Source organism: Chryseobacterium sp. GQ58 (genome assembly GCF_059758895.1).
In genome coordinates this window covers 57,672-173,014 of record NZ_JCAXEH010000003.1, presented here as the reverse complement: position 1 = coordinate 173,014, position 115,343 = coordinate 57,672, and the positions used below count along the sequence as shown (strand labels likewise).

General features: G+C 35.5%; 101 protein-coding genes (2 of these 101 cut by a window edge). 39 read left to right on the top strand and 62 right to left on the bottom strand.

The window, feature by feature from the left end:
• Positions 1-852, bottom strand: partial view of a DNA polymerase IV gene (gene dinB, locus AC6CHK_RS08735; protein ID WP_498095270.1) — the 5' portion only. It extends 291 nt beyond the left edge of the window; only the first 852 of its 1,143 coding nucleotides appear in the window; its start codon is at positions 850-852; the stop codon falls past the left edge of the window.
• A 61-nt stretch (positions 853-913) separates the two neighbouring features.
• On the opposite strand from dinB, the gene AC6CHK_RS08730 reads away from it, so the two are divergent.
• Together AC6CHK_RS08730 and AC6CHK_RS08725 are read left to right on the top strand one after the other, a co-directional pair.
• On the top strand, positions 914-1,675 hold the full coding sequence (locus AC6CHK_RS08730) for an XRE family transcriptional regulator (protein ID WP_498095269.1): 762 nt from the start codon (positions 914-916) through the stop codon (positions 1,673-1,675).
• 122 nt (positions 1,676-1,797) lie between these two features.
• Positions 1,798-2,412: an alpha-ketoglutarate-dependent dioxygenase AlkB family protein gene (locus AC6CHK_RS08725; protein ID WP_498095268.1), complete on the top strand. Its 615-nt coding sequence runs from the start codon at positions 1,798-1,800 to the stop codon at positions 2,410-2,412.
• A gap of 609 nt (positions 2,413-3,021) precedes the next feature.
• Here AC6CHK_RS08725 and AC6CHK_RS08720 read toward each other — a convergent pair.
• Both AC6CHK_RS08720 and AC6CHK_RS08715 read right to left on the bottom strand, forming a co-directional pair.
• Positions 3,022-4,821 carry a T9SS type A sorting domain-containing protein gene (locus AC6CHK_RS08720; RefSeq protein WP_498095267.1) on the bottom strand — a complete coding sequence of 600 codons (1,800 nt, stop codon included), beginning with the start codon at positions 4,819-4,821 and terminating at the stop codon, positions 3,022-3,024.
• A gap of 1,244 nt (positions 4,822-6,065) precedes the next feature.
• On the bottom strand, positions 6,066-6,518 hold the full coding sequence (locus tag AC6CHK_RS08715; protein ID WP_498095266.1) for a hypothetical protein: 453 nt from the start codon (positions 6,516-6,518) through the stop codon (positions 6,066-6,068).
• Between the two features lie 299 nt (positions 6,519-6,817).
• Between AC6CHK_RS08715 and AC6CHK_RS08710 the strand changes: the two genes are divergently transcribed.
• Entirely contained in the window at positions 6,818-6,979 is a 162-nt protein-coding gene (locus AC6CHK_RS08710; protein WP_498095265.1) for a hypothetical protein, read from the top strand.
• A gap of 74 nt (positions 6,980-7,053) precedes the next feature.
• Here AC6CHK_RS08710 and AC6CHK_RS08705 read toward each other — a convergent pair whose 3' ends face one another.
• The 3 genes from AC6CHK_RS08705 to AC6CHK_RS08695 all read right to left on the bottom strand — a co-directional run bounded on the left by AC6CHK_RS08705 (position 7,054) and on the right by AC6CHK_RS08695 (position 10,456).
• Complete coding sequence (locus AC6CHK_RS08705; RefSeq protein WP_498095264.1) at positions 7,054-8,538, bottom strand: serine hydrolase; 1,485 nt, start codon at positions 8,536-8,538, stop codon at positions 7,054-7,056.
• Between the two features lie 73 nt (positions 8,539-8,611).
• Entirely contained in the window at positions 8,612-9,073 is a 462-nt protein-coding gene (locus AC6CHK_RS08700; RefSeq protein ID WP_498095263.1) for a phospholipase D-like domain-containing protein, read from the bottom strand.
• A gap of 1,221 nt (positions 9,074-10,294) precedes the next feature.
• On the bottom strand, positions 10,295-10,456 hold the full coding sequence (locus AC6CHK_RS08695; RefSeq protein ID WP_498095262.1) for a hypothetical protein: 162 nt from the start codon (positions 10,454-10,456) through the stop codon (positions 10,295-10,297).
• Between the two features lie 165 nt (positions 10,457-10,621).
• Here AC6CHK_RS08695 and AC6CHK_RS08690 point away from each other — a divergent pair, with 165 nt between their 5' ends.
• Both AC6CHK_RS08690 and AC6CHK_RS08685 read left to right on the top strand, forming a co-directional pair.
• Complete coding sequence (locus AC6CHK_RS08690) at positions 10,622-10,924, top strand: phospholipase D-like domain-containing protein (RefSeq protein ID WP_498096211.1); 303 nt, start codon at positions 10,622-10,624, stop codon at positions 10,922-10,924.
• A 712-nt stretch (positions 10,925-11,636) separates the two neighbouring features.
• Positions 11,637-12,125 (top strand): hypothetical protein, encoded by a 489-nt coding sequence (locus tag AC6CHK_RS08685; RefSeq protein WP_498095261.1) that lies wholly within the window; start codon positions 11,637-11,639, stop codon positions 12,123-12,125.
• Positions 12,126-12,967: 842 nt separating this feature from the next.
• Here AC6CHK_RS08685 and AC6CHK_RS08680 read toward each other — a convergent pair.
• Together AC6CHK_RS08680 and AC6CHK_RS08675 are read right to left on the bottom strand one after the other, a co-directional pair.
• The gene (locus AC6CHK_RS08680) at positions 12,968-13,486 is read right to left on the bottom strand and encodes a GNAT family N-acetyltransferase (RefSeq protein WP_498095260.1); all 519 of its coding nucleotides are present in this window, start codon (positions 13,484-13,486) and stop codon (positions 12,968-12,970) included.
• A 404-nt stretch (positions 13,487-13,890) separates the two neighbouring features.
• Entirely contained in the window at positions 13,891-14,274 is a 384-nt protein-coding gene (locus AC6CHK_RS08675; RefSeq protein WP_498095259.1) for a winged helix-turn-helix transcriptional regulator, read from the bottom strand.
• 151 nt (positions 14,275-14,425) lie between these two features.
• Between AC6CHK_RS08675 and AC6CHK_RS08670 the strand changes: the two genes are divergently transcribed.
• Positions 14,426-15,193, top strand: coding sequence for a nuclear transport factor 2 family protein (locus AC6CHK_RS08670; RefSeq protein ID WP_498095258.1), 768 nt, complete (start codon positions 14,426-14,428; stop codon positions 15,191-15,193).
• A complete protein-coding gene (locus AC6CHK_RS08665) occupies positions 15,180-15,425 on the top strand; it encodes a DUF2798 domain-containing protein (protein ID WP_498095257.1) in 246 nt (81 codons plus the stop codon). The genes AC6CHK_RS08670 and AC6CHK_RS08665 overlap by 14 nt, the downstream gene beginning before the upstream one ends.
• 372 nt (positions 15,426-15,797) lie before the next feature.
• Here the strand turns inward: AC6CHK_RS08665 and mobC are convergent, their stop codons facing one another.
• The 6 genes from mobC to mobA form a co-directional block, all read right to left on the bottom strand.
• Entirely contained in the window at positions 15,798-17,813 is a 2,016-nt protein-coding gene (gene mobC, locus AC6CHK_RS08660; RefSeq protein WP_498095256.1) for a conjugal transfer protein MobC, read from the bottom strand.
• Between the two features lie 100 nt (positions 17,814-17,913).
• Entirely contained in the window at positions 17,914-18,681 is a 768-nt protein-coding gene (locus AC6CHK_RS08655) for a methyltransferase domain-containing protein (protein ID WP_498095255.1), read from the bottom strand.
• Between the two features lie 13 nt (positions 18,682-18,694).
• The gene (locus AC6CHK_RS08650) at positions 18,695-19,516 is read right to left on the bottom strand and encodes a helix-turn-helix domain-containing protein (protein ID WP_498095254.1); all 822 of its coding nucleotides are present in this window, start codon (positions 19,514-19,516) and stop codon (positions 18,695-18,697) included.
• Between the two features lie 187 nt (positions 19,517-19,703).
• A complete protein-coding gene (locus AC6CHK_RS08645; protein ID WP_498095253.1) occupies positions 19,704-20,699 on the bottom strand; it encodes an SDR family NAD(P)-dependent oxidoreductase in 996 nt (331 codons plus the stop codon).
• 541 nt (positions 20,700-21,240) lie between these two features.
• On the bottom strand, positions 21,241-22,527 hold the full coding sequence (gene mobB / locus AC6CHK_RS08640; RefSeq protein WP_498095252.1) for a conjugal transfer protein MobB: 1,287 nt from the start codon (positions 22,525-22,527) through the stop codon (positions 21,241-21,243).
• A 1-nt stretch (position 22,528) separates the two neighbouring features.
• On the bottom strand, positions 22,529-22,966 hold the full coding sequence (gene mobA, locus AC6CHK_RS08635) for a conjugal transfer protein MobA (RefSeq protein ID WP_498095251.1): 438 nt from the start codon (positions 22,964-22,966) through the stop codon (positions 22,529-22,531).
• A gap of 644 nt (positions 22,967-23,610) precedes the next feature.
• Between mobA and AC6CHK_RS08630 the strand changes: the two genes are divergently transcribed.
• Genes AC6CHK_RS08630 through AC6CHK_RS08620 form a run of 3 tightly spaced genes read left to right on the top strand, consistent with a single transcriptional unit; the run spans position 23,611 to position 25,409 of the window.
• On the top strand, positions 23,611-24,378 hold the full coding sequence (locus tag AC6CHK_RS08630) for a ParA family protein (protein WP_498095250.1): 768 nt from the start codon (positions 23,611-23,613) through the stop codon (positions 24,376-24,378).
• Between the two features lie 3 nt (positions 24,379-24,381).
• A complete protein-coding gene (locus tag AC6CHK_RS08625) occupies positions 24,382-24,777 on the top strand; it encodes a DUF3408 domain-containing protein (RefSeq protein WP_498095249.1) in 396 nt (131 codons plus the stop codon).
• Between the two features lie 11 nt (positions 24,778-24,788).
• The gene (locus AC6CHK_RS08620) at positions 24,789-25,409 is read left to right on the top strand and encodes a hypothetical protein (RefSeq protein ID WP_498095248.1); all 621 of its coding nucleotides are present in this window, start codon (positions 24,789-24,791) and stop codon (positions 25,407-25,409) included.
• Between the two features lie 81 nt (positions 25,410-25,490).
• Here the strand turns inward: AC6CHK_RS08620 and AC6CHK_RS08615 are convergent, their stop codons facing one another.
• Positions 25,491-26,465 carry a PDDEXK nuclease domain-containing protein gene (locus AC6CHK_RS08615; protein ID WP_498095247.1) on the bottom strand — a complete coding sequence of 325 codons (975 nt, stop codon included), beginning with the start codon at positions 26,463-26,465 and terminating at the stop codon, positions 25,491-25,493.
• 188 nt (positions 26,466-26,653) lie between these two features.
• Between AC6CHK_RS08615 and AC6CHK_RS08610 the strand changes: the two genes are divergently transcribed.
• The 10 genes from AC6CHK_RS08610 (at position 26,654) to AC6CHK_RS08565 (ending at position 36,674) form a co-directional block, all read left to right on the top strand.
• Positions 26,654-26,959 carry a DUF4134 domain-containing protein gene (locus AC6CHK_RS08610; RefSeq protein WP_498095246.1) on the top strand — a complete coding sequence of 102 codons (306 nt, stop codon included), beginning with the start codon at positions 26,654-26,656 and terminating at the stop codon, positions 26,957-26,959.
• Between the two features lie 9 nt (positions 26,960-26,968).
• Positions 26,969-27,301 (top strand): DUF4133 domain-containing protein, encoded by a 333-nt coding sequence (locus AC6CHK_RS08605; RefSeq protein WP_498095245.1) that lies wholly within the window; start codon positions 26,969-26,971, stop codon positions 27,299-27,301.
• Entirely contained in the window at positions 27,298-29,808 is a 2,511-nt protein-coding gene (locus AC6CHK_RS08600) for a TraG family conjugative transposon ATPase (RefSeq protein ID WP_498095244.1), read from the top strand. The genes AC6CHK_RS08605 and AC6CHK_RS08600 overlap by 4 nt, the downstream gene beginning before the upstream one ends.
• Before the next feature lie 29 nt (positions 29,809-29,837).
• On the top strand, positions 29,838-30,470 hold the full coding sequence (locus AC6CHK_RS08595; RefSeq protein ID WP_498095243.1) for a DUF4141 domain-containing protein: 633 nt from the start codon (positions 29,838-29,840) through the stop codon (positions 30,468-30,470).
• 1 nt (position 30,471) lies between these two features.
• Complete coding sequence (traJ, locus tag AC6CHK_RS08590; RefSeq protein ID WP_498095242.1) at positions 30,472-31,464, top strand: conjugative transposon protein TraJ; 993 nt, start codon at positions 30,472-30,474, stop codon at positions 31,462-31,464.
• A 14-nt stretch (positions 31,465-31,478) separates the two neighbouring features.
• A complete protein-coding gene (gene traK, locus AC6CHK_RS08585; RefSeq protein ID WP_498095241.1) occupies positions 31,479-32,102 on the top strand; it encodes a conjugative transposon protein TraK in 624 nt (207 codons plus the stop codon).
• A 10-nt stretch (positions 32,103-32,112) separates the two neighbouring features.
• Positions 32,113-32,385, top strand: coding sequence for a hypothetical protein (locus tag AC6CHK_RS08580; RefSeq protein WP_498095240.1), 273 nt, complete (start codon positions 32,113-32,115; stop codon positions 32,383-32,385).
• Positions 32,385-33,689, top strand: coding sequence for a conjugative transposon protein TraM (gene traM, locus AC6CHK_RS08575; RefSeq protein WP_498095239.1), 1,305 nt, complete (start codon positions 32,385-32,387; stop codon positions 33,687-33,689). Before AC6CHK_RS08580 ends, traM begins: the two co-directional genes overlap by 1 nt.
• Positions 33,690-33,709: 20 nt before the next feature.
• Positions 33,710-34,615, top strand: a complete 906-nt coding sequence (gene traN, locus AC6CHK_RS08570) for a conjugative transposon protein TraN (RefSeq protein ID WP_498095238.1) — start codon at positions 33,710-33,712, stop codon at positions 34,613-34,615.
• Between the two features lie 463 nt (positions 34,616-35,078).
• The gene (locus tag AC6CHK_RS08565) at positions 35,079-36,674 is read left to right on the top strand and encodes a T9SS type A sorting domain-containing protein (protein ID WP_498095237.1); all 1,596 of its coding nucleotides are present in this window, start codon (positions 35,079-35,081) and stop codon (positions 36,672-36,674) included.
• A 284-nt stretch (positions 36,675-36,958) separates the two neighbouring features.
• On the opposite strand, the gene AC6CHK_RS08560 is transcribed toward AC6CHK_RS08565, so the two are convergent.
• The 3 genes from AC6CHK_RS08560 to AC6CHK_RS08550 form a co-directional block, all read right to left on the bottom strand.
• Positions 36,959-38,029 (bottom strand): serine hydrolase domain-containing protein, encoded by a 1,071-nt coding sequence (locus tag AC6CHK_RS08560; protein WP_498095236.1) that lies wholly within the window; start codon positions 38,027-38,029, stop codon positions 36,959-36,961.
• Between the two features lie 130 nt (positions 38,030-38,159).
• Positions 38,160-38,801: a response regulator gene (locus AC6CHK_RS08555; protein ID WP_498095235.1), complete on the bottom strand. Its 642-nt coding sequence runs from the start codon at positions 38,799-38,801 to the stop codon at positions 38,160-38,162.
• Entirely contained in the window at positions 38,791-40,782 is a 1,992-nt protein-coding gene (locus tag AC6CHK_RS08550; RefSeq protein WP_498095234.1) for a tetratricopeptide repeat-containing sensor histidine kinase, read from the bottom strand. Before AC6CHK_RS08550 ends, AC6CHK_RS08555 begins: the two co-directional genes overlap by 11 nt.
• Before the next feature lie 198 nt (positions 40,783-40,980).
• On the opposite strand from AC6CHK_RS08550, the gene AC6CHK_RS08545 reads away from it, so the two are divergent.
• The 13 genes from AC6CHK_RS08545 (at position 40,981) to AC6CHK_RS08485 (ending at position 54,851) form a co-directional block, all read left to right on the top strand.
• Positions 40,981-41,391, top strand: a complete 411-nt coding sequence (locus AC6CHK_RS08545; protein WP_498095233.1) for a hypothetical protein — start codon at positions 40,981-40,983, stop codon at positions 41,389-41,391.
• A gap of 387 nt (positions 41,392-41,778) precedes the next feature.
• Positions 41,779-43,131: a sigma-54-dependent transcriptional regulator gene (locus AC6CHK_RS08540; protein WP_498095232.1), complete on the top strand. Its 1,353-nt coding sequence runs from the start codon at positions 41,779-41,781 to the stop codon at positions 43,129-43,131.
• 159 nt (positions 43,132-43,290) lie between these two features.
• Complete coding sequence (locus AC6CHK_RS08535; RefSeq protein WP_229983422.1) at positions 43,291-43,650, top strand: DUF7674 family protein; 360 nt, start codon at positions 43,291-43,293, stop codon at positions 43,648-43,650.
• A gap of 12 nt (positions 43,651-43,662) precedes the next feature.
• The gene (locus tag AC6CHK_RS08530) at positions 43,663-43,803 is read left to right on the top strand and encodes a hypothetical protein (protein WP_164463419.1); all 141 of its coding nucleotides are present in this window, start codon (positions 43,663-43,665) and stop codon (positions 43,801-43,803) included.
• A 96-nt stretch (positions 43,804-43,899) separates the two neighbouring features.
• Positions 43,900-44,280, top strand: coding sequence for a DUF7674 family protein (locus AC6CHK_RS08525; RefSeq protein WP_498095231.1), 381 nt, complete (start codon positions 43,900-43,902; stop codon positions 44,278-44,280).
• Between the two features lie 224 nt (positions 44,281-44,504).
• Positions 44,505-46,193, top strand: a complete 1,689-nt coding sequence (gene kdpA / locus AC6CHK_RS08520) for a potassium-transporting ATPase subunit KdpA (protein ID WP_498095230.1) — start codon at positions 44,505-44,507, stop codon at positions 46,191-46,193.
• Positions 46,194-46,216: 23 nt separating this feature from the next.
• Positions 46,217-48,226 (top strand): potassium-transporting ATPase subunit KdpB, encoded by a 2,010-nt coding sequence (kdpB, locus tag AC6CHK_RS08515; protein ID WP_498095229.1) that lies wholly within the window; start codon positions 46,217-46,219, stop codon positions 48,224-48,226.
• 102 nt (positions 48,227-48,328) lie between these two features.
• The gene (locus tag AC6CHK_RS08510) at positions 48,329-48,895 is read left to right on the top strand and encodes a K(+)-transporting ATPase subunit C (protein ID WP_498095228.1); all 567 of its coding nucleotides are present in this window, start codon (positions 48,329-48,331) and stop codon (positions 48,893-48,895) included.
• Between the two features lie 300 nt (positions 48,896-49,195).
• Positions 49,196-50,275, top strand: coding sequence for a porin (locus tag AC6CHK_RS08505; RefSeq protein ID WP_498095227.1), 1,080 nt, complete (start codon positions 49,196-49,198; stop codon positions 50,273-50,275).
• 373 nt (positions 50,276-50,648) lie between these two features.
• Complete coding sequence (locus AC6CHK_RS08500) at positions 50,649-51,773, top strand: sensor protein KdpD (protein ID WP_498095226.1); 1,125 nt, start codon at positions 50,649-50,651, stop codon at positions 51,771-51,773.
• Positions 51,773-53,506 carry a sensor histidine kinase gene (locus AC6CHK_RS08495; protein WP_498095225.1) on the top strand — a complete coding sequence of 578 codons (1,734 nt, stop codon included), beginning with the start codon at positions 51,773-51,775 and terminating at the stop codon, positions 53,504-53,506. Before AC6CHK_RS08500 ends, AC6CHK_RS08495 begins: the two co-directional genes overlap by 1 nt.
• A gap of 190 nt (positions 53,507-53,696) precedes the next feature.
• Positions 53,697-54,125 carry a DUF3592 domain-containing protein gene (locus tag AC6CHK_RS08490; protein WP_498095224.1) on the top strand — a complete coding sequence of 143 codons (429 nt, stop codon included), beginning with the start codon at positions 53,697-53,699 and terminating at the stop codon, positions 54,123-54,125.
• A gap of 228 nt (positions 54,126-54,353) precedes the next feature.
• Complete coding sequence (locus AC6CHK_RS08485) at positions 54,354-54,851, top strand: DinB family protein (protein WP_498095223.1); 498 nt, start codon at positions 54,354-54,356, stop codon at positions 54,849-54,851.
• A 45-nt stretch (positions 54,852-54,896) separates the two neighbouring features.
• Here the strand turns inward: AC6CHK_RS08485 and AC6CHK_RS08480 are convergent, their stop codons facing one another.
• From AC6CHK_RS08480 to AC6CHK_RS08450, 7 genes are all read right to left on the bottom strand, one after another.
• On the bottom strand, positions 54,897-55,385 hold the full coding sequence (locus AC6CHK_RS08480; protein ID WP_498095222.1) for a MepB family protein: 489 nt from the start codon (positions 55,383-55,385) through the stop codon (positions 54,897-54,899).
• A gap of 151 nt (positions 55,386-55,536) precedes the next feature.
• A complete protein-coding gene (locus AC6CHK_RS08475; RefSeq protein WP_498095221.1) occupies positions 55,537-56,811 on the bottom strand; it encodes a hemolysin family protein in 1,275 nt (424 codons plus the stop codon).
• A gap of 230 nt (positions 56,812-57,041) precedes the next feature.
• The gene (locus AC6CHK_RS08470; RefSeq protein ID WP_498095220.1) at positions 57,042-57,461 is read right to left on the bottom strand and encodes a hypothetical protein; all 420 of its coding nucleotides are present in this window, start codon (positions 57,459-57,461) and stop codon (positions 57,042-57,044) included.
• A 49-nt stretch (positions 57,462-57,510) separates the two neighbouring features.
• A complete protein-coding gene (locus AC6CHK_RS08465) occupies positions 57,511-58,191 on the bottom strand; it encodes a hypothetical protein (RefSeq protein WP_498095219.1) in 681 nt (226 codons plus the stop codon).
• A gap of 174 nt (positions 58,192-58,365) precedes the next feature.
• The gene (locus tag AC6CHK_RS08460; protein WP_498095218.1) at positions 58,366-60,183 is read right to left on the bottom strand and encodes a metallophosphoesterase family protein; all 1,818 of its coding nucleotides are present in this window, start codon (positions 60,181-60,183) and stop codon (positions 58,366-58,368) included.
• A 280-nt stretch (positions 60,184-60,463) separates the two neighbouring features.
• Entirely contained in the window at positions 60,464-62,245 is a 1,782-nt protein-coding gene (locus tag AC6CHK_RS08455) for an alkaline phosphatase (protein WP_498095217.1), read from the bottom strand.
• Positions 62,246-62,257: 12 nt separating this feature from the next.
• Positions 62,258-63,385 (bottom strand): alkaline phosphatase, encoded by a 1,128-nt coding sequence (locus AC6CHK_RS08450; protein ID WP_498095216.1) that lies wholly within the window; start codon positions 63,383-63,385, stop codon positions 62,258-62,260.
• Positions 63,386-63,661: 276 nt separating this feature from the next.
• Here AC6CHK_RS08450 and AC6CHK_RS08445 point away from each other — a divergent pair, with 276 nt between their 5' ends.
• Together AC6CHK_RS08445 and AC6CHK_RS08440 are read left to right on the top strand one after the other, a co-directional pair.
• A complete protein-coding gene (locus tag AC6CHK_RS08445) occupies positions 63,662-66,427 on the top strand; it encodes a SusC/RagA family TonB-linked outer membrane protein (RefSeq protein WP_498095215.1) in 2,766 nt (921 codons plus the stop codon).
• 21 nt (positions 66,428-66,448) lie between these two features.
• The gene (locus tag AC6CHK_RS08440) at positions 66,449-68,185 is read left to right on the top strand and encodes a RagB/SusD family nutrient uptake outer membrane protein (RefSeq protein ID WP_498095214.1); all 1,737 of its coding nucleotides are present in this window, start codon (positions 66,449-66,451) and stop codon (positions 68,183-68,185) included.
• A 192-nt stretch (positions 68,186-68,377) separates the two neighbouring features.
• Here AC6CHK_RS08440 and AC6CHK_RS08435 read toward each other — a convergent pair whose 3' ends face one another.
• The 5 genes from AC6CHK_RS08435 to tssD all read right to left on the bottom strand — a co-directional run bounded on the left by AC6CHK_RS08435 (position 68,378) and on the right by tssD (position 74,023).
• On the bottom strand, positions 68,378-69,277 hold the full coding sequence (locus tag AC6CHK_RS08435; protein ID WP_498095213.1) for a hypothetical protein: 900 nt from the start codon (positions 69,275-69,277) through the stop codon (positions 68,378-68,380).
• 8 nt (positions 69,278-69,285) lie between these two features.
• Positions 69,286-69,777, bottom strand: a complete 492-nt coding sequence (locus AC6CHK_RS08430; RefSeq protein WP_498095212.1) for a hypothetical protein — start codon at positions 69,775-69,777, stop codon at positions 69,286-69,288.
• A gap of 9 nt (positions 69,778-69,786) precedes the next feature.
• A complete protein-coding gene (locus tag AC6CHK_RS08425; protein WP_498095211.1) occupies positions 69,787-71,256 on the bottom strand; it encodes a polymorphic toxin-type HINT domain-containing protein in 1,470 nt (489 codons plus the stop codon).
• A gap of 17 nt (positions 71,257-71,273) precedes the next feature.
• Positions 71,274-73,442 (bottom strand): type VI secretion system Vgr family protein, encoded by a 2,169-nt coding sequence (locus AC6CHK_RS08420; RefSeq protein ID WP_498095210.1) that lies wholly within the window; start codon positions 73,440-73,442, stop codon positions 71,274-71,276.
• A 176-nt stretch (positions 73,443-73,618) separates the two neighbouring features.
• Positions 73,619-74,023: a type VI secretion system tube protein TssD gene (gene tssD, locus AC6CHK_RS08415; RefSeq protein ID WP_498095209.1), complete on the bottom strand. Its 405-nt coding sequence runs from the start codon at positions 74,021-74,023 to the stop codon at positions 73,619-73,621.
• Between the two features lie 291 nt (positions 74,024-74,314).
• On the opposite strand from tssD, the gene AC6CHK_RS08410 reads away from it, so the two are divergent.
• On the top strand, positions 74,315-75,268 hold the full coding sequence (locus AC6CHK_RS08410; RefSeq protein WP_498095208.1) for a manganese catalase family protein: 954 nt from the start codon (positions 74,315-74,317) through the stop codon (positions 75,266-75,268).
• Between the two features lie 273 nt (positions 75,269-75,541).
• Here AC6CHK_RS08410 and AC6CHK_RS08405 read toward each other — a convergent pair whose 3' ends face one another.
• From AC6CHK_RS08405 to AC6CHK_RS08275, 27 genes are all read right to left on the bottom strand, one after another.
• On the bottom strand, positions 75,542-75,691 hold the full coding sequence (locus tag AC6CHK_RS08405) for a winged helix-turn-helix transcriptional regulator (protein ID WP_498095207.1): 150 nt from the start codon (positions 75,689-75,691) through the stop codon (positions 75,542-75,544).
• A gap of 144 nt (positions 75,692-75,835) precedes the next feature.
• Positions 75,836-77,194 carry a DUF3526 domain-containing protein gene (locus AC6CHK_RS08400; RefSeq protein ID WP_498095206.1) on the bottom strand — a complete coding sequence of 453 codons (1,359 nt, stop codon included), beginning with the start codon at positions 77,192-77,194 and terminating at the stop codon, positions 75,836-75,838.
• Positions 77,195-77,198: 4 nt separating this feature from the next.
• Positions 77,199-78,644: an ABC transporter permease gene (locus tag AC6CHK_RS08395; protein WP_498095205.1), complete on the bottom strand. Its 1,446-nt coding sequence runs from the start codon at positions 78,642-78,644 to the stop codon at positions 77,199-77,201.
• Between the two features lie 45 nt (positions 78,645-78,689).
• Positions 78,690-79,379 carry an ABC transporter ATP-binding protein gene (locus tag AC6CHK_RS08390; protein WP_498095204.1) on the bottom strand — a complete coding sequence of 230 codons (690 nt, stop codon included), beginning with the start codon at positions 79,377-79,379 and terminating at the stop codon, positions 78,690-78,692.
• 72 nt (positions 79,380-79,451) lie between these two features.
• Positions 79,452-79,814 (bottom strand): hypothetical protein, encoded by a 363-nt coding sequence (locus AC6CHK_RS08385; RefSeq protein ID WP_498095203.1) that lies wholly within the window; start codon positions 79,812-79,814, stop codon positions 79,452-79,454.
• Positions 79,815-80,192: 378 nt separating this feature from the next.
• The gene (locus tag AC6CHK_RS08380; protein WP_498095202.1) at positions 80,193-84,698 is read right to left on the bottom strand and encodes a fibronectin type III domain-containing protein; all 4,506 of its coding nucleotides are present in this window, start codon (positions 84,696-84,698) and stop codon (positions 80,193-80,195) included.
• A 449-nt stretch (positions 84,699-85,147) separates the two neighbouring features.
• Positions 85,148-87,268, bottom strand: coding sequence for a cation:proton antiporter domain-containing protein (locus AC6CHK_RS08375; protein ID WP_498095201.1), 2,121 nt, complete (start codon positions 87,266-87,268; stop codon positions 85,148-85,150).
• A 10-nt stretch (positions 87,269-87,278) separates the two neighbouring features.
• Positions 87,279-87,845 carry a hypothetical protein gene (locus tag AC6CHK_RS08370; RefSeq protein ID WP_498095200.1) on the bottom strand — a complete coding sequence of 189 codons (567 nt, stop codon included), beginning with the start codon at positions 87,843-87,845 and terminating at the stop codon, positions 87,279-87,281.
• 332 nt (positions 87,846-88,177) lie between these two features.
• On the bottom strand, positions 88,178-88,768 hold the full coding sequence (locus tag AC6CHK_RS08365; RefSeq protein WP_498095199.1) for a hypothetical protein: 591 nt from the start codon (positions 88,766-88,768) through the stop codon (positions 88,178-88,180).
• 81 nt (positions 88,769-88,849) lie between these two features.
• The gene (locus AC6CHK_RS08360; RefSeq protein WP_498095198.1) at positions 88,850-89,665 is read right to left on the bottom strand and encodes a helix-turn-helix domain-containing protein; all 816 of its coding nucleotides are present in this window, start codon (positions 89,663-89,665) and stop codon (positions 88,850-88,852) included.
• 209 nt (positions 89,666-89,874) lie between these two features.
• On the bottom strand, positions 89,875-90,618 hold the full coding sequence (locus tag AC6CHK_RS08355; protein WP_498095197.1) for a CPBP family glutamic-type intramembrane protease: 744 nt from the start codon (positions 90,616-90,618) through the stop codon (positions 89,875-89,877).
• A gap of 68 nt (positions 90,619-90,686) precedes the next feature.
• Entirely contained in the window at positions 90,687-90,845 is a 159-nt protein-coding gene (locus AC6CHK_RS08350; RefSeq protein ID WP_498095196.1) for a hypothetical protein, read from the bottom strand.
• A gap of 60 nt (positions 90,846-90,905) precedes the next feature.
• Complete coding sequence (locus AC6CHK_RS08345) at positions 90,906-92,108, bottom strand: hypothetical protein (RefSeq protein WP_498095195.1); 1,203 nt, start codon at positions 92,106-92,108, stop codon at positions 90,906-90,908.
• Between the two features lie 15 nt (positions 92,109-92,123).
• Positions 92,124-92,396 (bottom strand): phosphopantetheine-binding protein, encoded by a 273-nt coding sequence (locus tag AC6CHK_RS08340; RefSeq protein WP_498095194.1) that lies wholly within the window; start codon positions 92,394-92,396, stop codon positions 92,124-92,126.
• Between the two features lie 211 nt (positions 92,397-92,607).
• Positions 92,608-93,594 carry an ATP-grasp domain-containing protein gene (locus tag AC6CHK_RS08335; protein WP_498095193.1) on the bottom strand — a complete coding sequence of 329 codons (987 nt, stop codon included), beginning with the start codon at positions 93,592-93,594 and terminating at the stop codon, positions 92,608-92,610.
• Positions 93,594-94,256, bottom strand: a complete 663-nt coding sequence (locus AC6CHK_RS08330; RefSeq protein ID WP_498095192.1) for a tetratricopeptide repeat protein — start codon at positions 94,254-94,256, stop codon at positions 93,594-93,596. The genes AC6CHK_RS08335 and AC6CHK_RS08330 overlap by 1 nt, the downstream gene beginning before the upstream one ends.
• Positions 94,257-94,267: 11 nt before the next feature.
• Positions 94,268-96,475 carry a TonB-dependent receptor gene (locus AC6CHK_RS08325; protein ID WP_498095191.1) on the bottom strand — a complete coding sequence of 736 codons (2,208 nt, stop codon included), beginning with the start codon at positions 96,473-96,475 and terminating at the stop codon, positions 94,268-94,270.
• 39 nt (positions 96,476-96,514) lie between these two features.
• A complete protein-coding gene (locus AC6CHK_RS08320) occupies positions 96,515-97,219 on the bottom strand; it encodes a class I SAM-dependent methyltransferase (protein WP_498095190.1) in 705 nt (234 codons plus the stop codon).
• A gap of 2 nt (positions 97,220-97,221) precedes the next feature.
• The gene (locus AC6CHK_RS08315; protein WP_498095189.1) at positions 97,222-97,977 is read right to left on the bottom strand and encodes an SDR family NAD(P)-dependent oxidoreductase; all 756 of its coding nucleotides are present in this window, start codon (positions 97,975-97,977) and stop codon (positions 97,222-97,224) included.
• 6 nt (positions 97,978-97,983) lie between these two features.
• Positions 97,984-98,937 carry a hypothetical protein gene (locus AC6CHK_RS08310; RefSeq protein WP_498095188.1) on the bottom strand — a complete coding sequence of 318 codons (954 nt, stop codon included), beginning with the start codon at positions 98,935-98,937 and terminating at the stop codon, positions 97,984-97,986.
• Positions 98,938-98,945: 8 nt separating this feature from the next.
• The gene (locus AC6CHK_RS08305; RefSeq protein ID WP_498095187.1) at positions 98,946-100,007 is read right to left on the bottom strand and encodes a class I SAM-dependent methyltransferase; all 1,062 of its coding nucleotides are present in this window, start codon (positions 100,005-100,007) and stop codon (positions 98,946-98,948) included.
• On the bottom strand, positions 100,000-101,262 hold the full coding sequence (locus AC6CHK_RS08300; RefSeq protein WP_498095186.1) for a glycosyltransferase: 1,263 nt from the start codon (positions 101,260-101,262) through the stop codon (positions 100,000-100,002). The genes AC6CHK_RS08305 and AC6CHK_RS08300 overlap by 8 nt, the downstream gene beginning before the upstream one ends.
• Before the next feature lie 7 nt (positions 101,263-101,269).
• Positions 101,270-102,250 carry a beta-ketoacyl synthase chain length factor gene (locus tag AC6CHK_RS08295; protein WP_498095185.1) on the bottom strand — a complete coding sequence of 327 codons (981 nt, stop codon included), beginning with the start codon at positions 102,248-102,250 and terminating at the stop codon, positions 101,270-101,272.
• Positions 102,250-103,425, bottom strand: a complete 1,176-nt coding sequence (locus AC6CHK_RS08290) for a beta-ketoacyl-[acyl-carrier-protein] synthase family protein (protein WP_498095184.1) — start codon at positions 103,423-103,425, stop codon at positions 102,250-102,252. Before AC6CHK_RS08290 ends, AC6CHK_RS08295 begins: the two co-directional genes overlap by 1 nt.
• A gap of 23 nt (positions 103,426-103,448) precedes the next feature.
• The gene (locus tag AC6CHK_RS08285; protein WP_498095183.1) at positions 103,449-104,651 is read right to left on the bottom strand and encodes an LpxL/LpxP family acyltransferase; all 1,203 of its coding nucleotides are present in this window, start codon (positions 104,649-104,651) and stop codon (positions 103,449-103,451) included.
• 194 nt (positions 104,652-104,845) lie between these two features.
• On the bottom strand, positions 104,846-105,880 hold the full coding sequence (locus AC6CHK_RS08280; RefSeq protein ID WP_498095182.1) for a phytase: 1,035 nt from the start codon (positions 105,878-105,880) through the stop codon (positions 104,846-104,848).
• A gap of 4 nt (positions 105,881-105,884) precedes the next feature.
• Positions 105,885-108,710, bottom strand: coding sequence for a TonB-dependent receptor (locus tag AC6CHK_RS08275; RefSeq protein ID WP_498095181.1), 2,826 nt, complete (start codon positions 108,708-108,710; stop codon positions 105,885-105,887).
• A 434-nt stretch (positions 108,711-109,144) separates the two neighbouring features.
• On the opposite strand from AC6CHK_RS08275, the gene AC6CHK_RS08270 reads away from it, so the two are divergent.
• Positions 109,145-109,714, top strand: coding sequence for a DUF4142 domain-containing protein (locus AC6CHK_RS08270; protein ID WP_498095180.1), 570 nt, complete (start codon positions 109,145-109,147; stop codon positions 109,712-109,714).
• Between the two features lie 91 nt (positions 109,715-109,805).
• On the opposite strand, the gene AC6CHK_RS08265 is transcribed toward AC6CHK_RS08270, so the two are convergent.
• From AC6CHK_RS08265 to AC6CHK_RS08250, 4 genes are all read right to left on the bottom strand, one after another.
• On the bottom strand, positions 109,806-110,165 hold the full coding sequence (locus AC6CHK_RS08265) for a prevent-host-death protein (RefSeq protein ID WP_498095179.1): 360 nt from the start codon (positions 110,163-110,165) through the stop codon (positions 109,806-109,808).
• Positions 110,166-110,400: 235 nt separating this feature from the next.
• Positions 110,401-110,766, bottom strand: a complete 366-nt coding sequence (locus AC6CHK_RS08260; RefSeq protein ID WP_498095178.1) for a nuclear transport factor 2 family protein — start codon at positions 110,764-110,766, stop codon at positions 110,401-110,403.
• 150 nt (positions 110,767-110,916) lie between these two features.
• Positions 110,917-111,789 carry an AraC family transcriptional regulator gene (locus AC6CHK_RS08255; protein WP_498095177.1) on the bottom strand — a complete coding sequence of 291 codons (873 nt, stop codon included), beginning with the start codon at positions 111,787-111,789 and terminating at the stop codon, positions 110,917-110,919.
• A 185-nt stretch (positions 111,790-111,974) separates the two neighbouring features.
• Entirely contained in the window at positions 111,975-112,814 is an 840-nt protein-coding gene (locus AC6CHK_RS08250; protein ID WP_498095176.1) for an MBL fold metallo-hydrolase, read from the bottom strand.
• A 375-nt stretch (positions 112,815-113,189) separates the two neighbouring features.
• Here AC6CHK_RS08250 and AC6CHK_RS08245 point away from each other — a divergent pair, with 375 nt between their 5' ends.
• Positions 113,190-114,038: an SDR family oxidoreductase gene (locus AC6CHK_RS08245; protein WP_498095175.1), complete on the top strand. Its 849-nt coding sequence runs from the start codon at positions 113,190-113,192 to the stop codon at positions 114,036-114,038.
• A 104-nt stretch (positions 114,039-114,142) separates the two neighbouring features.
• Positions 114,143-115,057 (top strand): helix-turn-helix domain-containing protein, encoded by a 915-nt coding sequence (locus AC6CHK_RS08240; protein ID WP_498095174.1) that lies wholly within the window; start codon positions 114,143-114,145, stop codon positions 115,055-115,057.
• Between the two features lie 35 nt (positions 115,058-115,092).
• On the opposite strand, the gene AC6CHK_RS08235 is transcribed toward AC6CHK_RS08240, so the two are convergent.
• On the bottom strand, positions 115,093-115,343 hold the final stretch of the coding sequence (locus AC6CHK_RS08235; RefSeq protein ID WP_498095173.1) for a phosphocholine-specific phospholipase C. The gene runs 2,095 nt beyond the window's last position; only the last 251 of its 2,346 coding nucleotides appear in the window; its start codon lies off the right edge, out of view; it ends in the stop codon at positions 115,093-115,095.

Below are 115,343 nucleotides of genomic sequence, written 5' to 3'. Positions count from 1 at the left end.
GACCGATATGGTTGACGTCAGCCATTTTTCCTGACGAAGTTGGAAAGCCAATTGCTCGACCATTCCTGATAAGATACTTCTCAGGTTCTGTACATCGATGGTATCCTGAGAAAAGGTGTTTTCTGTAGAGATTGATTTTCTTTCAGAATAAGGAACAATCGGAGTGTTATCAATACCATTGGCTTTTTTCCAAAGTTCGCTTCCGTTCTTACCGATGAGTTGGTGTAAAACTTCAATAGGAGTTTCAGATAAGGTCTGAATGGTTCTGATCCCCAATCTTGATAATAATTGGAAGGTCACGTTTCCGACCATCGGAATCTTTTTTACTGATAGAGGATTTAAAAAAGGTTTGATATTCTGTTCCCGAATTTCAAATCTTCCGGTCGGCTTTGATTCTCCGGTGCCTATTTTAGCTACAGTTTTATTGGTAGATAAAGCAAAGCTTATCGGTAAGCCAGTGTTTTTTGTGACAGCATCCACGATTTCATTCGTCCATTGGTAACAACCAAAAAACTTGTCCATTCCTGAAAGATCCAGATAAAATTCATCGATGCTCGCTTTTTCCAGAACAGGGACTTTTTCCTGAATCACATCAGTCACCATATGTGACATTTTGGAATACATTTCCATGTCTCCTTTGATCACTCTTGCTTCAGGACATAATCTTAAGGCCATTTTAATGGGCATGGCACTTCGTACACCGAAAAATCGTGTTTCATAAGAGCAGGATGCCACCACACCACGGTCTCCACCTCCTATGATCACAGGCTTTTTCTCCAGTTCGGAGTTTTTAAGCCGTTCACAGGAAACAAAAAACGTATCCAAATCCATATGCACTATCGCTCTTTCCATGGCGTAAAATTATTACGTTTTATTACAAAAAATCGTATATTTGTTGCTATAATTCATAGCAATGTCAATTTTTTCAGAAAACATCAGGTTTTTAAGAGATAAAATGAAAGCATCCCAACAGAAGGTTGGTGATGAAATTTCGATCACGCGCGGGAGGTATGCAACCTATGAGGACGGAAGGTCGGAACCACCTATTGAACTGCTGGTGAAACTTTCCAAATACTATAAAGTGAGTATTGATCTGTTGCTGACCGTTGATTTGCGGAAGTATCCTTTAGAGGATATCGTCAACATTCCAAACAACAGAATCTTGTTGCCGATGAAAGTAGATCATACGGGTGAAAACCGAATTGAAATTGTTCCCCAAAAAGCAAGTATGGGATACCTCAGTGGTTACAATGACCCTGAATTTGTGGAGGGGTTGCAACATCTCTCACTCCCTTTTTTAAGAAACGGAAAGTTCCGGGCTTTTCCTGCAGACGGTGATTCGATGCCGCCTTACAATGACGGAACCTACATCGTTGGAAAATATTTGGAAGATAAGAAAGATCTGAAGAAAGGGAAGACGTACATATTCATTACGAAAGACGGTATCGTCTATAAAAGATATTCCAAGCAAAATGATTCCGGCAGTTTTGTTAGCTCTGACAATTCTTTCTACGAACCGTATGAGATTAAATGGTCGGAAGTCTATGAAATCTGGGAATTTGCTTGTAGCATCAATACTCAGGAACTGAGAATTGAAAACTTGGAGTACCAGGAAATCAGAAGTATGTTCGAGGAACTAAGATCAGAGATCAGAAGTTCTAATAAAAATATTTAGTAGAGAATTTATTTTATAGTACATATGGAAAAAGCTTTCCTGTGGGGAAAGCTTAAAAACACAAATGATGAAAAATTCCCATTGTGGGATAGTCAAAAATAATAAAAATAGTTAATAAAACAATGGGTCAGCTTAGTTTATTTAGCGCAGAAGAATTCTATGATTTTCCAAAGGATTTGTTAGAGTTCAGGGAACATTTCCTGACGGCAGAAGAATCGGATCTTCTTTTCTCTGAACTTCTTGAAAATACTCCTTGGAAACAGAGAACTCAGACGATGTATGACAAAAAGGTATTGACTCCACGTTTGACAGCATGGTATGGGGATAGCGAGAAATCGTACAAACTAGGTGGAAGTGAATTTGAAGTGAATGCATGGACGCCTGAACTGCTATCTTTAAAGAGTAGGATAGAAGAATCTTTTGGACATCAATTTAATTCAGTATTACTTAATTTATATAGGGATAACAATGATTCTGTAGCCTGGCACAGGGATAAGGAAAGCAGATACGGTGATAGACCGGTTATTGCATCACTCAGTCTCGGACAAACCAGAAAGTTTGACTTTAGAAAACTGAATCATCATGAAAGTAAATATAGTATTCCGCTTCCTCATGGATCTTTGCTGATGATGAAAGGAGATCTTCAGGAAAATTGGGAGCATCGTATCGCCAAGTCTGCATTGCATATGAAAGAACGGATTAATTTGACTTTCCGTTTGGTGAATGAGATTGCTTAGTTATGATGGTTTACTGATCGGAAATCTTAATAATTTTGATACAACAGGTCGTCATTTATGTCTGAAACTTTTGAATTAAAATACAGACAATACCCGCAAACCTGTCAGGCTAGCTAGTTTATATCTAGTATAGGGTATAAACCGGAAAGAGATGATAATTCACTTTCTTTCCGGTTTTTTTCACTCCAAACTCATGATAATCTGATAGATATATGATAGTAAAAAGTTGGTTCGAATAGCCCGATAATGATTTTCGAAAATTCCAATCTTTCAGGGAATATCGAACCAATTATTTGACGTTTTAAAGTTATCCCCACTAGTATAGACTTTAGCAAGATACGATGTGAAATAAGGCATCATCAAGTAGTTTTGGAAGATCTAATTTTTCTGACCTTTTCATGCTTTGAAAGATAAAGAGTATAAGAATTGTCTCATGCAAAGGTAAAAAACTCCAAAACCATAAAGCTCTGGACTTCGTGCTATTCCTAATAAAAATCATATGAAAAGTAAACACATTGGGTTGTAAATTGCACATCACCCAATTGAAATTCCGATCACCTGTAGCGAGTAACTGCCATTCTTGTTTGACTGTGCAAAATAACAGTGGTATCATTTTTTTACTATCATCTTGAAAACTTTCACTGTTTTCCCGGTATTGTCAGTAATTTTTATAAGATAATTTCCTTGGGAAAGCGTTCCGCTGAAATCAAACCGTTGCTTTTCGGAATTCGACAGTATTTCTTTAGCAAAATGTCTTCCTGATGCATCCAAGATGGTCAATATCAACTTTTCTTTTTTCAGAATATCCCCAGCAATAGTAAAAATTCCGTTGTTGGGGTTATCATATAAGATTAAATTTTTGAACTGATCATTTTCAGATGTAGAAAGCTCCTGTTTTTTATCGAATCGTGCAAAAAAACCGTTGATTTCAAGTCCTGTACTAGGAATCCTTGTCGGCATGAAAGAGCCTTCTGTGGAAAATCCCGAGTTGGAATTTGTACTTCCATAAAGAAAAAGAGAATTTCCGTTGCATGTAATATTAATTGATTTAAAGTTTGAAGATGTAGTAGAACTTCCTCCATAGTATGAGCTCCACATCAAGTTTCCTATGTTATTAAACTTGGCAAAAAACTGATTAGTAGTATTGGGGTTCAAATTTTCAGGTACATCTCTGTAAGAACCCTGAGTTGCGAGATTGTTGGTTGATCCCTCTGTGCTCCCTGAAATATAGATTTCCCCATCATGAACATTGATAACTTTATCAAACGTATTTATATCATTACCATTTCCACCAAAGTAAGTACTCCATACAAGATTCCCTGTATGAGAAAATTTTGTAACAAACAGATCACTTCCACCAGTAACTTGAGTTTTGTAGGCCCCTGGAGTAGCAAAGAAATTTGAACTATCCATATTATAGTCAGTCCCGGTTAGATAAAGCCCATTTTCATCCGCATCCAAATCGTATAAGAGATAAAAGGATGAATTTTTGGCAGGTCCATAATAAGTTCCCCATGTTCTTTGCCCGTTTACGGCGTTCATCTTTGTGATCGAAAATGATGAAGTTGTAGTTTGTTGAGCCGCGGGAGTTGCTATGGTGTTTAGTGAGGGGTTAAGGTTAGTACCTGTTATGAGATAGAGAGAATCGTTATAATAGATCATATTAGTTATAACTGAAGGAAGGTAGGTCGCCCATACAAGCTGACCATTTGTGTTTAATTTTGCGAGATAAGGATTTCTAACAATATTCCCCTGAGAATAGATAATATCAAAATTTTCCTGCAAAACACCTGTTGTGGAAAGATTCTGCATTAATGTTAGACCAGTAATGAAAATATTCCCAGACTGATCTAGACGAACGCAATTATTACTAAGATCACCAGGCAAATAGGTCGACCAAATGATACTTCCGTTTGGTGTTTTTTTGACCAACATGTTTTTTGCTGTCTGGATCGGATTGATCTGGAGCCATGTGCCCGGACTAGGCAATAGTGTTGACGAAGCAATGGAACGGTAAACATACAATCTGTTGTCTTGATTGTCGATGCCAACCAAATACTCCGTCACGAAATTAGAAGAAAGATTTGTCAAAAAATTATAACCAAAAAGTAAAGCATTTCCAGATGCTGATATGCCGAAATCTGTTCCGTAATTACCCTGCTGTACGATGTAAGCGTGGCCTGTTCCGACAAGAAATTGATTATAATATGTAGCGGGAGTCGTAGATGAAGTGTAAAGCAAGGTATTGACAAACATGTTCAACTGCGAATCAAACATAATTTCTTTTGGTGAAGATATTCCTTGTGAAGAAGTACCTGCCGGACCAAAGTAGGTGCCCCAGATTCTCTCATATTCCTGTGCTTTCAGATCCGCAAACAATAGAATAAAGCTCAAGAGTATTCCTGACATGTAAATGTTTTTCATAATAATTCTGTATAAAAATCAATTTAAAGTGATTTTTTTGGTATGCGAAAGATAGAAAATATTTTTTTAAATATTAACAAATTTTAAGAAAAAGATTAAATATCACTTTTTTTAATAAAGATAACTCATTATAGTTCCAGTTTTAGGTAAAGCAGCAAAATATATCCGTACTTATAGTTTATGTATATTGAAAAAACTTGTTGATCTTGCGAAAATAATTTATAGACGAAAAAACTATAAAGAAAAAAAACGAAGCTTTTTTTGCTGAAAATTTTGTTCTTAAAACAAAACAAAAGAGCCACTCAGCAAGCGGCTCTTTTGTATAGTATTTATAAATTAGTTGCTAAAATTAGAATTTTGTTCTCTACATATTGCATTAAAATAAAACGTTACTATCTTATCGTTTTTTGAGACTTAGTCTATCGGTTAATAACGTTTTGGGGCTTTGCTTCTTGTTATCTTTAATATTAGTCTTCCCACTCAGCTTTGTCAACGTACATTTGTGAATATTTAAAATCGTCAAAGTCTGAATAAAAGTCGTGTTAGGATAACCTTTCTCTTTTTTACTTTTCCAAGTTAGATGAACTAAAGCAAACTGTTTTTTCTAATCCTTGTTTCTTCACTTCAAATAGGATACTGTCATTTCTTTGGTCCTGGCAAAATGCAGAAAATTCACTTTCAAACAGAACATGTTTCTTCTGTTTACTTAGAAAGTCAAAGAATGGTTTCTCATTAATTCCTTTGTGAGTTCGTCCTCCAAAGCAATTTTCTGTTCAATTTGTAATTCATTCCAAGGTGATCAAGGGGCCAAAGAACTAGGTTTCGGCTGATAACCATTTTTATAAGCCCTATAAAATCCACAAACAAAACCTTAAGGAAGTATGGGAATATAAGTGTAGCATCACAGCCGAAGAATTTGGCAAAAATGACCAGGAATTAGATAGTGCAGCAATCATTAAAATGATCCTTTCAATCTATAGTAAATGCGATTGAGGTAATTTTATCTTTGGTTAGTCCAATATTTGAACTTTTTAATTCCTTTCCAAAAAATATTAGGGGAAACTTACTTTCTGTATTTTCTGTATTGATATTAACGATATCTCATTCGTGAAGATATTTTGAAGTTCTTGTGTGGTAATTCCATTGTGATTAAAATTAGGATTAAGTGTAGCAAAGACTAAAATCCGCCTCATCTTAAATAAAACGAGACGGATTAATATTAAGTACTGCTAGTTTTGATAATAAAGCCAATCGGTTTTATAATCGCTACACCCACTAAATAAATAAGTGTCAAATGCCAGCTTAAATCTATACTTTTTCTTTTCTTTGAAAGCCTTTGAAATCCTTCCTGGTACAACTGGAATTCTGTATTCCTTAGACTCAGTACTTTTGAGACACGTCATTTTTCCTAAGCAGTTCGCTATGTTTAAACAGTTCGCTCCATCAAAATTATATTTTGTATCCTGATATTGTTTTAATTCATCATTATAAACCTCTATATCTGTTGGTCTAGCCCATAAAGCAGAATATTGCTTGGGAACTTTTATTTTTTTGCTCTCTATATTTTTGATAACAAACACTATTTCTCCATTTTCCGAAAGTGTGCTATTAGAAAATGACAGTTTACAGGTCTGCTGAGCAGATGCAAAACTTACAAAAAGGACTAGAATAAACTTATTCATAATAAATTTTTATTTAAAAAAACGTGAATTTGCAAAACTGGGTATTTCTCTTCATTAATTTAATTATATTTTAACAACTAATATATAAACATTCATTTGAGTTTAAGTAGTTATATCGTGACTATCGTTTTTTGAGATTGCAATATTATACTAATTATTTCTTAAAATATCCTAAAATGCGTGTGTTACTCAGTAGATATTATAGATTAATATTATTCTACAAAATCGTCATAATTTTTATTAATGGTCTGTTTTATGCTATAATACAGTAAGTCCGTTAAACACCACATTAAATATATATGAAAAATTCGAATAACTTAGAGAACACATCTGGTATTACAAAAGAAATCGAACGTCAGAAAGCACTTAAAGCATTGGAAAAGGCAAAATCATTAAATCGGAAAGTTGTTTTTCTTGCTAAGGGAGCTTCAGGACATGTCAATCCGAATATTTTGTTTTAAATAATCAGAAATTAAGTATTTTTTTGATCGTTTTTTGAGATTTTATAATAACTAATAAGTTTACTTATACACTCTCATTTTTTATCTTTTAAATAATTGGCAGCATTGATATTGTCGGGGTTTAACTCTAAAGATTTTTTATAGTTAAAGATAGCCTCCTTCCGATTTCCAAGTGTTTCCAGTATTTCACCATAGCTATCGTAGACATTGGAACTTTTAGGAAACAACAGGGTATTCAATTTAAAAATTTCCATTGCTTCATTTTTTTTGCCTTGTTCTATAAGCTGATACCCCCAGGAATTGACTTCATCCTCGGTCAGACTAAAGTTTTTATGGTCTTTACTGATTTTGTTGAAAATTTTATTGGCATCTTTAAAACCATTTTTTAACAGTTGCTGGCGCAGGAACTTCAAATTCTTACTTAATCCGAAGCCGTTTTTTAATTTCATATCCGAAAGATAGAAACCGGCAATTTCATCAATGAACCATTCGGGGTTTGAGCCCTGAAGATTGGTTAACACGATTACCGATAAATTGTCCTGAGGATAGACAAACAATGCGGAGCGCATTCCGCCAACAGGTGCCAGCGCAGGATGCTCTTCTCTGACTACTGTCGGCCAGCCTAGGGCATAACCATTGGTTAACTTATTGAATCCTCCGATATTTCCGTTATTCAGTCTGGCTGTAGCAAACATCTGATCCAGGCTTGACTGTTTTTTCAACAGTTTTTTGCTTTGGAGTGCAATAAGCCATTTGGCCAGGTCTTCGGATGTCGAAATAATCCCGGTTGCAGTTCTGAAAAACAGAGGAAAAGTGGCATAGGCATTATGCAGCTTTCCGTCATTAATCCACTTTCCGCCATCATTGTAAATGGTGGAATATGAGTTTGAATTATTTGGAATGACATCGTTTGAATCGCCAAAACGGGTGGAGACCATACCGCAGGTCTTGAATTGATTTTCTTCAATGAACTTCGTGAAATGCTGGCCGCTGAGTTTGGTTATGATCCTTCCTAAAATATAATATCCTGTCTGATTGTAACTGAATTTGTCTCCGGGACTAAATTCCATTGGTAATTTTCTTACCATTTCCCAGTTGCGATTTTCATCACCATCCCCCAATACCTGTTCCTTTTCGTCTATATTATTGGGAAGACCGGAAGTATTGCTTAAAATCTGATCGATCCTTATAAATTTCCATTCAATAGGAATATCGTCAATATATATGGAGATCGGGTCTTTTACATTTAATTTACCCTGTTCCTGCAGCTGCATTATTGCCACCCCTACAAAAGCTTTGGTCATAGAATTAATCGAAAAGGTTGTTCCTGGACTTGTTGCTACCTGATGTTCCAGGCTTGCGAAACCGTAATTTTTCAGTTTATCAATTTTTCCGTTCCGTACAATTGCTAACTGAAGACCAGGAATTTTCGACTGTATCATTTTTTCTTTGATGAATACATCAATACTATCTGTGGTGTTTTGAGCAATCACTTGTTTGGAAAATGAAACTGCAAATAACAATAATCCAATCTTAACGGTTTTAAACAGCCTTCTCATTTTAATAGTTTAGTGGTTCACTAAATTAAGACAACTAAAGCAATAATTTTATTACATTGATCGTTTTTTGAGATTATTCGTTAATTTTCGAAATTATTTCAAATTCTTCCCTTATTATTTCAGTTTTTATTTCCAAAAATTGATTGGCAAACTTTTTAGCTTCTAATCGGCTGTCAATAATTGAAATAGTTTCATTGTTATATTGCGCTTTATTTGTCCAATTATATGATCCGTGAATAACTTTTTCTAAATCAACAACACAAAACTTGTTGTGCATTAGAGTACTGAATTTGTTATTTGATGGTGCAAGAAAAACTTCAAAGTGATCCTTTAGTTTCTCTTTTAATATGGAATTAATTTTATCATCATTCAAAATAATTTGAATATTCAGACCTTGCTTTGCTTTTTTGTATAATAGATTTGCTAAATCTTTATCAGTAAACCAGGCAACTGCAATCCAAACAATATACTTAGCCTTAGTTATTTCTTCAGAAATAAAATCCTTTATATTCTCAAATTCTGAAATTAGTCCCAAATTATCTGAATTGAAATATTTTGAAAGAAGGTCAACAAATACCCAAATCTTGAGCGACTAAAGATACATTGCCTCGCTGCTCACTTAAAGATACTGCTTGGATCTTAAATTGGCTTCGCCGAATCTTCGATTTCTAAACTGTAATTTTTTTCTGATCTTTTTCATACTCTTAAAGTTAAAGAGTATAAGAATTGTGTCCTAACCAAGTTAGCAACTCCATCATCACTATTATTTTTTTCGTAGACATAACCCAGTACACCCGCATCGGGACAGTCATACACTAAGATCCAACGTAAATACTTATTTTTGTGAATAAAATAGCGATGAGAATAACATCATGCTTCCAAATAAAAGTTTTTCATGGTATAATTTTTATCAAATATAATAAAAGTGACAAATACATTTAAAAACTCAATTCAGCTGTTTTTTAATCTTCCATAGTAATTGAAGCATTTAAACTATAGTTTTTAAATTTGGGATATGAAAAAAGTAAATTTTCAGAAGTTCAGATAATTAAGATTCTATTTAAACCAAAACCAAGTAACACTACGTTTTTTGAGTATTTCATAACTACGATCCGTCCATTTTTGATTAAAGTTCAGGGAAAATAGAATATGATCATTAATGAAAAAAGGAGCAGTACCATTTTTCATTCATCATTATTAAAATTATTTTCATGATCGATTAATCAAAAACATAATAAACTGTCAAAAAAATAAAACTCCAACGTCTGGATTTTGAATAACGGGTGGTTTAATAAACTATTTTTACTAGCACACGCGAATATAAATTAGTAAACAACCTGCAAAGTCAAAGGACTTTGCAGGTTGTTTTGGTTGAATTTTAAAAAGTAGATGGCTGGCAGAAATCAGGCGCGCAAAAATCGGTGCAACCCATTTCAAAACCGTTGCCAGGCTTGTCTTTTCTATGGTTTTGAAAAAAAGGTTGCGGAAATATACTAGATTGATATTGTAATTGCAGTACTAAAAACAATCACGAAAATATTTTATAGGTGGGGCTAGCATTAATTATTCTTTGTAATGGAAGATAAGATATTGGTGTTGCTACATCAGCTGAATTAGAAGACGTTGAGGAAAAAATGATTGCTTAATTAAATAAATACAATGACTAGTGGAAGCATGAGGCTAAGAATGAAAAGTAATATTAAGATAACAAAATAAATTTAAATAAACGATCAAAAAATACTTAATTTCTGATTATTTAAAACAAAATATTCGGATTGACATGTCCTGAAGCTCCCTTAGCAAGAAAAACAACTTTCCGATTTAATGATTTTGCCTTTTCCAATGCTTTAAGTGCTTTCTGACGTTCGATTTCTTTTGAAATACCAGATGTGTTCTCTAAGTTATTCGAATTTTTCATATTTAATGTGGTATTTAAAGGACTTACTGTATTATAGCATAAAACAGGCCATTAATAAAAATTATGACGATTTTGTAGAATAATATTAAGCTATATATTATCTACCTGAGTAACATAAGCATTTTAGGATATTTAAGAAATAATTAATAAACTAAGGCTAAGTATATTGTTTGGATTGCAGTTGCTTGGTTTACTGATAAAGATTTAGCAAATCTATTATACAAAAAAGCAAAGCAAGGTCTGAATGTTCAAATTATTTTGAATGATGATAAAATTAATTCCATATTAAAAGAGAAACTAAAGGATCACTTTGAAGTTTTTCTTGCACCATCAAATAACAAATTCAATACTCTAATGCACAACAAGTTTTGTGTTGTTGATTTAGAAAAAGTTATTACGGATCATATAATTGGACAAATAAAGTGCAATATAACAATGAAACTATTTCAATTATTGACAGCCGATTAGAAGCTAAAAAGTTTGCCAATCAATTTTTGAAAATAAAAACTGAAATAATAAAGGGAAGAATTTGAAATAATTTCGAAAACTAACGAATAATCTCAAAAAACGATCCTTATACGGATGAAGAAATATAGAATATGGCTATTACAAAGTAAATACATCTTATTATTAAAAAAGATGTTGAAGATTGGATTAGTAGTACAGCTTTTGGAATTAGAAGATTTATTTTTTTTGGTGATTTACGGTAACCCGCAACTGATAACAGATTATGATAATTATGTTTGATTAGGGCATATAAAACTGTGAAAAGACAATATTGCTTATGTTTTTTCGCATAGCTAGCCGAATTTGGGTGAATATGCGATAAAATATAGCGTGTATAAACAAGTTAGTGGCAATTTTACAAGACCACTCGTCAAGACAAACAACACGAAGAGAAATGACAAAAAACAAACCTATTCCTTGCCCTGAATGTGACAGAGAAAAATACTTTGAAGGACTTTGTTATGATTGAACAACAGAAAATTGAGAGAGCATTATGAGCTTATGACCAAGACCATATCAAGACAACTATCGAAAATATTATTGCCAAAATTGAAACTATTGACAATTGGGAAGATGTCTATAAAGATTTCAGCGGTTTATTGGCGTATCAAGACATTGACACAAAAGAAATTGCAACAGTAGCATTTGAAAAGGTATTTTTGATCCGCCAACTTTGTATAGAAATGCATTAGAAGAAATTCAAAATAAATTAATTGAGCTAATCTTAAAACCCGGCTGTAAAGACGCAAATCACATTTTAAGTTGTCTGTCCGTAATTGGAAGTGAAAAAGCAAGAGAAATTTTTTATGAATTAGAGGAAAATCCATTGCCTTGGCGAAAAAAACTTCACGTTAATCCATCGTTTTATGCAGAATTAGGAGGTTGGACTTTTGACGACAACGGAAAACGAATTGAACTAAATTATAAAGAATGCTACTCAATCACTAACGAAGAAAGAGAAGACAATACAATAAAAATAGGCGAAGCAAAATCCGAAAATTGTTTAATCTGTAATTGTCAAACTGTTAATATTTTGATAGTTAATGGAAATGATGAACGATTATCATTCCTTGAGCTGAATGGAACTTTGAAAATTCCAATCTTTCCAAACTGTGCAAGTATGTGCGATAAAACAATTATTCGTTATCAATTTGACGGATAAAGCAATTTTGAAATTTTAGAACCTTTTGAAGAAGAAAATTATATTTCAGAAGAAGATTTTAAAAACTGACAAATAACAATTTAAAATTATCACTGACTAAAAAACCAGTTTACTTTTCTTGTGGAAACGATGATATTTCAGCAATTGGAGGAAATCCTGAATGGGTACAAGATTGGCAATACGAAAGTGGTCCAGACTGTAAAAAGAAAATGAAATTATTAGCTGCTATTTCGTGGGACCAAGTTATAGACGGTTCAGAAGGAATATTGTATATTGAAATTTGTATAGATTGTTCAATTGTAGTAACCTTTCACCAACAGACATAAAACTGCCACTAACAAGGGTTTTGCAATAGTGGGGCGGACTGCAAGTTCAACGGTATTTCTTCGGTTCAACTTTTGTGCAAAATTGAAGATTTGTGCTTAGATTGTCCCACCATCGCAAAGCCCCGAAATTGAAGAAGCTGATTTATCGCTTGTTCATATAACAAATTAGTAAATGCTTTGACAAGTTTACAATTTCTAAAGATTTAGCGAGGTAATGAAATTTGCAGAAAATTCTTTGCAGATTGATTTAGGAAATTACCATAAAACCATTTTTGAAATTCGAAACAGAAAAAAGGACCAATAAAAATTATCCAGCTACTCAACGACAATCTTATGCAATATTTCAAAGAAAGTGAAGAAGAGCAGTGGTAGTATCATACGTATGCCATTACAATTCTTCTTTTCAATTTTAAAGCTAGTTTATAATACAATACACTAATCAATAAAAAGTCTCCGCTCTGGAGTCTTCTAGAACTAGCCGACTGGTCAAATATATTGATAAGATATTTTAAAGTATTAAAAACCTTCTTTAGGTAATTTAATTTCAAAATAGCACACATCTGCATTGTGGTAATGTGAAGGAAGATTCACGAAATTTTTCAACTTTTTGATTCCTAAAAAACTAAATCCACAATTTTTGTAGTGTTGAATCAGCTTTATATTTTCACCACAAGTATCCATACGGATATATTTTTTGTCTTTGGCGAAATCTTTTGCCCAATCTACGATGATCTTTATGAAATTGTTGCCTCTGAAATTCGGGTTTGTTGCTATTCTATGAATGTAAAGAGAAGAAACCCCGTCGTCATCTTCCCAAATCTCCGGGTCGCTGTATGTAATTGCCCAAACGCAGGCAATTTTCTCATCAATCAACAATTTAAATTGGCGGTTTTCAATCACTTCCCTTTCTATTAATGCTTCATCAAATTGTGGCCATTGGTTTCCAGGAAACTTTTCCTTCTGAAACGTCGTGGCTAATTTATAAAGTTTAAAAATCTCAGGTATGTCGTTTTTTGTACTATTTAATATTTTCATTATATGTTGATATTTATACGGTTGATTCTAAATTGCTTTAAAGTTTTCAAAATCCAATTCTTTAGCGTTCACAATCTGAATATAATTTTCACTGAAATATTTATTAATCAACATTTCATCATACTTTTTATTTTTCAATTACGTCTTTGAATAATACTCTGATAAATCCATATTATTTATTTTTTACAAAGTTACTTTGAGCTAAACGTTCGAAACGATAACAATAAAGAAATGCTTTGTTGTTGAAATTATTGCCTGTTTCGTATTCGCTTAAAGAAACGGGTGCAATCCCTAAATACGATGCTTGCTTAATTTGTTTAAAAATATATAAACTTTAAAGATTTATCTTGATAACGAGCTTACCATTTTTTATCAAAGTTTACGCTGTCAATTATAATTATACCCTATAATGATGTTTCATTGAGAATAGTTTCAGAGTATATAATTTCCTGTCTCTTGTAAAAATCATTCATAAAATCACTTCCCCAATTTTCCATCATATCAACAAGTGGTACCAACGATTCACCTACTTCAGTTAAAAAATATTCGACTTTAGGAGGGAGCACAGGATAAATAACTTTTCTTACAACGCCATATGCCTCCAATTCTTTCAATTGTAAATTTAAAACTCTTTTACTCGCAAGCGGATGTTTCTTCGCGAGCTCACTAGGTCTTCGGATTCCTCTATTGATAGAATTAATTAGGCAAGGCTTCCATTTACCTCCAATAATCTCAAATGTTATACTAATGCCACAACTAAAATCTTTCGGTATTTTTTTCTCGTACATGGATAGTCTCTTTAGGGAACAAATTTACAATATATTTCGTTTTCAGTACCATAGGATAATATTATCCCTATACCAATATTTTTACCTGTATTTTTTTACGTGCACAAGGTCTGTACTTTTGTCAATAATAATTAATCATATAAATTAAAAAATGGAATTATCAAATAGAGACAAAGCTGAAGCTATACAAAATAGCATTGAAACTGAAACATTATCAGAAGTGGGATTAATCAATCCTAATTCTTATAAGCAACATAATCCACAAGTAGCAACAGGCTTACAAGCAATTTTGGATTTGCATGAGCAAATGCCTATGGATAAGGTCTACACTAATGTAGTTCGAAAATTTCAAGATGGTGATTTTGGATTTGTTCATGTAGACTATTTCCTTTTTGAACCTACGGTTGCTTTTGACATACACCGGTTTGAAAATGGTGTAAGCGTTGAACATTGGGATAATCTTCAAGTCAATTCAAAAAAGCTGAACAAAAGTGGAAGAACAATGACCGACGGAAAGACCAAGGCAATAGATCATCATAAAACTGAGTTGAACAAAACCCTTGTAAAAAACTTTTTTAAAGACATTCTTGTTGATAGACGAATTGAGTTAATATCAACTTATTTCAGGGGAGATGAATTGATCCAACATAATCCACACATGGGCGACGGCGTACAAGAATTTCTTAGTACGTTGGAAAAATGGGAAAATGACGGCAAGCCTCAGGTTTATAGTAAAATACATAAAGTACTCGGAGAGGGAAATTTTGTCCTGGTATTAAGTGAAGGTTTTTTTAATGAAGAACACGTTGCATTCTACGATCTGTATAGAGTTGAAGATGATAAAATTGTAGAACATTGGGATGTCGTTGAAACAATACCTGAACCTGAAAAACGAAAAAATGATAATGGTAAATTCTAAGAAAGATAGACGCTACCAATTAATCAGCACCTTTTTTGTTGTTCTACCGACAACTTTTATTATGTCAGCCTTGTCAAGTTTAAGTAAAGGGGTTTCGCTTGAAAATTGGATCGGTGCACTTTTTAAATCTTGGCTTATTTCATTGCCTGTTGTTTACACTTGTGTATTGCTTCTCTTACCACTAGCTAATAAATTGACTGGTAAGATTTTAGATAAGAAAATAAATGTATAAATATAGAGCATCCCTAAAATTTACATCTTTTGGGGATGCTTTATATTGTATGTTTTAATCTCTCATGATCTTTAAATTCCCAGTAACCGTTAATTGGGAAATACGGTTAGAGATAATTTTAAAAAGTAAAGTTGATTTATTAAAAACATTCATAATATCACCATAATCTTGTTATAAAACTGTACGGTTTTGGTTGAATCTATCTAAAGGTTTTCGAAACCTGTTATTTCGTAAGAGGCTAAGTACTTTTATCAGAATAATCACTTTAACACTAAAAAACAATTTTGAGGTATTTGCACTCAAGAGAAATCCTCAATCTTCAAAAGCCGTCAATTTAGAAAAAGCTGGATGTTCCTGAAATGAATGAGCGTATCAAATAGACTTGTGTTCTTGATTATCTATCAAATGCTGTAAATCGGGATCATTCTTGATACGCTCCGTTTCACTTACAACAATATTCAGGATGTCTGATTTTATTTGTTTGTAATTACTTTCAATTTCATACTTCATCTTATCCTCGCCCTGCTCATTTACAAAAGATAAGATTTGCGGTATCTTATGATAGGCTTTGGTTTCAGCTGCGACCTTTTCATTATCCACCACAATTTCAGCGTGAAATATCTTTTGCTCAATACGTTCATCGAAGTTATCCGATACCGAACCAACAAATATACCTTGTGTAAGCGTTGAAATTTTGGAAGCCGGAATAAGGCTATCTAATTGGGTTGATATAGAGGTCGATTTATCGTTACGGTTGATGGTTATACTTTGGCGTTTCTGCAATATTTTGCCAAAACGTTCCGAAAGGCTTTTTGCCGTTTCTCCCACCACTTGACCGCTGAAAATATTACCTACAGTATTCTGTATTACCTTGCTCTCTTTGTCGCCGTAATCCCTGGTTAGTTGCGAAAAATCCTGAAAACCCAAACATACTGCTACCTTATTACTTCTCGCCGTTGCAATAAGATTGTCCAGTCCTCTAAAATAAATCGTGGGCAGCTCATCTATAATAACCGAACTCTTTAATTTGCCCTTTTTATTAATCAGCTTTACAATTCGAGAATTGTAAAGGCCCAGTGCAGCCGAGTAAATATTCTGACGATCCGGGTTGTTGCCGACACATAATATCTTGGGTTCTTCCGGATTATTAATGTCAAGTGTAAAATCATCACCTGTCATTACCCAATACAACTGCGGGCTAATCATTCTTGACAGCGGAATTTTTGCTGAAGCTATTTGTCCCTGCAACTGGTCCTGTGCGCCGCCTTGCCATGCATCCATAAAGGGTGATAGGTAGTTCTCCAACTCGGGGTATGAAGTTAAAATCGTAAATACGTCCGAATACTTTTTATTCAGTAATTCAATGGCATGCGGGAATGTACAATACCTGCCATCCTCATAGATTTTCAGATACCAGATTATTGCAGCCAAGAGGATAATCGGACTTTCCACAAAAAAATCCCCTTGCTTTTGTATCCATGATCTGTTGAGGTTTAGCATTATGGTATAAGCCGCTTCGTAAGCGTCAGAAATGTCGGTCATAAAGTCGGGATTGAGTGGGTTGCAACGATGGCTCTTTCGTGGATCGTCGAAATTTATCACGTAAAATTTCGGTTGATTTTTGTATTTATCCCTATGCTTTAACAAATGATTGTAGGCAATGGTGGAAAGGTCGTCAAACTTGAAATCATAGATGTACATCGAGAACCCTTTCTCGATCTGCTGCTTGATATAGTTGTTGATGATTGCATAAGATTTTCCCGAACCCGGAGTGCCTAATACGATTGATGCCCTGAAAGGATTTACAATGTTTATCCAACCATTGTTCCATTTGCCCTTGTAATAAAACTTGGTGGGCAGATTGACAGAATACTGGTTTTCCATTAGTTTGGTTTCCTGCTGAAAACTCTCATTCTCATTGTTGAAAACGTCGTTCATCAGATTGTTGCGAAGCAAACGGCTCATCCATACACCTGCCATCAGCAAAACAATATAGCCTAACGAAATAGTAAGGATGTAAAGAAACGTACCTATTCCCGGAGATCGCTTTAGCAACGGTGTATTCATAAAGAATAACACAAGGCCAACGCTCAAAGCTACGTAAATTTTAGACCTGGTTATCTTCTCATTCTTTACACCTCTTGTACCTAAACAGCTCAACGCCAATAATACCAAAGCAAAAACTTTGGTATTTAAGGTGTGTGAAAACAAACCTGCTGTTAGGTCTAAATTGCGTAATATCTTGTTGATAACATCCAAAGTCCAGCCACGCTCTAAAAAGAAACCATGGCAGAACCAATAAAGGTGCATCAGAACCAACAGAATACTGACTGCCCGCATAAAAGCCATTATTTTGGCTAACCCTCTTAAATCATCTTCTCCCTGCATTATTTTAAGTTAATGTTTTGGACGTGAATTTAAAGGCTCTTTGAAATGGCTACAAGAGTGTCGTAGCTATTGGCAGTGGCTGGCGGTATTTGGTATTTTATTATTCCTTTTTTCCATACAGAAGTAGGCGTTTGAAAGCATAAATAGCCGGGAATTTTATAAATGCGGTTTCAATACTCTTTTTGTATGCCGTAATAAAAATATTTTGTTCCTCTTCCTGCATTCTCTCCAAATAAGGTATTAACGACGAACCGGCAATGAAATCAAACAACTGTTGCGAACTATCGGCTATAATTGGATATACTTTTTGAATGATCTGTATTTCTCCCAATCCGCTGTCAAATAGAATCTGCGTATATTCATCACTACTTAGTACTGGAGATATTCTTTTCCAACCGTCTAAAAAATCTACGAACGGCTTTTCCTGAACCAGTTCAAGGAGCAGTTTATTGAGTAGGTTTTCATTCTGAACTGGCATCTGTACTGCAAACTGGCCTTGATGATTAAGCTTTGAAATCAATACAGGAAACAATTCCTTGTGATTACTTGTCCACTGCAAAGCCGCATTGCTGAAAACCAGATCCCAGGATGAATCACTTTTTGCAAACGCTTCTATGGACAGATTGCTGAACTGTAAATTTTCACGGGCATATTTATCGGATTCAGACAGCATTTCTTCAGACAAGTCAATACCTAGAAATGAAGTGTTTTCAAATTTTCCAGACAAGATTGCAGTTTGTTCGCCTGTGCCACAGCCGATGTCTATGGCGTTTTTTAATCCCTTTGCTGAAATCATTGCTGTTAAATCAAAAAAAGGTTGGTATCGGATGTTTTTAAACTGATTGTATTTTTCAGGGTTCCAAGGCATATTCAATTGTATTTTAAAGGTTATCGTTAAGTTGGCTTAGCAATTCAGTTGGTGCATAGCCAAAGTGTTTTTTGAATGCGAATGAAAAGTGTGACAGGTTTTCAAACCCCGTCTCGTAACAGACATCAATCGGGCGTTTCCGCTTTTCCGTAAACTGGTAATGTGCCAGTTCCAACCTTTTTTGGGTGAGCCAGCGTTGCGGTGTTGTATGGAATACTTTACTGAAGTCTCTTTTAAAAGTAGTCAGGCTTCTTCCGGTCAGGTAACTGAATTTTTCCAAAGGAAGGTTAAACATAAAGTTCTTTTCCATATATCCTACCAGATCGATCTTACCCGGGTCCTTAAAATTCGCCAATGTGTTGTCTATACTTTTGTCGATCGTTCTCAGGATGCTGATGGCTTCTGTAATTTTCAAGGATGCGATATCCTCTGGCAAAACGCTCATATCGAAATACGGAATCAGGGACGATAAACAGCTTGCCAACAAAGGGTGATTGCTGAAGTGATAGATTTTCTGCGATTCAATAGCTTTAAGCTGTACATCCAGATACGCATAAAAATCTCTTAACCTTGCTGTGGAAAGGTGCATTACTACCGTTTTGTGTGGTTTTCCGTCTTTAGGATAATTGATGATAGTAGCTAATTGGTTTCTCGGGATCAGGAAAATATCCCCTTCCTTAAAAATGTAAGTCGAATCTGCCTGAACGATTTTTGTTTCGCCCGAAATGAACCAGATCAACATATGATGCTCAAACATAATGTCTGATTTAAAAAACTTGTCCTCATAGCAGGAAAGTTTGATGTCATCTGTTATATATTTTGCCTCGTATTGCATGGGTATGTCTTTTATGCCTGTCCTTTTAAGAATACAGTATGGTAAAGATAAAAAATATCAACCATATGACTTTGTTTAAAAGTCCAGTTTAACTTTAAGACAACAGAGATCCAAAATCGGCTCCCGTTCTTCTGCCTGTAATGATGGCGATTTTATCTTTTACTGTTTTTAGTTCTTTAGTTTGGGATTAAATAATTGGAAAAGATATACCAATGGCCGCTTCGCTCCATTCCCATAAGCGGTTGGCATCGGCCTTGTCTAGCGAATAGCGTTTTACCCCTGGAGACAGTTCACTATCGGATGCCAAGGGAGCTATATCCGCATCCTCGCAGTATACGCCACCTGTGATGTTGAGCAGAGATGTAGTAGCACACCATACTGTTGTCGCCGCACCCTGTGGTATGGTTTTGAGAGAAGCCAATACTTCGGGGAACATATTGCCCTTTTCATCCACAAAACCCATTTTTACAAACAATTCCAATGGTGCCTCCCTTCCCAGTTCTGTTCCTGCAATGGAACCTGGATGCAGACTGTATGCCCGTACATTGAAAGCTTTGGAACGATTATCCAACTCCACTGCAAATAAGTTACTGGTTGTTTTAGACTGCCCATAAGCCTGTAATGTTTCATATTCGCGGTTCTTAAAGTTGGGATCATCAAAATCGAAGGTTCCGAACTGATGGCCGTGCGAAGATACATTAATGACCCTGGCACCATTCGCTTGTTTGAGTGCAGGCCACAGTCTCGCGGTCAATTGGAATTGTGCCAGGTAATTGGTAGCCAGTTGTGATTCGATACCACGGCTGTCGTAGCGAAGCGGTACCCACATAATGCCCGCATTATTTATCAGCAGATGAAGTGGCCTTCCCGAAGCTAAGAATTTCTCAGCAAATGCATCAATTGAGGCCGGATCCATTAAATCCATAGGCTCTATTTCGACATTTACAACGCCTTCCAGGTTACGTTTTGCTTTCCCCGTGTCCCTTGCCGGAACAATGACCGTTGCTCCAGCCTGTGCCAATGTTTTAGTGGTTTCCAGACCGATGCCTGTATTACCGCCTGTAACTATAGCGATTTTTCCTGTAAGATCGATACCTTTGATGACATCTGCTGCCGTTGATTTCGCGTCGAAGCCCGAACCGATTGGTTGTTGCAATGCTCCCTGATAATTGTTCTGTTCCATTTTTTTAATTTTATTTGTTATTGATGAAACAAAGGTAGATAGGCGATCTAAGTCTGACTTTGTTCAAACATCCGAAATTACTTTATTTAAAAGACCATTGTTCTTATTGATGGAATATACGAGAGTAGGATGATTTTTGTAGATTTACTGTTATTACGAAAATGAAATTTGAGAAACATTTTCGCACCGAAAGACAAAGGTCTTACATCAAATATTTTGTAGTGTGTTCTCTCGACTGAAAAGACATTGAAAGCGACACTCATTGTAGAAGCGGTTGACCATATCTTCCGATTCAAAGGAGCCATACGAGTAGAAGAACTCAACGTTTTAATTTAAAATTTCACTCTTTGTTATCATTCGTTATATTATTTGTTTTCTTAGGTAGCTTTCTGTCCAAAGGAGTGTCATTAAATCATTTTCCTTACAAAATTAACAATTTTCTCCCGAAGACCCTGAGCACCAATTAAATAATCGTTTAACAATCAAAAATATAGAAAGACTATTTACAGTAACCTGATGTAAAGAGAAGGTAATCTCATTTCTACCGTCGACCCCTTTGGTGTTTCTTTCTCCTATGCATTTTATTGACAAAAGCCAGTTCGTCGTCATCTTCACCTTGGGCGTCAGGGAGTAAACTGCCTAACGCTTCAATTAAGCCGTTCTCTTGCTTATTCGTGGACATGAAGTCGAACAACTGGTGTGGCTCTTCAGCAGAAAGATCTGCCTGATTTCCTGTCAAGTTTTTCGATGGTAGTTCAGCATGTTCTTTACTATTTGCTTTAATAGTATTGTCCCAAAGATCATTGAAGCTATTGGCGGAAAGTTCCTTTCCCAATCGCGAACCGTTCCAAACCGTCTTGGAATAATGGTCTATAAAAGTTATCCCGTAAAGGCGCCCTGCATCATTCCGGCGTATCACTGTGTCAATGCCTTGTTCCGTTAACTGCTTTTTAAAAGCCTGTTCATCGGTTGTAGTTTGCAGGGCGATGACAATAGCAGATTTTAAGGTGTTTTTATTTGGGATATCTTTTAAAGCTGTTTTGCATTTCGTACAATGCAGTTCTATAGCCGAAAGCCCTGCGTTCTTTCCAAACAATGATGCCTTTAGCGGATGTCCGGCTCTCTCGCCTCTCTTATTTAAGGGAATATACAATAAACCTCTCTTCATCTGTCCCTGCAATTCGCCCTCTATTTTCTCGGCTGTAATATTGAAAAGGGAAAGCAAGGCATTGTACTCCCCGAACGTTTGATATTGGTAATACTTCGGAAGATGGCGAACGACGGAAGCAATCTGACTTTTTACATCACCAGCTCTATAATCCACAGGACAGAAAATCTTATCATTTTTAGTGCTTTTCTTATCTGTTGCGGTTATCAATCCATATTTTCGTTCCAGTTCACGACATACATTCATCGACAGTATTCTCTCGAACCTATCAGAAATTTTTTTTCCTTCTTCATCTATACAGACTGAAACAATATGAATATGACTACGGCCGATATCAGAATGTTTGAATACGACGAATGGCTGGTTCCCGTAACCCATTTCTTCCATGTAAAACTGAGCCATTTCTCTATATTTTTCATCAGAAACCCTGTCTTTAGGATCAGGATTCAGCGAGATATGCAACGTATGCTTTTCGGTTTTTCGATTCGCTAAAAGGTAAGGTTCAAATGATTTCGCTAATTGAGAAACAGAATATTTGGCATCAGATGTTTCGATCATTTTGTTCGTCAACAGGATTTCTCCCTTTTCCTGTTCCATTTTTAAGTTATTGTACGATAATGTGCCGAAAAGATTGCTGCTTCTGCCAATTTTTGCGATCATTTTATTCTGAATTTTTCAAATGTTTTTGATCAAATTCCTCTGTAAGCTGCATTACTTTTTTGAAGATATCGACCATTTCTAAAGTCTGTTTTTCCAATTTATAGAGTAGAGCTGCCGCTTTTTTTTCAGGAAAATTGTGATATAGGATCTTCACGATCTGATTATAATTGACTCCAACTGCCCTGAACTGACTGTGAAATGAGGTCAACCGCATATAGAAATCGGCTGTTCCTTTGTCAACTTTCACGGTCTTGATTTTCTTTTCGAAAATACAAGATGTAATAAAGTGGGCTTTTACTTTCATTCCTGATTGTTCAAAAAGGTCGAGAAATCGTGCATTCTCGACTGCATTGAAAGAGATTGTGTATCGAATTGTAGCAGGATCCGTTTTCGGACGGCGTCCTGTCTTTTTATGTTGTTTGCCATTATGTTCATTCATAATCAATCCATTTAATTTCATAAAACATCGACTTCGGAGATTGTTTTCAGTCCCCTGCAAGGGCAAGTGGTTTTGAGCATCGGAAAACGTTTCGAGATGCTCAAAACACAACTTGCCCCTTTCGGGTGAAAGGATATACCCACAATATGATAGACTGAGTCCAGCATTGCAGACTCATCATATGTCTAAAGATTGAGAGCTTTAAACCAGTCAATTAACCTTTGACAAAGTAAACAACAATGCCTAACAGATTCTCTGATGTTCAGAATGCCAAGCAAAACCACCGCGCGCCAAAGACAACCAGTCATAACTGAGTACAATCTGATGTTATTTATTTGTAAAAGAATATCTGCAGGACTGATGTATGGCAAAATTGTTTGAGATCTTGAAGGCAGGCTTTCCAGCTTTCCGGAAGTCAGGATAGCCTAAAAGACATCTGACAAAATAGGGATCAGTCTGAACTGATATCTTGACTGAAGTACAGAATCCTTTCCCTACTGATAGATGCCTTACTCTCAAGCTGGAAGTCAGGAATACCTTTAGGAGTCCAAGATTACGACAAAGCTGGATGTAATTCAAGCCTGCTCGCCAATTGTCACTATAGATGTAGCGACTACCAATGTTTAACTATAAAATCAGAAAAAATGGAAACAAAAAAAGAACCAGCAATTATTGCCTTTTCCACTCAAAAGGGAGGGGTAGGTAAAAGCACTTTTACAGCGCTTTTGGCCAGTATTCTTCATTACCGTTTGGGATATAATGTCGCAGTGTTTGACTGTGATTTTCCCCAGTACAGTTTGATACAGATGAGAGAACGGGATCTAAAAACAGTGATGCAAAATGAGGTATTAAAAAAAATGGCCCATAAGCAGTTCACCAGCATTAATAAAAAAGCCTATCCTGTTTTCCAGAGTAAGACCGATACGGTTTTGGAAGAGTTTGAAGAGTATCTTGTTAATTCCGAAGTTGCGCCGGACGTCGTTTTTCTGGATCTACCCGGCACGGTCAACACTGCGGGCATTTTGAGTACACTCGCCAATGTTCACTACATTTTTTCTCCCATCACGGCAGATCGGGTTGTCCTGGAAAGCACCCTGAGTTTTACAGATGTCATGACCAATGTCCTAATGAAGAAAAAGCATACCGAGATCAAAAGCATACATCTTTTCTGGAACCAGGTCGATGGCAGAGAAAAAACACCATTGTATAAAAATTACAGTAAGGTGATTCAAGATCTGGGACTTCAATTAATGGAAACTTCCATCACAGATAGCAAGAGATTTCGTAAAGAAGGTGAGACGGTCGCAAAAACCGTTTTCCGTTCGACATTACTGCCCGCAGACCCTAAATTGATGGCATTATGCAGGCTGGATCAGTTTATGGATGAGTTTTTAAGAATTGTAAAATTGTAAAAGATGAACCATAATAAAATAAACAGCGAAGACAACAGTATTGATGAACAATATCTGATGTCCATCATGGCTGGCAGCACAAAGAAAGAATTGCAAAGTCAAGAACTGGATTCCCCAAAAGAAAATCCGGTTTTGAAGCAAAAACCAAAGAGCAAGCGAAGCGTTGAAATTACTTACGCTGAGCAGTTTCTAACGCATCACACGATGACCAAGCGTGGAGATAAAAGTATCTATATACGTCCTGAATATCATGAACGACTTTCCCGGATCATCCAGATTATTGCCGAAGATCAAATCCCTTTATATGCTTATCTCGATAATATTTTGGCGTACCACTTCGAAACGTTTGAAAAAGAGATTACTGATGATTTCAACAGCAAATACCGTCCAATCTTTTAAAATATCATCTTATGGAACAATTAATCATCACTGGTTTGTTAATTATAATCATCCTGATCCTTTGGGAAAAGAAGTTTTCAAACCCGCGTACTCAGGAAAAAGACACCAATAATCATTCTGATGGACCATCTATTATGGGCGAAACAAAGAAAGAAGAAAGAAAATCAGTGCCTTCTGATGCTGATCAAGGCCAGAGCGAATCTATCGCACCTAAAACAAATAATCTTGATCCAGAAACCAAGGAAGAAGTATTTGAAAATATTGCGTCAAAGAAAGAAATTGACGATATACTGGTCCAAACTAATGATTGGGAGGAAGAGGAAGGGTGGCAATATCAGGATGATTCTAAAATTGAAAGCGGGTTTGCTACAGGGGTTACCTTTCAGGAATTGAGTACTGCGGGACAGTTGCTTCAGCTAGATGTGCTGGAGCCTGCCTTAGAACAAGAAGCAGTTAACATCATTCAAAAAATTCAGGGAACCGAGCTTTTTGAACTTTTAGAAAATTCATTGGAAGATGCTTCAAAGCGAATAACATCTTTGCTAAGCCATAGTATTTCGAATGATGACAAGGTTATTTCTATGAAGCGCAAAGATGGAGCCGAAGGTTTCGATATCGGGGAGTTTATTTAGGTAAATTCCCCTTAATATTTTATTTTTAAGAAAGGCTCAGATTATAAATTCAAGCCCAAAAATGACGATTAGATTAGAAATTTATTCCCTGCTGTCAAACAACTCATGTAATTTCTGCTGCAGAACTTTTTTGTCCGGAAGCTGGGTCTTGTATTCAGAGACCATGGTTGGAGACAGACTTCTGCTCAGCGCATATTCTACCACTTCGCTGTCCTTGTCTTTACACAGCAGTACGCCGATGCTTGGGTTTTCATTCTGACGTTTGACATCCCTGTCGAGAGCCTCCAGATAAAAATTGAGCTGACCCAAATGTTCGGGTTTGAATTTATCTGCTTTCAGTTCAAATGCGACGAGGCATTGCAGGCCTCTATGAAAGAATAAAAGATCGATATAAAAATCAGAATTACCAACCTGCACTTTATACTCCTCGCTGATAAAAAGAAAATCTCTGCCTAATTCCAGGATGAAGTTTTTCATTTGCTGTATCAGGCCTTTTTGGAGATCACTTTCATTGAACGTTTCAGGTAAATTTAAAAAGTCGAAAATATAGCTGTCCTTAAAGGTGTTTGTAATTTCGGCATTGGTTTCTCTCAACACTGTTGAGAGATTTGAATTTCCGATCATCGTCCTTTCAAAAAGGCTGCTGGAGATTTGCCTGTCGAGTTCCCTGAAACTGTAATTTTCCTGCTTTGTCAGTTTGATGTAAAACTCCTGTTCTTCAATTGTCTTGCAACGTGAAAAAATAGCCAAATTATGGGACCAGCTGATTTCTCTCAACAGTGTTGAGACTTTTGGAAAACCCTTGTAGGTTTCATAAAACTGCTTCATTCTCCAAAGGTTCTTATCCGAAAACCCTTTGATTTCAGGTTCATTGCTTTGGATGTATTGGGATAATTCTTTGACCACGGATTGTCCCCATTCACTTAGTTCTACCTTTTTACTGATATATTCACCAATGTTCCAATATAAATTGATCAGTTCCGCATTGACTGTTTTTATAGCATTGTTTCGAGATCCCTTGATGAGTTCAATAATGTCTGTGAACCTTTTATCCATTATTTCCTTTTTTAATTCCTTACAAATTTACAATTAATTATAAATGAATCCAGGCAAGAACACTGTTAGTTAACAGCCAAAAGATTCCCGATGATGCCAATCGACTAAAATAATTCCAGGGCTCTGACATCTTTGTCTCATAGTTCCGCAAAGTGCGGCATACCATAACCAATTAATGCGTTTCAATTATGAAAAAACAAAGAAAAAAACTCATGGTATTAGGTTTAAACCTGATGGCAATCACAGGTGCCTTTGCCCAAGGCAATGGTACTGCAGGTATCAACGAAGCCACCCAGATGGTGACCTCTTATTTTGAACCGGCCACCCAGCTTATCTATGCTATCGGGGCAGTTGTCGGGCTGATCGGAGGGGTAAAGGTCTACAATAAGTTCAGCAGCGGCGATCCAGACACGAGCAAGACCGCAGCCAGCTGGTTCGGTGCGTGTATATTTCTGATTGTGGCAGCAACGATTCTCCGGTCATTCTTCCTTTAAATAATGATTATGAATAGCTATCATATCAATAAAGGAATCGGAAGGACGGTGGAGTTCAAAGGGCTGAAAGCACAGTACCTGTTTATTTTCGCCGGAGGATTATTAGGATTACTGGTCTGTGTCATGATCATGTACATAGCAGGTGTCAATACCTACCTATGTTTATCATTCGGAGGAATCAGCAGCAGTATACTCATCTGGCAGACCTTTTCACTGAACAGAAAATACGGCGAGCACGGCCTGATGAAATCAGGTGCTCACAAAAAGCATCCCAAATACATTGTCAGTCGTAAGTGCATCTACCGATATCTGAAAAGTAACCGTCAAAAGACTTCAGTATGAGGAATTCTTCTAAAACCGCAACCCTGGAGAGTAAATTTCCATTACTTGCGATTGAGAACAACTGTATCATTTCAAAAGAGGCTGACGTAACGATGTGTTTCAAAGTAGGTTTACCTGAATTGTTTACCGTTGCCTCTGCTGAATATGCTGCCATCCATTCCACATGGTTTAAAGCGATTAAAACCTTACCAGATTATAGTATTGTCCACAAACAGGATTGGTTTATCAAGGAAAATTACAACCCGGATCTGTCCAGAGAAGACCAGAGCTTTCTGTCAAAATCTTTTGAACGGCATTTCAATGAAAGACCTTTCTTAAATCACTACTGCTACCTATTCATTACCAAGACCACCAAGGAACGAATGAGAATGCAAAGCAATTTCTCATCCCTCTGCAAAGGAAAACTCATTCCAAAAGAGATCAGGGAAAAAGAAATAATCGACAGATTTTTGGAAGCGGTGGATCAGTTTGAAAGAATCATCAATGACAGCGGATATATAAGATTGGAAAGAATGACAGAAGATGAGATTACCGGAATAAAAGATCAGTCCGGACTTTTAGAACAGTATCTCACATTATCCAGAGACAGTAATCCTTCGCTTCAGGATATCAGTCTGGGCGCTGAAGAAATTCGTATAGGCAGCAACAGAATCAGCATGCATACGTTATCGGATACCGATGACCTGCCCGGGATGATATCATCACACAGCCGGTATGAGAAACTAAGTACAGACCGCAGCGACTGTCTGTTGTCATTCGCATCACCTGTAGGACTGTTATTGAATTGCAATCATATTTACAACCAATATTTATTCATTGACAACAGTGATGACAACTTAAACAAATTTGAGAAGTCCGCCAGAAATATGCATTCACTGGCAAGATACAGCCGAGCGAATCAGATCAACAAAGAGTGGATCGAAAAGTATCTGAATGAAGCTCACTCATATGGTCTGCAGTCTATCAGGGCACATTTCAATGTGATGTCGTGGTCTGACAGTCCTTCGGAATTGAAACAGCTAAAAAACGATACCGGCAGTGCATTGGCCTTGATGGAATGTAAACCCAGACATAATACCACAGATACAGCAACACTGTATTGGGCTGGTATTCCTGGAAATGCCGGCGATTTTCCGAGTGAGGAGAGCTTTTACACGTTCATCGAACCTGCATTGTGTTTTTTCACGGAAGAGACCAATTATAAGGATTCTCCGTCACCATTCGGGATCAAGATGGCGGACCGGCTGACCGGAAAACCCGTTCATCTGGATATCTCGGATCTTCCGATGACAAGAGGCATTATCACCAACAGAAACAAATTTATTCTGGGACCGTCGGGAAGCGGTAAATCATTTTTCACCAATCATATGGTACGGCAGTATTATGAGCAGGGTGCCCATGTGCTGCTGGTCGATACAGGAAATTCCTACCAGGGACTGTGTGAACTGATCAAAGGAAAAACAAAAGGGGAGGACGGCGTCTATTTTACCTATACAGAAGATAATCCCATTGCCTTCAATCCATTCTACACAGATGATGGCGTCTTTGATATTGAAAAGCGGGAAAGTATCAAAACATTGATCCTGACTTTATGGAAGCGGGATGATGAACCGCCGGCCCGTTCAGAGGAAGTCGCTTTATCCAATGCAGTGAGTGGATATATTGAACAGATCAAACGCAGCGATCAATTCCCCTCTTTCAACGGCTTTTATGACTATGTCAAGGAAGATTATCAAAAGGTTCTTGAGCAGAAGAAGATCAGGGAAAAAGATTTTGATATCGCCAACTTTCTCAATGTATTGGAGCCTTACTACAAAGGTGGAGAGTATGATTACCTGCTCAATTCTGAAAAGCAGCTTGACCTTTTATCAAAGCGTTTCATTGTTTTTGAGATTGATGCAATTAAAGACCATAAGATCCTGTTCCCCATTGTGACCATCATCATTATGGAGGTCTTTATCAATAAGATGCGACGACTCAAAGGTATCAGAAAATTAATCTTAATTGAAGAAGCGTGGAAAGCGATCGCCAAAGAAGGGATGGCAGAATATATCAAATATCTGTTCAAGACCGTCAGGAAATTCTTCGGCGAAGCAATAGTGGTCACGCAGGAAGTGGATGATATCATCCATTCGCCGATCGTCAAGGAAAGTATCATCAATAATTCGGACTGCAAGATCCTTTTGGATCAACGTAAGTATATGAACAAATTCGATGACATCCAGACGATGCTTGGCCTGAGCGACAAAGAAAGATCTCAGGTGCTTTCAATCAATATGAACAATGATCCGAATAGATCGTATAAAGAAGTATGGATCGGTTTGGGTGGCGCCCACTCAGCAGTCTATGCTACAGAAGTTTCAACCGAGGAATATCTTGCTTACACGACCGAGGAAACAGAGAAAATGGAGGTGATGCATCTCGCCTCTGAACTTGATGGCAATGTAGAACAGGCCATCAAGAGAATTTCTTTAAAAAAAATCAAAACGAATAAAGACAATACTTAAAATTAATCAATCAATTAAAATGAACTACAATGAAAAATCTAATCATTAAAACCCTGATGGTAGCGGTTCTTGCTACAACAATATCTTTAAAAGCGCAATTCGTAGTGACCGATCCTGCCAATCTTGCTTCAGGAATTTTAAATTCAGCCAATGAAATTGTGCAGACCTCAAATACGGTTTCCAATGTGGTGAAGAATTTCAACGAGGTCAAGAAAGTGTATGAACAGGGAAAAGAATATTACGACAAGCTGAAAGCCATCAACAATTTGGTCAAAGATGGCAGAAAAGTTCAGCAAACTGTTTTACTGGTAGGCGATGTTTCAGAAATGTATGTCAATAACTTCGGAAAAATGCTCAACGATCCCAATTTCAATGCACAGGAATTGACCGCCATTGCCAACGGATATTCTCAACTGCTTAATGAGAGTACTGAGCTGTTAAAGGAACTGAAAGAGATCATTACGGCCAATGGACTTTCACTCAATGATAAAGAAAGGATGGACATCGTTGACCGGGTTTATAAAGAAGTCAAAGACTACCATAATCTCGTTCGCTATTTCACAAACAAGAATATTTCTGTAAGCTACCTGAGGGCAAAAAAACAGAATAATACGCAAAGAGTTTTGAATCTCTACGGAACAGCTAATCAAAAATACTGGTAATATGGAAGCCAACAATTTACATGAAGTATTACGCACGGTTTATGACGAGATGATGCCATTGTGTGCAGACATGGCAGCCGTTGCACAGAGTGTTGCAGGATTAGGAGCATTATTTTATGTTGCCATCAAAGTCTGGCAGGCACTCAGTCGGGCAGAACCAATCGATTTGTTTCCGATGCTCAGACCTTTTGCGATCGGAATCTGCATCATGTTCTTTTCAACCCTTGTATTGGGAAGCATCAATGGCGTGATGAATCCAATCGTTCAGGGAAGTCATTCGATATTAGAGGATCAGGTTTTGGATCTGAATGAACTGCAGCAGAAAAAAGACCTGTTGGAAAGGGAAGCCATGTTAAGAAATCCTGAAATGGCCTATCTTATTTCAGATGAAGAATTTGACAAGAAACTGGAAGAACTTGGCTGGTCTCCTCAGGATCTGGTTACCATGTCCGGGATGTATATCGAGAGGGAAATGTTTTCCATTAAGAAAGATATCAGGGATGGTTTCCGCGAATTTCTTGAAATCTTATTTCAATCTGCGGCACTGGTAATCGATACTATAAGAACTTTCTTCTTAATTGTATTATCTGTACTCGGACCCATTGCCTTTGCCATATCGGTATGGGATGGTTTTCAAAGTACGTTGACCCGATGGCTGACGAGATACATCAGTGTTTATCTCTGGCTTCCTGTTGCCGATATATTCAGTGCGATACTCGCTAAAATTCAATCTTTAATTATTGAAAAAGACATTGAGATGCTGTCTGATCCCGACTTTATTCCGGATACTTCCAATACCGTCTATATTATTTATATGATCATTGGGATCATCGGATATTTTACGGTTCCAACCGTGACAGGATGGGTGATACAAGCAGGCGGGGCTGGAAATTTTACCCGCAATGTGAATCAGACTGCACAGAAATCAGGAAATATTGCCGGAGCTGCTGCCGGTTCTGCAACAGGAAATATTACAGGCAGATTATTAAAATAAGTAACCTAAAGACAATGGAATTTAAAACCTTAAGAAATATAGAAAACAGTTTTAAGCAGATCAGGTTATTCACTTTTGTTTTCGCGCTGTTATGCTTCGGAGTTGTAGGATTGGTCATCTTTAAATCCTATCAATTTGCCGAAGAACAGCGTCAGAAGATCTATGTTCTGGATAACGGAAAATCTTTAATGGTTGCGCTGTCGCAAGACATGTCAATCAACCGGCCCGTAGAAGCAAGAGAACATGTGAGGCGTTTTCATGAACTGTTCTTTACGATTGCGCCGGATAAGAATGCTATTGAGAGCAATGTCAAAAGAGCATTCAATCTGGCTGACCAGTCAGCCTTCCATTACTATAAAGACCTTTTGGAAAAAGGATATTATAACAGGATCATATCCGGAAATGTACAGCAAAGAATTGAAGTAGACAGTGTTGTAGCCAACTTCAACAAGTATCCTTATGAAGTACAGACCTTTGCAAGGCAGTTCATTATCCGGTCAAGCAACTTAACCATCAGAAGTTTGATCACCGACTGTTTACTGGTCAACTCCGTAAGATCAGACAGCAATCCGCAGGGATTTACCATTGAAAGATTTAATGTTGTTGAAAATAAGGATGTTGAAACTGTGGACCGATAAAATAAAACCTATGAAAAAGCTGAGAAAAACAATTGATCAATTTATTTTGAACGCAGAGCTACGATGGAACGCAGTACCTCAAAAGCGCCAGCGGTTGCTGACTAAAGTCTTCTTTGCTTGCTATCTGACACTAACGGTTTGTACTTTTATGCAGATGCGGTTAAGCATTAATGGAAAACATATCCGAACAGGTGGTCATATTAACAATATTCCTGCAAAAATTCAAACAGGCGTCCAACCCTCGGAAATTTTCTTAAATAACTGTAATCAAAAATCACGATAATGAAAGATCCACATACCGCTCCAATAAGAATTACCGAGACCGGTCCCAAAACTTCAGGGAAACCTGATTTTCAGGAAAATAAAAAACTGCAGTTGGCAAAACTGAAGAAACTTCTGACCTATTGCTTGATGGCTATTGTATGCGTTGGCTGTTTGTATTTGATCTTTAAACCAAAAGAAAAAGTCACTACAGGAGATTCCGGATTCAATTCAAGCATTCCGCAGGCCGCCGACGACAAGTTACAGGCAGACAAGCAGAAAGCCTATGAACAACAGTTGCTCAAAGAGAAAAATGAACAGAAAAAGAGATCCCTGACTCAATTGTCTGATTATTGGACTGATCCCAGTATGTCAGGTGGTGAAACATTGGATCCGATCTCAATTGATGATTCTAAGAAGTTAGCTATGGATCAGAATGCGGTTAACAGCTACAGGAATGCACAGCAAACCTTAGGTTCTTTCTACAGCCGGGATGATCAGGAAATCAACCGACTTAAAAATGAAATTAAAAGGTTGAAAAAATCAGCATCACATAAGCAAGCAGCACCCACGGGAACAACGATCAACGATCAATTAGAACTGATGGAAAAGTCTTATCAGCTGGCTGCAAAGTATTTCCCAGCACCTCTCGATGATGGGATAGCTATAGAGAAGAAAATCAGCGAAAAAAAGGAACAAGAGAAAGAAGCTCAAATATCCGTTGCTCAGCCTCTCAGAGCGAATATTGTAACCAGTCTGTATCGTGAAGTCAGTGACAGTTCATTTTTAGCAGGAATGGATAAAAACCAATTTAATGGTTTGCAGGATGAAATGGAAAATATTGCTCCTGAAAATCCAAACAGTATCCGGGCGGTAATTCATGAAACAAAGATAATAACCGCTGAAAGTATGGTTTCCTTAAGACTCTCGCAGACCATGAGGTTAGGAAACATACAAATTCCATCGGGAACGGTTCTGAAAGCATCAGCAAAATTTCAGGGTGGAAAATTGCTGTTGAAGATATCAACGATCGAATATCAAGGCAATATTCAGCATGTTGACATCAATATCTATGATAATGATGGACAACTGGGACTCAACATTCCTTATTCACCTGAACAAAATGCGATGACTGATATTTTAGCCCATATGGGTAATACCTCGGGCACGAATATTATGATGACCCGGTCAGCAGGTCAGCAGATTGCTGCAGATTTAACCAAAGGAGCCGTTCAGGGCGTCTCGGGATATTTCCAAAAGAAAGTTAAACTTTTAAAAGTCACTGTAAAAGCGGGACATCAGGTTTTCCTGCTCTCAAAAAAGTAATGAAACAAAAATTTAAAATAATGAAGAACCTATTTAAACACTGGATAATCGTTATCCTCTTATCCTTATCACCCGGTCAGATTCATGCTCAGAAAATGCCCGAATTCAAATCACTCAGCGAGGCCAGGTTAGAGCCTTACAAAATGGAAGTGACGTACCATAAAACAACCCATTTATTATTCCCATCACCAATACGGTATGTGGATTTGGGAAGTGAAAATCTGATTGCCGGCAAAGCTGAAAATGTAGGGAATGTGCTTCGGGTCAAATCAGCAGTAAAAGATTTTCAGGAAGAAACCAATTTTTCAGTGATTACTCAAGATGGCAAGTTCTATAATTTTGATGTCTTTTACAGTTCTTATCCTGACACCCTGAATTATGATCTTCTAAAACTGCAAAGGCACTATGAAAAACAATATTCAGCAGAAGTATTATTTGATGATCTCAAAGGGCAATCTTCTTCATTAACAGCATTACTCATGAAGTCTTTGAATGAACAACCAAAAGGTAACGTCAAACGTCTCACGGCAAAAAGCTTCGGAATTCAGTTTTCGCTGAAATCTTTGTATGTACATGAGGAAAAGTTTTATTTTGTTTTCAACATCAAGAATAAAAGTAATATCTCCTATGAAATAGATTTTGTAAGTTTTAAAATTGTTGATAAGAAAAATCTAAAGCGAATAGTCGTACAGGACAAAGTGCTGACACCTGTTCGGGATTATTTTGTAAGCAAAAGCATCAGCCAGCACTCTGAAGAAAATTTTAGCTTTCTATTAGATCAGTTCACATTGTTGGAAGATCAAATACTGGAAATTGAACTATTTGAAAAAGATGGTGGACGCCACCAGAAACTTCGGGTTAAAAATAGTGACCTCATTAATGCCTTTACCAAAAACAAACATGAGTTTAAAGCTGAAGTAAGATAAAAGTTTTATAACAGCATTTTGCTGTACCCAAAAACGTACTAAAAACGTATTTATGAATGGAAAATTACTGAGGCTCAACTTCATGCAATCTCCTACATTAGTTGTTTTAACCTATTGATGTTCGCTTCTTACTGCAGACAATCTTCAATACCGGAGACGTTCACTCCTCCTCAAATGAAATTGCAGTCTTAAGCTCTATGCTAAATTGTTAGCGGGCCAACAATTATTATAATTTAATTATATATGTGGTACAATATTCAATGCCTAAGTCGTAGTAAATAAGATGGTAAAAAGTTATTAAATAATGGATCTGAAGTTAAATAAATACGTTTTTTGGCTTAATTTTTTAACACAGAATTAAATAAGTGGCAATGTATTTTAATTATTTTTGAATATTGTTCATAAACAATTATTTATTTGTTAATATATTGTAGTTTTACTGGTAATTAATAAATTAAGTGTTATGAAAAAAATTCTATTTGCATGTATGATGGTATTGGGAGCAATGTCATCAGCACAAATCTCTTACAATTACGGATGGGAACCGACGGGAGACGGATCTTGGACTTCTAGTGGGTCAGGGTCTTTTAGTAGATCAGTAAGTACACCGTGTACCGGAACAGCAGGTATGCGAGCCAACAATTACTACAATGCTTCTTCGTACTTAGTGTCTCCTGCATTAACAGGAACAAATGGCGGGGATTTAAATGTAAGTTTTGCTTATAAGGTTACCGAATATTCTAGCAATAGTACAGGTGCTTCACAGGCAGATTTTGGAGTTATAAAATTAGATTGGGCGACTTCTGCAGCCGGTCCGTGGACAACAGCTTATATAATAGACAATACAAGTCATGTGGTATCTGCATCTTGTGCTACTAAATCAGCTACTATTTCTGGTGTGCCGGCTTCTGGAAATTTGTTTATTAGATTTGAAGCAAAATCAGGACTCAGTACTTCAGATAATTATGTTTATTTTGATGATATTAATATTACTCAGGGTGCTGCACCATCATGTCTTAGTCCGAGTTCTGTAATTGCATCAAATATGACAACAGCAACGGCAGATATTTCATGGACTGCGCCTACAACGGCTCCAGCAAACGGATATGAACTTTATTATAGTACAAGTGCGACTCCTCCGACTGCTACAACAACGCCATCCCATACGGGTATTACAGGGGTTTCCAGAGCGTTGTCCGGGCTTTCTCCTAGTACTCAATATTATGTTTGGGTGCGGTCTAACTGTACAGCAACAGATAAAAGTGGATGGACTGCGGTTTATAGTTTTACAACCCCTTGTGCAAGTACGAACTTACCTTATACTCTAGATTTTGAAAACGTAACAACACCTGCTTTACCCGGCTGTGCAACAATTTTTAATGCAGGAACAGGTAATAATTGGAGGACTAGTTCACCTGGTGGGTTTGGTTTTGCAAACAAGGCGCTTACCTATGTTTATCATGATACTAATGCAGCTAATGCATGGTTCTTTACTCAAGGGGTTAATTTAACAGCCGGAGTACAATATAACATAAGCTATGACTATGGTAATAATGGCGGAGCTACATATGTTGAAAAACTAAAGGTACAATATGGCAATAATCCAACTGTTTCTGCAATGACTAACACAATTGCTGATCATCCTAATATTGTAAACGGAACATCATCTACAGTTTCCGCATTAAGTTCTTCAGTTACTTTTACCCCAGCGGTAACAGGGGTTTATTATTTTGGATTTAATGCTTATTCAGCAGCTGATAGAAACAGATTGTTCGTAGATAATATTTCAATTACTGAATCATCATTAGCAACTTCTGAAACTGCTCTTACTAAAAATAATCTTAAAGTTTCACCGAATCCGTTTAGCGATATCTTGAATATTTCAGATGTAAGCAATGTGAAATCTATTTCTGTAATGGATATAGCAGGCAGATTGGTGAAAACTTTTGATAAGCCAGAATCTGCTCTTCATTTAGAAGAATTAACTTCAGGAATGTATTACGTTGTTCTGAATATGAAAGATGGTTCTAAACAGACAGTTAAAACAATTAAAAAATAATTTATTTTAGATTCTTTATAAGAAGAGACTGGTCAACTGACTGGTCTCTTTTTTTTGTTGAAGTTTCAGAAACAAGAAGCTACTTTCTGTGATGATCACAGGAGTGTTCGTTATAAATTGATGCTCAAGAATCAAGATTCATTGTAAAACTTCATTAAAATTACAGGGTAAAATTAAAATGGATTTCTTAGTGACTTCTCATTAATTTGAAGATTGATCATTAAATTGCAATAAAATGTCGTATAAACCGACTAATCTGCCACTTGATAATTAAATATTTAGTATCACTTTCCTCTAAGATTTTCCAGGCTTATTTTTGCGATATCTTTCACCAGTTGGGTAGGAGAGTTGCAGTCACAGTTACTGAATCCTAAAATATAAATATCTTCGCTCGGGATATATACTGCCATCGATTTGAATCCGAAAATGCTCCTACCGTGTTCTCTTGTAGCGGTTCCGTTGATGTTTTTGAGGTGCCATCCGTATCCATATTCAATTTCTTTTCCGTCATTCAGCTTATACTTGGTAAAAGCTTTTATTCCGTTTTTTGAGTTTAATAACATGTTTTTATTGAGCGCATTTTGCCACTTTAGCATATCATCCAAATTTGACATTAATGATCCCGAAGCAAACGGAACACTGAAGTTAATAATGGTTTTATTCACATAACCGGAACTTTTCTTATGATAACCGTATGCTCTGTTCCTGATTATTCTACGGTCGGCTGCATAATAAGAATTGGACATTCCAATTTTACTAAAGATATTTTTTGTAATAAAATCTTCATAAGTCTCTCCTGAAACCAGTTCAATAATATAGCCTAAAACCATATATCCGGAATTGTTATAATCAAATTTTTCTCCGGGAGTGAAATCAACAGGCTCATTTTTGAAAAAGTTTACCATTTGCTCAGGAGTCATTTCCTTTTGTGCTATTTCAGACAATGTTTTCATTTTTGTAAAATCCTTAATGCCCGAAGTATGTGTCAGCAGATGATGAATAGTGATGTTGTTCCCGTTAGGATAGGATGGTATATACTTTGAAACGGGATCATTTACCTTCAGTTTTCCCTGTTCCTCAAGCATCAGAACAGCGATGGCGGTAAATTGCTTTGTCATAGATCCAATCTGAAAAACACTCTTGATATTTAGCTTTGTATCGAGTTCGAGATTTGCCATACCAAAAGCTTTTTCGTAAACGGGTTTTCCTTTTCGGGCCACCATAAAAACTCCGCCAGGTCCATCAGACTCTTTGAATTCTGACAAAATCAGGCTGTCAATCTTTTCATTTAGCTTCTGAGCAAATATTGGAAATGTCAGCATGACCGTAAAAAAGAATAAAAACAATTTTCGCATAATGATATATTTAATGCAAAGATATATTATTAATTCAATACCATGCAATACAAAGTAGTAAAATAAATTTACAATTATGTTAAATTGTTTTTATTATAAATTTGTTGTGATTTAAAAAGTCAAATGTGGATTATCTCTGTATCAAGTTTTGTTGCAACGCAAGTTTGATAAGTTCTGTAGAATTCTTGGCCTTAAACTTTTGTAAGAGATTCTTACGGTGCGTATCTACTGTTAAAGAGCTTAAATGTAATTCTTCTGCAATCACAACGCTTGTTTTTCCCTCCGCAACTAATTTTAATATTTCTTTTTCTCTTTTTGTCAATCTGGGAACATTTAATAATTCATTTTGAGAAGGTTTACTGATGATTTGCTTCGTTTCATCACAAAAAACAATATTTCCAGAAAGTGCCCCTTTTATACAATTTACAAGTTCTTTGAGTGATGTGTTTTTCAGCAAATATCCGCTTGCCCCATTTTGAATAGATTGCATGATGACACTTCGCTCAGATCGGTTACTGAACATGATTACGGAAGTACTTTGTGATATTTTTTTTATTTCCTTGCAAAGTTCCAAACCATTGACGTCGGGTAAGGTAATATCAAGAAGGATGATATCTGCATCATTCACTTTAATGAAATCCAGAATTCCGGCTCCGGAAGTAAAGCTTTCCAAGATGTGGAAAAGAGGTTCGTTTTTCAGCATTATTTTTAATCCTTCCAATACAATTGGATGATCATCTACGATGACGATATTTATCTGATTAGATGGCATGAGTATCTAGTTCTATGTTTACAGTTGTTCCTTCATTATCAGAATTGATTTCAATTTTACCTTTAAGATATTCCACTCTATTTTTAAGATTGCGAAGTCCCATACTTTTTGTTGTTTCGTAAACGCCTGTTTTAAATCCTTTGCCATTATCTTCAACAGTAATCATAAAGTTATCTTTTGAATGTGAGCATTGAAGTAAAATATGATTGCCTTCGGAATGTTTTACGGCATTTGCTAACAATTCCTGTACAATTCTGTAAATATTTATTTGCATCGCAAGCGAGAGGGTATTGGTAATATTTAAAGGTTGAAAATCAATTTCTAAGTTTTTTCTTGCGTAAAATTCACACAAATCAATAAGTGCTGTTTCCAATCCGAAATTAAGAAGTGACTCAGGCATTAAATTTCTAGCAACAGATCTCAATTCACCCACTGATTGATCAAGCTGCCCAAGAATTTTGTTAAACTCACTGTTTTCTTTTTGAAAAAAATTTGACGACCATGAAGAAAGATTTATTTTTACTCCAGCCAACATCCCACCCAAACCATCGTGCAGATCGCGGGCAATACGTTCTCTCTCTCTTTCCTCGCTTTCAAGAATGGCTTTTGTAAGGTTTAGCTCTTCTTTTTGTCTTATATCTTTTATTTTCTGCTGATGATTAATTTCTTTTTGCTCAGATATTTTTTTATTTTTTCTGTAAATAATCAATAAAAAAATGAAAGGAATTACAATTAATAACAAACTGAGACTTAGTCCCCATAAATAGGAGTTTTTTTTGCTGACTTCAAGTTCTTTTTGATTTTTTTCAGCGTTCAGATTGGCAATTTTCCTTTCTTTTTCTGCGGTATTGAATTTTGTTTCCAGTGTGTTGATTTCCAGTTTTATATTTTCGGAATTTAAGCTGTCATTAAGTTTTGAATATTTTCTCTCCCAAAACAATGCTTCTTGAGGATGATCCATTTCTTCATTTAAACTTGAAAGTTGGCTGTAGATCGTTTTTCTATTGTGAGCATCGATTACGAGCGTTTTTTCGATAAGAATATTTTCAAGTACATTTTTAGCCTCAGTATATTTTTTCTGTTTTCGGAGAATATCATATTGATTAAGATAGAACATCTGTACCAAAAGATTCTGATTGAATTTTTTAGCGTATACCAATCCTTTTTCAATTACCGGAAGAGCTTCATTATTTTTTTGTTTAGTGATCAGGTACAAGGTTTTTCCATAGAAAAATAGTGCGTTTGCTGAGGATTCAGGATATGGCTGGATCATTTTCTCTGCCTTTTCTAAAAATTTCTTTGCCAGATCACCTTTTGCCTGATAGCAAAAATTACTCGAAGAGTTAAGATAAGCATAGAATAATTCTGAAGAATTGGGGGCGTTTTTTTGAAGAATTTCAATTGCTTTATGATTGTAATTTTCTGCTTTTTCAAATTCAGCGTTGTAAGTGAGGAGAATAGCCAACTGAGTATATAAAAAGCCTAAATTTTTACTGTTCTCATATTTTTCAATAAGAGGAATACTCTTTTCAAGTACAATTTTGATGAGAAAAGGGTAACCTTTTTTATTTTTTTGTGATACACCATAATTATACCAAGCCAAAGACTGAAGTGCCTCAGATTCTTCTGTTTTAAATTTTGCTAATCCTTTAATGGCCTTCTGGAAAGATTGGGCCGCTTTTCCCCTGTTTTTTTCTAAATCATATTGGCCTTCATAATAGTAAAATTTAGCTGATAAATAGGCATCGCTCTTTGATAAAGCCTTTCCAGTTTCTAAATGCTTTTTGCTTAATACCGAATCTGTGTTCCTGTAATAATTTGAAAGTAAATAATTTGCATTTGCTTTTACCGCATTGTTTGAATTAGTTTTCACAATGTTGTTTAAACTGTCTGCATAAGGCTTTTCGTCGAGTGGAATGATTTGTTGTGAGAATACACCAAAAGAAAATAAAATACTTAGCAGGATGATTAGTCTTTTCATTGTTATCAATTCAGTTTAATTGTAGGAATTTTCACAAGGTAAATAAAAATTTCAGTAGAAAACAATACCTAAAATTAGGTAGAGAAAAATACTGTTTTTGTAGGATTGATAGTAGCCTTCTTGTGCTTTAGCTTTGCAGGAAACAAGTCACCATATTATAGAGTTAAGTAGTATAATTAAAAAATTAAGATAAGTATTATGAAAAAAATTAAATTAGTCACAGTATTTAAAGGAACATTTTTGTTATTGGCAGGAACAGTGCTTTTGGGATTGGCAACATCTTGTAGTAATGATGATAATGATGATAATCAGGGTTCGAGCCATAAAATTGTTTTTAAAGCAGAAGCATCTTCAGGAAGCAATATTAGTGTTGCTGCGTATGGAATAGATGGTAATGCAACTACAGCAACAAGCCTTTCGGGCACAACATGGACGAGTCCGGAAATTACAGCCCCTGCAGGAGCGTATACTGCAAATGTAGCAGTAAATGCAACCGGAGCAGACGCCAATTCAACTTTAAAAGTTCAAATTTATGTAGATGGCGAGTTGAAGAAAGAAGGAACTTCAAGCGGACAGTATTTATCAGCCTCTACAAATTATACTTTTTAAAAGTTCAAAACTTTCGATATTATAAAATGCGCTGCAAGATTTATTTTTTGGCGCATTTTTTTTGATATTCAGTATTTTGCTTGTTATATTGTAATCAGCTTTTTCTGAAAGAATATTATTTACTTTATTTTAAAGCTAAAAAGTCATCTTCCGAAAAATGAATTGGAAGAAAAATAAAACAAACAAAACAACAGATATTTACAATATTTAAATTAATAATATTTTTAGAATATCATCAATGATTTCCTTTAGGTAATCAATATAACAACCGAGTCATGATATTTTAATACTGTGCGTAATGTAATTTTTGTAAACTTTATTTTTTTTGTTCAAATCGATTTATTGTAAGCAATTTGATTTAATTTTGAAGTTTATATTTTTACAGCATTGAACACCATTTTAATCATCGACGACGAGGCAAAAATAAGATCGCTTCTCTCAAGAATCATAGCCCTTGAAGGTTTTGAAGTTTTCGAAGCAAGCAATCTGAAGAGCGGCTTAAAGAAGCTCGAAACCTCAGAGATCGATATCGTCATCTGCGATGTCAAACTACCCGACGGAAACGGAGTGGAATTCTCAAAAATTATAAAAGATAAATTTCCGGTGGTTGAAACTATTCTTCTGACCGCATTCGGTAATATTCCCGATGGCGTTCTGGCGATTAAAAATGGTGCGTTTGATTACATTACAAAAGGTGACGACAATACCCGAATTCTTCCTCTTATTTATAAAGCTGCAGAAAAAGTTGCACTTAATAAACGCGTTCTGCATCTGGAAAAGCAGCTCAACAGAAAACAGTCTTTCGACAGCATTATAGGAAAATCATCAGCAATCACCACAGTGGTAGATTCTGCAAGGAAAGTCGCCACTACAGATGCTACAGTTCTTTTAACAGGCGAAACGGGCACGGGAAAAGAAGTTTTTGCCCAGGCAATTCACCATGCAAGCAACAGAAATAAAAATAATTTTATTGCGATCAATTGTTCAGCTTTTGGAAAAGATTTGTTGGAAAATGAACTGTTTGGTCACAAAGCAGGTGCTTTTACCGGAGCTCTGAAAGACAGCAAAGGTATTTTTGAAGAAGCCAATCTGGGAACTGTTTTTTTGGACGAAATCGGTGAGATGCCGTTGGATTTGCAGGCAAAACTTTTGCGTGTTTTAGAATCAGGAGAATTTCTGAAAGTGGGCGATAACAAGCCTATTAAAACGGATGTGAGAATCATTGCAGCTACCAACAGAGATCTGGAAACTGAAATAGAAAAAGGAAATTTCCGTGAAGATTTATATTATAGAATCAATATTTTCCAGATTAAACTTCCTTCTTTAAGAGAAAGAGTGGCTGATATTGAGTTACTCATTAATTTCTTTTTGAAAAGTTTTTCGCTTAAAACCGGAAAAAATATCAGTTCCGTCTCTCCGGATTATTTAAAAGCATTAAAAAATCATCCCTGGAAAGGCAATATTCGTGAACTTCGAAATGTAATTGAACGAAGCGTAATTCTCACAGATTCATCTGAATTAGAAATAGATAGTCTTCCTTTAGATATTTCGATCTATAACAACGAGATAGATTCTTCTCAAACCAAAATGATGTCAGCGTTTTCTATGGCGAGTGCAGAGAAAATGCAGATCCAGAAAGTTCTCAATCATACCAAAGGCAATAAAGCCGAAGCTGCCCGTTTACTTGAAATTGGTATTGCGACCTTATACAGAAAGGTAGAAGAGTACAAAATTTCTTAGACATAATTCCATTCTGATAACGACCCTATCATTTTGATAGGGTTTTTTGTGTTTTGAAATGTTTTGAATTTAATTTAAATAATTGTTTTTCAGTTGGTTATAGGTTTTTATTGTTCAAGGGAACAAATCTTGGCATTAAAGATTCAAAACAAATTAAAAATGAATCATACAGATGCTGTAAGAGAAATCGTAAAAATCATCCCTGAATCTCAGGAAGATTTTAAAGAGTCTTACAAAACAAAAACTCCGTTTATGGTGATCAGTATTTTCACCAAACAAATTAAGAAACTGATTAAAAATCATGATCAGAAAATTCTGATGAAGTCGATTACCAAGATGAATCAGCTTTACAACAAAGGGGATCAGGCATTAAAGAACGCCATCGAAAACATTTTCATTTATTCTTTAGACAGTCTTACGTTTTGTTGTGAACCTTCCTACAAAGATCTGATTTTTTCTAAAATGTCACCAAGTCTTCAAAACAACTACTTACGCCAGGTTTATAAATCAGGAATTTAAAAATTTATAAAAATGAAATCAAAAATCAGAAAAATAGGAGACTGGAAACTTCTGAAGTCTACCCGTGAAAAACACAACCTCGAAGTCATTACGATCAATATTGCTGTAATCCTTGGTGTGTTTGTAGCCGCTGCGATTCTGCAGGTTAATTAAAATTACATAAGATGATAACAATTATTCTATTAATCACGGCAGTAGTTTTATTCATTTTGTTTTACCGTCTTGTTGAATATTTCGACAAAATCTAAAATGTTAAACAAAATAAACAGATTCACCGCTGTAGAATATCTGAAAGTGTTTTTTCCGTCGGTTCGAAGAGAGATTGTTACACTTTCTGAGCAAAACAATTTTCCGGGAGTAATGCAGGTGATGATTGATGATATGAAAACGGATACGCAAAAATCAAACGTACAGAAAATCAATATTTCAATCAAAAGAATGTACTGGATTTACAAAAACGGAAATTCTTACATCAGATACATTATAGAGAATCTTTTTATACGCTCATTTGCAAGTCTGAGGAAAAATCTAAAACCGCAACAGTGGAGATTTCTGTATCAGGAAATTCCAAAAGATTTTAGAATGGTATACAGCGAACAAACAAAAAAAGATCAAGATTTAAAATTCTAAAAATGACCCTACTATTTTTTATATCAATAGCCATATTCATTTATATCTGCTATGTGCTCGTAAAGCCCGAAAAATTTTAAAACCAATTAATAAGCAAATGAACCGTAAGATCATACATCAAATAAAAGAATGGGGAATTCTGATTTTTTGGATCAGCTTCATCATCGCTTTTTTGTATCTGGTGATTACCGTAAAAGAATTTGCACTAATTCATTAAACAAACTATGAACACTGAAATTTTAGGCGTTGTAGCAATGTTTGTCATAACATTGCTGTTGGCGATACCTTTTGGAAAGTATATTTCAAAAGTATTCACAGGAGAAAAAACATTTCTGGATCCTGTTTTCAAACCCGTAGAAAGATTTTTCTACAAAATATCAGGAATCGATCCTGATCATGAAATGAACTGGAAGCAGCATCTGATCGCACTTTTAACCATCAACTTTTTATGGTTTTTCATCAGTATGCTCGTTCTGATGAATATGAGCTGGCTGCCGCTTAATCCAGATGGAAATCCGGATATGTCGCCAGATTTGGCTTTTAATACATCAATTTCTTTCTTAGTCAATTGTAATTTACAACATTACTCAGGTGAAACAGGATTAAGTTATCTCGGACAGATGTGGCTGATGTTTCTTCAATTTGTTTCCGCCGCAACAGGGATAGCAGCAGCAATTGTTGTATTCAAAGCTTTCCGCGAAAAAACAACCGAAAAACTTGGGAATTTCTATGATTATTTGCTAAAATCAATAACAAGAATTTTGTTGCAGCTTTCATTCGTAATGGGTTCAGTACTGGTTTTTCAGGGCATGCCGATGACGTTTGAAGGAAAAGATAAAATGATTACACTAGAAGGTAAAAATGTAGATGTTTCTACAGGACCTGTTGCTGCTTTTGTGCCTATAAAACATATAGGAACGAATGGCGGTGGATTTTTTGGAGTAAATTCAGCTCATCCGTTAGAGAATCCTAACTATTTTACCAATATGGTAGAAATGGTTTCACAGTTAATAATTCCGATGGCAATGGTTTTTGCTTTTGGTTATTTCATCAGAAGAAAGAAATTCGGATATATGATTTTTGGAGTCATGACCATCGGATTTCTTTTGCTCGCAGTACCAACAGTTATTATGGAAATGAACGGAAATCCTGCAATCAGCCAAATGGGGATTGATCAGTCACTGGGCGCAATGGAAGGTAAAGAAATCCGTTTTGGTTCTGCCACTTCAGGATTCTGGAGCATTGTAACGACAGTTATTTCTACGGGTTCGGTGAACTCGATGCACGACAGCTCGATGCCGCTTTCCGGGATGACACAGATGCTTGCCATGATGGTCAACGCATTCTTTGGAGGCGACGGCGTTGGTATTTTAAATATATTCATCTACATCATTCTTGCTGTTTTCATCAGCGGATTGATGGTAGGCCGTACACCGGAATTTATGGGCAAAAAAATTGAAGCCAGAGAAATGAAAATTGCAATGATCGTAGCACTTTTCCATCCGTTTCTTATTTTGGTTGGAGCTGCAATAGCTACTTATTTCCCGGAAGTAGGAACTTCTACACTCAATAATCCCGGATTCCACGGTTTCAGCGAAGTTTTGTATGAATATACTTCTTCAGCAGCCAACAACGGTAGCGGTTTCGAAGGTTTGGGTGATAATAATCTTTTCTGGAATATTTCTACAGGAATTGTTCTGTTGCTCGGTCGATTCTTACCAATAATTGGTCCGTTAGCAATTGCAGGGTTACTGGCCAAGAAAAAATACATTCCGGAAGGCGAAGGAACGCTGAAAACAGATACTTCCACATTTGGACTGATGACTTTTGCGGTGATTGCGATTATTGCAGCATTGGCTTTCTTTCCGGCATTGGCATTAGGACCGATCGCAGAGTATTTTTCACTAAGATAATTTTAAAAATAACAGAAATTAAAATGACTCAAAATAAATCTTTGTTTCAAAAAGAATTGGTTCGGGAAGCATTGAAACAGTCTTTTGTGAAACTGAATCCGAAACTGATGTTTAAAAATCCCGTCATGTTTCTTGTATGGCTCGGTACATTGGTGATGTTTTTTGTAAGCGTCTGGACTTTGACAGGAGAAAAATCTCAGGGAAGTTTTGCTTACAATTTCACGGTATTCATCATTCTTTTACTCACCGTTCTGTTTGGGAATTTTGCCGAAGCCATTGCCGAAGCAAGAGGGAAAGCTCAGGCAGACAGTCTTCGTAAAACAAGAGAAGAAACGCCTGCAAAACTGCAAAATGGTGAAATAATTTCTTCATCTAAATTACAGAAAGGAGATGTTTTTGTTTGCGAAGCTGGAGACATTATTCCTTCAGACGGAGAAATCATCGAAGGTCTTGCTACCATAGATGAAAGTGCGATTACCGGAGAATCAGCTCCTGTCATTCGTGAATCTGGAGGTGATAAAAGTTCTGTGACTGGAGGAACAAAAGTTTTGTCTGATAAAATCGTTGTTCAGGTAACAACGCAACCAGGCGAAAGTTTTTTAGATAAAATGATTGCCCTGGTAGAAGGTGCTTCAAGACAGAAAACGCCGAACGAAATTGCCTTAACTATTTTACTGGCAGGTTTTACATTGGTTTTTATCATCGTTTGTGTGACTTTAAAACCGTTTGCGGATTATTCTAATGTCACGATTACAATTGCATCATTTATCTCTCTTTTTGTTTGTTTAATTCCTACTACTATTGGCGGATTGTTATCTGCCATCGGAATCGCAGGAATGGACAGAGCCTTGCGAGCCAACGTCATCACAAAAAGCGGTAGAGCAGTAGAAACGGCTGGTGATATCGATGTTTTACTTTTAGATAAAACCGGAACAATCACCATTGGAAACCGTAAGGCAACGAGTTTTTATCCTGCTAACCAGGTTGATGAGACAGAGTTAATCAAAGCAGCTGTTTTGAGTTCAATGGCGGATGAAACTCCTGAAGGGAAATCAATCATAGAGCTGGCGGGAATCAATCCTTTAAGCTATGAAATCAGTAATCCTCAGTTTATCAAATTTACCGCAGAAACCAGAAGTTCAGGAATTGATTACGACGGAAACCGCATCCGAAAAGGAGCAACAGACGCCATCAGAAAAATATCGGAAGCTGCCGGAAATATTTTCCCACAGGAAATAGATTTAAAAGTAAAAGAAATTTCTCAGAACGGAGGAACACCATTGGTGGTTTCAGAAAACGAAAAAGTTTTGGGAGTCATTGAACTTCAGGATATCATTAAACCAGGAATCAGCGAACGTTTCGAACGTCTCCGAAAAATGGGGATTAAAACAGTGATGGTGACCGGTGACAATCCACTAACTGCAAAATTTATTGCTGAAAAAGCAGGTGTTGATGATTTTATTGCCGAAGCAAAACCGGAAGATAAAATGAACTACATCAAAAAAGAACAGCAGGAAGGTCGTCTGGTTGCCATGATGGGTGACGGTACCAATGATGCTCCGGCATTGGCTCAGGCAGATGTAGGTGTTGCCATGAACAGCGGAACACAGGCTGCAAAAGAAGCCGGAAATATGGTCGACCTCGACAATGATCCGACGAAACTGATTGAAGTTGTAGAAATCGGCAAACAGTTGCTTATGACAAGAGGTACGCTGACGACATTCAGTATTGCCAATGACGTTGCGAAATATTTTGCCATTATTCCAGCATTGTTTATCACCGCAATTCCTGCTTTGCAAGGTTTAAATATTATGAATCTTCACAGTCCGGAAAGTGCAATTTTATCGGCAGTCATCTTCAACGCGATTATCATTCCTATACTGATACCGTTGGCATTGAAGGGGGTAGCTTATAAACCAATCGGCGCATCTGCGTTGCTGAGAAGGAATTTATTCATCTTCGGATTGGGAGGAGTCATTATTCCTTTTATCGGAATTAAAATTATAGACATTATTGTATCCTTATTTTTCTAAATATCTAAAAGGCAAGGCAGGAAGAAAATTTCATCAAATTACTTTTTGTCAAATATCTATCTCAATTCTTCCTGCATTTGTCTTTATTAAATTACCATCAAAATGAAAAAACATATTTTACCAGCAATCAAACTGACCGCTTTGTGTATCGTTTTTCTTACCATTGTTTATCCGATATCCATATGGGGAATTGCTCAGCTTTCACCTAATCAGGGAAAAGGAGATTTGATTAAACATAATAATAAAACCTATTATGCCAATATAGGACAGTCGTTCACCAGTGACCAATATTTCAATTCTCGTCCTTCGGCGGTTGATTACAATGCTGCAGGTTCTGGAGGAAGCAACAAAGGTCCATCGAATGAAGAGTATTTAAAACAGGTTGAAGCTCGTATCGATACAATTTTGATGAAAAATCCTGGAATTGTAAAGTCAGATATTCCGGCAGATTTAGTGACGGCCAGCGGAAGCGGATTAGATCCGAATTTTTCTGTGCAGGCAGCGAAAATTCAGGTGAAAAGAATTGCGAAAATCAGAAATATCGATGAAGTGAAAATCAATAATTTGATTACTCAAAATACAGAAAAACCTCTGATAGGATTGTTTGGTCCTGAAAAAATCAATGTTCTAAAATTGAATATCGCACTCGACCAGTTAAGCGGGAAGTAATTTTAAAAAATCAATATTGATCATCGTGAGTTTTATTTGTAAATCTTTCTTGCATTAAAATCTTTGTATCTCTAAGATAGTGAAACCCCTTTGTTTATCATAAATAAAGATTGTATTTGTGAAAAAATCTTAGTTTTTCTTTGCGTTAAATTAAACGCAAGGTTAAACAAAAGGTAGGGAAAACTGTTTTACTTTAAGAAAACAAGGCCACTTCGTTTATTGAAGAAATACAAATGTTTGAATTTCAATTTGTTTAAAGGTTTTAAAATGAAATTCTAAAAATTCCTTAATTTAAATTCAATGAAAAAAATACTATTTGTTTTGTTAGCAATTTGCGGAATCAATGCGTCTGCTCAAAACGATTCAATTGCAAAACCTCTTACTGTTGGCGGATACGCTGAGGTTTATTACACAGCAGATTTTAACAATCCTAAAAATAATAACCGTCCCGGATTCGTATACAGTCACAACCGAAACAATGAAGTGAACGTCAATTTAGCTTTTATAAAAACGACGTATAACACAGACCAAGTGAGAGCCAATCTGGCTTTAGCAGTTGGAACGTATATGAATGCCAATTACGCAGCAGAGCAAGGTGTGATGAAAAATATTTACGAAGCCAATGTAGGTTTAAAAATATCTAAAAAACATAATGTATGGATTGATGCAGGTATTTTTCCTTCTCACATAGGTTTTGAAAGTGCAATCGGAAAAGACAATTGGGCGCTTACAAGAAGTTTTGCAGCAGATAATTCACCTTATTTCGAAACAGGGGCAAAAATATCTTATACATCTGAAAGTGGAAAATGGTTTGTGAGCGGTTTGGTACTCAATGGTTGGCAGCGTATTCAGAGAGTTGACGGAAATTCTACGCCTGCATTTGGACACCAGCTGACCTTTAAACCTAATGAAAAACTGACCATCAACAGCAGTTCTTTCATTGGAAATGATAAACCCGACAGCATTCGCCAGATGCGATATTTTCATAATCTGTATGCGGTGTATCAAATCAATAAAAAGTTCGGAATGACAGCAGGTTTTGATATTGGTGCCGAACAAAAAGCAAAAGAAAGCGAGCAGTATAATATTTGGTACACACCAGTTTTAATTGCAAAATATAATGCTACAGATAAACTAAGTTTTACAGCAAGAGGAGAATATTATCAGGATGAAAAAGGAGTAATCATTGCTACCGGAACAGAAAACGGTTTTAAAGCTTTCGGGTATTCTCTGAATGCTGATTATCAGATCCTGCCGAATCTCGTTTGGCGAACAGAAATTAGAAATTTAAACAGTAAAGATGCTATCTTTATGAACAGGACGGATGAATTTAATAGTAATAGTCTGACGGCAACGACGGCATTGGCCATTTCATTTTAGTAATAAGTATGTATACTTAAATAAAAGTTGTGCATTATTTAGACGCATCGATTAATTCACATTTAATTACGAATTGTATTTCCTCACTAAATGAAATGCCATTGTCTATCTTAAAAAAGCATTTACTGTAAAAGCTTTGTTTTACTTAGCGATTAGAAACGCAAGGTTAGACAAAGAAATTGAGAAAATAGTAAAAAATAAGGTAAACAAAGCCGTTTCACTTATTTTCGAAAGACAAAGATTCAAAATTTTATAAAAGGTTTATTTAAATGTAATTGAATGCTTATTATAATTTATGTCTGAATGAAATTTAAACAATGTTCTTAATGGTTTAAATGTTTTTATAATCGTCATCAAATAATTATTTCTACAAATGAACGAATCAAGAAAATCCGCAGAAGAGTTTCTGCATCTCATCAACAGTTCAAAACGGGGTAAACTGAAGATTTACATCGGGATGAGTGCGGGCGTAGGGAAAACCTACAGAATGCTGCAGGAAGCTCATGTCCTTCTTCAAAACGGGATTGATGTGAAAATCGGATACGTGGAAACACACAATCGTAAGGAGACACACAGTTTGTTGGAAGGCCTTCCCATTATTCCAAGAAGAAAATTATTTTACAAAGGAAAAGAGCTGGAAGAACTTGATGTTCCGGCGATTATCGTGCTGCGTCCGGAAATTGTGATTATTGACGAATTGGCTCACACCAATATTGAAGGAAGCAAAAATAAAAAAAGATGGCAGGATGTTTTTGAGATTTTAGATGCCGGAATTAATGTCATCAGTGCGGTCAACATTCAACATTTAGAAAGTCTCAACGATGAGGTAAAAACAGTCACCGGAATTGAAGTTGCCGAAAGAATTCCTGATACCGTTTTGGCTTCGGCGGATGAGGTTGTCAATATTGACCTTACCGCTGATGAATTGATTTTAAGATTAAAAGAAGGGAAAATTTACGATCAAAGTAAAATACCGTCTGCGCTCAATAATTTTTTTAAAAACGAAAATATTCTTCAGCTTCGTGAGTTGGCACTGAAAGAAGTAGCGTCGCAGGTTACAAGAAAGGTTGAAACGGAAGTTGTGACTGGGAAAACGTTAAAAAAAGAAAGATTTTTGGCTTGTATCAGTTCAAACGAAACGACCGCAAAAAATGTGATCCGAAAAACAGCAAGACTGGCGAGTTATTATAACAGTCAGTGGTTTCTTTTGTATGTTCAGGTTCCAAGAGAATCGGCGGACAGAATTGCGCTGAATAAACAGCGACATCTGATTAATAATTTCAGACTGGCTACCGAATTGGGCGCAGAAATCATAAAAATTCAGAGTAAAAATATTGCAATGACCATCATGGAACAATGCGAAGAAAGAAATATTTCGACGATGTGTATCGGAAAACCACATTTAGATATCTGGAGAATTATTCTGGCTACAGATACTTTTAATTCCTTACTCAAAAGACTGTCAAAACAGAACGTAGATTTAGTAATTTTGTCGTAATGAAAATAAAAACGAAGCTTAATGCAGGCGTTGGTCTGCTGTTTTTTATGATAATTATCCTGTCGACTTTGGGTGGATGGTTTATTTATCAGCTGAAAAAAGATACACAGAATATTCTTGCAGCCAACTACAATACGTTGCAGTACTCCCGAAATATGCTGTTGTCTCTCGAAGAAATTTCTAAGGAACCTTTTGCGTTGTCAGAATTTCAAAAAAATCTTGATCTTCAGCGTCAGAATATTACAGAAAGTGGAGAAAAAGAGGCGACTCAAAATATTCATGATCATTTTTCGGAGCTAAAAGTTGATAAGGGAAATTTAAACTTACATTCAGCAATCCGAAAAGATATTGCCGGGCTGATGCAACTGAATATGAATGCCATCCAGATCAAAAGCGGCATTGCCAATACGACGGCAGAAAACGCAATTGCGGTAATTTCTATTGTCGGAACTCTGTGTTTTCTGATTGCATTTATTTTGATGGTGAATTTGCCGGCTAATATTTCAAATCCGATTCGTGAGCTGACTTCGAGTATTCATCAGATTGCCAATCAAAATTACAGACAGCGGGTGCAGTTTGAAAGCAGCAGTGAGTTTGGCGAATTGGCGAGGTCGTTTAATACAATGGCAGAGAAGCTTCAGGAATACTCTGAAAGCAGAATCGATAAAATTTTAAAAGGCAAAAAACGTATTGAAACGCTTATTGACAATATGCATGATGCTGTGATTGGAATAGATGAAGACCGAAAAGTTCTCTTCGTGAATGATGAAGCGTTGAAAATTTCAGGTTTGAAAAAAGAAAACTTCGTAGGAAAACTTATTCAGGATGTTGCCGTTTCTAACGACTTGGTGCGTGATCTTATCCGGGAAATTGTTAATCCGGATGCTGCAAAAAATTCTACAGCGACACTGAAAATTTTTGTGGAAGGGAAAGAAAATTACTTCGAAAAAGAAATTTTAGACATCAATGTGATTCCTACCGGCGAAAAAGAAAGCCGTTTCATTGGTCAGGTGATTATGCTGAGAAATATTACGCCGTTTAAAGAATTGGATTTAGCCAAAACCCATTTTATGGGAACCGTTTCACATGAGTTCAAAACTCCTATTTCATCGATACAGATGGGCTTGCAATTGTTGGAAAATGAAAGAATAGGTCATCTCAACGAGGAGCAAGAGAAATTGGTTTCCGGAATTAAAGATGATACGCAGCGTTTACTCAGAATTACCGGAGAGCTTCTCAATATGACTCAGTTGGAATCTGGCGTGGTGCAGTTAAATATAAAACCTTCATCAGTTCATCAAATGATTGAAGATGTCATTGCTGCAAATAAATCGGCTGCGGGAAATAAGGAAATCACAATTAAGACAGAGATTGACTCAAATGTTTCAGTTGTGAATGCAGACATCGAGAAAACGTCGTGGGTTTTGAACAATATTGTATCTAATGCAATCCGTTATTCTTATGAAAAATCAATGATTGAAATTAATGTTGCTAAATCAGATAATGATAAAGTCAAATTCTCAGTCAAAGACAGCGGTCGCGGAATCGAAGAACAATATTTAAACAAAGTCTTTACCCGCTATTTTAGAATTCCCGGAACAAAAACTGAAGGTACTGGTCTTGGTTTGAGCATAAGCAAAGAATTTATTGAAGCGCAAGATGGATCAATCGGTGTTATAAGTGAGTATGGCGTTGGTAGCACATTTTATTTTATGTTAAAATCGAAAATTTAATAGCAGGAAATTGATATTTAAATTTTTCTTAATTCAATAATTAGTATTATAGATTAAAATTATTTAATTGTATTGTGTTTCGCAGTTATTGTTTTAGAATTTCACATATAATCTTCATTACTTTGCGAAATTTATATTATATTCGCGAATATACTGTTGTTTATCAGTACAATGTATCATAGCGGATGAAATGGAAATAATTAAAAATAAAACTATGTGGCAATATTATATAATCCTAGCATTGGGGTTGGTGTTACTTATAGCGGCAATATTCAGCTTCCGCCATACAATAGAATTTTTAAGAAAAGGAAATAAAGCTACCGCTACAGTAATTGACTTACGAATGTATGAATCTGATGGCGAAGTTTACGTGCCGATCTTCACCTTTCTCACTAGCAACAACGAATTAATTACATACGAATTGCCTGAAGGAAGCGATCCGCCAGCGTGGAAAATAGGTGAGACAGAGACCATAATCTATGACCCTTCCAATCCTTCAAATGCGTCGTTGTATAGTTACTTTAGATTGTTTACATGGACATTGGTGCTGGTTTCGATAGCTCTTCCCTTATTAGTCATTGGGGCCGGATACTTTATTGCAGAACGATTTCTCCTGTAAATTTCTTTAAATAAGGGCGAAAAGAGCAGTTGTATGATTTCATTAAATTTAACGCATTAACATCATAATGTTTGGTTTGCAAATACATCAATTTAAACTTTATAAGAGGAGAGACTTTGGTAGTTTGGGGAGTGAAAAAATATTTTCAATCATAAGTAAATACCATTTTTATAGTTAAATTTATAAATAGGAATTACAAAAAAGTCAAACTCATTTAATAATAAACAGATGGAAAATATTTTGATTAAAGATTTTATTCAGCAATTGAAAGACGTTGAGAATGGCGACCTATGGCTTGATGAAAATTTCGAAAAAAAACTTTTACAAGTTGACGAAAAAACAGCTTTTGAGCGTCCTATTTCCCAAATGCATAGTGTTGCGGAAATTATTTCTCATTTAGCGGTATGGCGCAAAGAGGTTTTAAGCAGACTTAAAGGAAACCCAAGAGGTTTGGAGATGACGGATGCTGCCAATTGGCGAAGTAATGAAGATCTTAAAGTAAATGGCTGGAAAAATCTTATAAATGAATTCTATAGCAGTCAACAACAGCTGATATCATTCCTGGAAGAAAAAGACGATTATTATCTGTACAGTCCGTATCCATTCGCAGATCCGTCTTTTCCGCACAATTTTCAGTATTTGGTCACCGGACTTATCCATCACGACTTTTATCATCTGGGGCAAATTGGGATTGCGATTAAATTTCTGAAAAGAAATGATCTTTAATCATTACCTAAGCTAAACCTCTTGCGATGTAACTACAATAGAATATTAACTGAACTGCAAGATGTGAGTCAATTTTTCTGTTGATTTAGACTCCTTTGTTGTTAAGTTGATAAAGAAAGAGCTTTGCCAATGTTTTGTTTGTATAGCTTGTTTGTTGCTTGCGATATCCCAGTCCGGATACACTCTAAAACCACGTTTGCCTTCTTTTTTTTCTGTTGAGAGGATCTGTTTTGCTATTAAGATTTGTTTTGGAAAGATAAAGAAACCAAAATGATCTTCCTGTTCAGTAGCGATAAGATAAAAGTCAAAATTGTCATTTTCCCGAAAAGGTTCAGTTTGTTGTTTCAGATTTCTTCGCCAAAGTGTTACAAACTGGCCTGCTTTCAAGGGTGTGACTTTGGCTTTCCTGAATTTGAAGTGCAAAGATCGAATTTGAAAATTATATCCAAAGTAAGCTCTGCTTTCCTGATCTTCGACCAAATTGCTTATGCGTTCGCTTAATGTCTTTTCAATTCTGACTAATTCTTCAATCATCTTTTATTTAGTTTCCTTTAAACCACCAAAGATTACAGGTGAGGATCACACTTTTGAGTTCTTGAGTTTTTTTATCCATAGAATACCGCTTGTCCTTGAAAGACAAAAATAGCCATTCTTGTTTATAATTGAACTTTTTTGAATGGTAATGTTAATTTTTCGTGATTAAGATTTTATCAATTTTTTGTCCGTCTTTATCAATGACTTCAAGAGCGTAATGCTCTATAAAAATTTTATCGCCTATCTGTGGGGCTTCATGTGTTTGATTAATAATGAGCCCTGTAACAGTAGAAAAATTAGAATACTGTTGATCGGTCAAATTGATGTCAAAATATTTTGCAAATTCTACAATTGAATACTGACCATCAACAAACCAACTTTTTTCGTCTCTTTGGGTGATTTCATATTCTTCTTGATTACCTTCGGTAGCATCTCCGATCAGCGCATCCATAACATCATCCATGGTTACCATGCCTTGTATGGTACCGTATTCGTCGGCAACAATTCCGTAATGGAGTTTTTCTTTTTTAAAAATTTCCAAAACTTTGTAGGCATGTGTATTTTTATTAAAATAGATGGGCTTTACGAGGAAATCTTCAATACTAAATTGATCTTCGGTCGTTGCAGGAAACAAATCTTTTAACAAAACAATGCCCAATATTTCGTCTAAATTTCCGGACTTTGAAACTGGATATGCCGAGTGCTTTTCTTGGTTTATTTTATGCTTTATGTCATCCCACGTATCAGTTGTAGTAAAGAAAACAAGATCACTCTTATGAGTAAATAAAGAATTTACTTTTCGATCTCCAAACTCGAAAACTCGATTTACGATATCCTGTTCAATATCCTGAATTTGACCACCTTCTGCACTTTCTTTTATGATTGATTTTATTTCTTCCTCAGAGATCGCATTATCGGTTTTATTTTTTATGCCTAACAGTTTTAAAAGTAAATTGTTTGAAAATGTAAGTAACCAGACGAACGGAGAAGTAATGATTGACAAAATCCACATCGGTTTTGCCAATATTGAAATGATGGGTTCGGGGAAGGTCATTCCGAGTCTTTTTGGTAAAAGTTCTCCTAATACAATGGATAAATAAGTGATGAAAATTACAATTAGTGTAGTTGCAATTTGTGGAGAATACGGCTTTATCGTCTCAAATTTATTGAGAAAAATGACCACATCATTTGTTAAGTTTTCGCCACTATAAACACCAAGCAAAATACCGATTAATGTAATACCAATCTGAACGGTGGACAGAAATCGAGTAGGGTTTTCGGATAATTCTAAGGCCTTTTTAGCCCCATTATTCCCTTTTTTTCTAGCAGATTCCAATTTGAATTTTCTTGAAGAAACCAACGCCAGTTCTGACATTGCAAAAATTCCGTTTAATAAAACAAGTATCAATATTATAAGTAATTCCATTTTTTTAATTTTTGTGTCTGCATTCAATCAAATTAATCGTAAAATGAACTGATTCCTTTTGAAATACCAATCTATTTTAAATTATAAGCCAAAAAGATTATGAGATTTTCTGTGAGAAAACAGCAAAACAAGGTATATACAATACTGAAAGAAGTCTTCGTAGTGTTTTTACCTTATATAACAATACATTGTGACTAACGACAGTTATTATTTTGAAAAAAAACAAATAATTAAAACTCCGGAGGAGGAGATTCCATGCATAAATTGATGCTGAAAGGAGCAATGTCTGAAAATATAGAAAATTTATTTTCCTGTATATTGAAAAGTTGGAAACTGAAAATATAATTATTAATATTAAATAACGGAGGAACGCTGGCAATGACAAAGTTGGCGTTAACATAACTTTGTTCATTATCGCTGTCTTCATCATCTACCGTTGTATCGAGACCCAAGGTAATACTGATCCATTCTGAGACTGAATTGATGTCATCAATTTGCTTTCCGTTACTATCATAAGCGTCTGTTTCATATAATTGCGGAATCAGGGCTACATTTAAGTAAGCGAAAAGCAGCAATAAAGAAAATATTGTTTTCATCAGCAATACAAAGGTAATGATAATATTTCCATAGGTTATATTTATGGTTTCCAAGTGTCAAGATTGTAAGAAGCCGAAATTTAAGGTTCTAAAAATGACCGCATTAATTGCAATATAATAAGTCGCCGGACTGCATCTTACCAATAATTTGGTTTGTATATTCCTTTTTTACAATAAAAATATAGGCTTTAACGTGAGAATCTATTTTATCTTTCTTTAAGATTTCTTCCGATTTATCGGCTCCTATTTTTAATGTATTGCTTTCATCATCACTTACTATACAATATTTAATGATTCTGTCTTTTAAGGGCCATGTATAGATGTCGTAAGGGTTTATAAAGCTTCCTTTACTTTTTTCAGCCTTTCCATATTTTTTATTTAATAATTCCACAAACTGTTGAGTTTCTTCCTGTGATACTCTTCCGGCAACACCATTAAAGACCATAATTTTTCCATCTAAAGTTGTGGCAAAATTGATAGCGTTAAAATTAAAATCTTCAAACCTGGCTAAAACATCATTGTAAGAAAAAGCATTCTGTCTGTATTCAATTCTTATAGGTTTTTCACTCCCGATAAATTCACCATCGTAGATCGTATCAACTCCTATTACTTCAGATTTTATTTGATAGTAGTTGTCATAAGTTTTGTATTTGTTTTTTGCTGAAACATACGTCGAAGGCTTTGTATTAAAGTTGAAATCCTCCAATTCTATAGCCTCCTCCTTTTTACAACTTGTCAGGAAGAACAGAATGCTGGAAAAAATAAGAAATGTTATTTTTTTCATTGAGGGCTATATTAAATTTGGCTAATAGAATTGAATAAGTCACCGCTAATTTACTAATTTATATCTAGCACCACGCTATCTGTTCCTTTGATAGTTTCTTCCAAAACTCATTATAATCTTAAATTCAGTGAGTATTTTTTCTCGACGTCTTTTAATCAACCGTCATCGACATACCTATTTTTTTAAGACTTCTGTAATGTAAATCTTCCCTTTCTCAAAATCAATTTTGAAATGATCCGCAGGATCTCCCGAAGACAACTTATTTAAAATCCTGAAGAACGTTTTCAACTGATTTAGAAATTCATCTTCTGTGTTCAGTTTTTCGAAATTTTCTTGCAAAATTTTGAATTGTGAAAAGCGTTTTTTAGGAATATCTTTTTTTGCTAATTCGTCTGCAGACTGCAATTGATAAAGATTTAATAAAGCATCTTCAAAATTCCATGTTTTAAAATTTCCTGCATTTATTTTATTTGAATTTGCGGTGGCAATACTTAAATAAAGTAAATCTTCTCCTGAAAGTTTGGAGGCTTTTTTAATAAAATCTTTAGGCCAATCTGAAGGAACAAATCTCAGTCGCACCAGTTCTTTTAAATGAAATAATGTGAAATCGTGATAATTTTTTGTTTTTAAAATGTCAATGTTCCAGATATCTTTTGTGTTCTGACTTTTTAAAGCCTCAAACTCTTTCTGATACAAAGGAAATAGCTCATCAAAACGTGGAACATCAGTAATAGAAACCGTTTCCACTTCAAAATCTGTGGGAGAATTCACCGTCAAAATTTTATATCCTGGAAGATAAGCTGCCAACGAAGGAACCTGTATGTTGACCAGCATTTTTCCATTTTCAAACTTTTTAATTCCGGTGTCGTTGATGTGCATGTGACCTGCAAAATGAAGTTTCAGTCCTGCATCTGCAAAAACCTGAGCAACCTGATCATTTGGTAATCTGTCAAGCTGCCATTTATTTTTACCTAATAAATTTTTAATATCTTCAGAAGCTCTGTCATTGTAATCAAGTATCGGATAATGCGTAAATGCAATGAGAACTTTGCGGTTTTTTTCTGCTTCTTTTGAAATATTTTTCACCCAATCAATCAAATGTTTTTTATTGGAAAGTACATTATTATATCCAACGGAAGCGCCATGAAAATTATCGGGATCTTTTAGATTTCCATTAATGTTTTTTGGCAAATAGGTATTTCCGTCAATTGCTAAAAGCCAAATTCCATTCACGGGTTCTACCACATAACTCAAATCAGGAACAGAAAATCCCTGACTGACTTCATACATTCTGTTGGAATATTCTGAACTTTTTAAAGCTTTTTTAAAACTATAATTTTTATAAGAACGATGACTAAATGGAGTTTCCCAAAACAGATCTTTTTCAGTAGGGTAGAACCCAAATTCTTTGAGCTCGTTCATAATTTCAAGATAGCCTGACATCGCAATATCTTTGGTAATGAAGGTTTCTTGACCATTATTTTGAACTAAATTTTTATTACTGAAAATATTAACAGGACTTCCATTTTCGCCTAAAAAATCAGATTTACCACCATCCTTCAAAAACGGACTTACCGGATCGTGATTTCCTGTGGTAATAAAAAATCTCATCCCATACTTTTTCTCATACTCATCTAAAATTCTTTTCAAACCTCTCAAATTGTAGGCTTGTCCGTCATCAGTATAATCACCGGGAAGTGCGACGATTTTAATTCCCCGTTTTGCAACATCATCCAAAGCGGCCAGAAAAGCAAAATAATTTTCATTAAAAATTCTTGTCGAATGGAGCTGAGAATCCAATGTTCTCAATAAGGTTTTCTTTTTGGTTTTTGGATTTTCTACTCCTCTGAATGCATTATCTGAAAAGTCTCCATAAAGATCCTGAAAATGAACATCTGCCAAAAAGGCTATTTGAATGGCTTTATCTTGCGCAAATACGTTTAGCGAAAGCAGTAAAGCAACCAAAAGATGAATAGAAAAATGTTTTTTCAAAACTGTATATTTTAGAAAAAATAATTATAATACTAACCCGTTGTGCATTTTGCATACACTGTCAAGTAATTGATAATTAAAGTCTTTTTATTTCTTTACTAAATGAAATGCCATTGTTTATCTTAAAAACAGAATTTATTGTAAAACATTGTTTTTCCTAGCGATAAAAAAACGCAAGGCTATACAAAAAAATTGTAAAAAAGTATAGATATCAAGCTAAACAACGCCGTTTCACTTATTTTCGAAAGACAATGATTCAAAATGCACAACAGGTATAATACTAATTTACTTTCAAAGCTTTTAATATTTTATGGAAAATTTCATTGTTTTCATATACTCCCGTAAAAATTTCTGAGCCTGAACCGTAGGAAAACACCGGAACTAATGTAGCTGAATGATCGTCTGTTGTAAAATCGCCTTCAACCGTATGAGATTGTAAATTTCCATGAGGAATGCTAAAGCCGCCTGTTTCATGATCTGCGGTAATTATCACCAAAGTTCCGGGGTTTTGATCAGCGTATTGTACTGCTTTGGTAATGGCCCGGTCGAAATCTATTCCCTCTGTGACAATCGTTCCTGTGTTGTTGCTATGACCGCCGCTGTCGATCTGAGCGGCTTCAATCATCATAAAGAAAGGTTTATTTTTAGCATTTAAATATTGCAAACCATTTTCTACAAATTCAGACAATAAATTTCCTCGACCTTTTAAAACTGAAGGCACGCCATTATCTGAAATATAATATGATAAACGATTTGCTTTGCTTTTTCCAATGTCTTTCGGCTTTTCTGCAATTTCAAATTGAGGCATTTTAAAAACTTTTGATTTTCCGCCTGCCGCAAAGAAAGTGAGTTTACTTTTTGCCAGATCTTCAGCAATTTCTTTTTCCATTCCGCGATCTTTTTGATGAGCGTAAAAGGCTGAAGGCGTCGCGCCTACAATTTCGTCTGTGGTGATAATTCCGGTATTAAATCCTTTCTCGCTTAAAATTTCAATAAGATTTTCGATTGCTTTTCCGCTTGAATCAACACCTATAAATCTGTTTTTGGTTTTCTTTCCTGTCGCAAAAGCGGAAGCTCCGGCTGCAGAATCGGTCGAAAAATTATCTGTAGAAGATGTTTTAATCAGACCTATATTTTTCAGTTGGGTTAAAGTCAATGCTCCGTTGTTGGCTAAAACGGATGAAGAAATTTGTGAAAGACCATTTCCATCACCAATTAATAAAATAACGTTTTTTACAGGTATATTTTTGTTTTCATAAAGAAATTTCGGAATATAAACGTCCGAAAAAAGATTGTTTTTAAAAGTTCTGGCTTTTAATGTTGATATATATTCAACGCAATCTTTTGGTTTGTCGGTATTGATGTAATCTACGCCGGCGTTTGCGAAGAATTCCCACGAAGTTTTAGAATCGGGAATTGCCCAAAAGCGAATCGGCTTTTTGAAAACTTTCACTTCTTTAATAATTCCTGTTACTTTTGGAAGATCTTCTTCTGTCAATCCACCTTTGCCGTTCCAGCCGGAATATTGTTTGAAGTTTAAGCTGATTAAAGCTACTTTTTTCCATTGTTGCGGACTGAGATTTTGAATGTTTTGATAATCAAATTGAATGAAATCAGGGTAAAAATCGTATTCTTCAGGTTTCGGCTGATTTCCTGAAATAACAAAAGTGAATATTTTTTGATTAACAATTTTCGGGTGTTTTTGAATTTCGGAAACGATTTTCTGAAGCGTAGTTTTTGCATCAGTTTTTATATCGATCAGAATTTGCACGGTTTGATTTTGGGCTAAATTTAATTCCAAACATTGCTCAATAGGTTTTAAATAAAGATTTTCAAAAGTTCTTTCTTTTAAAATTTCTTTTTTGTCATGCGCTACAAACAATTCATTGTTTTCAAAAAAAACATCTGCTTCAATAGATTGCGCGCCCGCTCCCAAAGCATACCAAAACGGAATTTTTTGTTCGTAATCGTTATGAGAATGAGCTTTTGGGGCTTGTGCTGAAATTTTTAATCCTAATAAAAGAACTAAAAACAATGTTATCCTATAATTAAGTGAATTCATATTTTTAAATAATTATTGAATTTGAACTCCTGATCTTTTTAATACTTCCACAAGTTTGTGATAAATCATATTGTTCGGATAAACGCCGGAAAATATTTCCTGGCCTTTTCCCATCGCAAAAACAGGAACGAGGGCCGCTGTGTGTTGATTGTCGATAAAATTGACCTGAACTTTATTTTTTATTTCTTTCTCTTTTCCGGTTTTGGGATCTTTTCCCATGAATTTTCCTATGCTTGCGCCTCCTGTTTCATGATCTGCTGTGACAACCAATAATGTATTCGGATTTTCTTTTATGAATTTTATTACCACGCCAATGGTTTTATCGAAGTCCAAAACTTCTTTCACCATCATTTCGCCATCTTTTGCATGACCGCCCCAATCGATAAATGAACCTTCAACCATCAGAAAAAACGGCTTGTTCTTTTTAGCGAAATATTCTAACGCTGTCTGCGTTGCTTCCGGAAGAAAATCTCCTCGTCCTTGAACTTTATTCGGAAGCTCGTCCTGCGCCAAAAGATAAAAGTTGTTTTTATCTTGAATCGGTTTTGAAAGTTTTAAAGTGTCAATATTATAATTGAGCTTTTTAAATTCATTCAGAAGATTTTTTTTGTCTTTTCTTTTATTGAAAAATTTTAAACCGCCACCTGCTAAGAAATTTACGTTTGCTTTTACCAAATCTAGCGCAATATCTTCATGAAGATCTCTGTCTTTCACGTGTGCGTAATAAGATGCAGGCGTTGCGTGAGTAATGCTCGTAAGACTTACCAATCCTGTTTGATAGTTTTTTTTCTGAAGTTGCTCGAGAATCGTTGGTAACGCAATTGAGTCTTTATCAACGCCAATGGCGCGTTTATATGTTTTTTCACCAGTCGATAAAGCGGTTGCTCCGGCGGCGGAATCTGTCACCCAATCGCTGGTTGAGGAAGTTTCAGAAAGCCCGACAATTTTAAACTTCTGGAAATTAGGTTCTGAATCACTAAAATAAAATACCGAAGTGACTTGGGAAACGCCCATTCCGTCACCGATCATAAAAATGATATTAAGAGGTTTTTCGGTTTGGGCTTTAAAAATTGCTGTAAAAAGAAGCAAAGAGAATAAAAATGTTTTTCTGTAAATAGTAATTTTGCATAAAAATTTCATAATTATTGAATTTTTAATAATTTAATTTAAACGATAATAGTTGCAAAATTACTCCGAAATAGCTCATTCAAAAGTGGAGTTAAAAACTATTAAACCAATGTTAACGGATAGTTTGTTGATTAAAAGTTTTTTAGAAAACGAACTGTTTTAAAAGTTTATATAAATTTAATTTTTAACAATGAAATTCATATTGTATTAACTTATTGATATTTATTTTTTAAAACTAGCTTAACATACTCTGGTGTTGGACAAGCCTAATTTTGCACAAAAAAAAGAATGAAACGTATTTATTTGGTACCGACAGTTCTGATGAGTTGTGTAGGTTTTACATTTGCGCAGGATAAAATCTCTGATACTGTAAAGGATGAGACTAAAATGAAAGATATTGATGAGGTGGTAATGGTTGGTTACGGCTCTCAGAAAAAATCTGATGTTACCGGAGCAATCGGATCTGTGAAGAGCGAAGATTTCAATAAAGGTCTTGTAGCTAACGTTGGTCAGCTTCTTCAAGGTAAAGTTGCCGGAGTAAATGTTGCCAATATAAGCGGTGAACCGGGCGCTAATCAAAATATTGTTATTCGTGGAGTAGGGAGTTTACGTTCCGGAACAACACCTTTATACGTTATTGATGGTTTTGTAATCGATAACAGCAATACAGGAGTTGCCAACAATCCGATGAACTTTATCAATCCCGACGATATTGCTTCTATGGATGTGTTGAAAGATGCTTCCGCATCTGCAATTTATGGTGCGAGAGGTGCCAACGGTGTCATTGTGATCACTACCAAAAAAGGAAAAAAAGGAAGAACGGAAATGAATCTTTCTTCATCACTTACGGTTTCAAACCTTGCGAATAAAATGAATGTTTTCAGCGCAGATGAATTCAGAAAGCAAGTTACAGGAATAGGCGCAAAGCTTGATGACATGGGCGGAAATACAGATTGGCAAGACGAACTGACAAGAACGGCTATTTCTAAAAATGTTAATTTCTCTGCTGCCGGAGCTACTGAAAATTCCAATTATTATGCAGCTTTAGGCTATGAAGATCAGGAAGGTATTCTTTACAATAGTTCATTGAGACGATATTCCGGCCGCGTGAATGTTTCTCAGAAAGCATTTGACGGAAGAGTGAATATTGATTTCAATATCAATGGTTCAAAAACTGAAAACGACAGGCCAAGTGTGACAAGTATGGTTTCTACAATGTTGACACTTAATCCCACATATCCGGCATATACGAATGGTTCGCCGACTACTATTTTTAATAATGGAGCTTTCAATCCGTTGATTCGTCAGGATATTTATACAGATTTTACAAATAACAACAGAATCTTAGCCAATGTTTCTCCGTCAGTTGAAATTATTAAAGGCTTAACTTATAAATTAAACTTAGGCGTAGATTATTCGAATGCAGACAGAGTTGTACAAAATATTCCGCACGCTGTTCCTTTGGAAAACGGAAGTTTAAATCTTAATTATTTTTCAAACAACAACACGTTGGTGGAGAACTATTTAACCTATAAATTTAAAATTCAAAATCACGATTTTAATGTAATGGCCGGGCATTCTTACCAAAGACTTTTCCTGGTGGCTAGAGGCTGGAGCTATTTAAATTTTCCAAATAACGGAATCGAGCCGCAATATCAAATTCCTGCAGGTGACAAAACTACAATGACTTCATCGTCTATTGCCAACAGAAACGAATTACAGTCTTGGTTTGGAAGAGTAAATTATGATTTTCAGGATAAATATTTGCTCACGGCAACATTAAGAGCAGACGGATCTTCAAAATTCGGAGAAAATAACCGTTACGGAGTTTTCCCGTCAGTTGCTGCAGGATGGAATATCAGCAAAGAAAGTTTCCTTTCGGATATTGATATGATCAGTAATTTAAAATTGAGAGGAAGTTGGGGTAAAACCGGAAATCAGGAAATCCCAAATAAAATTACCAAAAAAAGCTACAAATCTGCTTCAGACGGAAGTGGAATGGCAACATACCCAATGGACGACAGCGGAAATTATCCGGTGGGAATTTATTTGGTAAGAGCAAATAATCCTGATCTTCAGTGGGAAGTAACTACTCAAACCAATGTAGGTGTAGATTTCGGAATTTTAAACAACAGATTGACTGGTACAGTAGATTTCTTTAAAAAAGTTTCAAACCATATTCTTTTAGAAATAAGTCCTGAAGATCCTATTGAGCCGGCAGAAACGATGTGGAAAAACATTCCGAATATGTCGATTCATAACACAGGTTGGGAATTTGCGCTTGATTACAGCAGCGATAGAAACAAATCCTTTACTTACAATATTGGAGCTAATGCAGCTTTCATTAAAAATAAAGTAAAAGACTCTCCGTACAAAGTAATTTCTACAGGAGAAGCTCAAGGTCCCGGAACTACGAATGCGGTAATTAACGGTTATTTGAACGGTCAGCCCATCGGAACTTTTTATGTGCGCGAATTTGTCGGATTGAGTGAAAACGGAACCAATATTTTCAGAGATGTAGATGGCGACGGAATCATTACAGATAATGATAGAGTAGCAGCAGGAAGCGCATTGCCGGATTTTACTTATAATTTATATGTTAAAATGGCATACCGAAACTTTGATCTTGGACTTAACTTTAATGGAGTTTCCGGAAACATGATCTACAACAACACTGCTTCCACTTTATTTACCAGAGGTCGTCTTGGGCTTTCTCAAAATACAACGGATGCTGCCACTCAATTTCCTAACGAAAGTGTGAATAATACCAATGTGATTTCAACAAGATATTTAGAGAAAGGAGATTTCTTTAGATTAAATAATGCCACGTTGGGATACAATTTGAATCCGAGAATTTTAGGAATAGGTAATCATGTAAGAAATATCAGGCTTTCGGTGACTGCTCAGAATTTATTTGTGATTACAAAATATTCAGGGTTTGATCCGGAGATCAATACAGGGATTTCTCAAGGTGGAATTCAGTCATTTGGGATTGATTACAGTACCTATCCGAAAGCAAGAAGCTTCGTATTTGGCGTTAACGTAGGATTTTAATTAAAATTTAAAAAAGGAAAAATGAAAAATAAATTTTTGATAGGAATAGTAAGCTTAAGTGCGCTTTTTGCTGTCGGCTGCACAGATCTTTCAGAAGAAATTATTGACGAATCTTTGGATGTTCAGACGGATAATATTATTTCAGCGGTAATGGCTCCGGCTTACGGACCGCTTCCGGATGCTTTTACGCATACTAAAAATTACGGATTACAGCTGGTAAGTTCAGATCAGGCAATTTTGCCTCCCCGAGGAAGTGGAAATGATTGGTATGACGGCGGGAAATATATCGAACTTCATCAGCACAACACCACAACTACAAATGTTGTTGTGAGAGATACCTGGAATGCTTTTACATTAATGCTGTCAAGAACAATCACCGCGATCGAAAGACTTCAGCCTCTTGCAGCAACTGATTCTGAAGCGGCAAAAGCTTTAGCCGAAATGCGAGGTTTAAGAGCATATTATAATATGTTGATGCTTGATTATTGGGGAATTGCTTTCAAAAAAGATGCAGCAAGCGAACAATCTGTTATTTTAAGAAAAGCGGACGCTGTAAATTATATTGAAAGTGAATTTCTGGCAGTTGTCAATCAATTAGATAATACAAAAGGTCCGGGAAGGATTTCTCAGGCTTCGATCAACGGTTTTTTAGCTCAATTGTATTTAAATGCGGGAGTGTACAGAAACCCGTACGGGACGCCTACTTTCGCTGCGGCTGATATGGATAAAGTGATTGAATATACAAACAAAGTAATCAATTCGGGTCTATTTGTTTTGTCGCCGGAGTATTTTTCTATTTTCGATGATAATAATCATTCAAATAAAGAATTGATCTTTGCGATTGATCAACGTTCGAATCTGACGACTTCGCACAACAGATTAGCCTATTGGTCATTGTCTGGAAGCCAATATCCTTTAGCAGCTTTCCCGAAAGCGAACGGAACTGACGGACCGGCTTTAACCAAATATTTTTACAATACATGGGTGCAGGCTTACGGAAGTACAGATCCGGCGCAGGCAGATGCGAGGTTCTATAAAGAAAATTTGATTATCCCGCAGAGTTTACAAAATCTTACAGGCATAAGTCCTGCAAACGATTCCAACCATTATTTCCTCGTTAATGGTGCAACGTATCAGATCAACAGAGGAATTCAGAGAGGAATCCAGTGGGGATTGAGAAATTCTTCAAATGGTCAGCCTTTCCAAACGATTAACGGACAATATAAAATTTATCCCATGATTGAGCAAAGAGACGGATTTACAAGTTATGTAAATCACGGAATTGATATTGATCTGGAAAACCCAAACAATAAAGATTATTCAGACGGATATCGCGTGGCAAAATATCAATTCAGCAGTACGTCGGATTCTGGAAGAAACAAAGGTCAAGCAGATATTGTATTGTTGAGGTTGGCTGATATTTATCTTATGCGGGCCGAAGCGCAATTGCGAAAAGGGAATAACGGGGCTGCTTTAAGTGATGTTAATTTAGTTCGTGCTTCACGAACCGCTCGTCCGCAAGTGACGCCGCCGGCATTGACATCGATCAACCTTAATCTGCTTTACAGAGAAAGAGGTTTTGAACTTTATTGGGAATATTCAAGACGTACAGATATGATCCGTTTTGGTCATTTTGAAGATACTTATGCATCAAAAACCAATGCTGATGTAAGAAAGAGATTGTTTCCAATTCCTCAGTCTGCTATCGATGGAGCATCAAGTGCGCCAGGATATCTGGTTCAGAACGAGGGATACTGATTTTACTTATTTTTTTACTTTCAAAAAAACTGTCAGCAGAATTTCTGTTGACAGTTTTGATTTTACGTAACAGCTTAATCATTTTATATATAACAGAAATACTACATTTTAATCTAATCAGAATTAAAATCAAGTAAACACTGTATGTAAAATGTCAGCAAAAATAAAAGTTTTGTAATCCGAAAAACTACGCTAATTTATTTTTTCACTTTCTCCAGAATTCAATATATTGAGATTCATAATGATTGAATAATAAAGATGAGCATGCAGCATTTCAATAAAATTTAATTCGGCAGAAATTATTTTTGACGTTGATTTCTCAATTACATATTTTATTTCAATCTTAAAATTGAAATCATTAATTGAAAATTCAGGATGAGTAGTGTAGATTTTATTTAGAAATTTTTTATTGAGTTCGTCTCTGCTATTTAGTATTGAATGTAGTTCTAAAGATAATGTATGATTCTCTTCTTCTAGCTTTACCAATTTCATTTGATATTGATATTCCAGTCCTTCTACTAATCTGGAATTGAATTGGGACTCGCTGTATAAATAAGTATAATGTTTGTTGGGAGGAAAAATGATGTTGTAAATTTCAGGCAACAGTAAAAGATATTGTAAATTTTTTTTGAAATTTTGTTCAAAATTTTTAAGCCCAGCCTCATAATTCGAGATAAACCTCAGTTGTTCTTTTTCTTCTGTAAAGACAAATTTTAGTTTATTTTCTTTCCAGAGCTCCCAATCAGCAATTAATTTTTCTTTTTGTTCTATAGATAAAATTTTGCCCTGATGATTTCTTTTTATGCGAATAATAGGACTGATTTCTGCAAGACCCAAACTTTGCTCTAAAAACGGTCTCATTACATCATTATCGGTACTTCCTGTAATATTTTTAAGATCAATATTATTAAAAATATATTCACCTTCTTTCTCCTGCTCAATAGTTATATCCGAATTTGTAGCGAGTAATATTGGAGGGTTTTCTTTGCCCATTATAAACTTATTATCGACCTGCAGATTATAATCTTGAGAAAAGCTTTCAAAATGTAGCAATGGGATATTTTCACCAAAAAGATATTTGGACACACTCATAAATTTTCCTAATCTTTATTTTTCTTACTGTCGGCTATCATTTGATCAAGTAAATCGTCAAATTCGTTTCTTTCAGGATTGATATCCATACAGTTAAGAGTGTAGTTTTTTTGTAGAAATAATAATAACTCATCTGAAACATTTAAAACACTATCAATATCAAGCATCATATCATCTGTAGTTTGATATCCTTTAACTTTTAACCAATAAAATTTTGGTAATGTTTTATCTAGTTGGTAATTATCATCAAAATATTCATCCTTCGTAACTTCTAAATCTGAAAATTCAAAACCAGAAAAAGCTGACGATTCTAAACCTTCTTTTAAACTTTCTGTTACTATATAACAAGGATGGCATTCCATTAAATCATCACCGAGCCAGTCTTCAAGCTGGATATGTAAGTTAATTACTGTACGGAATGGCGGAGCTTTTTCTAAGAATTGCGTTTTTTCTCCTAAACCTACAATTACTTCAGGTTGTATTTTTTGATAGTTTTTCATTTTTATAATTTATAATGGGGGGTCAAAAAGTTTACCATATTTTTTATCAACAGCGCTCGCATAATCTAAAACCTGTTGTTTGGTTGGAATTAGACCTGCGTCATCAAATTTCTTGTAGAATTTATTCCATTCTTTTCTGATACTACTTAAATGTAATGTATTGTTCAGATTATTTGGAATCCCTCTTAAGTTATCTAATGAATGCATAAATTCTTTATCAAACAAACCAGGCCATTTTTTTAAGACTTGTTGTTCGACCGCATGATGAACTACTACCTTTCCTTTTAACCATGGGAATGCTTTAAAGAAAGTCGTGTGATAACATTTATTCAACGCTAGTAATCCATCATGGCCTACAAAGTAACAATGATTTTCCTCTACCTCAAAGTTATAAACTTTTACGATTTTAGGAATATAATTTAGAGATAAAACTTTTGTTTCTCCGCTTTTTGTAAAAATATTTTCATCAACTTTTATTTGTTCGGCATCTTTGAACTCTCCATCTACATAGAAGGGATGGTTTCTAGTTGTACTTACAATACCATTTTCTGTTTCTATTTCAAGAATTTCTTCCACTTCTTTTTCAAACAAGCACGTCACCTTTCTAATAGTTATCTTATTTTGATCGTAACTAAAAACTTCGTCCCCAATTTTTATATCTTTTATTTGTTTGAAACCGTCAGGCATGTGAATTAATGTATCTTCTGTGAAACATGCTCGTACAAAAAAACATCCGATTTTTGCGGCTAACTCTTTCATACTTTTTTCAAGAACTTCCTTTTTCAGAGTTCGCAATGCAGCCTTGCCCATTTGTTGCAAGGCTTCTTTTGAAACAGCTTTTGCGCCCGCTTTAATTGTCCCTTTTAATCCAGCTTTTGCTCCCTGCATTGCTACTGTTCCGGCTCCAAAAGAAACAACTCCGACGGCTATAGAAGCAACGTCCCATATTAAAAAGCCCGCATTCATAGCAGCTCCCCAGCCATCTCCTGTTTGTATATCGTTGATTAAATCTCGGCCGCTGCCCCAAACTGGAATCATTCCCTCAACAAGGCCAGCCTCACCCACACTATCACCATTTCCACTGTCATCCAATTCTCGCTGTGCCTGATTCTGCATTTCTGTAACTTCGGCAGCTGCGTCAGCTGGAAGCGGAACTTGTCCGCTTGTCATAAATTCTATTTTTCCACCAATCGGACATTGGCAAGTACTTTTACCAATCAAAGAATTTTTTCCTTTGATCTTTACCTGCCACGTGTCTTGCCAAGTCATCGGTGCTGTACCCGGTAAACAAGGGCCTCCAGAAATTTTACAGACTTTAAAAGAAGGAATATTGATAAGCGGTGTAGCATCCACGGTGGTCGCAACTAAGCATCCGTGAATCTTTACCTTTGTATTATAATTTGGTTTAAAAAAATCCGGTGCTCCGCCCTGATCACACATCATTAGCGCATTTTTGGTAATGTATTCTAATTCATCCATCGATATATTATTTAGAATTACATGATATTAGTGTCCCCCGAAGACATTACCGCACTTGGCCCTCCAGTAATTGTAAGCGCGGAATCTGTAGTAATGTCCATAGCGCCACCCATACTTGATAGTCCTAATGCTCCGGCTAAAGCAGAAATATCAATAATTCCTTTTGCTGCAGATGCTGTAATTCCTTCCTCAGATATTGTAATAGAATTTTCTCCTACCCGTAACGTAATGCTTGTTTTTCCATCGAGTGTAATATTCCCTCTGGCATCCATTTTAAGTAAAGATGTGGGAGGTGAATCTTTTTTAGCACCCACGCCTGTTGTATGAGTGCTTCCAGCATTGATCGAGTGGTTGGAATTAGCATTTGTTGTAGCATTTCCGCCACCGTCAAATTTCATATTGGCACCGCCTTGATCGGTAAGAAATACAGAACCAGAACCGTCATTCAGCTCAAGCTTATTTCCGCTTCTGCTGCTTAAACTTTTTATATCATTATTTGCACCACCGCCAGCACCAATTCCTCCATGAAACATTCCTCCCATGACAAACGGGCGGTCAGGATGCTGATGAACGAAATTAACGATTACCTGATCGCCAACTTCTGGTATCGCCATAAAGCCTCTGTTTTTGTTTACTTTATCACTGCTTCCCGCATCAGGTGTCATTACACGGATAAATTCTGAAGTATCTTGTCCATGCTGCCAGTCAAACTGCACCTGAACTCTTCCCTGATTTAATGGATCTGAATTTGAAATCACTTTAGCAAACTGTGCATCGGCTCTTGGAGTTTCAAATTCAGGACGCGGAATATACCCTGAATCTGCTGCTATTGCCTCGAAATTACCTGAATAATAACCACGGGCATCCACCTCGTGACTTACTTCTGTAATCAGTAGCTTCGTAAAGTATGATGTTTGGTTGGTATCAGATTTTCGCATTTCAATATCTGCAGCACATCCTGGATATAAAAACGGTACTGTTGTTGTGCCTGAGGTTACAAATATGCTCGATGCCTTGCTTCCGGCTGCACCTTTCTGAGAAGAATCAATGTCCATAAATGAAGATGCTTTTATGGGAGCAACTCTTAGAGATGGTGTTTTAAATGTCTTTTCTGAAATTTCGTAAGCTCTTTTAGCGATATCTGAAACGTGATTTATTTTTGAGCTTCCAGTCGTCAGTTTTTCATTTTTACTGCTATTATATCCATAAAACGATGGGTTAACGTGCTCTGCCTTCATGGTGATATTAACATCGTTGACATTACTACCGTAAGCAAGTTTTACAGACTGTTCCTGAGGAGGAAGTTTTCCGAAGTGAAGAACTTCTCCATCATAAAAAAACTGTTCACCGTAAGCCTCAGCAATTCTTGCCAGATAATTGTAATGCGTTTCTTCATATTGTGAACTGTATGAAATATTTCCGTACTGAGCATCAACTCTGAAATCAAATTTACTTTCACCTAAACCCTCTTTGATCACCTGATCAGCAATACTGTTTAAGCTGACTTCCTGTGCACCGCCGAAACTTTGAATATGTGGGGCAGCATCTAAAAGTATGGTAGGACTAAAGCCTGTCAGTACAATATTTCCCAAACTACCTTTCTCCTGACTGAAGCCTACCTGTGTGATTACACCTACAAAGTTTCTTTCGGGTCCATCGATCACATCTTTATATTTAAAAACAACCGTTAACCTTTTCCCCAAAAAATGTTGAGCTTGTTCTAAATTGTGATTTTCAGCACTTCCTAAAGTATCGTGAGCCAAAGTCAGACTAAAATTGTGGTGTTTTACAGCACTTTGATTGAGTTTAAAATGTTTAAAATGCTGTATTTGTTTTCCTTCAATAACAATATCTAGTTTAACAACTCTATTGATGCCCAATATTTGGCTTGTAGGTATTGCATTCGCATTGAGAATCTTTGAAGTTGGCTGATTAGCCCATAATTTGTTATTAATTGTTGCGGGATTGTTTGACTGAACATATTGATTCATAAACATTCCTGAAGCAGTTTGAGCAGCTCCCGCTACAGCTTGTATCTGTGAAATTTCTTGATTTACCTTTTGTACTTTTTCGCTAGTTTTACTAACGGCCTTTGTGGTTGCGGAATCCTGTAATGTTTTTAAAGTTGCAGAATCCTTTATATTGGCAGGAGCCTTTGGGTTGTTGGTTTTATTATCCTGAAACATTGCATTCTTTATCTATTGTGAATTAATGTTTATACTCTCGAATGAGATTTGATCTAATGATCCTGATAAAATAGCAATCTTAAAAAGAAAAATATTTAATCATATAATGACAGAATAGCCTACTTTTTAAAAAAGCATGCTATTCTGTAAAAGTTTGATTTTTAGTGATGATGGGTTTAAGCCGTTGGCCAAATACCCTCATAAGCAGAATTACCATAATTGATTTTTTCGGCACTTACTATAAAGCTAATCAACATGGAGTTTTCATCTACTGCATCAAAGTCAACTTCGTGTTGAATAACATAGCCGTTTTCCCAGTTTAAAGTAATTAATGTTCCTTCCTCGTGAGATTTGTTGAAGGTGACTTCCCCCGAAGTTGGCTTGTACTTACCATTTAGTAAAGATTCAAGGATATCAGATTTTTCTGTAGCCTCAATGGTAAGTTTGATAAGTGCATTAGAAGGATCTGAAGCAACTCTACCTGACACGTCCGTAGATCTCGAAACGCTGTAGTTCAGCTTTAGTAATTTTTGTCCTTCGCTTCCGTTGAATTTTAAGATTCCTCTTGAATTTGCTGCCATGATTTGTAAATTTTTATAAGATTAATATTTTATTGCTTGATGTGATTTCTATTCTTCAAAGATAAATAGTGATTTTACTATGAATAATCTTTTAGCCTGTTATTTTAAATTTTGTAGTAGTTCTACGACTTGTAAAACTATAAAAAATAGCTTTAGGTAAAAAAAACTAACATTTTAATATCAAAATGTTTACGCTATCAATCAGTTAATTTTCAACCTGTTAAAGATACCACATCATAGACAAATGGCACGGTGTTAGCTGATTTAATGTTACACCAAAAAAATAAAATTATGTTTTACCATTCACAAAATCTTATCAACCCAATCGTCCCCGACGAACCGGATCCGTCTGCAGCTAATGCTTTGCAGGAAGGACTGGGTGGTCAGTTCGGAGAAATGCGTACAATGATGCAGTTTCTTTTCCAAAGTTTTAATTTCCGTGGCAAGGCCACACCTTACTTGGACTTAATTCAAGGTGTAGGTACTGAGGAAATTTCTCACGTAGAGCTGATTACGAAAACTATTTCTCAGCTATTAGATGGGTCTCCAAGATATCAGGGAGACAAGTATGAAGCTCCTAGTAAAGGCGGCGGCGCTGCCCTTGATATGGCTAAGGAACAACAAAATCCGCATCATTACATTATGGGTGCTCAGGCAGCACTTCCGGTAGATGCTGCCGGAAACCCATGGAGTGGAAGTTACGTGCACAATCACGGAAATCTGGTACTTGATCTAATGGATAATCTGGTGCTAGAGGCTACCGGAAGGATTCAAAAGTGTCGGATTTATCAGATGAGCAGCAACAAAACCTTACGCGCAACCGTCGCTTTTCTTATTGTCCGGGATGAGGCTCATCAGGCTGCTTTTGCAAAAGCTTTGGAAACACTAGGCGTAGATTGGGGCAAAGTGTTGCCCGTACCTAAATTTGACTCTTCTCAGTTTCCTGAAGTAAAAAGGTTACTCGATTTAGGTCTACATAGAGAGCAGTATACCTTCAGTATGGACGGATCTTTAATGGAAAAGATTTTTAGCGGTCCATCACCTTTTAATGATGGAACAAAACTTACAACACTTAAAGAACCTCGTGAATCTTTCCCGAGCCCACAAGCGCCTGAACGTCCGGAAGAATTTGCCCCGGGCCTGGATGAAGAAATGCAAGCATTAGCAGATGCCTTTACTGAATTTAAAGAATCGGGACTAAAAGTAAAAAAGAATATTGCAATCAAAAGGAGTAAAAAGAAATAAGCCTTTTTCATGTTTTGATCCATAAAACAGACTTAATATTATGTACTATCAATGCTCATAAAAATATGTAATTTTTGTGAGCTTTTTTATTATAAATACAATACTACTTTAAGTTTTCATCACAGCATTGCTTGTAATGAAGTTCCATTTTGAAAAATTTGCATTAAGATTTCTTGCATTAACAATCACATTTAGTCACTTTTTCAGGCCTTACAAGTCCTATTTCAGATAGTTCTCATCATACACTTCGAACTATTGATTCGTTCTATTAATTTATGCTGTTCCAAATCTTTTAAATCTTTTGCCATCGCCTTTGGTGTAAATCCCGGGAATACTGTCTTGAATATCTGTAAACCGTTCATTGCCCACACCTACAGAAATGATAATGGGTAATTTCCATTTTCCATTAATTACGTTATACATTTCTTTACTCAAAAATCCTGAAAATTAATTTCAGGATTTTACGATAATATTGTAAGACAATGGAATTTTTCTTATGTTTAATTTTATATTTATTAATTATCTTCCCGAATAAATCAGCATAAACTAATCTACACTGCATTACAGTTATCCGATAGTTTTTCTAAAATTAAACCAACCAACAATCACTAAAATTAAACTAATCATTATTAGAGCTACAATGGACTCAATTTTCAAAAACGGAATCGGAGAATTGTATTTCTTTAAGCTAAATTTTAAGACATCATCTTTTATTACAGGTTCTTCCTTAAAAATAACAGGATAAAAACTAAGACGTATTTTTTCATGGTAATCTCTTACAAATTGCTGGAAGTCAAGATGTGATTGCAGGTCGGAGCCGGACAAAGCATTGACCGACAACTGTGCTTGCAATGTTGGGATAAAGAGAGCAACCATCGATGCAAAATCCTGACGTTTCTGTAGTTTGCCGGCCATTGCATGACGACTTTTTAAACTAGCATCATCACCCATTTGCTGCATGCCAAAATACCAGAACCAGGAAAATGTTTTATCTGCATCAAACGGGTATTGCTTTAGATGTGGATAGTGTTTAAAAAAAGGTTCCATCGTAACATTTTTAGGCATATCCCATTTTTCATGATATCCCTGTCGCTGCTCCATCACATGCTGAAGTGCTTCTGGCATTGGAAATCTTGTTGATAAATACAAATTGAGTGCAGCAGGAATTACAATAGCCAAACTTACCCAAACGCCAATTAAAGCAGAAGCATTAAAATTGGAAGATTTTCCGAAAGATATTACAAAATACGCTGCCGCAAACCAAAAACCAATATAAAGAAATATCATCAAAAATATCGAGAGAAAAGTTTTATCTATTGAAAGATTTAAATAAACGGCGGCTAGCAGCATTAGTAAAAAAGCAACACCAAAAATCACGATCATTCTCACAATCATTTTTTGCAAAATAATAGAAATTGGCTTTTTACTTTGAGATCTTAACAGCGTCCAGACACCATTTTCTTGTTGAGCAGAAAGAAGATTGTAACATAAAGCAATGATTACAAGGGGAAACAAAAATATATAGATAAAACCTAAATCGATGTTTCCCATTAGTAAACTCAACGGATTGCTGATGTCGGTATCGTAAAGCTGGCCTTCCAAACCGAGCATCGTTACTGAAATCAGGAAAGGGTTGACATCCCTTTGACCGCCTGAAAATGCCGCCCAATTACTCGGAACATTGGCTACAGAAAATTTGTTGTGATAAAAAAAGAGCCCGGTATCATTCCCGAAATGCTCAAGATTACTTAATGTATTCTGTTTCTGTATATTTTGCGCTTTTTCTATCACGCTTTGCTGATGTTCCATAGAAGCTTTACCAAAATAAAGCGCCGATATTCCCGTTACCAGCAAGATGATAATGGCCATCCAGGAAGCTTTATTCCTGAAGAATATCTTAAATTCAAATAAGAATGTATTTTTCATGATTTTAAACGGTTTTAATCCATTTTAAAGATAATTGAAGGAATAAGGAAACAATAATCAGCCAAAAAGCCAATGCAACCAATGCAATCGGATTCTTGGCAATAGTATCGGAAATCTTGGTAAAACGGTAATTAAAATCCGGCTGCGATGCCCAGTTGTTTTTGCTGATTATATGCGGCCCTTCATGTTCTTCAGGGGTGATATTGCTGATTTTTTCGATCTGAAGCTGATTCATTTTCTGTGCTAAATGATAGCGATAATCTTCAGCCTGATCCTGAAAATCAACATAAGTATAAAAATCTGAGGCAGTCAGCAACATGGAAACCTGTTTTAATGCTAAATAAGGATTCAGAAAGCTGCCGATATTCGTAATGCTGTTTTGGTTTGAAAATGTTTCGTTTAATTTCTTTTGATGATTATTGTAGATCTTAGAAGTGATCTTTTCACCTTCCGCCATAATAAATCCACCATAATTGAAAGGAAGCTTTTTCACATCATCCACCTGATATTTCTTCAGAAGAGAATCTTTTATTTTTGAATAATGCGGATCATCAGGATCGTGGCTGTCACCTTCTTTTTTTACGTCGTTTGCAATATCAGCTAAGAATGAAATTTTAGAAGGCGAAGGGTAAATCTGAACGCCTACAGCCTGCGTCAAGCGCGGCATCATTACGACGAAAAATATCCAGCTTGCCAATAAAAACGTCAATGCTGATCTTGAGCCGGAAGACATAGCTGAAATAAAAACCGTAACTGCAGAAACAATAAAAAAGTAAACTATATAGCTTCCTAAAAGAAGCAGTAGCCTGATCACTGAATCTGCTGAAAGCTGCCACTCGCTTAATATTCCCCAAAGACCGATCGTTAAAATCATTAACGGAATAAATATCGACAGACTTATTGCCAGCAATCCAAAGGTTTTCCCCCATAAAAGTTGTTTCCAGGTTGTGTTTTGACAGAGAATTATTTTTAAAGTCCCCGATTCGCGTTCTGCGGAAATACAATTGTAACCGATAAAAATAATCAGCAACGGAAAAAGCACCTGCAAGACCATTGCAACGCTTAATTCACCAAAGCGCAGCATTCCGTTTGAAAAACCTGCCTCGCTGAAATTGACGCTGTTCTGCTTGTGGGCTTCAAGAAAAATAGAAACTCCGGCAAAACTTTCAATTCCAAAATCAAAAAAGCTTAGCTCATGTTTTTCCCGAAAAGCTAGATATCCGTAATGTGCCATCCGATGCGGGTGTTTGTCGGGGTTTGCAAGCCATTGTTTTCTTACTTCTTCTTTATACTCAACCCGATGTTTATTCTGAATCTTATAATTTTCCCAGCCTACATAAGTAGCCAGACTGAGTGAGATTCCTAATAAAATTGCAAGCGAGAGGGTAGCCTTATTTGAGAATGCCAGCCTGAAAGTTTGCCTGGCTATAATGAAAATGGTATTTGACATTTGTTTAATTCAATTTTTAATTCAAATATTTTCGTTACATTAGATTCAGATCGTCTGCAAATAAAGCTTTTGAAGATCTGTAGCATTGATTTCTGAAGCTTTTAAGGTATGAATTAGTTCGCCACGCTTCATGATCCCGATATGGGTTCCTACATTCACTGCGTTGAAGATGTCATGGGTGGCCATCAAAACAGATTTTCCTTCATTGGCAAGCTTCTTCACAATCTCCGTAAATTCTTCGGTTGCTTTGGGATCAAGCCCGCTTGTAGGTTCATCCATTAAAATAAGCTGTGCATCTTTGGCAAGAGCGATCGCAATACCAACTTTTTGTCGCATTCCTTTACTGAAACCGCTCAGTCTTTTATGATGTGCATCAGTCTGAAGCCCACATATCGACAGAAAATTTTCAAGCTCAGAAGAATTGTATCTAAAACCTGCTAAACGCGAAAAGTAGCTGAGATTTTCTACAGCAGACAGATTTCCGTAAAGCATTACAACTTCAGGAATATAAGCGATATGCTGTCGGCGTTTATCAGCATTAAGATTTTGATTATTAAATAAAATATCTCCGGAAGATGCTTCAAGAAAGCCAAGAATAAGATTAATTGTTGTTGTTTTTCCGGCGCCGTTCTGGCCCAATAAACAATATACTTCACCTGAATGGACATGGAGATTCAGGTGATTAAGCGCCAAATGAGCGCCATAGCTTTTAGTAAGCGAAATGGTTTGTAGCATAATATAAATGTATAAATGACCGCCCGGAAGGACAGTGCAAGAAAATTAAACGTTGAAAATTTAGCTCTGAAATTAAGCCATAAAAGGAGGTCCTTTATTGGTGCAGGAAAGAAGATAAGCACGGCTTTCTCCAACAATAAAAAAAGATTTAGTCGTGAATTGTTTTAATGAAGGAATTTGGAATTCCGTAGAATTAGCAATATCAAAAAAAGGTGACTGATGTTTAAAAAAATCACATAAATCACACTTGTTCGCTGATGATTGCAGTTGGGTATTATTAGAATCTAGTCCATTAATTTTTTGCGAATAAGTTTCACCTTCATAATGATGGTGAAAATATTTTACCAATCCAGCCTGTAAAAAAATGATCAGAAAAAGCGTCGCAAGACTGCGGGCAAAAATATTCTGCTGATATGTTTGATTAGTAAATGACACCGCTTCAAATGTACGGTTAAAAAAAATAAAGACAAAATTTAACAGAGTTGTTAAAGATAAATTAACTTGATAATTTTCTGTGACAATATAAATGAAATACCTAAAAACAGATGTTTAAGAAGAATTGATTTAAAATAGTTTATGAGCCGTTTTTGCTACATGTTATCTTTGTTTTTGAACGAAAAATGAAAAATAATTTCTTCTTTTATATCATTTATTTGCCATTATTTTTTAAAAGCTATATCAATTCTATTACCACAATCTAGTATTACAAAATAATACAAGAGTTGCTTCTATTGCAGTTTAATGTTGATAACAGAGTTCATTGTTAACTAAAGCTGTGTTATAATAATACACAGCCTTAGTAACTTTTGTTATTTATTCCTTAATAAATTTCTTCTGAACATTGCCTTTCACATCTTCAATGCTAATGACATATAAACCATTAATAAGGCTACTTACATCAATTTTATTATTCACAATCAATCCGGTAGATATGAGACGACCAGAGGCGCTGTAAATTTTATAATTCGCTTTCTCACTAATGTTTTTCACATTCAATATTGTGCTTACAGGATTCGGATAAATCAGAATATCATTTTGATTAACCGAATTCACAACTCCCTGTTTAGAGATTCTTACCGTGTAATCTTCAACTTCGCCATTTGCAAAGCTTGTACAGTTGACAGGAATTCCGTCTTTTTGCATCGCCACTCTCATCACAACATATTTGTAATCGGTCATGCTTACAAAAGCATCAGCCGGTACCGTGAAGGTTGCGCTTGCGGTAGGGTTGTTGTTCGGTCCGTCTGCCAAAATTCTTTCATTAAGATCAAAATATCCGTTTCTGTTGAAATCAATCCAGACAGCAACTCCTGCATCCGTACCTGAACTTAATGTTTTATCAATAATAATCTGATTGTTCATAGAACCTTGAACCATTTCAATGAATTTCGTATTATCTCCTGTAAAGTCAGAATAATTGGAAGCCTGTGTTTCATTGATCATTTCAGGTTTACCGCTTGGCTTAGCCGTAACTTTTGAAATAAATTCATTGGCGGAATTAGCAGATGACATCTGGCAGTAAACCACGGTAGGCGTTGTGAAATAATACAATTTCGTATAATTCCCCGGCGTACCGTTACAAATGTTGGCTACCTGCATTTCATACTTTGTTAATTCCAATAATCCTGTGATGGTATAGGTATTGGTATTCACCGGAATATCGATCCAGCTTGGAATCCCTACTTTTCTGTATCTCAAGATATACGTTGCTCCAGGGAAAGGATCCCAGATCACTTCGGCACTTGTCGGAGTAAGCTGAGTGATGGTAAGTCCCGGAGGAGCTATTTCACAAATTCTTACCGTTGTAAACACTTGTGGATTTGCCCATGGGTTTGGAGTTGTTTCTCCAACACATGTGCTTGCCACCTGAACTTCATACGTCACAAAAGAATCTAATCCCTGGATAGTGTAAGAATTAACAGGAGGAATAAGGTTCGGAATTTCAGTCCATGTTGCTGTTCCTACTTTTCTATATCTTAAAGTATAAGTAGCACTTGCCACAATCGGATTCCAGGTTACAACTGCCGAGCTTGCAGTAACATTGCTTATGGTAACATTCGGAGGTGTAGGATCACATCTTGTAGTGAATGTTTTAATAGCTGTAAATGCTCCCGGTCCGCCACCGCAAACTGCAGCAATCTGCACTTCATAAGTTGTAGCAGGAATCAAACCTGTTAGCTGAACCGGTGGATTACCGTTCAATGTGGAAGCATTTACGCTTGTCCAGGCTGAAGCAGGATTGGTTACCGGTCTGTATTGTAAAACATATGAAATGTTATTGGTAGCAGGCGTCCAGTTCACGGTAGCCGAATTGTGTGTTACCGCAGTAAATGTTGGAGTTCCCGGTGTAACATTGCTGCAAGGCCTCAATCTTACTGCATAATCTTCTACTTCACCATTAGCCGGGTTTTGACACATAACAGGTGCGCTTGTACGTTTAAGAACAACCCGCATCGTGGTTGTAAACGGTCCTAAATACACACCCGTTGAAGGTACATCAAATGTTGCTGTAACAGGAGTTGTTGTGCTTGGAGCCGAAGTCATGATTCTTTCGCTGTCTGCAAAAGTCCCGTCTCTGTTGTAATCTATATAGGCATAAACAGCGTCGCTAAAAGTAGTTCCCACCCAACCTTTAGATACAGATAACTGATTTCCGATAGATCCTATTTCTAAATTAATAAGCGTGGCAGGAGCGGTATAGCTTGTATAATTCGTCTGCAAGGAAGTATTGTCCATCACAGGGAAATTGACAGGAGTAACTTTTACATTTGAAATGTAATCGTTCGTACCTGTACCGGTCATATTACAATAAACCACCGGCGGAGTAGTGAATGATACTGAAGGGCTGAAGGCACCTGTAGTTCCGTTACAAATTGTAGCGACCTGCACCTGATATCCTGTCTGCTCGGTAAGTCCTGTAATCGTATGATAGTTTTGTCCCGCAGGAAGAGTCAGACCGGCAGCTGTAGGAAGCCAAGGTCCGGTAGCACCTTCTCTCCATCTGATAAGGTAAGTAGCTCCTGCAGCCGGTAACCAAGATATATAAGCAGTTGTAGCTGTTAAATTGGTTGCCATAATATTTGTCGGAGGATTTGTAGTGCACGGCTGTAAATCTATAAATTTCACATAATAATCTTCAACCTCACCATTACTTGTAAGATTCGCACAAGCATCCGCAGGTGTTAAAAAATAAACAATAACCCGCATTTTTATTTTACTTGTTCCTACATAAGCATTGGCAGGAACAGCAAAGTTTGCAGTAACCGGCGTGGTGCTAGAGAATCCTAAATTCATTATTCTTTCACCACCTGGCGTCGTCGAAGGAGTATTGTTAAAAACTCCATCTCCATCAAAATCTATCCAGGCATAGGTAGAATATGTTCCTGAAGAAATAGCTCTTCCAACCGACAGTACATTGTTGGTTGTATTTCGCAATAACGTGATTGTCTTTGTTGGATCTGTAGAGTAATCTGTATACGTGCTTGGTCCTGAGTTATTACTAAATGTAGGTACATTCGTACCAATCAACGTAATATTGCTAATGTAAGCATTTGTAACAGTTGCCGTACCAGAATTACAATATGTCAATGCAGGAGTCGTAAATGCCACAGGTAAAGAGAAAGCTCCTTGTATTCCACCACAAATTGTTGCAACTTCCACTTCATATTGAGTCAACTCTGTAAGACCTGGAATTGTTGCATTATTGGTATTAGGTGTTGTCACATTGATTGTCTGCCAACCACCAGATGGTAAGATTCTATATCTCACAACATAAGTGGCGTTTGCTGAGGGAGTCCATGTAACAGTCGCTGACGTGGTTGTAATATTATTCACTGTAATATTTGCAGGCGAAGCGGTTGTACATGGCTGCAAAGTTGTTCCGACCAACTGAAGTGTCGGAATTACAGAATAACGACTTGTTGCAGTAGGAGGGTTTGCAGGATCAGGATTGGTCGTGGCATTTCGATACGCCATTCCTCTGTCAGCGCCTGCTGTATAGCTGCCCCAGTTTGCAGTACATGAAGTGCCGGCTGAATTTTCATCTACAGCAATTACTACATTACTTGTTCCGTCCCAAAGGAAAGGTGTGCCTAATGGAATTGTTACCCATGTTCCCGCAGTCATTGCAGGTAAAGTACCTGAATACACCTGTTGCAAAGATGACGCTGGAACCCAACTTGTTGTAGTAGCAAAATCCGTTTGAGTTGTATTTCCTATGTATACTTCCCATTGATTATAATTCGCTTGCGTAGCGGCTGTACTTGACACAAAAAACTTAATTGATGTAATATAATTGCTGGTCCCAACGGCTCCGGTTACTTCTGATGCCGTATAAATCTGCTGTGAATAATTATATCCTGAACAAGAATAAACAGGAAGAAAAGAATGCGTAGCAGTTCCTCCTCCAATTTGTCCCGGTGTGAAAGGGTCACCAGCAACCCAAAAAGATTTATCTGTAGGCGAACATACAGATCTTACCCACCAATAATATGTTGTTCCCGGAACTAATGGTGTTAAATTAGCTGTTGTCGCATTAGTCAGACTACCTACCGTTGCTGCAACAGGAGCTGTATTTGTTGTATTATAATAATATTCATATCCGTTTGCCGGTGTCGGTGCTGGCGCAGCTGGCGGATTCCAGTTGATAGTTCCGGAAGTAGGTACAATATTCGTTACAGGTGAAGTAGTAGGCTCAAAACAGGTAGGAGCCTGTATTACCTTTACTTCGTCCAGTAAAATATCATCATAAAAATATCCATCGTTGGCAACATCTTTATCAACAGTAAATTTCAATTGAATTGTAGCATTTATAAAGGTTGCGGCCAAAGGTATGCCTACCGTTCTCCATGCAGGGTCATTAGTATTTCCTGTCCAAACCTGAACCCAGCCTGAACCGTCATTTACTTCAAGTTTCAGTTGATTGTCTTCATAATTGGGTACTGTGCCTGTAGCTGATGTTAAATGATTTTTAAACCATTCAAATTCAACATAAGGATTCGTTAAACCCGTCAGATTGATTTGTGGGCTTATAAGCTCTACATTATGCAGACCTGTGTAAGGTGAGCTGGCATCCACCCAGGCAAATGTTCCTGCAGGCTTACCGCCGTTTCCTGTTGCGCCGTATCCTGCCGATCCTGAAAACTTCCATTTAGCATTCGCACTGGTGGAAGTTGAAGTTGGGTTTTGGCTTATCCAACATGTCGGAAGCGCACCAGTACTGAATGATTGTGAAAAAGGTACAGGGACCGGTGCGCATTGAGCTGAAATTTTAGCTATAAAAGCTATAAAAAAGGTTATAGTGAGTAAAACTTTATTCATATTTAAATGGTATTAGTTATACAAAATTTAATGAAATTCGAGTAGTGATTTAACTTTATAAACAGGGATTTCATGGTATGTCATCGTCTATAAAGAGATAGAACTGTAAAAAAGTAGAGGTTTTTATCATAGGCCTAATATGTTTTAGATGAATCACAAATCTAATGATTTTTCCGGATAAAGTGTCATTTAACTAAAATAATCTCAATATTTTAGTTAAATAGATATTGTATTTTCAATTATGATACCACTAGAATTGAAGTTATTAAGTTTAAATGAAATTTTAATAAATTGTAGATAAAATAATACCTCAAAGAAGGAAAAAGCGATAAAAGCAAGCATAAAAGTGAGCAGCTTAATTAATTTTGGTTGCACAAAATCTCTAAACCGAAAAGGCTTACTTGTTTAAGATAGGTTATTGTCAAAAATGATTTTTACTTTATTAGATTCTATTTAAAAATCTTTTTAATTACATTTCCGATTTCTACAAAATCATCATGGTTTCCTACGAAACGTTTTTCCAATTTGTTTTTTCCATAATCGGAATACGGGAAAATAAGAAGATAATTATTGCGCTGAAGGCTTTTATTAAGTAGCTCAGGAATGAGCCTCATTCTAGGAATATAAGATTGCATTCCTTTTTTAGCCATAAAAACAATGAGAGCCTCATCTTCTTTTAATTGAGCGGCAGTATCTTCACCGTCTTTCCATGTATTCATAATAATAAACTCGGCTTCGATATTGGCTTTTTTAATGATCCTCTGCAAAATATCAATAATATTTTCGGGAGCGTAAAAGACAACGGTTGCTCCGGAATTTCTGGCAATATTCCATACCCTTAAAAGCGAATGAAAAAAGCCGGCTTCCTTTTGTGCTTTTTCGGGAATCATTACCGCATATCTTTTAATGGTAGAAATAGGCTGTGCGGCATAATATACAAATATATTGACATCGTCATTCTGCAAATAACCATTGTACAGATTATACGTAAATGATGGTGAAAAGCCTTTCTTTTCTTCTAAACCGATGATAAGATCTGTGATTTTCTGTTCTTTGATAACGTTGTTGACACCGTTGATCACATCATTATCATATCTTTTTAATGCCTGAAGTTTTACATCCGCCGAGGCTGCGGTATCGGTAGCATGATGCAGAATCTTTTCAGCATTTTTGACGGAAGATTCATTTTTATCTTCATTAATAACATTCAGCGCAAAAAAGTCTTCGGTGTTTGAATGGGCTTTGAATAGTATTCCGAGATTTACCATCCTTTCCACTGTTTCTTCGTAGTTGATGGCTAAAAGGATATTTTCCTCTTCATGGTTGTTTCCCGAAACGGTATCTTCATTGTCTTTTTGAGCAATTTTTTGAGCGCTTGCCATTGAAATAAAAGATGAAACGGTACACGAAATTAATATCAGAAGTATACTTCCGTTTAATACATGCTCATTGAGCAATCTTACAGGTTCTCCGGTTTCAGATTCAGAAAGAATAATATTGTAACCTACCATTACAGCGGCTAGAGTTGCTGCTGCTGAGGCTGAGCTCATTCCAAAAATAAGTTTCCCTTCTTCTTTAGTGAGCCTGAATGTTTTCTGTGTGGCAATTGCAGAAACATATTTGCCGCCAATTGCCGCCACAAGCATAATCGCGGCTACTTCTAATGTTTCCCAACTTTTAAAAAATACTTGAAAGTCAATCAGCATTCCTACACTGATAAGAAAGAACGGAATAAAAATAGCATTTCCGACAAACTCTACACGATTCATGAGTGAAGAAGTGTGTGGAATCAGCCTATTCAGAGCCAATCCCGCAAAGAATGCTCCGATAATAGCTTCTACACCAGCCAGTTCTGCTAGCAGTGCAGCAAGATAAATCATAACTAAAACAAAGATGTACTGAGAGATTTTATCATTTACTTTCTTGAAAAACCAACGTCCGATAATCGGAAAACCTAAAAGAACGATAAGTCCGAATATTATAAATGAACCTGAAAGCCGGACCCAGAAAGCCGTTCCCACTTCACCTTGCGACATTCCAACAATTATTGCTAAAACCAAAAGTGCAAGCACATCGGTAATCATTGTTCCGCCAACTGTAATATTTACAGCGGTATTTTTTGCAATTCCCATTTTACTTACCAAAGGATAAGCGATAAGTGTATGTGAAGAAAATAGGCTGGCAAAAAGTATAGAAGTAAGAACTGAAAAATTTAAAACATAATGACCTCCTAAAAATCCTAAAACAAAAGGTACAATAAAGGTATATAGCCCAAATGTCAGACTTTTCCATTTGTTTTTCTTGAAATCGCCCATGTCGATTTCCAGACCCGCAAGAAACATGATGTACAATAATCCTGTGGTTCCTGTTACAACAATACTGCTGTCTCTCGATAAAACATTGAACCCGTTGGGACCAATAATGGCACCTGCAATGATAAGACCCAGCAAATGAGGAACTTTAATTTTGTTTAATAAAAGCGGAGCTGCCAGAATAATGATCAAAACCATTAAAAACTTTAAAACAGGATCTTCAAAAGGAAGGCTCAGATTGTGTAAACTAAGGATCATAAATCGTTTTTTATTTTACAGAACGGGTAAGCTCGACCGAAAACTTTGCCATACATTTGTTATCAACAGTTACGGTGCGGGTTCCTTTCATTTTAGTGTCGGATATATCATTGAGAAGGATGCTCATCTCCACTTTTTTCTTTGCAGAAGAATCTGTTTTATAGTTGAGTTTTATTTCATTGTGATCAAATTCACCGGAATATATTCTAATCAAATTATTATTGTTGATTATTTTGGCTACAAGTTGGGTAGAATCACTATCAAATTCCCAGTTATCGATTCTTTGGTCACCGATGGCATAGTCGCTGCAGTTTGATTCTGTACATATTACTTTTCCGCTCCAGGCTCCGGAAATTTCGGCAGGCCAAAGCAGAATCTTAACTGAATCTTTTTCAGCAAAAACGCTATCACGCATTTTCAGTAAAGCTTGATATTCAGATTCTTTTTCGGCAAATAATTTTTCTTTTTCTAATAATTTATTCTCTCTTTCTGTTAACTCTATGATCTTATCTTTATCGTTACAGCTTTGGAGAGCTATAAGTAATAACAAAATAATAAATGGATATTGTTTGGACATATTGCAAGATTATTTAAAAAATAAAGGTAAAAGTTATAAATAAAAAATTATAAATAAAAAAATGACAATGTAATATTATATGAATATTGACAATTTAAATTACAATCGTCATTACTGTTTCTATCAGAAAGTTTATTCTTAACCTTATAAACTTCACATTTTCAATTGTCTTAACAGAAAAACCCAGCCGAAGCTGGGTAAAAACTAATAACCATGAAAACTCAATTAAACATGAGAATCGCTTCTTTTAGAAGCAATAATCAGACCGTAATAACTTTAAGAATTCATAAAAGATGTTATAATTATGTTAATTTTTGCTGAACTTATAAAATCTATTGTTTCCATTTTAGTTTTCCATCCGCATTGAACATTTCTATCGATGGATTGCCTAAGCTGTCGACTTTGAAAACTAGCCTCGGCACTTCATTCGGATCCTTCATTACCAATGAGGAATTTCCGTTTTCTGTAATCAGATTGATCCTGTTCACATTATAACCGGGCTTGCCCGAAAGATCTTTGTCGTTGATCGTCAGTCCGGCTTTAAAAGATTTACTTTTTTGGTCATCCTGAGCATAAATACCTATTGCATCGGCATTCTGATAATCAAATGCTATTGCGTTAATGTTCATTCCCTCGTGCTGCGAAATAGCAATTCCTCCGCGTTCATCACCGTTTTTATCGTAGAAGATAAGTCCTGCAGGTGTCATCATCCTTTTATAGCTTTTCCCTTTGATGATAGGTGGCGGAATTAAGTCAGCATTAGAAATAACGACTCTATTTTTTCCGGAAGGGTCTTTAATATTTATACGAGCTGTTTGTAAGGTTTCGTTATTATTTTTCCACAAAAAATAGGAAAGGAATGTGATGAGAATGATGTTTGATAAGAGAAGGACGCCAAACAAAAGTTTAAAGGTTTTGGACATGGAATTCATAATGTAAAATATTAGATGGTTTAAATGTGAGTCATTATCGGAAGCAGCTACTTGTATAGCCGTTTTTATTTTCTACAAAAAATTTGAAGGAAGTTTTCCAGTCGAACTTTTAAAATCCTTAATGAAATGTGACTGGTCATAATAACCTGCCTTTAAAGCAATCTCTGTAAGATTGTCTTTAGAATGGTTTGACTGAAACAGATCTCTGAATCGTACGATGTTGGCATACCGCTTAGGAGTGGTTCCTACTTTAGCCCTGAATCTCTTTTCAAATGCATCCCTGCTTATGGGCAGTTTTTCCGTTAATTCCTTGATTGTTACAAGTCCTTTTCGGTTTTTAATTTGAGTAATAGCTTTATTGATGATTTCATCTGTAAAAACAAGATTCATTTCTGCAAGTAAAAATGTTTCAATAATGAGCACCATTTCTTCAAATGATTCTTGCTTTCTTAATAAGGAAATCAGTTGTGAAATTTTTTGCTCATTAAATAATTCTTGAAGGGAAATGAACTTTTCAAAAAAACCATTCAGGGGCTTTCTGATTACGGAAGCTGCAAAACCGGGATTGAAAATCACTACAAATAAAAACGTATTTTCAGAAAAGGTAAACCTGAACGATTTACGGGCAATACCGAAAGCCACTGCATGAGGTAAATTAATGCTAAAATTGTCTTCCAGATGCATCGCAATATTCCCTTTGAGGATAAAGTCCAGCGATAGGGAAGTACTCGGAAGTGTTTCCAGCTCAAAAGCATCTGTACATTCGATCAGCATATATTCTTTGATAGCCAGCTGTAACGCTTCGCAAGGAGCTGCTTTATATTCTTTCCACGGATTGTGTTTTACCTTGTGGTCAAAAAAATTTTGATTGTTACTGTTGTTTTCCATGAAACAGGTTAAACATTTACGAATGCAATTTAATAATTACCGTTAAACTGTAATTGTAAAATATCAGTAAAAATTATTTCTTATCAGATTATGTTCTAAAATTAGAAATGTGGTATCTATGAAATGACAAGCAATGTTATAGACTTTAATTTTACTAGAATAATTATAAAAAATTGTAGTACTAAATCAGTAAATAATTCGGGATAAAACTATGCTTTAAGTTTTAATTCTTTCTCCCATTTTCTAATAATTAGAATCCATAATGTAATACAAGCAATGATAATAATAAGCTTTTGATTTTGGCCTATTCCATTTTTTATTAAAGAGTTGTATAATAAGATTTGTACTATCAGATGAAAGCAGGCACAGGCGCCAATAGAACGTGTAGAAATAACGACCTGCCCAATTCCCCAGCTTCCTATAATAAGACCGACTAAAAAAAGCAGGTTACTCATAATATCTGTTTCTGCTAGAAAAGGCAAATGCCAGGTATACCAAATCAATCCGATAAGGGCATACTTTTTCCATGGTCTTAAATTCTGTAGTTCGCTCTGAAGATATCCTCTCCAGCCATATTCTTCTATAATGCAATATAATAATGTACATGTAGCAGCAAGAAATGCGTATACATGATTATTCATGTTAAAGCTGTTGTTTATACCAAATGCTGTAAACAAAATCAAAGGAACAACCATCATAGTGACGCTATATCTAAATGAGGTGCCAAAAAGCGAAGCATCGATCGTGTTTCTTTTAGGAATTAGCTTCAGGCCGATGATTGTAGCTACAAGTATCCCACTTCCTTCTAAAAGAGTAGAAAGAATAATATAAATCCAATCCGGAAGGTTTTTAAGGCTTTCTTTAATAGAAAACACATCAAACCTGAAAATATTGGAAACTATGGTAGCGATGGTAAAGAATAGTAGAATTCTTGAGAGTTTATTCAATTTCATTTCAAAGTTTTAAACAATAAAAGGGCGGACTTTTTACTGACCGCCCATACATCTTCGATCTGTAAAGATTATTGTGCTGGAGCAGCAACTTCTACAGAACCGAAATCACATAGTAAGCTTGCAGCAGCAGCTTCACCTGCTAAAACTGTCAAGTTTACCATTTCAAGTCTTTCTTCTAATTCGACAGACATGAAACCTTCTAGTAATTCAATTTCTAAATTTTCCATAAACATTTTGTTTAATATTGGTTTGACAAATACAGGTAATGACTCTCATTACCCTTTATTTTAAATAGGAAGCCTTTTCCTACTGTTCCCAAGTCTTTTTATAATAACCGTTAAGAAATAAATATTGATCCCAAGCCCCAGTATTAAATGAATAAGCTTATATGAAGCGTCAAAAGATGTCCAATCTATTGTATTCATCGAACTGTATATTTCACTGATTCCTTTCACATTCTGATAGGTTAACCAAATGAATAAAATAATAAGTAATACAAAAACGATATACAGCAATACTGAATAAATACCTATCGCCTTATTACTGAAAATAAAATTCATTTTTTGCTTGAAAGATATACTGCTCTTAAGTTTGTTATATAGCTTGCGGGGGAATGCCGTTGCTTCACTCATTAAATTTGGTATTCCGAAAAAATCACTGTATACCCAATATCCATCATTTCTCAAAAATGGATTTAAAGAATATACCAAAAGAATAATGTTTGACAGGAAGAAAAACTTAATCGCTATTTTAGCTTCGACATTGCTGATAGATAGGTATAAAGCGTAAAAAAGTAAATTAATAATTAACTGAAAATATATGCCTGCCATATTGACAACTACTCTCTTGTTTTTTCCCAAATTCCATATTTTGGTTACATCAGTATAGAAAACTGGAAATATCAGGTAGAAACCAAATCCTATTTCCTCGGAGGGTTTGCCGTAAAACCGGGATGAGGTTGCATGTCCCAATTCATGAAACAGACCGATAACTGCAAATCCCACATAGATCAAAACAATGCCGGTCAAAGAATGTTTCAAAGATGATTCTATCGACCAAATCCCATCTGTGTAAATTGAATAGGCTAGAAGCACACTTGAAATCAAGGATAAAATTATTAAAACAGGGAATAAATATTTATTAAAAAGAATGAGAAGCGGCGCGGATAATTTATCAATGAGATTCTTTCCGAAGAGTTTGATTTTAAAATATATATAATCTATCGTAGAAGATCTTTTTTCGTGAGTCTGTGCCAGCTTATTTGTGAATTTTTCTATTTCATTATTAAGAAAAGACTCACTGATGTTAACATTGTATTGCTGGTTGATCTTTGTTTTGATATCACTTATAGATTCATCCTTCTTCAAAAGACAAAGCACGTCGTAAAGCATATTTCCTATTGAAAATATTTTACTTCCATAGTTTACAGTATAAAATGAGTCGCTCACTTTAACAAGATCAATTTTAGAAATCAACGGATAATCAGCCATAATCTGATGATGATTTTATTGGGTTCTGTTGTCGATTACAAATTGGGATAATGTACCCATTGTAGCAAAATGGGGAGAAATAGCCTCTATATCTTCTACATCTATACCGTAATCTCTTTCAAAAATAACAACAAGCTCAAGTGCGTCGATGGAATCTAATCCTAAACCTTCTCTAAAAAGCGCAGTATCTTCAGTAATAGTGTCGGGATTTACTTTAACGAGGTTCATTTCTTCTATGATCTTCATCTTCAGTTCGTTTACAATGAAATCGAGGCTTTTTGTTTCCATATAAATATTTTAGTTTTTATAAATTTATAAATACAGTACTGTGATTGGTTTAAAGCTTACTTTTTTTATATATCTTTTTGTGTTGTGTGCTTTACTTTTGCCAAATTTTCGATGAATATTCAATTCCTTGAGGTTTTCATTTTGAATTTTTGATAAATAATTGTAAAACAGTGGTAAATTACTATTTATTTCCATAAGGACAAAACTTTTTTTAAGATATAATGAAATTATTACATTGAATTAAATATTCTGCTATCTTTTTTTCGATATAGAAATTGTTTTTTTCAGATTCGTAATTGTATTGGCCGATAGGATTAACTTCTAAAAAGATATATTTGCCATCAATTGTACAAATGAGATCAATTGAGCCTGTTACCAATTGTAATTGCTTCATAAGCTCAATCAGGTGTTCCTTTATTGCCTGGGGAAGAGCATAATTCACAACATTGATTTTGTTGTCGTCTGTCATTTTTTTTCTGTCGTCCGTGTCATAACTGCCTTGGATCAATATTGCTGATGAAATACACAATCCGTCCAGATAAAAGACTCTGATTTCAAAATCAGCTTTTATTTTTTCCTGAAAAAGGGTAGGAAAAAAAACATCCTTAAGATGTACAGCGCTTTCTCTTGAAAATTCCTGAACGAAAGACAAATAAGATTCATCTTCAACAGTATAATAAGATTTACTTCGATCTGAAAAAGGCTTCATAACCAGCTTATCAATTTTTCTGTCTTCAAATACATTCAGAACCTCTTTCTTTGAAGTTAATATTATCGAATAAGGTATTTGGAGTCCTATTTCTTTCGCGACATTTAATACCGTAAGCTTATTTAGGTAAATGGCATCCATTGGAGAAATCCATTTTTTATCATTAAGATATTCTGTAAACATCTCCATGAAGCATTTGATTTCATTAAAGGTTTCTTTATTCATCCTTATATTTATCGGATCTTTTTCTTCGGCAATAGGAGAGAAAGACTCTAGAAAATGTCTGTACCAAACTACGTTAACCTCTTTGGTGAGATTAATACCTTTAAAAAAAATCTGTTTATTTCCAATATCAACCGAAACCTCGTTGTAGTTGTAAAACACATCGCTGAGCGTGATTTTCAAAAAAGGGACTTCATAATATATAAGCCAGTCGATGACAGGATCGGTGCCTTGCTCGTAATGATCAGAACCTAATATAAGTATCATTATTTGCAGTAGGTTTTTATATACCATTCATTCAATTCCTTACCCCATTGCGGTTGTACAGAATTATTGTCCTGTTTTGTGCGGTTGTATAAGCCGGCAGCCTGTTGAAAAAGTTTACAGCCTTTTTCTACATCACCTCCTACTATTTTTGGGAAGTACACATAATACATTCCGTATACCAAATAAGCGCGGGGATTGTTTTTGTCCAGTGAAACTGCTTTATCAAGATTGCTTCTGCATCTTTCCGTATACTTGGGGCCGTATTTAGCTACATTCATGCCTATTAATGAGATGAGGGCTCTGCTTTCCAAAGCAAATATTTCACTATTATTAGGTTTTAATGCCGCTGCCTTATGTAGTGTAGAAATTGCTTCTTCCAAATCTACGGATATGGCAGATCCTTTTTTCCATCGTGAAAGTACGATTTTACAATAAGCAATATTATAGAGCAGAATCCAGTCTTTTTCCTGTTTTAAGGTATTTAATCTTTCAAACTTGTAAAGCACTTTTTCATAAGCCTCTTTGGTTGTAGATTGATTCAATTCTTTTACGGTCTGTAAAAGTGTTTTATTATAATCTTGTGTCTGAGCGGCAGACTGACCCTTGACAAAACCTATTGCAAGAAAAAGAAGCAGAATAAATAATGATTTGAAATTTTTCATATTAGATAATTTTATTTTCTATTTAAAATTTGATCTATAAGATCATTGTTTTTATTGAGTCCAAAAGCCACATTGATACCTATAAAAAAGAATCTCTTGTACATCGGTGAGATTTCTCTTCTTAATAGCGGATCATTTTCAGAATAAGTATAGCCATATATTTTATCATTTCCCAGCAAGTTGCTTACGGAAAAAATAAGGAGCATGGCAGTACTTTTAACCTTGAAAGAATAAATAAGATTGGAAGAAAGATCATGAATATCCTTTGTCTTTTCAGAATTAAAAGCATCATCACCAATATTAGGATTATAATAAGGTCTTCCTGAAGAATAATTATAAAATAATCCCAGCAAAACATCTCCGCCAAATAAAGAATAATTGGTAGATACAGTATATTTATTTTTTGAATTGAGTTGGAAAGGGGCTTCAACAGGATAGTTAAGATATTTTCTTTTGGCATCCGTATAAGAATAGCTTATTCTGTATTCCATATTGGGAATAGTTTTTCCATCCCGGAAATATACATCAATACCTCTTGCGTGGCCATATCCGTCATATATGGTTTTGTCCAAAGTATACAACGGCAGATTGCTGTATTTTTTATCATACAATTCTAAAGAAAAGTTGCGCCCGTTGTTTCTATATCTGTAATAGATGATCGAATGATCTGCACGGTAAAAACTTAAGTTATTAAGGTCCGAATTATATAGGATATTGGGTTGCTGATAAAAGTTTCCATAAGAAATACCGGCTTCATTTTTATTGGAATTATCTAAATACTTCAGATCATATCTTCCACCAAAATTTGATTTTTTCACCAGCCATGAAAATTCTCCTCTCGCCCCTATACTTGCATATATGTTTTTGAAAAGTTTAGTAGAAAACTCTGTATATAAACCTGCATACCTGTTGACATAATCCACTGATCGATCATAATTTACCACATCAGATTTTTCTATGAAAAATTCTAATCCGCTATTGAGATATGAATTTTTCCAGATCTTTTTGTTCAGACTTGTTTTTATCTGAGTGATATTAAAGTCTTTCAGATAGTTCAGTGAATTTTCATTTTTTCTGTACTGAGTTTCATCCGAATTTAAAGTATGATTAACTCCGAAAAAGAACTTTGTGTTTGCGTTTTTTTCATAAGTAAGCGTAGCCTGATTAAAATGATTAAGATTCTTTACGGTTGAAGAAAGTTCCTGGGAAGGATTATCAATATCCAAAGCAAGGGCGTCAATCCTGGTAAACGAATTATTAGAAAAAAACTTGAACTTCAGCTTATCTGAAAAGTTGTTTTTATAAAAGATATTTCCAGAAATGCTATAAGGGCCATTTCTTAGAGACTGATAATCAAGGTCATCCTTTATTGTACGTGAATATGGATCGAAATCCATAAGATTAATTCCAACTTCTACTGATTGCTTTCTTTCCTGACTTACAGGCAATGCCAATTGCGCATCTAAAGAAAATGGAGATACAAGAAGGCTGAAGCTTTTGTTGTAAGCAATATCTTTAGATGTCATCCTTACAACAGAAGAAAGAGCATTGCCATATTCTACCGAAAATCCGCCCGGCATAATCGCCATCTCCCTAAATAACGCCGGTGAAAGCCTGGAGCCTCCTGCTTGTCCATCGATGTTTGCTCCTACCATATTATTAACGAGCATGCCGTCAAATATATATCTTGTTTCACTGCCTTCGCCACCTCTCACAGAAAGTTCTCCGGTTTCACCAACCTGCTGAATACCGGGTAAGTAATTCATTGCGGCAAGTACAGAAGATTCCGGTGATCCTAGAATAATATCTACATCACTTTTAGCAAGTGGCTTCTGCTCCTGAACTTCTCGTGTATGTATCTTGTCAATAAAAACCTCGTCTACAATAGAAACTCTTTCTCCTAGATTAATTTTAATATTGTCGATAATGTGATTGCTAATTACAATCTCTTGACTTTTATCTGCAAATCCTTTTTTATGAGCGACAAGAATAATGGTATCGCCGGATTTTAGGGATTCACTTTCAAGTTCAAATATACCAAGCCCGTTTGTTTCTGATTCTGAAAAATTCCCCTGTATATAAACCAGTACTTCGGAAACAGGATTTTCTCTTGCGTCTACAATCTTTCCGCTTATTTTTACCTGACTGGTAAAACCGGCAGAGAATAGGATTGCGATCAAAAGTAAAAACTTTATCTCAAAAGCATGAGTGATTTTCATTATTAATTGTTTGTGATGGTGATTTTTTAAGATTTTAAATTATTTATCATCTAGTATTCTGTATTGAAGAAACAATTCGGGGTGTATTATATTCAGTATTTCTTTTGATTCCAATCCGCCGAATACGTCTTTCTTTAGGACAAGAAAACAGTTTTGCTTGTACCACCATTTTACATCAGGATTATTCCAGATGCGGGTTCTTATCAGATCGTAATATTCAAATCCGAGGTCATTAAATTTTTCTTTCCAGTATTCAATCCATTGTTCGTTGATATGATTGATCCCGCCCTGATAAGGAACGGCAGCGGAAAACAGGATAGCATCACTAAGGCCTGTCAAAAATTTAACCAATGCATCCGCGGATTCCGGACTCAAATGTTCTGCCACTTCCAGGCATATGGCCAGATCGTATTTTTTATCAATTTCAGGAAAGGCTTCGTCAAGGTTTGTACATAAAATTTTATCCTGAGGAATCATGATTTTGTCAAGAGGAAGATAATCTCCGTCAATTCCCAAAACATCTTCAACACCTTGATCGATCAGCACAGAAAGCCATGAACCTAGCCCGCAACCTACATCTACAGCACTTTTTATGGCTACAGTTTCCTGTACTATTTCTAAAACTGCTTTAGGTGATCTGATATCCTTGTGAAGGTATTCGGAATGCAGATACACATCAGATTTCTCAGAATATTTATTGAATAGTTTGTTTAATATTTTTAAACGGGTTTCTATATCTTTCATTTTTATTGGTATATATATCCTCCCGAAACTTCAATGTTTTCACCGGTGATCCAACCAGAGCTTTCTTTGATTAGGAAAAGGATCAGTTCTGTAATATCTTCCGGAGTTCCGGTTCGTTTTATTGCATAATTCTTGACGTACATATCGTTGATGATTTTTTCACTAACGGCAATTTTTTTACTGTCCAAAGCTAAAACACCCGGAATGATGTTATTTACTGTAATATTCCTTTTTCCAAAATCCGAGATCATAGCATTGGATGCATTTTGAAGTGCCGCTTTTGATGCTCCGTAAGCGATCATTTTTCTATAAGGCCTCGAGGCTGTCGTAGAAAGGATATTGATGATCCGTCCGTCGTCATTCATCTGCTTTAAACAGTTTTTCATAAGCAGCAACGGAGCCTTGAAATTGATATTGAATATCTTATCCAGAAAATGTGTATTTAATTTATTAAAGTTATCAAATTCATAAATCCCGGCGTTATTAATTAGATAATCTAACCCGTTAGAAGGTCTGCCATTAAGTATTGGAGCCACTTTTTCTTCAAAAAAATGATCCAGCTGATCATTATCCGTAAAATCTGCCTGAATTGTATGTACAGAAATATTATATTGAGAAATCTCCTGCGTAAGGCTTTCCATTGCTTCTGCCGATTTATTGTAATGAAGAATCAAATCAATATCCTGACCTGCAAATTTGATTGCGATATTTCGTCCAAGCCCTTTCGCAGCACCGGTTATGAAGGCAATTTTTCTCATCAATATTTATTGGTTTAAATAATTAATATAATACTTTTCGTTTTTTTCATAAATCGGAAACGGATTATAAGTAGCATATCTGAGTGGAGAGTCCTTCAATTCTTCTATTTGATCTGCGCTTATTTTCCAAAACTTCTGAAATACTTCGTCATTTACCACGTCGATTAGATTGTCTTCATTTACATTACCATAAATGTTCTGATCAAAGATGATATTGCGAATATTTCCGGCATAATCAATGGCTACTTTGTTATGATATGTCGTGTTATAATTCAGACTTTCAGAATAATATTTCATATCCAGGATAAGTTTATCTGTATTCATGCCTTCTTTTTCCAGTTCGTGTAAAGATGCGTTTTTATACTTTAGAGAAGTTTTTATTTCTTTATTTTCAGGTGAACCATAAATTATGATGGAATTTATTTTTTGAAATTTATTATAAATGTCTTCTATTTCTTTTTCCGTCACAGATTCGTCAAACTGCCAAAAAATATCTAAAGATTGTGTTGTATTTTCTTCCCATACCTTCAATGTTTCTTTGAATTTGTTTAATAGTTCTGAACCTATTTTAACCCTCAATTCCAGATGTCGGCATCCTAAACTTTCGAGATAGTTGATAACCGGAAAAGGATCATACCCCGACATATCTATTTCCAACACGGCAGAATGAATCGTTCCTGGAAAAAAATATGAAAAATCCAGCTTCGGAAAAGATTCAGGATCAGAAACATATCTTCCCATATTATTTTTTGTGAGCTTCTCAAGATATTGATCCAATATTTCAGGTTTATTTTGAAAAAAAATATTTTTTAGATCTTCTATTTTCATGGTCTCCAGTTTCTCCAAAACCGTGACAAACGCATTGGGAATGTACATTATGCTGGCATGTTGAAGATCATAAATTGCAGCTTTGTCTTTGCCGCAAACAATTACATTGTGAGAATATAGAAGGTAATACATCAAATGGTTTATTTTATTTTTAAAAGACTGTTGCTTCGTCCCAGATGATCGTTGATTTCAACAATCTCGAGGCCTGCATTTTCTACAGCTTCCCTGAAAGTCGGAAAATCGTACATCTGGCTTCTTCCGTTGGCCATCGCAGTGAAATAGAGAGAAAATTGTTGTAAAGAAAAAGCTCCTGTCTCAAATCTTTGTCTGTCCCAGAAGGCATCCTGTACAAAAATACTTCCGTTCTCGGCTAAGGCTTTCTTGCATTTCTTGAGGATGAGAGTGATATCATCCTCATGAAAACAATCCAAAAATTGACTCATCCATATAACATCAAATTTTCCCTGAATTTCCGAGCTCTCATTTAGAATATTCATTGTCTGATAACTTATTTTTGAAGTATCCAATCCCGAAGCTTCCATTTCTTTTTTGGCCATACCGATCTGTCCCGGCAAATCTGCGATCGTAAATTCAACGTCAGGCATTTTGTTAATCAGATACCGACAAAATTTTCCGGTATTACCTCCCAAATCTAAAATAGTATTAAATTTTTCTTTGCTAAGGATGTTAAAAGCTGCATCGTAAGAAACATCTGAAAAATAATGATCAAGATCAAGCCAGCTTTTTTTCACTTCGGTTGACAGCTCAGAAAGTCCGTCATATATTGTATCCCATTCACCTAAAACCTTTAATCCTTCAGGCTTTTTATTCTTTATGCTGTCTTCGAGATAAAACATTCCGTTGTAGCATACATCATTTACAAAATTGATATGGATTTGTGCCGCCAGTTGTTTGGAGGCAAGAAAAACACCAGTTTTTGTAAGGGCATACCTTTCGTCTTTCTTATAAACTACACCAGCCCCCAATGAAGATTGAAGAAGAACCCTGACGCCATATTTCCAAACACCGGTTTGCTCTACAATTTCCTCCAGAGCTACACCTTCTTCGCCGGCTTTTTTAAGCACATCCATGATTCCTAAGTTAAGCATAGTCTTTACTGACTGAAATATCATTGGCGCATAGCATATGAAAGTAGCCTGTTTCTGAGCTTCAAGGGCTGTTAAATTGTCGTTATCAAACATGTTCTATTATTTTTTTTTCTATTATATTGATAGCATTTCCTAAACCGTCTAGCTCTGAAAAAGCTTTTTTCATTTCTCCTGCTTTTTCGTAGTAACGGGAGTTGTTCATGATCTTTTTTACAGTTTCGTTGATCACATCTTTAGAGAGCGTATTGTATTTGATAAATTCTCCCACTTGTTTATATTTTATCCTTGCCGCTGTTCCGGGCTGATCAAACGATATCGGAATGACAAGCACCGGAACTCCGTTACTCAAGGCATCCATCACCGTATTTAATCCACCGTGCGTTATGCAAAGTGCAGCTTTGGCCAAAACGTTACGTTGCGGAACATAATCAGAGATAATGGTGTCTTTTGGTAAGATTTCTGTACTTATTTGAGACAATTTATTTCCTGTAGAAATTACGAGCTGAGCATCAATATCCGAAAAGCTTTCGCCGATCATTTCAAATAAATCGGAGCGCATATTCAGAATAGTTCCTAAAGAAATATAAACGAGCGGTTTTCCATTGAGTTTTTCATACGGGAAATCAACAGTAAATGTATCATCATAATCTATAAATGGTCCCACATTATAAAATACATCAGGTTTATGCTTTCGAGGATAATCCAGAAATTGCGGAATTTGTGCTATTTGTGCAATAGGAGATACAGGATAAAGTGTCTTGGTATAATCGTATGAAGATATTTTATATTCTTCTCTTTTTTTATTAATATAATCAAATAGCGGTTGGAAATCCTTTACAAAATTTTTAAAACCTATTTTATTGCGCTTGATCTGTTTTTCGCTACAACCATACTCCCAATCAAGAAAAAAGGGTGGGATTTCTTCTTCCCAATCCAAATCCAATCCCATGCAAATGGTAATGAAGGGGATTTTTTTATACTCTGCAACGCAAGCACCTACAGGATCACTTTGATCAACGAGCAAAAAATCGAGTTGCTCATGATCTGCCAATTTGGGAAGATCTATGAACCACATTTTAAATAAGCCAATCTGTTGCTTCATCCAAAACCTCATGGCATTTAAGCCGTGCATGTTTCCCAGCTCCTGCTGTACATTTTTGATAGAATTCAATGGTAGAGATTTTCCGAGTCTGCAAAACCGGATGCCCGCTTTTTCTATTTTTTCCTTCATATCTATCTGTTGAAAGAAAACGACTTCATGGCCCCTTTTAGTAAGGGCACTGCCTAATATAAGGAAAGGGTTTACATGTCCGAGGGTCGGTGGTGATATGATGCCTATTTTTGCCAATATTTTATTATTTGGAAAGGATAATTATAGATTTGTACTTTCTGTATTCATTCAAGATCAAAATATTGCTGATTTCTTTATCAATCTTTTTGTTAAATACATCGGGAACAATATTTTCCCTGATAATTTGTTCTCCGAGCCATAAAGCAAAAGAAATGGAAGTGGGGTATTCACCTACAAAATCCTTATAATAGATTGTGGATTCTGTTGCCAATTGATTGTGGGAGAAGCTTTTATTTAATCCTGATATGATTACATCAATATTTTCATGAGATATTTCTTCCTTATCTAAAAGATTTGATATTTCTTTTTTAAACCTTTCTGCATCAATATTATAGAATGTAGCTACAGCTGCTATGGTAACGGTATTTTGATTTTTGTCTTTTATCAATCTAAAAAAGGCTGCTCCTTCTCCGAATAAACTGTCGGAATAATCTTCACGATTAAGAAAATTATCTTTTATAACAGATACGTGATAATTAGGTGAAATTTCGTCTGAGGCTCCAACAAGGATTGTATTTTGGCCTTCCATGAAATTCATTTCAGCATCCAAAAGAGCTGTTTCAAAAGCATTTCCTCTGTTTGTATAGGTAATATTGTAAGCATGGGTCCCCAATTCTATGGCCAGATTCCCGGATAAAGTGCTGTGAAGTGATTGTATGAATGGATTTGGAGAAAGATTTACCTCTTCAAGATCAATCATTTTCATTGTGAATTGTTCAAAATTACTGAGACCACCCAGAGATGTGCTGACGATGATACCGTCTATATTTCCTGCCTGCTTTTTCTCCATGCATTTCAGGGCAGCAAACATGCCATATTTTGCACTGCGGGATCCTCTGCGTACGATATGAGTTTTTAAACATTCGTAATAATCAGGTTCTATAACATTATAAATGTTGTGTTCTGGAGTTTGGGTAGTAAAATCGTTAAAATCCTGATGATCAAAAGGTCCTATGCTGTATGAGTTTTCAATATAAAATTTCATTAGATTGCTTTTGAAAATATTAATGTTGAACAAAAACCGCCCATTGCAATAGAATTATTCATAACATGGAGGATCTCCTTATTTACACTTTCTCCTAAATAAGGTAAATTTTCTTCTATAGGATTTTTGAAATTATAATTAGGAACCGGTCTGTTTTCTTGCAGAGAAATGATTGAAAAAACGGATTCAACAATTCCTGCCGCTGCGAGACAATGTCCGGTTAATGATTTTGTAGAGCTAAAGTGTGGAATCTTTTCGAAAATCTTCTGCATCGAAGCAATTTCTGTGCTGTCGTTATTCCGGGTTCCTGTGCCATGCGCATTAATATAATCTATCTCGGAAGGATTTAGACCTGCCTTTTCGAGGGCTTTTTTCATTGATAACTGTAAGCCGGTGACATAATCGGATGAGGCTGAAGGGTGGTGTGCATCATTTGCATTTCCATAGCCGGATAATTTAGCAATCGGAGTTTTGTTTCTCCTTTTTGCCGAACTTTCAGACTCCAAAACGAGATAGCCTGCCGCCTCTCCGAGATTTATTCCTTTTCTATCCGTATCAAAAGGTTTACATATTTCTTTATCTAATAACAAAAGGGAATTAAAGCCGTTCAAAGTAAATTTCGATAATGCATCTGAGCCTCCAACTATGGCAATATCACATATTCCATTCTTAATCATTCTTGCACCACACATGATGGTATTGAGTGAAGAAGAGCATGCGGTATTGATAGATATATTAAGGTTGATATTCAAGATTTCGGCAAGATCTTCAGTTATACTTGCTCCTTCATGGTTTTGAAGATAGCTTCCTTCAAAGTCATTATTGAAATATTCTTTATACAGTACTTCTGTTTCTCTCATTCCTCCAACTGTGGAGCCTGTTACAAGTGCGATCTTTTCTTTATTAATGTCCAATTCCGCTTCTTTAATTGCTTCTTTAGCGGCAATAACTGAAAGGTAACTCGAACGCGACAATTCTTTTAAAGATGTGTTTGACATCTGCTGTAAAGATTCATCACTATAGCTGACTTCTCCTACAGGAAAATGATTATTGTTTGTCTGCAAATATTTCGGGAGGTCTACAAATGTTTTTCCAGAAAACAGGTTGTTCCTATTTTCTACAACATTCTTTCCCAGTGATGAGATAATACCCATTCCAGTAACTACGACAGTCATATTTAGTTTTTTTGTGGCCTCTGCTACCTTGAGACTATAATTTTATTATGTAATAAATCTTTTAGCAAACTGCTAGGTACAAATTTGTTGAGATGGTGTATGGTGGCTTCAGATTTTTCAAGAGATAAAAGGATCTGTCTTAGCTTATCGGTAATTTTGAAACTTACATAATTTCGGATGCACACAATATAAGATTCATGGTTGATACTTACAATCTCATATTCATCAGTATTAAATTTTAACCGTGATTTTGCTGAAGGCTTTTTATTATACATCGACTGTCTAGCCCTTTCAATGAATTTGGCAAAGAAACCTGATTTGTTGTCTTTTTTTGGATTTCTATAGATCATTTTTTGATGAATATGTGTCCATTCCTGCCACTGAGCAGGTTGTTTTGTCAAATAGCCAGCCAAAATATTGACTGTATTTTGAATAGCATTTTGAGCATAATTTTCATCAGAGAAATCTTCTCTATTCTCAAGGTGATGGAAAACTGCTCTTATTTTGTAATCTTCTGTCCGTTCTGCTATTACAGGCACAACAGGTATTTTTAATTTTTGTGAAATTTCCATAATACCTGAAGATAATGCCAGCTGCTGATCGAAGAAATCTATTTTTTTTATCCTTTTGTCCTGTTGGTCAACATTTCCTTGTATTCCGTCAAGATAAATTAATACACTAACCCCTTTTTTTAGATATTTATATATTTTAAAAATACTTTCCTTTTCAAAAGGATTGATTGAGATAGGCTGGTCAATTTGTTCTATAATTTCACTTCCGGAATTATTTTTTGTCTCCCAATTGACCACATCATTACTATCAATCGCCATGGATACAATGACGAAGTCTATACCCTGCATTTTCAAAATAGTTGGAATCTGAATGAAAGCGCCATAATGAAACGAACAAAACAAACCGGTTTTCGGTATTAGATCTGGATTATAAATCTCAATAAGTTCATCAGTAAAAAGCTTATAATTACATTGAGTATCCAATTGATTGATAAGTTGGTAAAAGACGACATCTTTAAAGAAAGAGGCCTGTCTGTCAAAAGTGGAGTTGCCAGACAATAGGTGATACCTGTTTAAATTAGTAAAAAATTTATCAGTATCTGTTTTTACACTTACAAAAGGATTTTCTTTAAAGTTGTTAAGGATATCAGTGCTAAAGACATTATGCTTTAACTTTTCAACAGAATCTACATAATCCTGATATTTAGTAATCATAATCCTAAAATATTAATATTTAAATTGTATTTGGTAATGGTAAATATAGAATTTATTATTAATATAGCAAGTGTTGATTCCAAAAATATTTTTTAAATGATAATTTAAAGGAAAGAACCTAAATATGTTTATGATTAAATTAAATTAAGTACATGTTCGTCTGAAACAGGATTTAATATAATGATTGAATAAAACTATTGTTCCTTTTTAATTTGCTCTTCAATTTTACGCCAATCGTAATAATGAAAGACCTTGCCGTTACTCATTGCAACGAAAACACCTTTTGGAAAACGGTCTCCCAGAGCTATGGCAGTAACTTCGGAACCGTCACTTTCGCTTGTAGAAAAGGGGATTTCTGCAATCTTTCCTTTTGCCGGATTTTCTCTTAGATAAACATTAAAAGTATCTGCCTGTTGATTGGAAATTAAAATATATCCCTTTCCCGGGGCTGTAGGATATATTGAAATTCCCTCAATATCTCTTTTAAAATCACCTTTTCCGAACAATAAAACTTCTTCATCGCCTTTTGTAGGATCTGCATGATAAATGTGTACTCCGTACATCTCATCAGAATAATAAATCAAGCCCAATTCTGCATCTACCACAATACTTTCTATTTCTTTTAGCCCGCTGAATTGACCAAATTTTCTTACAACCTCAGCATTTATTTTTCCATCTTCATAAGAAAGTTTATACTGCCATAAATATTGATTATTCGACCCTGTTTTTCTTCCAACAATTGCAAATATTTCCCGAGTTTCCGGATTCTTGTACACTGAAATTCCCATTGGTGCTCGAAGCTCCTCTCCATCAAATACTGAAAACTCTCCGATTTCTTTTAAATCAGGAACAGAATAAATTTTAACTTTGTTGGTTTCTCTTTCTGTAACTGCTGCAAAATCTATAGATTTCCCGTTTAGAAAAAGTCCGTAACCGATATCAACATTATTCGGACGTCCTAATCCGGTTATTTTATTGATAATTTTCCCTTTAAGATCAAACGCATATAGTCCTCCTCCGGTCTCTTTATCTGTCCCTACGATTACGCTTTTCGATGCGTCATCAGGGTTGATCCAAATTGCAGGATCATCTGTGTCAAACATTACTTTTTCAGTAATTATATCCGGCTTTAAAGCGTTTTTTTTATCATTAATTACTGAACAGGAATTGAACAAAATCACAACTCCTAATACAACAACAATTTTCTTTGTATTTATTCTTTTATTCATCTTATTAAAAATCAAATTTCAATCCTAATGTATATCTGGGCATATAGTATTCCATCTGCATGGTTCTGTCTTTTTCACCTTGATAATAGCGCAACGGTTGATTGCTCAAGTTGTTAGCCTCTGCAAAAATTCTCATAAAACTGGTAATTGCATATGACACATTAGCATCTAAGAAAGTCTGCTTGTCATAATAACGATCTTCAAAATCTGTAGATCCAAACTCATCAAGATACGCCGCTGCATGATTAAGTGAAATTCTTGCCGATAATTTTTTGTTTTCCCATGATAATGAAGAATTGAACATGTGAGGCGCAGTTCCCGGTAACATCACATTCGTTCTCAAATCTCCGTCTGCATTGTAAACTCCTTTCGCTTTGGATTTTGTAAAAGTATAATTTAAATAAATACCAAAGTGTGAAAGAAAGCCCGGAAGAAAATCAAGCTGTCTTTGAACTGCCGCTTCAAAACCGTATACCTGAACTGATTCACCATTTTGTGGAAGTACCAAAGTGTAATTCTGACCGTCTTCCAAAGTGTTTCCTACATCCGGAAACATCTGAGCAAATTTTTCTCTGTTAAAAGTTTGATCTCTGTAATCGTAAATAAAATTATTGATTTTTTTATAAAAACCTCCTAAAGACAAAATCCCGACCGATTTGAAATAATATTCTCCCATTACATCATAATTGTGGGCATAAGACGCCTTCAGATCTGGATTTCCAGCAGAAACAACTCTGTCATTTGGTAAGATATTCATATATGGAGAAATTTTATAATAACCGGGTCTTGCCAAAGCTGTAGAATACGCTGCTCTCAATACCAAATCTTTATTTGGAACATATTTAAAAGCAATGCTAGGCAACCAATTGGTGTACTGACTTTCTACACTTCTGCTTCCGGTAAGATTTTCTTCATCTTCTACCACATTTCCTGTATAATCAATTTGCGTGTTTTCAACTCGCACTCCGATGATCATTGAAAGTTGATCTGTAAAATTCTGGTCCCATCTCAAATATCCCGCATATATCTTTTCGTTTGCAGAATAATTTGCTGAAAGAAATTCAGAAGGTTCGCCTGAACGTTCAAACGCTGAAGAATTTAAGTTTTGATTTCCCAAATAGGTATTGCTTGCGAAATATCCAGGAGCGTAAGCTGAATTAGGATTAAACCGGCCATTCCAATTCACTAAATCCGCCTGTCCCAAGTGATCCATAAAATTTCCGTTGGGTTCGTAGGAAAAGAAATTATTTTCACGTTTTTTAAATTTTAGTCTTGCTTTACCGCCAAATCTCAAACGACCTTTTTGATTTTCAATGACTGAAAACGGAACTCTGAAGTTCAGCCTTCCTGTGATTTCTTCTTCATACGTTATACCATTTTGCTCTGTAAGTTCATCCAAAGCATATTGGGCAAGTCCCACTTGGTTCTGAAAAGTAAACATTGGCTTTTTTGTAGAGAAGTTGCTTCCGAGTCTGATGCTTTCTCCATTATCTGCGGTTTCGGCTTCGTATGAAATATATCTTTCTTCCGGTCTTTGTTCTTCGGCTTTTGAATATGATGCACCCCAATCCATTTCCAGCTTACTTCCGATAACGTGATTTCCGAGTATGGAATAATTTTGCATAATCTGCCTTTCCAGACGTCTTGCATCATTTAATTTATTATTGATTCCACCTTTTGTTTGACGATTGAGCACTGCATTAAATCCTGAAATATTGGTTTCGGCAGCATCCGAATAAATAGGTTCTATATCTTTTATCCTCAATCGGTATCTGTTTTCCCAATCGTCTCGCCAGTTGTATAAAGCGGAAATTCTAATGTTGTTTTTATCATTAAATTTAAAGTCAAGATCAGTTCCTATACTTTTTCTTTCACGTTTTACATCATACTTTCGGACATCCATTTCCTCCATATAAATGTTTCCGGCATCATCCTTCGTCCAAACCCCTTCTACATTATCAGAACCGTAATCGTTGTTATTATAAGAACCATTGAGAACGAATCCTAATTTTCCGCCTAAAAATCTGTTACTGTATACAAAACTGTCTGCAAATAAAGCTTTTGAACGAATCGGATTATAACCTGAAGCGGCAGAAATTGAAATTCTCTCTTTTTCAGCTGCGGTTCTGGTAATCAAATCTACAGATCCTCCAATGGCGTCGCCGTCCATATCCGAAGTAAGCGTTTTATTGACCTCAACTATCTGAATCATATCCGAAGGAATAAGATCCATCTGTACATTTCTGTTATCACCTTCCGCTGACGGAATTCTATTTCCATTTAATGTTACGGAATTCAGTTCGGGAGCCAAACCTCTGATGATGATATTTCTTGCTTCACCCTGATCGTTCTGCATGGTAATTCCGGGAACTCTTTTTAAAGCATCACCAATATTGGCATCAGGAAATTTCCCCATCTGATCTGCCGAAATTACATTGGTAATATTAGCATTGCTTTTCTGTTTATTGAGCGCACGGGCTTGGTTCTGAAGAGCAAAACCTTTTATTTTCACTTCCGAGATCAGTGTTTCTTTTCTGCTGAACACGATATTTTGTTTGGTATTTTTATCGGGATCTACCACAATGGAAATTTCTTTTTTTCCATATCCGGTGTAATCAACATTTAAGGTGTAATTTCCGGACGGAACATTGAGAAATATAAAATTACCATGTTCATCTGAAACAGTAAAAATATTTCCGGGGCTTAATGTAATTTTTGCTCCCGGAAGTGCAATCTGAGAATTATCATTGATATTTCCAGAGATTGTACCTTTCTGAGCTAAAACCATTAAAGAAGCACATATTAAAATTGTGCAAAATACTTTCTTCATATTTAAAGTTTGATACCACAAAACTAGAAGAATAGGGGCCTTAACCGTTTAATAGAACTTTACAAGTAAATTAACAAACCTTTACGAAACTACCGTAAATAAAGATCATTGTAAACAATATGTTATTGTTTGATTAAAAAAAACTTAATTGAAAAATAAATAGAACCTATATCGTTTTACTTTATCATTAGGATGATAATACTTTCAGTTGTCTTAAAAACTTCCTGATCTCAGAAGGTCTTTTTCTTGACTCAGACTATTCAGTTTTATTACCATATTTGAATTATGATTGAGATCATAGAAATAAAGACTGAGAATTTCTAGTTTTGAAATAACTCTAAATCACACTATGAAGCATTTAAAATGCTTGTTAAACCATTTAAAATTTTTATATGAAAAAATCAATCTTACTATTCGTAGCAGTTGCATCGTTATTGGCCTGCAACAAACAAGAAAATTCTAAAACGGATCAAAATGTTGGCGGACGCGAAGTTCCTGCTGCTTCAGATCCAGGTACGGTATCAGGTGACGGCTCCAACATGTCACAAAATTCCGGCACAACCTCTCAACTCACAGATCAAGATAAAAAATTTGCTGATGAAGCAGCGAAAGGGGGAATGATGGAAGTTATGGCTGGAGAACTTGCAATCGAGAAAGGTACGGATCCAGCTATAAAAGCTTTGGGGAAAATGATGGTAGAAGATCACACCAAAGCTAACACAGAATTAAAGCAATGGGCCTCAAAAGTTGGATATACTTTACCTTCGGGAATAGATGCCGAGCAACAGAAAAAATATGATAAACTGAAGGAATCCAATGGCGTTGCATTTGATCGAAGCTATGCGGAGCTTATGGTAAATGATCATCGTAAAACGATCGCAGACTTTAAAAAGGAAGTTGCAGAAGGGTCTGAATCATCACTGAAAGCTTTTGCTGATAAGACTCTGCCTTCTTTGGAGCATCATCTTATGGAATCCGAGAATGCAAAAAACAAAGTGAAATAATTTTATTATAGATGTGAAATTCGAAATCCCACTGACCAGTGGGATTTATTTTTGTAGTAAACATATTTAAACATTTATATTTAATCGGAAATTATTGTAAATCATAATGGGAAGTCACCATTTTCAAAATAAAAAAAACGTAGTTGTGTTGCGCCTCTTTTACATTCAACAATCTGTTTTTATATTCGTATGAGTTGAGGATTTTCGTTAGCATACTGTAATCGTTCAGATCATTGCCTTTGATTTTAACTTTAACATTTCCATCTCTTGTTTTTATTATTTCGTCTTGTAATGTTCTCATTTTAAATGCTGCATCTATTAATTCCGGACGCAAATCCATCCTTCCCATATACCGTTCGATAATATTGATCTTGAAATGATCAAATATAATGTTGTTGAAGACAATTTTGGAGCCTGGTTGTTCTGTTCTAAGCTCAAGTTGATAATTCATTGTTGAAATTTATTAAAAAATAGATTAAATATTGAAAAAAAAACGATTAATTCTGATGAAATTTAATTTAAAACCAAATATATGAAAAACATTTACCTTTGATTCTTAAATACCATAATAAACTGGAAGCAAAGCGCTGCGATGTTTGCCGGATTCAAATTGTTTTGAAACTCCATAAAGAAAATTCCCGTGAAATTTAACTATACAATTGTTGAATATAATAAATTTTTAATTACTAATTTCTTTTTGAGGTATTCGGAATAACAAAAGCTTTCAAATCTGCCATCTTGCCATCGGAAAATCTCCAAACATCACAGTAATGATAAGAAGTCATTTCATCATGCTCGTTTTTCATACTGATTTTACCAACCGCTGTTATAAATTCATTGTCCGCAATAAGATTTTCAATATCAAATTTAGGAGGTTCTATATAGGTTTTTGCCATATATTTTCGAACCTCATCTTTTCCTTTGAGTGTTTGCTCGCCTACGAATGTCCATACTGTATCGTCTGTGCAAAAAGATAAAAATTTCTCATAGTCGCCTGAAGAAATTGCATCATTTGCCTTTTGCAGAATTTCTTTATTTGTAAAATTCATCATGACGTTTTACTGTTTTTATTATAATTTAAATTGATTAGTAAAAATGAATTATTATCAAATGTATCAGCAAAATTGGTGCTATTCCAATTACAGGCAGGCAATAATTTTGAAACTAATTTTTTTCTCATTTTTAAATTTAGTGCGTAAATATTAATGATTAATGCCATTGCAGTATTCATTTAAAAAATCAGTCGTCGTCATCCCGGTTTGATTTTTAAAAAAACGCATTAAATGGTTGGGTTCTGAAAAGTTGAGCTGAAAAGCAATTTCAGCCACGGTAAGCTTTGAATGAATTAAATAATCTTTGATTTCTATCAGTAAACGCTGTTTGAGTAAATGCGTCGCCGTAACATTAAATTGTTCTTTTACTGCTTTATTGAGAGCAATACGGTTTATATGAAGGAGTTCTGTATAATCATTAATACGCTGTTTTTCTTTAATGTGAATTTCTATTAATTTCTTAAAGAGAAAAGCATTGTTATTCTTGTTTTTTTCTAACGGTAAATTTTGGATGTGACTATATTCTCTGTTTAGTTTTTGAAGCAGATAATAAATTAAAGAACGGATAATATGTACGCTATCAACTTTTGTTCTTACGAGCTCTGCTTTTATTTCTGCAAGCAGGGAATAATATCTTTCGATTAGCGCTTCGTCAATCTGCATGTTGAGTGGACATTCCAATTGATAAAAATACAATAAACGATAAGTAAACAGCTTGTCTGAAAAAAAATCATTCAAAAAGTCTTCCTGAAAGACCAAAACGACAAAATCTAAACCTTCGGGATTCAGATTCCATTCTCTTTTTTGAAACGGCGAAATAAATATAATACTGTTGTCTTTGATATCTATTTTACTATGATTTAAGATAAGATGACCAGTCCCTTTTTTAAAGAAAACAATTTCAAGATAATCCGTATTATAGGCTTCTCTTTTGAGATAGTTTTCTTTCACATCGATTGACAGCAGAATATTTATCAGAAAATCCACTCCACATTCTGTTTTATGAAATTTCAGGGTTTTCATTCTATTTTTTTATACAAATGTACTAAAGTTCTTTTGCAATATTTTCCGTGATACGCTTCACAATTATGGACCACTTATTACTAAAAACGGGGTGTTGTTTTAATATGATTAATCTCTGAACCAAGTGGATTCAGAGATTAATTTTGGACGATAATTCGTCTGTATGTCTGATAAAATAGTTTGGCTTAAAGGGAAAGTGTAACCATTTCCGTGTCCGCCGGGATTATTAATTTGTCTTTATCTATTTTGAATTCAGCGGCCTTCTGGCTCAATGAACTTCTGGTGGTACGACAATGATCCAATGCATCCATATGTACTGCTATAACTTTTGCCTTACCGCTTCCATGGATTAAAGCCATCGTCTGTTCTTCGTTCATAATGATTGGTGTATCTTCAAATCCTTTAATAAGAGCGCCTCCCGAATTCACAACAATATAATCAGGTTTGAACTTTTCTATGTTGTTTTTGATATTATCGTTCCAGATTGCGTCTCCAACAATATACACGGTCGGTTGATTTTTTGCTGTTAATATAAAGCCAGACGTTTTACCCATCATTTCCAATACCTTTCCGGTTCCATGTTGCCCATCCAATCGATATATATTGATACCATTCCATAATTTGTGGTCATAGATTACGTTTGCTTTGTTAAAGCCTTCTTTCTCAAAGTAATTCTTATCTGCAGGCTGGATCATCAATTCAGTAGATTTATTGATGGTTTTACTCGCGACTTTGTCAAAATGATCTTCATGAGTATGAGTCACAATCACCAAATCAACATCCTGGATTATATCTTTCACTGGCATTTTCAATTCAACAGTTGGATTTCTCTGAATTCCGGCCCATGATTCAATAGCGCCTTTTGGTGAGAGCATCGGATCAACCAATATTTTTTTTCCTCCGTAGTTTATGAGTAAGGTTGCATTTCTGACTAATTGAATAGTAGGCTGATTATTTGAAACGGTTTGTCCAAATGATAAAGCAGCCGATAATGTAATTGCTAATAATAAAAGTGCTTTTTTCATATCTTTAATTTTAATAATCTCACGCTCCCGTAATTAAAGTTTTTGGGTAATGAGTTCGCTGCAAAGGTCTGGGCAAACGAGTAATTATGAGATATCGAAATATTGGAAATTACTACCATTTTGATACTTATCGTTATTAAAAAATTACAATATTTTTTTTCCAGTATTAATTTTAGAAGTGCTATTTGAGCTTTTTTTTATATTATCCACAAGCCAGTAAATGTGAATTATTTAGTGGAAATTTAAAATAATCAATCATTACAGTTAGAAATCAAATTCACGATTTAGCTACAACATTCATTGTTTTGGTTAAGTTTGACGTTTGAGATTGAGGCATCTTTGCATCATCATTTAATTCATAAAATCAAAAATAAAATGGACACAAAAAAAGTATGGTTTGTAACCGGAGCATCCAAAGGATTGGGGCTCACATTAGTAAAAAAGCTTTTAGCAGAAGGTTATCGCGTAGCTGCAACATCACGCAATATTCAATCTTTAATTGAAGAAATTGGGCAGCCTACAGAGTTTTTTTTACCTCTTTCAATGAATTTGACAGATAATGAAAATGTAAAAAATACAATTGCAGAATGTGTTAAGCATTTCGGACAAATTGATGTTGTAGTAAACAATGCAGGATTTGGTTTGATAGGCACATTGGAGGAATTGAGCGATTCAGAAGTAAAGGACAATTTCGAAGTTAATGTGTTTGGTTCGCTAAATGTAATACGAAATGCAGCACCTTATTTCCGTCAGCAGCAGTCGGGTTATATTTTCAATATCGCTTCAATCGGAGGATATTCCGGAGGTTTTGCGGGTTTTGGCATTTATTGTTCAACAAAATTTGCAGTAGCAGGATTCACAGAAGGTTTGGCTGAAGAAATGAAAGATTTTGGAGTAAATGTTTCCGTGGTGTATCCGGGATATTTTAGGACGAATTTTTTGTCAAGCGGGTCTATAAAAACTTCCGAAAATCCTATTGCTGAATATGCAAGCGCAAGAGCATCCGAGCAGGCGCATCTCAAAGATATTGATGGAAACCAGCCAAATGATCCTGAAAAAGCAGCCGAAATATTAATCGAAGTAAGTGAACTTTCCAAACCTCCGGTTCACCTTTTTCTCGGAAAAGATGCTTATGCAATAGCTAATCAGAAAATTGAGCTTATGCAGCAAACAATGACTGAATACGAAAAGCTAGGAACTTCAACAGAGATTGTAGATAACTAAATACTTTTATTACGAATCCAAGGATGTTTTAAAGCAAATTTAAAGATGGCATTTTTATCATGCAGGTGTAATTTTATATAAAGAAAACAAGTAAATTAGCATTTATGGGAAAAACATTTCGCATTAATTCAATAGCCCAATTTCATACATTTTGTAATCTGCCTAATCCTGAACATCCGTTGATTAGTTTAATTGATTACAGCAAGGTTTCTTATCCCTTTGATGAAGCGAATGTAAAGTGGATTCAGAACTTTTACACTATTGGATTAAAGCGAAATGTAAATGCCAAATTCAATTACGGGCAACAGCTGTACGATTTTGATTCTGGAGTTTTATCTTTTATTGCACCGCTTCAATTTTTGAAATTAGAAATCAACCTGAATACGGTAGTAGATCCTACAGGCTGGCTTTTGCTTATCCATCCCGATTTTTTATGGAATACGCCATTGGCTAAAAAAATAAAATCGTTTGATTTTTTCCAGTATGCGGTAAACGAAGCCCTTTTTCTTTCAGATAAAGAAGAAAAAATTATTGTAGATATTCTTTTAAAAATAGAACAGGAATATCAGTCCAATATTGACAAATTTAGTCAGGAACTTATTATAGCGCAGCTTGAAATGTTGCTTATTTATGCCGAACGGTTTTATGAACGTCAGTTTATTACCCGGAAAAAATCAAATTACGAATTGTTGGAACGTTTTGAAAAAGTGCTTTCCGATTATTTTAATGATGGAAATTTGTCGGAAAACGGCATCCCGACTGTAAAGTCTATTGCTGAAAAATTGAATATATCACCCAATTATTTAGGAACACTTTTGCGTTTGCATACACAACAAAATACACGACAACATATTCAAAGCAAATTGATTGATTATGCCAAAGAACGATTAAGTACAACAAATTTATCCGTAAGTGAGATTGCTTATGAATTGGGTTTTCAACATCAGCAGTCATTCAGTAAATTGTTTAAGCAAAAAACCAATCAGTCGCCGGTGGAGTTCAGGCAATCGTTTAATTAGAAAAGACTATTTACCGCCAAATTATCTGCAATTCGCTAAGACCAATGAGGATCAGTTACTGTAGGTTTTCCTGATTCTATTCTTCCGGCAAAATGCCAGCTGTTATTATCTGTTTTTATTTTGATGTCGTACCAGCCTTTTGTTTTGTCGAGATTGAGATTTATTTTTTGCTGAGACGCGTTTATGACCATGTCTTTCTTTTTTCCGTCATAAAGATTTTCAAAATCCAATGTGACATTCTTTTGAGTAATCAGTTTCAGATCGATTTCAATTTCATTTTTTGAAG

Excerpts from the sequence above, each read along its gene's own strand:
- AC6CHK_RS08430 (WP_498095212.1), bottom strand. The coding sequence starts at position 69,777 with ATGAAAAACTATCAAAAAATACAACCTGAAGTAATTGTAGGTTTAGGA.
- AC6CHK_RS08365 (WP_498095199.1), bottom strand. The coding sequence starts at position 88,768 with ATGTCCAAAACCTTTAAACTTTTGTTTGGCGTCCTTCTCTTATCAAAC.
- AC6CHK_RS08500 (WP_498095226.1), top strand. The coding sequence starts at position 50,649 with ATGAACGAATCAAGAAAATCCGCAGAAGAGTTTCTGCATCTCATCAAC.
- mobA (WP_498095251.1), bottom strand. The coding sequence starts at position 22,966 with ATGAATGAACATAATGGCAAACAACATAAAAAGACAGGACGCCGTCCG.
- AC6CHK_RS08605 (WP_498095245.1), top strand. The coding sequence starts at position 26,969 with ATGAATAGCTATCATATCAATAAAGGAATCGGAAGGACGGTGGAGTTC.
- AC6CHK_RS08450 (WP_498095216.1), bottom strand. The coding sequence starts at position 63,385 with ATGAAATTTTTATGCAAAATTACTATTTACAGAAAAACATTTTTATTC.
- traN (WP_498095238.1), top strand. The coding sequence starts at position 33,710 with ATGAAGAACCTATTTAAACACTGGATAATCGTTATCCTCTTATCCTTA.
- AC6CHK_RS08345 (WP_498095195.1), bottom strand. The coding sequence starts at position 92,108 with ATGGCTGATTATCCGTTGATTTCTAAAATTGATCTTGTTAAAGTGAGC.
- AC6CHK_RS08475 (WP_498095221.1), bottom strand. The coding sequence starts at position 56,811 with ATGGAATTACTTATAATATTGATACTTGTTTTATTAAACGGAATTTTT.
- AC6CHK_RS08465 (WP_498095219.1), bottom strand. The coding sequence starts at position 58,191 with ATGAAAAAAATAACATTTCTTATTTTTTCCAGCATTCTGTTCTTCCTG.
- AC6CHK_RS08285 (WP_498095183.1), bottom strand. The coding sequence starts at position 104,651 with ATGATTACTAAATATCAGGATTATGTAGATTCTGTTGAAAAGTTAAAG.
- AC6CHK_RS08420 (WP_498095210.1), bottom strand. The coding sequence starts at position 73,442 with ATGTTTCAGGATAATAAAACCAACAACCCAAAGGCTCCTGCCAATATA.
- AC6CHK_RS08355 (WP_498095197.1), bottom strand. The coding sequence starts at position 90,618 with ATGAAATTGAATAAACTCTCAAGAATTCTACTATTCTTTACCATCGCT.
- AC6CHK_RS08510 (WP_498095228.1), top strand. The coding sequence starts at position 48,329 with ATGAAAAAACATATTTTACCAGCAATCAAACTGACCGCTTTGTGTATC.
- AC6CHK_RS08395 (WP_498095205.1), bottom strand. The coding sequence starts at position 78,644 with ATGTCAAATACCATTTTCATTATAGCCAGGCAAACTTTCAGGCTGGCA.
- AC6CHK_RS08280 (WP_498095182.1), bottom strand. The coding sequence starts at position 105,880 with ATGAATAAAAGAATAAATACAAAGAAAATTGTTGTTGTATTAGGAGTT.
- AC6CHK_RS08720 (WP_498095267.1), bottom strand. The coding sequence starts at position 4,821 with ATGTCAGGAATACTCTTGAGCTTTATTCTATTGTTTGCGGATCTGAAA.
- AC6CHK_RS08560 (WP_498095236.1), bottom strand. The coding sequence starts at position 38,029 with ATGCGAAAATTGTTTTTATTCTTTTTTACGGTCATGCTGACATTTCCA.
- AC6CHK_RS08625 (WP_498095249.1), top strand. The coding sequence starts at position 24,382 with ATGAACCATAATAAAATAAACAGCGAAGACAACAGTATTGATGAACAA.
- AC6CHK_RS08400 (WP_498095206.1), bottom strand. The coding sequence starts at position 77,194 with ATGAAAAATACATTCTTATTTGAATTTAAGATATTCTTCAGGAATAAA.
- AC6CHK_RS08320 (WP_498095190.1), bottom strand. The coding sequence starts at position 97,219 with ATGAAAGATATAGAAACCCGTTTAAAAATATTAAACAAACTATTCAAT.
- AC6CHK_RS08555 (WP_498095235.1), bottom strand. The coding sequence starts at position 38,801 with ATGCCATCTAATCAGATAAATATCGTCATCGTAGATGATCATCCAATT.
- AC6CHK_RS08275 (WP_498095181.1), bottom strand. The coding sequence starts at position 108,710 with ATGAAGAAAGTATTTTGCACAATTTTAATATGTGCTTCTTTAATGGTT.
- traM (WP_498095239.1), top strand. The coding sequence starts at position 32,385 with ATGAAAGATCCACATACCGCTCCAATAAGAATTACCGAGACCGGTCCC.
- AC6CHK_RS08370 (WP_498095200.1), bottom strand. The coding sequence starts at position 87,845 with ATGTCCAAACAATATCCATTTATTATTTTGTTATTACTTATAGCTCTC.
- AC6CHK_RS08250 (WP_498095176.1), bottom strand. The coding sequence starts at position 112,814 with ATGAAAAAAGCACTTTTATTATTAGCAATTACATTATCGGCTGCTTTA.
- AC6CHK_RS08405 (WP_498095207.1), bottom strand. The coding sequence starts at position 75,691 with ATGTATAACGTAATTAATGGAAAATGGAAATTACCCATTATCATTTCT.
- AC6CHK_RS08620 (WP_498095248.1), top strand. The coding sequence starts at position 24,789 with ATGGAACAATTAATCATCACTGGTTTGTTAATTATAATCATCCTGATC.
- AC6CHK_RS08710 (WP_498095265.1), top strand. The coding sequence starts at position 6,818 with ATGAAAAATTCGAATAACTTAGAGAACACATCTGGTATTACAAAAGAA.
- AC6CHK_RS08505 (WP_498095227.1), top strand. The coding sequence starts at position 49,196 with ATGAAAAAAATACTATTTGTTTTGTTAGCAATTTGCGGAATCAATGCG.
- AC6CHK_RS08265 (WP_498095179.1), bottom strand. The coding sequence starts at position 110,165 with ATGAATTATCAACTTGAGCTTAGAACAGAACAACCAGGCTCCAAAATT.
- tssD (WP_498095209.1), bottom strand. The coding sequence starts at position 74,023 with ATGGCAGCAAATTCAAGAGGAATCTTAAAATTCAACGGAAGCGAAGGA.
- AC6CHK_RS08350 (WP_498095196.1), bottom strand. The coding sequence starts at position 90,845 with ATGGAAAATTTAGAAATTGAATTACTAGAAGGTTTCATGTCTGTCGAA.
- AC6CHK_RS08705 (WP_498095264.1), bottom strand. The coding sequence starts at position 8,538 with ATGAGAAGGCTGTTTAAAACCGTTAAGATTGGATTATTGTTATTTGCA.
- AC6CHK_RS08445 (WP_498095215.1), top strand. The coding sequence starts at position 63,662 with ATGAAACGTATTTATTTGGTACCGACAGTTCTGATGAGTTGTGTAGGT.
- AC6CHK_RS08695 (WP_498095262.1), bottom strand. The coding sequence starts at position 10,456 with ATGAAAAATTCGAATAACTTAGAGAACACATCTGGTATTTCAAAAGAA.
- AC6CHK_RS08290 (WP_498095184.1), bottom strand. The coding sequence starts at position 103,425 with ATGACTGTCGTAGTTACTGGAATGGGTATTATCTCATCACTGGGAAAG.
- AC6CHK_RS08295 (WP_498095185.1), bottom strand. The coding sequence starts at position 102,250 with ATGAAATTTTATATTGAAAACTCATACAGCATAGGACCTTTTGATCAT.
- AC6CHK_RS08670 (WP_498095258.1), top strand. The coding sequence starts at position 14,426 with ATGGAATTATCAAATAGAGACAAAGCTGAAGCTATACAAAATAGCATT.
- AC6CHK_RS08675 (WP_498095259.1), bottom strand. The coding sequence starts at position 14,274 with ATGTACGAGAAAAAAATACCGAAAGATTTTAGTTGTGGCATTAGTATA.
- AC6CHK_RS08615 (WP_498095247.1), bottom strand. The coding sequence starts at position 26,465 with ATGGATAAAAGGTTCACAGACATTATTGAACTCATCAAGGGATCTCGA.
- AC6CHK_RS08485 (WP_498095223.1), top strand. The coding sequence starts at position 54,354 with ATGGAAAATATTTTGATTAAAGATTTTATTCAGCAATTGAAAGACGTT.
- AC6CHK_RS08595 (WP_498095243.1), top strand. The coding sequence starts at position 29,838 with ATGAAAAATCTAATCATTAAAACCCTGATGGTAGCGGTTCTTGCTACA.
- AC6CHK_RS08360 (WP_498095198.1), bottom strand. The coding sequence starts at position 89,665 with ATGGAAAACAACAGTAACAATCAAAATTTTTTTGACCACAAGGTAAAA.
- AC6CHK_RS08340 (WP_498095194.1), bottom strand. The coding sequence starts at position 92,396 with ATGGAAACAAAAAGCCTCGATTTCATTGTAAACGAACTGAAGATGAAG.
- AC6CHK_RS08380 (WP_498095202.1), bottom strand. The coding sequence starts at position 84,698 with ATGAATAAAGTTTTACTCACTATAACCTTTTTTATAGCTTTTATAGCT.
- AC6CHK_RS08535 (WP_229983422.1), top strand. The coding sequence starts at position 43,291 with ATGAATCATACAGATGCTGTAAGAGAAATCGTAAAAATCATCCCTGAA.
- AC6CHK_RS08435 (WP_498095213.1), bottom strand. The coding sequence starts at position 69,277 with ATGAGTGTGTCCAAATATCTTTTTGGTGAAAATATCCCATTGCTACAT.
- AC6CHK_RS08630 (WP_498095250.1), top strand. The coding sequence starts at position 23,611 with ATGGAAACAAAAAAAGAACCAGCAATTATTGCCTTTTCCACTCAAAAG.
- AC6CHK_RS08650 (WP_498095254.1), bottom strand. The coding sequence starts at position 19,516 with ATGCAATACGAGGCAAAATATATAACAGATGACATCAAACTTTCCTGC.
- AC6CHK_RS08240 (WP_498095174.1), top strand. The coding sequence starts at position 114,143 with ATGGGAAAAACATTTCGCATTAATTCAATAGCCCAATTTCATACATTT.
- AC6CHK_RS08495 (WP_498095225.1), top strand. The coding sequence starts at position 51,773 with ATGAAAATAAAAACGAAGCTTAATGCAGGCGTTGGTCTGCTGTTTTTT.
- AC6CHK_RS08305 (WP_498095187.1), bottom strand. The coding sequence starts at position 100,007 with ATGTTTGATAACGACAATTTAACAGCCCTTGAAGCTCAGAAACAGGCT.
- AC6CHK_RS08315 (WP_498095189.1), bottom strand. The coding sequence starts at position 97,977 with ATGAGAAAAATTGCCTTCATAACCGGTGCTGCGAAAGGGCTTGGACGA.
- AC6CHK_RS08600 (WP_498095244.1), top strand. The coding sequence starts at position 27,298 with ATGAGGAATTCTTCTAAAACCGCAACCCTGGAGAGTAAATTTCCATTA.
- AC6CHK_RS08545 (WP_498095233.1), top strand. The coding sequence starts at position 40,981 with ATGAAAAAAATTAAATTAGTCACAGTATTTAAAGGAACATTTTTGTTA.
- AC6CHK_RS08325 (WP_498095191.1), bottom strand. The coding sequence starts at position 96,475 with ATGAAAATCACTCATGCTTTTGAGATAAAGTTTTTACTTTTGATCGCA.
- AC6CHK_RS08390 (WP_498095204.1), bottom strand. The coding sequence starts at position 79,379 with ATGCTACAAACCATTTCGCTTACTAAAAGCTATGGCGCTCATTTGGCG.
- AC6CHK_RS08655 (WP_498095255.1), bottom strand. The coding sequence starts at position 18,681 with ATGCCTTGGAACCCTGAAAAATACAATCAGTTTAAAAACATCCGATAC.
- kdpA (WP_498095230.1), top strand. The coding sequence starts at position 44,505 with ATGAACACTGAAATTTTAGGCGTTGTAGCAATGTTTGTCATAACATTG.
- mobC (WP_498095256.1), bottom strand. The coding sequence starts at position 17,813 with ATGCAGGGAGAAGATGATTTAAGAGGGTTAGCCAAAATAATGGCTTTT.
- AC6CHK_RS08550 (WP_498095234.1), bottom strand. The coding sequence starts at position 40,782 with ATGAAAAGACTAATCATCCTGCTAAGTATTTTATTTTCTTTTGGTGTA.
- mobB (WP_498095252.1), bottom strand. The coding sequence starts at position 22,527 with ATGATCGCAAAAATTGGCAGAAGCAGCAATCTTTTCGGCACATTATCG.
- AC6CHK_RS08715 (WP_498095266.1), bottom strand. The coding sequence starts at position 6,518 with ATGAATAAGTTTATTCTAGTCCTTTTTGTAAGTTTTGCATCTGCTCAG.
- AC6CHK_RS08525 (WP_498095231.1), top strand. The coding sequence starts at position 43,900 with ATGTTAAACAAAATAAACAGATTCACCGCTGTAGAATATCTGAAAGTG.
- AC6CHK_RS08730 (WP_498095269.1), top strand. The coding sequence starts at position 914 with ATGTCAATTTTTTCAGAAAACATCAGGTTTTTAAGAGATAAAATGAAA.
- AC6CHK_RS08410 (WP_498095208.1), top strand. The coding sequence starts at position 74,315 with ATGTTTTACCATTCACAAAATCTTATCAACCCAATCGTCCCCGACGAA.
- AC6CHK_RS08725 (WP_498095268.1), top strand. The coding sequence starts at position 1,798 with ATGGGTCAGCTTAGTTTATTTAGCGCAGAAGAATTCTATGATTTTCCA.
- AC6CHK_RS08255 (WP_498095177.1), bottom strand. The coding sequence starts at position 111,789 with ATGAAAACCCTGAAATTTCATAAAACAGAATGTGGAGTGGATTTTCTG.
- AC6CHK_RS08665 (WP_498095257.1), top strand. The coding sequence starts at position 15,180 with ATGGTAAATTCTAAGAAAGATAGACGCTACCAATTAATCAGCACCTTT.
- AC6CHK_RS08330 (WP_498095192.1), bottom strand. The coding sequence starts at position 94,256 with ATGAAAAATTTCAAATCATTATTTATTCTGCTTCTTTTTCTTGCAATA.
- AC6CHK_RS08490 (WP_498095224.1), top strand. The coding sequence starts at position 53,697 with ATGGAAATAATTAAAAATAAAACTATGTGGCAATATTATATAATCCTA.
- AC6CHK_RS08645 (WP_498095253.1), bottom strand. The coding sequence starts at position 20,699 with ATGGAACAGAACAATTATCAGGGAGCATTGCAACAACCAATCGGTTCG.
- AC6CHK_RS08375 (WP_498095201.1), bottom strand. The coding sequence starts at position 87,268 with ATGATCCTTAGTTTACACAATCTGAGCCTTCCTTTTGAAGATCCTGTT.
- traK (WP_498095241.1), top strand. The coding sequence starts at position 31,479 with ATGGAATTTAAAACCTTAAGAAATATAGAAAACAGTTTTAAGCAGATC.
- AC6CHK_RS08440 (WP_498095214.1), top strand. The coding sequence starts at position 66,449 with ATGAAAAATAAATTTTTGATAGGAATAGTAAGCTTAAGTGCGCTTTTT.
- AC6CHK_RS08455 (WP_498095217.1), bottom strand. The coding sequence starts at position 62,245 with ATGAATTCACTTAATTATAGGATAACATTGTTTTTAGTTCTTTTATTA.
- kdpB (WP_498095229.1), top strand. The coding sequence starts at position 46,217 with ATGACTCAAAATAAATCTTTGTTTCAAAAAGAATTGGTTCGGGAAGCA.
- AC6CHK_RS08565 (WP_498095237.1), top strand. The coding sequence starts at position 35,079 with ATGAAAAAAATTCTATTTGCATGTATGATGGTATTGGGAGCAATGTCA.
- AC6CHK_RS08260 (WP_498095178.1), bottom strand. The coding sequence starts at position 110,766 with ATGATGAATTTTACAAATAAAGAAATTCTGCAAAAGGCAAATGATGCA.
- AC6CHK_RS08310 (WP_498095188.1), bottom strand. The coding sequence starts at position 98,937 with ATGTATTACCTTCTATATTCTCACAATGTAATTGTTTGCGGCAAAGAC.
- AC6CHK_RS08335 (WP_498095193.1), bottom strand. The coding sequence starts at position 93,594 with ATGATACTTATATTAGGTTCTGATCATTACGAGCAAGGCACCGATCCT.
- AC6CHK_RS08480 (WP_498095222.1), bottom strand. The coding sequence starts at position 55,385 with ATGATTGAAGAATTAGTCAGAATTGAAAAGACATTAAGCGAACGCATA.
- AC6CHK_RS08425 (WP_498095211.1), bottom strand. The coding sequence starts at position 71,256 with ATGGATGAATTAGAATACATTACCAAAAATGCGCTAATGATGTGTGAT.
- AC6CHK_RS08245 (WP_498095175.1), top strand. The coding sequence starts at position 113,190 with ATGGACACAAAAAAAGTATGGTTTGTAACCGGAGCATCCAAAGGATTG.
- AC6CHK_RS08610 (WP_498095246.1), top strand. The coding sequence starts at position 26,654 with ATGAAAAAACAAAGAAAAAAACTCATGGTATTAGGTTTAAACCTGATG.
- AC6CHK_RS08580 (WP_498095240.1), top strand. The coding sequence starts at position 32,113 with ATGAAAAAGCTGAGAAAAACAATTGATCAATTTATTTTGAACGCAGAG.
- traJ (WP_498095242.1), top strand. The coding sequence starts at position 30,472 with ATGGAAGCCAACAATTTACATGAAGTATTACGCACGGTTTATGACGAG.
- AC6CHK_RS08530 (WP_164463419.1), top strand. The coding sequence starts at position 43,663 with ATGAAATCAAAAATCAGAAAAATAGGAGACTGGAAACTTCTGAAGTCT.
- AC6CHK_RS08680 (WP_498095260.1), bottom strand. The coding sequence starts at position 13,486 with ATGAAAATATTAAATAGTACAAAAAACGACATACCTGAGATTTTTAAA.